This is a genomic window from Methylobacterium sp. CM6244 (assembly GCF_054817885.1).
The window spans coordinates 4277045-4392387 of the sequence record NZ_CM139247.1 but is presented as its reverse complement, the minus strand read 5'-3'; the positions used below and the strand labels follow the sequence as shown (position 1 = coordinate 4392387).

Sequence of the window (115343 nt, the reverse complement as noted above, 5' to 3'; positions counted from 1 at the left end):
CCGCCAGGAACTCGGCTTCGGTCACGGGATAGCCTTATATGCTCGATGCATCTTAGTTAGATGCATCGAGCATATAAGACAAGAGGTGCGTCGCCGGAGTCCAGGGTTCCGGCCTCGTCCGGCGACTGCGTCCGGAAAAGGAATCGGCCACAGAGCTTCCGTCGCCCCAGGCACGAAAAAACCGGCCGTCACCTGAGGTGCGACGGCCGGTTCTTCGGGCCGGAATGGATCGATGCTACAGGTGCGACGGGGTCAGTTCGGCAGCTTGTCGTCGATGCCCTTCACATACCAGTTCATGCCGAGGATCATCGGGTCGGGGGCGGTCTCGCCCTCCTTCACGGCGACGCTGCCATCCTGTTTCAGGACCGGCCCCTTGAAGGGATGGAGCGTACCGTCGGCGATCGCCTTCTTGGAGGCCTCGGCCTTGGCCTTCACGTCGTCGGGCATGTTGGCGAAGGGCGCCAGCACCACCATGCCCTCCTTGATCCCGCCCCAGGTGTCGTGGCTCTTCCAGGTGCCGTCGAGAACGGCCTTGGCCTCGCCGATCACGTAGCCATCCCAATCGTCGACGATGGAGGTGAGCTGAGCCTTCGGGGCGAAGCGCATCTGGTCGGAGGACTGGCCGAAGGCGAACTTGCCCTGCTTCTCCGCCTCCTGCAGCGGAGCGGCGGAATCGGTGTGCTGGGACAGGATGTCGGCCCCCTGCGCCAGCAAGGCCTTGGCCGCCTCGGCCTCCTTGCCCGGATCGAACCAAGTGTTCACCCAGACGATCTTGAGCTTGATGTTGGGGTTCACCGATTGCGCGCCGAGCATGAAGGCGTTGATGCCGCTCACCACCTCGGGGATCGGGAACGAGGCGATGTAGCCCACCGTGCCGGTCTTGGAAAGCCTGCCGGCGATCTCGCCGCAGATGTAGCGGCCCTCGTAGAACCGCGCCGAATAGGTCGAGACGTTGGCCGAGCGCTTGTAGCCGGTAGCGTGCTCGAACTTCACCTTCGGGAATTTCTTGGCCACCTTCAGGGTGGGCTCCATGAAGCCGAAGGAGGTGGTGAAGATCAGCTGATGGCCCGAGCGCGCCAGGCTCTCGATGGAGCGTTCGCTGTCCGCTTCGGGCACGTTCTCGAGGAAGCTCGTCTCGACCTTGTCCGGCATGGCCGCCAGCAACGCCTTGCGGCTCTGGTCGTGCTGAAACGAGTAGCCGAAATCGGCCACCGGCCCGACATAGATGAAGCCGACCTTCAGCTTGCCCGCCGGCTTCTCCTGCGCCTGGGCCGCACCGAGCCCCAGCGCGAGCGCCACAGCGACGGCGACCCCCTTGATCATCCCCATATCACCGTCGTCCTCTTCGAAAAGCGCCGTTCAGCGGAACGGCGTGAACACGCGGCCGAGCGAGGCCGGGGCCACCGAGCCGCCCTGTCGTCGCCCCAGGGAGAGCAAGACGAGGGCCAGGATGGTTGCGAGATAGGGCAGGGCCGAGAGGGCTTGGCCGGGCAGCCCGAGACCCGCTGCCTGGGCGTGAAGCTGCAGCACCGTGGCTCCGCCGAACAGCATCGCGCCGGCCATCACCCGTAGCGGGCGCCAGGAGGCGAAGACGACGAGGGCGAGGGCGATCCAGCCGCGGCCGGCAGTCATGGCCGGAGCCCAGAACGGCGTGTAGGCGAGGGAGAGATAGGCGCCGGCGAGACCGGCGCAGGCGCCGCCGAACAGCACCGCGAGGAACCGGACCTTGCGCACCTTGAGGCCGAGCGCGTGGGTGGAGGTATGGTCGTCGCCGATGGCGCGGAGCGCGAGACCGGCCCTGGTCCGCCACAGGAACCATGCGATTCCGGCCACGAGAGCGAAGCCGGCATAGACGAACGCATCCTGTCCGAAGAACAGCCGGCCGATGCCGGGAAGGTCGGTGAGGCCGGGAATGGCGAGATGCGGCGCCGATTCCCGCTTCATGCCGACATAGGAGGCGCCGACCAGTCCCGAGAGGCCGAGGCCGAGGATCGTCATGGCGAGCCCGGAGGCGATCTGGTTGGCGGCGAGCACCACGGTGAGGATTCCGAACAGGGCCGACAGAGCGAGGCCGGCGCCCGCCCCCGCCACCGCTCCGGCCAATGTCGAGCCCGTCTCCACGGCCACCGCGAAGCCTGTTGCGGCGCCGAGCACCATCATGCCTTCGACGCCGAGATTGAGCACGCCGGACCGCTCGACCACGAGTTCGCCGAGCGCCGCGATCATCAGAGGCGTCGCGGCGGCGACGATGGTGACGAGCACCATCTGCAGGACGTCGAGAGTCATGGTGCGAGCTTCCTTCGACGCGCCGTCCGTCCAGCCGCCTTGCGGGCCGTCTCTCTCCGAGGAGCGCGCGGACGGATCATGCGCGCGGGCCGGGCCGACAGGGGTGTCACACCCGTCACGTCGCCGTCCCCGGCACGAAACGGACGCGGTAGCGCGACAGGGCGTCCGCCCCGAGCACGAGGGCGAGCAGCAATCCCTGGAAGGCGCGGGTGAGGTCGAGGGGCAGCTTGAGGTCGATCTGCGCGCCCTCGCCGCCGATGGTCGTGAGCGCAATCACCAGGGCCGCCACCAGGATTCCCGCCGGGGAGAGCCGGCCGAGGAAGGCGACGATGATGGCGGTGAAACCGTAGCCCGGCGAGATCGACGGCTGGAGCTGGCCGATCTTGCCCGCCACCTCGGCGATCCCGGCGAGCCCCGCCGCCCCGCCCGAGACCGCGAAGACCGCGAGCGTCAGGCGGACATCGCTGAACCCAGCGAAACGGGCGGCGCGCGGGCTCGCCCCCACCACCCGGACCTCGAAGCCGAACAAGGTCCGCGCCAGCACGATGGCGGCGACGATCACCGCCGCCAGGGCGATGAGGACGCCTGCATGGAGCGTGTCGCCCTCCATCAGGTAGGGGAGGCGGGCCGCGTCGTCGAAGGTGACGCTCTGGGGAAAGTTGTAGCCCGCCGGGTCGCGCAAGGGCCCGCGCGCCATGTAGTCCAGCAGCAATTCGGCGACATAGACCAGCATCAGGCTGGTGAGGATCTCGGAGACGCCGAGCCAGACCTTGAGCAAAGCCGGGATCAGCGCATAGGCGATGCCGGCCAGCGTGCCCACGGCGAGCATCAGCGGCAGGACCCAGAGGGTGTTCCCCTCCGCCCCGTGGGTCGCCACCGCGATCCAGCCGCCGAACAGGCCACCGACGACGAACTGGCCCTCGGCGCCGATATTCCAGACATTGGCGCGGAAGCAGAAGGCGAGGCCGATGGCGATGAGGGCGAGGGGCGCGGCCTTCAGCGCCACCTCCTGCAGGGACCACACCTCGCTCAACGGCGCGACGAAATAGGTGACGAAGGCGGCGGCCGGCGAGCGGCCCATGGCGGCGACCACGATGCCGCCGATGGCGACGGCGACGACGAAGGCGAGGATCGGCGCGAGGCCGTCCATGAGGGGGGAGCGGCTGGTGCGCAGCGACAAGTCAATGCGCATGGGCCATCGCCTCCATCGCCGAGGATGACGGCGTCGCTTCGATGCCTCCGCCCCCCATCAGCAGGCCCACCGCCTCGCGGCTCGTCTCGCTCGCGGACACCGCCCGCGACAGCGTCCCGTCATGCAGGACCGCGATGCGGCCGGCGATCTCGAACAGCTCGTCGAGATCCTGGCTTATGACCAGCAGGGCGGCCCCGCGCCCGGCGAGATCGAGCAGGGCCTGCCGGATATGCGCGGCGGCGAGCGCATCGACGCCCCAGGTCGGCTGGTTGACGACGAGGATCCCCGGCTCGGCCATGATTTCCCGCCCCATCAGGAATTTCTGCAGGTTGCCGCCGGAGAGCGTGCCGGCGGCGGGGTCCGGCCCGGCCTTGCGCACGTCGAAGGCGGCGATCACGCGTTGCGCCAAGGCCTTGGCCGCGGCGTTGCGGAGGAAGCCGAAGCGGCTGAGGCCGGCGGTGGCGTGGCGCGAGAGGAGGGCGTTGTCGGAGAGGCTCAGGGTCGGGGCGGCCGCGTGGCCGTTGCGCTCCTCCGGCACGAAGCAGGCCCCGTGGCGGCGCCGCTCGGTGATGCCGAGGCGCCCGGCCGGAACGCCGTCGAGCGTCACCATGCCGGCCTCGGTTGCCGAAGCCTCGCCGGACAGCGCATCGAACAACTCGGCCTGCCCGTTGCCGGCGATGCCCGCGATGCCGACGATCTCCCCGCCCGAGACCGTGAGCGAGATGTCGCTCAGCGCCGTGCCGTGCAGGCCCGACGTCGCCAGCGAGAGATTGGAGAGGACGAGCCGGGGCGCCCCGAGCGGGATACCGGAGGGCGGCTTCACCTCGCCGACCTGGACGCCCACCATCATCGCCGCCAGCGACCGGGCGCTCTCCTGGCGCGGGTCGCAGGCGCCCACGACCTTGCCGCCACGCAGGATGGTGGCGCGGGAGCAGAGCCGCCGCACCTCGTCGAGCCGGTGCGAGATGTAGAGCAGCGCCCGGCCCTCGTCGCGCAGTCGCTCCAGCACCGTGAACAGGCCTTCCGCCTCACCCGGCGTCAGCACCGATGTCGGTTCGTCGAGGATGACGAGGCGCGGGTCCTGCAGCAGGCAGCGGATGATCTCGATACGCTGGCGCTCGCCGGCCGAGAGCGACCAGACCGGGCGATGCGGATCGAGATGCAGGCCGTAGGTGGCGCCCACCGTGGACATCTTTTCCCTGAGCGCCTTCGGGCTCATGTCGGGCGGCATCACCAGGGCGATGTTCTCCGCCACGGTCAGGTTCTCGCAGAGTGAGAAGTGCTGGAACACCATGCCGATGCCGAGCGCCCGCGCGGCTTCGGGGTTGGCGAGCTTCACGATGTCGCCGCGATGGGTCACGACCCCTTCGGTGGGTTCCAGAAGCCCGTAGAGGATCTTCATGAGCGTCGACTTGCCGGCCCCGTTCTCGCCGAGCAGGGCGTGGATCTCCCCTGCGCGGATTTCGAGATCGACGCCGTCATTGGCCGTGAAGTCGCCGAAGCGCTTGACGATGCCGTAGGCACCGAACAGCGGCGTCGCGCCAATCTGGCCGGCTAGAGCCGGGGTAGCAGGAGCCGGGGTAGCAGGAGCCGGGGTAGCGGGAGCCGGGCTCGGGGTCGCATCCGTCATGAGGGCTGGGTTCCCCGATTCCATAGCGAGCCCATCGGACCACGCCGCCATTGCGGGCCGCGGCGCAGGATCGGGCGAGCACGCAACCCGCCCGCCTTCCTGCCCGCGGCCGCCGTCACGATCCGCTCCGCAGCGCATGGGCGAGGCGGGTATGGGCCTCGCGCAGCTGCACGGTCTCGATGCCCAGCGGCTGCCCGTCCACCACCCGCCAACTCCCCGCCACCATCACCCGGTCGGCCCTGTGGGCGCCGCACAGGACCAATGCCGCCAGCGGGTCGTGGGCGCCGGAGAAGCGGAGTTCGTCGAGGGTGAACAGGGCGAGATCGGCCTCGCGGCCCTCCTCGATCCGGCCGATATCCGTGCGACCGAGGCAGGCGGCCGAGCCCTCCGTCGCCCAGCGCAGGGCGTCGAGATGGGTGACGCGCTCCGCGCCGTAGGTCAGGCGGTTGAGCATCAGGGCGTGCCGGACGCCTTCCATCAGGTTGGAATTGTCGTTCGAGGCCGATCCGTCGACGCCGAGCCCCACCGGCGAGCCGGCGGCCTCCAGCTCGCAGGTCCGGCACTGGCCGGAGGCGAGCGTCATGTTCGACGTCGGGCAATGGCATATGCCGACGCCGGCCCTGCCGAGCCGGACCACCTCGTCGTCGTTGAAATGGATACCGTGGGCGAGCCAGGTCCGGCTCTGCATCCAGCCAATCTCCTCGATGTAATCCACCGGGCGTTGGCCGAAGACATCGAGACAGTATGTGTTCTCGTCCAGGGTCTCGCCGAGATGGGTGTGCAGGCGGCAATCATAGCGCTCGGCGAGCGCCGCGCTCTCGCGCATCACGCGCTTCGTCACGCTGAAGGGCGAGCAGGGCGCCAGCCCGATCTGCACCATCGCCCCCGGCTTCGGATCGTGGAACAGACGCAGCACGCGCTCGCTATCGGACAGGATCGTATCGTCGTCCTGCGTCAGGCATTCGGGCGGCAAGCCGCCGTCGCGCACCGACAGGCTCATGGAGCCACGGGTGACGAAGGCGCGGATGCCGATCGGGCCCGCTTCCTCGACCTGGATGTCGACGGCGGATTCGAGGCCCTTGGGAAAGAGGTAGTGGTGGTCGCCCGCCGTGGTGCAGCCCGAGAGCAGGAGCTCGGTATAGGCGAGCCGGGTCGCGAGGCGGAACGCGTCGGGGGTGATTTTGTCCCACACCGTGTAGAGGGCCTGCAGCCACGGGAATAACGGCTTGTTCAACGCCACCGGATGGGCGCGCGTCAGCGTCTGGAAGAAATGGTGATGCGTGTTCACGAGCCCGGGAATGACGACGTGGCGGCTCGCGTCGAAGGTCTCGTCCACGGCTCGCGACGGCTGCGCTCCAGCCGCGATCCGCTCGACGATCCGCGTTCCCTCGACGACGATGCCCCCGCCCGCATCCTCCGCGAGGATCGCCAGTGGATTGCGGATCCAGACCCGCCTCGGTGTACCCGCATCTGCCATCGTGCCCGTCAGTCCCTTCGCCGGAGGAAGGACGGAGCGTTGCCCCGGCCTCGTCACGCCTTGGTGTAAGGTGGACGGACGCGTCCTTCCAGAAGCGCTCCCCGCCGGACGCGAACCGTTCCGACCGGCGCGTTCCTAGGAAAACCTTGCTTCAGAAGACGTGGAACGAGACGCCGGCGAGGAAGCTCTTCTCCTCCGTGCCCTTGAACGTCGCCGTTTCCTGAGCGCCGAACTTGTTCAGCCAGTACTGAAAGCCGATGAAGACATCGACCTTGTTGGGAGTGTCGTAGACGAGCTTGCCGAGGTCGAGGACGAGATTGGTGCGGGAGAGGAATTCGAGACCGGTCTTCGCGTTGAAGGCGAACGCGGTCACGTCGGTGACGCCGCGCCCCTTGGGCAGCACGATGTTGTTGAAGCCCGCGATGCTGAGCGGCAGGCCGGTGAAGCTCAGGGGCAGGCTGTAGACGATTTCGAATTCGGGGACCGTGTCGAAGCTGACATCGCGGTTGGGGTAGGTGTTGAAGCCGTTGCGGTTCCACTCCTTGTAGGCATGGACGGACGCGTTGATGAACCCGGCCGGCACGTCGAAGGCGAAGTTCAGCCCGCCGACCACGTCGCGCTTGCGCGGGCCGAAGGCCGTGTTCTTGGCATTGGCGTCGAAACCATAGGACAGGGAGATGTCCTTGATGATGCCCGGCACCGCGAAGGCCTTCGTGCCGGTGAGCGCATTGAGGCTGAGCGTACCGCGATAGAGGCCGTAAGCTTCCGTGGCGCCATAATCGTATTGCGCGAAGCCTCCGGGCGCGTTGGTGGTGCCGCCGGGGTCCTGCGAGGCGGATTTCAGGATGTCCAGCGTGAAGAAGTTGGTGCCGTAGGCCCAGGCATTGGCATGCGAGATATTGTAGATGTGCTTCGGGATACCGCGCGTGCTGAACGAGCCGTCGGAATTCTGGACCTGCACGCCGGGCTCGGACGACGGAAACTGATAACGGTAGCTGAACTGCGTATCCGAGAAGAGGAAGAACGATCCGGGCGCAACGGGGAGCGGTGCGGGTGCGGGAGCCTTCACGAGGTCGGCGGCGAAAACGGGCGCCGTCACCAGCAACGAGACCACGGCCGCCATCAGCGTTTTCGGGATGCCCGACATGTTCAATCCCTCTTCCGAGCATCGCGCTCATGGGGATCGAAGGCTGCAACCCATATGCCAGGACACGCGAGCCGGAGAGGATGTGCGAATTGGCGACCCGATATGTGCAAATATGCAACAGAAGCGCCGAGGGCACGAGACGACAACAAATATAGGGGTTCACCGTCCGACCGGCAATCAATACACATAGATCGATTCGAACTTGATAGTTTAACAATTCCTCTTCGCCGGCAAGTCATTGCAGATCATGAGGCCCGACCCAACTGGCATCGTTAAAAACGATATGAAAAATTCCGGCACTTTCAAGCGCGACCCGGAAGGCATGGTCTCCCGAATCGACGGCTATAGTGGTCGTCCTCGGGAATGTTGCAGCACCACGCCGGTCTCGATAAGTCTGCTTCTCGCAACACCCTGCATTCACGGCACGAGAAACTGCGCTAGGGTACGACCGCGTCCCTTCGGGTCGTCTTCGTCCCCCGCTTCATCGAGAGACCGGTGCCTGCATCACAGACCCGCGCCGAACACCTGGCGGACCAGATCGCGAACGACATCCTGGCCGGCGTTTTCCCACCGGGCCTTCATCTCGACGAGCAGGTCCTCGCCAAGCGCTTCGGCGTGTCGCGAACGCCCGTCCGCGACGCCCTGCGCCTCTTGAGCGGGACGGGACTGATCGACCTGCGTCCGCGCGCGGGCGCCATGGAGCGCAGGATGGCGCTCGACGAACTCGACATGCTGTTCATCGCCATGGGCGAGATCGAAGCCACCTGCGCGCGGCTCGCGACACTGAGCATGGCGCCGAAGGAACGCAGCCAGCTGCAGACCCTTCATCACGGCATGGCCCGGCTGGCGGATGCGGATGACAGGGCGGGCTACATGGCCGCCAACCAGGAGTTTCACGGCCTCCTCTATGCCGGCGCCCATAACAGCGTCGTCGAGGAGATCGCGGTCTCCCTTCGCAGAAGGCTGACACCTTACCGCAAGGCGCAGTTCAAGGCCCCCGGCCGGCTCCATCGATCGCATGCGGAGCATGGCGCCGTCGTTCGCGCGGTGCTGGGGCGCGACGCGGCGGCGGCCAATGCCGCGATGCTGATCCATATGAGCATCGTCGAGGACGTCTTCGAGAGCGTGGATGCCGAGCCGGCGCGGGAGCGCGAAGCCGCTCACGAACGCGATGACGACCGCCGCTCCGCCGTCGAACCGGAAGCGGGGATCGGCAGGCCGGAGCGCTCGAACCGCTGAGCCAGCGCAAGGATTCCACAACCTGGCGCGCAACGACGCAGGATCGCGCATCATTTGGGCGTGTGCCGGAGCTACCGTGCATACATGATCGCAACGACATCGCGACCGAATCGGCACCGACGCCGGGATTCGAGAACGCGGCATCGGACGATCGGGTGTGCAGGTCATGAGTGTCACGCTCAGCGCGGAACCCGCCGATCTCGGCTTCGATCCCGCCACCACCGCGCTCGTCATCATCGACATGCAGCGGGACTTCCTGGAGCCCGGTGGGTTCGGCGAAACCCTGGGCAACGACGTCTCGCTCCTGCTGGCCGCCGTCGCGCCCTGCCGGTCCGTCCTCGCCGCGGCACGCCGCACCGGGATGCTGGTCGTGCATACACGGGAAGGTCACCTGCCCGACCTGTCGGACGCACCGCCGGCCAAGCTCGAACGGGGTGAGCCGACGGCGCGGATCGGCGCCCCCGGCCCGATGGGCCGCATCCTCATCCGCGGCGAGCCCGGACACGACATCGTGCCGGATCTCGCGCCGTCGGCGGGCGAGATCGTGATCGACAAGCCCGGCAAGGGGGCATTCTACGCGACCGAACTGGGGGCGGTTCTGGCCGAGCGTGGCATTGCCACCTTGCTCGTCTGCGGCGTCACCACGGAAGTCTGTGTGCATACGACGATCCGTGAAGGCAACGACCGGGGCTATCGCTGCGTCGCGCTCGCGGATTGCTGCGCCTCCTACTTCCCGGAATTCCACCGCATCGGCCTGGAGATGATCAAGGCGCAGGGCGGCATCTTCGGCTGGGTCTCGTCGTCGGAGGCCGTCCTGACGGCCCTCGCCACGCCCGGATGACGATCGCCGGGACGGACTGATGGCGGCGGGACGGGGAGGGTGGACCATGGCAGCGGGATCGGCTTCGGGCGGAACGACAAACGGGGTCGGCGGCGCCTTCCGTCCCAGCCTCTGGGTGCCGGGGGATTGGAACGCCTTCTTCGGCTTCGGCACCAACATCCTGGTGAACCTCCTAGTCCTCACCGGCCTGCTGCGCTTCGTCCTCGGCATGCCCGATGCCATCACCTTCGGGCGCATCCTGCCGGCCATCGGGCTGATGCTGTGCCTCTCCACCGCCTATTACGGCTGGCTGGCCTATCGCCTGGCGAAGGCGACGGGCCGGAGCGACGTCTGCGCCCTGCCATCCGGCATCAGCGTGCCGCACATGTTCATCGTCGTCTTCGTCATCATGCTGCCGATCAAGCTCGCCACCGGAGATCCGGTGAAAGGCTGGGAGGCCGGCCTCGCCTGGGTCTTCATCCAGAGCTTCATCCTGATGATCGGCGGTTTCGTCGCCCCCGTGATCCGGCGGATCACGCCGCGTGCCGCGCTCCTCGGCACGCTGGCCGGCGTCTCGGTCACCTTCATCGCCATGCGTCCGGCCCTTGAGATGATCACGACACCCGTCATCGGTGTCGTCGCCTTCGCCATCATCCTCCTCGCCTGGTTCGGCGGCCTGCGCTATCCCGGCCGGATTCCCGCCGGCCTCGTCGCCATCCTGTTCGGGATGGTGGTGGCCTGGGGCGCCAAGCCGTTCGGCCTCGACATGGGCGGGGTCAGCGGTCCCGGTTTCCTCGCCGCCATCCAGGGAATCGGTTTCTCGATTCCCCTGCCGGCCTTCGGCCACGTCTTCGGCGGGTTCGAGTTCCTCGGCGTGATCCTGGTGACCGCGATCCCGTTCGGCATCTACGATCTCGTGGAGGCCATGGACAATGTCGAGAGTGCCGAGGTCGCCGGGGATGCCTATCCGACCACCCGCGTCCTCACGGCCGACGGCGCCGTCAGCCTGATCGGCTGCATGATGGGCAACCCCTTCATCAACGCGGTCTATATCGGCCATCCCGGCTGGAAGGCGATGGGCGGGCGGATCGGCTATTCGGTGGCCACGGGTCTGGTGATCCTGGCCCTGTGCTGGCTCAATCTCGTGTCGCTGCTCTCCAGCCTCGTACCCGTGGTCGCGATCGCGCCGATCCTCCTCTACATCGGCATGCTCATCGGGGCGCAGGCCTTCCAGGAGACGCCGCATTCCCATGCGCCCGCGATCGTGCTCGCCTTCGCGCCGCATCTCGCCGCCTGGGCCAAGACCCTCGTGGACGGCGCGTTGGGCGCGGCCGGCACCAGCGCGGCGGCGGTGGGGCTCGAGAAGCTCGGACAGGTGGGCGTGCTCTATGGCGGGCTCGAAGTGCTCGGCGAGGGCGCGATCCTCGGTGGGCTCATCCTCGGCGCCATCGCGGTCTTCATCATCGAGCGCGATTTCGCCAAGGCGGCGGCTTTCTCAGGCGCCGGGGCGGTGATGACCTTTTTCGGCTTCATGCATGGCCCCGCGGTCGGAATCGCGGTGAAGCCCGGCCTGGCCCTTGCCTATCTCATGGTGGCGGGGCTCCTCTACGCAGCGTCCCGCACCACCGCCGGGGAGCGGCTCATGCCGGTCTCGTCGGCACTGCCAGCGGAATAGAAGAGACAGGGAGACGATCATGGTCGAGATGCCGAAGACCGAACCCGCACCGGGGGGGCTCGACACCTATATCGACGCCGCCTCCTCGCTCCTGGGCATTCCCCTCGACCCCGCCTGGATCGCGGCAATCGGGGCGAATCTCACCGTGCTTCAGGCCACTGCCGGCCTCGTCGCGGCCTTTCCTCTGCCCGACGAGGCGGAGCCGGCTGCGGTCTTCGTAGCGTGAGCAGCAGAACGCAATGACGAACGACACGATGAACGATCCAAGCACCATGCACGCGGCGAAGATCGCCGGGTCCGTGAGGGACGGGGTGATCGGCGCCCGCGAAACGGTCGAGGCCGTGCTCGCGCGCATCGCCCGGGTGGACATATCGGTGAATGCCTTCACCGACGTGCTACCCGAGCGCGCGCTGGCCAGGGCCGATGCCATCGATACGGCGCGGAACCGTGGTGAGGCGCTGGGTCCGCTGGCGGGCGTCCCCTTCGCGGTGAAGAACCTCATCGACATCGCGGGCCTGCCGACGCGGGCCGGCTCGAAGATCAACCGCGATCTCGCCCCCGCCGAGCGTGACGGCGCCCTGGTGCGACGGCTCGAAGCCGCCGGGGCCATCCTCGTGGGCGGCCTCAACATGGGCGAGTATGCCTATGATTTCACGGGCGAGAACGTCCATGACGGCGCGACCCGCAACCCGCACGATCTCGGCCACATGTCCGGCGGCTCGTCCGGGGGTTCGGGCGGCGCCATCGGAGCGGGCCTCGTCCCCCTGGCCCTCGGCTCGGACACCAACGGCTCGATCCGCGTCCCCGCCGCCTTCTGCGGCTGCTTCGGGCTGAAGCCCACCTATGGCCGGCTGACGCGGGCGGGAAGCTTCCCCTTCGTCGGCAGCCTCGACCATCTCGGGCCGATGGCACGCAGCGTCACCGACCTCGCTTTGTCCTACGATGCCATGCAGGGGGCCGATCCGGACGATCCGGTGGCGACCACCCGCGCACCCGATCCCGCCATGCCGGGCCTCGAAGACGGCATCGGCGATCTGCGCATCGCCGTGGCGGGCGGATACTTCGCGCGTGGCGGTGACCACGAGGCCTTCGTGGCGGTGGAAACCCTCGCCGCATCCCTGGGCGCCAAGCGCCGGGTGGAGATCCCCGAAGCCGCACGGGCGCGGGCCGCCGCATACCTCATCACCGCCGCCGAGGGTGCGGCCCTCCATCTCGACCGGCTGCGGACCCGCGCCGCCGATTTCGACCCGGCCGTGCGCGACCGGCTCATCGCGGGAGCGATGATCCCGGCTCCCTTCGTCGAGCGCGCGCAGCGCTTCCGCCGCTGGTACCGCGCGGCGATGCTCGACCTCTTCCGCGAGGTCGACATCATCCTGGCACCCTCGACCCCGTGCCGGGCTCCGAAATCGGGTCAGGTCACCTTCGAGCTTGACGGCGTCACGCTGCCGGTGCGGGCGAATATCGGCGTCTTCACGCAGCCGATCTCGTTCATCGGCCTGCCCGTGGTGGCGGTGCCGGTACGGGTCGATGACGGCCTGCCCCTCGGTGTCCAGATCATCGCCGCTCCGTGGCGCGAGGATCTGGCGCTCCGGGTCGCGCGCCACCTGGAGATGAACGGTGTCGTCTCCGCGCCGCATGCGAACCTGTGAGCGAGCCGATGGACATCGACGCAGCCGACGTGATCGCGGAAGTCGAGGCCGCCTTCGCGGCTTATGAAAAGGCGCTGACCGGCAACGACGTGGCGACGCTGGAAGCCCTGTTCCACGACGATCCCCGGACAATCCGCTATGGCGGGGGCGAGAACCTCTACGGCATGGACGCGATCCGCGCCTTCCGCCGCGCGCGCTCGCCGGCCGGGCTGGAACGGACCCTGTCCGATACGGTGATCACGGCCTACGGGCGCGACACGGCCGTGGCGATGACCCTGTTCCGCCGCGACGGATCACCCGGCAAGGTGGGGCGGCAAAGTCAGACCTGGATCCGTTTTCCCGATGGCTGGAAGGTCGTCGCCGCGCATGTGAGCGTCATCGACGGATAGGCGCGGAGAGCCCTGGCCTGTCTCTCTCGCGGAGACCGCGTAGGAGAGCGAGCGTCAGCGACGTGCGGGGCGGTAGCGCCTGCTCACGTCTCCTGAGGCGCCTTCTCGGTCACCACGCGGCGCAGGCGTCCCTTGCGCTTCTCGTACTGGAACATCGAGGTCAGGGTCGGGTCGGCCGGATCCGAGGCCGGGCTCGTCGGCGCCAACTCGGGCGCCGGCGCAGGCTCGACCGCCGGGGTGGGAGCCCTCCGTTCGAATGCGAGACGCACCACCTCACGGTCGCGCAGAAGGATCGCCGCGATGGCGTTGTCGGCGGCCATCGTCGCGATGGCGCCGTCGGTGAAGGTGATCGGCAGGGTCGCGGTGGTCGTGGCCGAGGATTCGAGCACATCGAGCCCGAGCCCCACGAAGGAGGCCGCAAAACCGAAGGGCGACGGCAAGGCCTTGGTCGTCGTGGCGAGCGCGCCTTGGAGACCGCGCACGATGTCGCCGCTCCAATGCGGCTCCGTCGCCGGGTCGGTCGGCAGGCCGAGATCGGAGAGATCCTCCACGCCACGGATATCGCCGTTGGGAAAGCGGAACACGCCGTTGTCGTAGGTGGCCACTCCCTCGCCGAAGGAGCCCGCCGTGATCCGAATATCCGTCATCGTGCCGTCCTGGCGGACGTCGACCGCCGCCATCGCCCGAACCTACGCAGCCATGTGTCCGAAACAGGGCGTCGCCTCAGACAGCCGGCGCAGGCGCCGTACCATAGGCCTCCGCCATCTCGGCGATGGCATCGAGCTTGGCATGGAGCGCCGACCAATCGTCCCGCTCGGCAATCGGATCCCACAACGCCTCGACCTCTTCGATCAACATCGTGCAGGGCTCGCGCCGCGCAAAATACGGGTGATCGAGCCGGATTCCTTCCGCCGGGGACAGGGAAGCGAGGCTGGTTCTGACGGCGGCGAAATCCTCGCGCTCGTAGAAGGCGGAGGAGGGGCTCGCCGCCGCGCGGTCGGTGCTGGCGAGGCCGCCATACCAGTCGAAGAACGTCTGCTCGAACGGCGCCCGGCTCTTCGCCAGGAAGCCCCAGAAGGCGGCGACGAATCGGTGCAGGTCTGCCTCGTCCGCCGGCTTTGCGAGGCCCAGCCGGGCGAGGAGGGCCTCGGCGAAGGCATCCTGAAGGCTCGTCCCGAAGACCTTCAGCGCGCCTTCGAGGGCTTCGCGGTCGGCGAGCGGCATCAGGCATTCGGAGAGCCGGCTGAGGTTCCAGAACAGCGCCTCGGGCTGCCGGCCGAAACTGTAGAGCCCCTGAACGTCAAAATAGGCGGCGGTGAAGCTCGGATCGCTGGCGGGCGCGAAGCGCCACGGGCCGTAATCGAAGCTTTCGCCGGTGACGTTGATGTTGTCGGTGTTGAGCACCCCATGGACGAAGCCCGCCGCCATCCACTGGGCGCCCGTGCCGGCGACCCTGCGGCAGACCTCCTCCAGGAAGGCGACGGCGCGGGGCCCGGTCTCCTCCCGCCACGCGTCGGGCAGGTAGGTCCCCACCGTGTAATCGAGGAGTTTCTGGATGTTGTGCGGCTCGTCCAGCGCCAGCAGGCGCTGGAAGCTGCCGATGCGGATATGGGAATGGCTCAGCCGCACCAGGACGCTGGACCGGGCGGGGGAGGGCTCGTCGCCGCGCTCCAAGTCTTCGCCGGTCTCGATCAGGCTGAAGGTCTTCGAGGTGTTGACGCCCAGGGCCTCGAGCATGGAGGTGGCGAGAATCTCGCGCATGCCCCCCTTCAGGGTCAGGCGGCCATCGGCGGTGCGCGACCATGGCGTGGTGCCGCTGCCCTTCGTCGCGAGATCGAGGAGACGCCCATCCACGAGGTCGTGAAGCTGCGCGAACAGGAAGCCGCGCCCGTCGCCGAGATCGGGGTTGTACGAGCGGAACTGGTGGCCGTGATAGCGCAGCGCCAGCGGCTGGGGCAGGCTACCGGGTAGCGGCTGGAAACGGCCGAAATGCGCGATCCACGACTCGTCGGACAGACCGTCGAGCCCCACCCGCGCCGACCAGGGCCGGTTGCGATAGCGCAGGATCGTCTTCGGGAAATCGGCGGCGGCGACGACGTCGTAGAAGTCGGTGCCGAGTTCCATGTGCTTCGCGGCGGTGCGGGGTGATGGCATGGGCGAGCGCGGGTTCCTGCGATGGAGGCCGGACTCTAGCGAGAGCGGCGCGGCGATGACAGCCACCCCCGAAGGCAGTCACCCCCGATGACGCGAGCGCCTATCGGGGGAGAGTCATGCCCCCTCGAACCGGCGCTGCTCCGCACGGCTCGCCAGAATGACGACCTTGCCGGGAAACCGTTCGATCAGAGCGAGGTTCCTCGCCCGCCTCTTGCGGTTCCAGGTCCAGACGTAGCGCAGGAACGCCATATCGAGCCGCTCCGGGCAACCGAGCGCCGCATCCGGTCGGACCCGGCCGTAGCTCGCGACCAGCCGGCGGATCACCCGCGCCATCGTGAGCCAGGCCGGAAGATCGAGATAGACCAGGGTGTCCGCCGCCTCGAAGCGCGGCCCGATCGTGTCGGTGTAGTTCCCGTCGATGACCCAGCGGGGGAGCGCCGCGAGACGCTCCACCTCGGCGCGGAACGCCTCGGACGGCACGGGCTCCCAGCCCGGACGGAAATAGGCCTGATCGAGATGGAAGACGGGCAGGCGGCGGGCGGAGCCCAGGCGTCTGGCCAGGGTCGATTTCCCGCTGCCCGGCGGCCCCATGACGATCACGCGCTGCATGCGGACCTGCTTAGCCGATGAGCGGTCGCCGCCGCCAGAGTGTGCGTTGCGCTACCGCTCCCGCCCGATCGTCGCCTCGATCTGTCCGTGCGGTTCGTCGGTGGGCAGGAACACGGCGTTCGGGTTGTCGAGGCCGAAAGGCGCGAGGTTGATCGGGATGTAATGCTTGTTGGGCATGGCGAAGGCGATCTCGGCGATCTCCGGGATCGCGGCCAGGACCGCCTCGCCCATCCGGTACATGCTGTCCTGGACACCGTAGCTGTACGTCGTGCCGAACACCGCGATGAGGGTCGCCAGCACCTGGGCGTTGGCGGCAGCATAATCGGGCGGGATGCCGGCCCAGGTCCAGGTCGCGTCCATGCTCGTCGCGGCGATGCGGTCGCTGGTATCCGGCAGGGTACGGTATTGGTCATCGACGAAATCGGCCCAGCCGGACTGGGTCGTCTTCATGAAGGTGTAGCCGCGCAAGCCGGATTTCAGCACCGATCCGGCGTGGTTCGCCGTGAGCTTGACGAAGCCGACGCCGTTGCCGTCGAGGGTGAAGGTATGGCCATGCGGCACGCCCGCGATGGCGTGGCGCAGCCAGCGCGTCTCCCGCGCCTCGATCACGACCTCTTCGACCTGCGGGTAGGCGTCGAGAAAGACCGATGCCACGGCGCCGGCGAACGCTTCCTTCTCCGCCGTGAGATGCTTCGCCGCCGTGACGTTGACGATGTTCTTGACGCTGTCGGTGGCGACGCAGGCCCGGTTGTCGCCCGCCGTCCAGGCACGGTCGAAACCGCCCTTCATCAGCACCTTCACGTCGAGTTCGCGCGGGGTATGGTGGTCGCCGTCGCGGGCGAGCCGCATCACCCGCACCCGTCCCTTGCCGTAGGTCGACGCCGTCAGGGCCATGATCGGTTCCTTCTCGTTTGCCTCAGGCCTCGGCCGCATGGGCGATAGTCTGCGAGAACGACCTGTCGGGGAAGACCAGACCGATCATCACCGGCCAGCGGATGCCGTTCGGTCCGCCGCTCCGACAGAGCGCGGGGGTCCCGGTTCTCCGGAAGATCGTCTGCAAGCGGGAAAATCGTCCGCAAGCGGTATGCCAGCAGAATCGGCCGAGCCTACGGCCCGGAGCGGATAGGGTCCCGATGCCGCTTGCCCGATCTGGTCCGTTGCCTGCTACGAAAGCGCATGAAACCGGCTCGGTTCGGCACCTCCGCCGGAGCCGTCGAGGCGGCATGAACCAGCAGCGAGGGATGCCATGACCCTTCCAGCGGCCGCCGGGGCTGGCGGCACGGAGCCTGCCGTCTCCGGCTTCGCCAAACTCGACCTCGCCAGCCTCAACGCGGCACCGGCCGCGCATTTCGTGACGGCCCTCGAGACGGTGTTCGATCATGCGCCGTGGGTGGCCGAAGCCGCCGTGCGAGGCCGTCCCTATGCGACGCTGGCCGAACTCTTCGCCGCCATGCGGGCCGCGGTGGAGGCGGCTCCGGAACCGGATCGGCTCGCCCTCCTGACAAACCACGCGGAGCTTGGCCAATACGCCGTCCGCGCCGGCACGTTTGCTGCGGATACAGACACCGAACGAGCCCCGGCCGGGCTCGACCGGCTTTCGGAGGACGAGTCTGCGCGGTTCGAGAGCCTGACCGCGCGCTATCGCGCAACGTTCGGCTTTCCCTTCATCCTGTGCGTCGAGCGGCATGGGCGCGCCTCTCTGCTCCGCACGCTCGAACGGCGCCTGGCCTCGACGCCGGCGATGGAGCGGGCGACAGCAGAGGAGGAGGTGTTCCGGATCGCCGCGATCCGCCTCGATGCTCTGGTGAAGGGGGAGGGCAGGCTGCGCACGACCGGCCGCGTCTCCACTCACGTCCTCGACACCGCTTCCGGCAGGCCGGCGGCCGGGGTTACGGTGTCCCTGTACGAATGGGTCTCCGACGACAGGGCCGCCCTCGTGGCCCGCACGGTCACCAACGCCGACGGACGCACCGACGCGCCCCTCATCGGCGGGAGGCCGGTGCCCATCGCAGCCTACGAATTGCGGTTCGGCATCGGCGACCATTTCCGGCGGACGAATCCCGGACTACCGGAACCGCCCTTCCTCGATATCGTCACTCTGCGCTTCGGGGTGAGCGACCCGGAGGGTCACTACCACGTCCCGCTGGTGGCGAGCCCCTGGAGCTACCAGACCTATCGCGGGAGCTGAGCTCGTCCGTGGAGACGGTGAGTCGCAGATCCCGCGAGGGAGTGCCCCGGTCAGGCGGCGCGGATCGTCGCGAGGAAGCGGCCGAGTTCGACGTTGAGATGTTCGGACTGGCGTGACAGTTCCGATGCCGCCCCGAGCACCTGGCTGGCCGCCTCTCCCGTCTCCTCGGCGGCGTCCGCTACGCCCACGATGTTCACCGTCACCTCGCTCGTGCCGGTAGCGGCCTGGGCCACGTTGCGAACGATCTCCTGTGTCGCGGCGCCCTGCTGCTCCACGGCCGCCGCGATCGACGTCGAGACGCCGCTGATTTCCTGGATTCGCGTGGTGATGCCGCCGATCGCCGACACCGCCTGATCCGTCGACCTTTGCACCGAGGCAATGTGGCCGCCGATCTCTTCGGTCGCCCTGGCCGTCTGGTTGGCGAGCTCCTTGACCTCCGCCGCGACCACGGCGAAGCCGCGGCCGGCCTCGCCGGCGCGCGCCGCCTCGATCGTGGCGTTCAGAGCGAGAAGATTGGTCTGGGCCGCGATCGAGGTGATCATCGTCACCACATCGCCGATCTTCAGCACCGCCGAGTTGAGATCCTTCACGAAGGTCGTCGTCCGGGCAGCCTCCTGAACGGCGGCATGGGACATGTCGGCCGAGGCGCTGACCTGACGGCCGATCTCGTGCACCGACGAGCCGAGCTCCTCGGCCGCGGCCGCCACGGTGGTGACGTTGGACGCGGCCTGATGGGCGGCGGCGGCGACGCTGGTGGATTGCGCAGCGGTCTCCGTGGCGGTGCCGGCCATGCTCTGGGCTGTCGCCTGCAGTTGCGTCGCCGAACTCGTGACGCTCTGGATGATCCCGCCGACCGCGGTTTCGAAACCGTCGGCCATGGATCGCATGGCCGACTTGCGCTGTGCTTCCGCGCCGGCCCGTGCCAGGGCGGTCTCCTCCTCCAGAGCCTTCATGCGCAACAGGCCGTCCTTGAACACCTGCACGGCATCGGCGATGCGCCCGATCTCGGTCCGGGCCTTCTGGTGCGGGATGGTCACGGAGAGGTCGCCCGCAGCGAGGGTCTGCATCGGCCGCACCACGGAATCGATCCCTCCGGTGACGCCCCGGATGATGACGAGGGCGGAGAGCACGGACAGCACGACGGCGACGACGATGGCGGAGATGCCTAGGGTCCGGGTCTGCTCGAACACCTCCTTGCTGCGCGCCTGTGCCATATCCGCACCGACATTATTGAGGTTCACGAGTTTTTCGAGGGCCTCCGACACGCCTCGGCGGATGGCGAGACCCTTGGTCTCATACAGGGCGAAGGCCTGAGCTTTTTCTCCGCTGCGGGAGAGATCCATGATGGCGTCGCGCACCACGGCGAATTTCGCGGCCTCACGGGTATACGCGTCGTAGAGGTCGCGCTCCCCGGGGGACGCGATCATCGTCTCGTAGGATTTCTTCTTCTCCTCGAGCTTCTTTCCGAAACGGACGAGGTCGCCCTCGATCGTGGCCTGCTTCTGCGCATCGGTCTCCTGGGCATGGCGCAGGATGACGGCGCTGTTTCTCGCCGTGAGTGTATCGATCTCGCCAAGTACACGGATACTGGGAAGCCAGTTGGTCTCGATGTGGAGTGCCTGTTCACGCATGCGCAGGGTGCCCAGAATCCCGAGCAGCCCCAATCCCATGATGAAGACGGTGAGTATCGAGAAAGCCACGATGAGCTTCGTGCGAATCGGGAGAGCCTGGAGCGTCACAACGAACCTCATCAAGACCACCATCCGGTCATTCGGTGGGGCGATCGAATGCCGACACTCCCTCGGAATCCTTAAGGTTCACTTTTGATTGTCCCGTTTCTTCCTCATCCCTTCGCGACACATGTATTCTTCTGTCTTCGTCAGAGATCTGCAGGGCGATGCCCAATCCGGCCGTGCCTCGCCCCATTTCCCCATTCGTCCGAAACAGGACGATCGCGCATCGGGATCTGTTCCGGCATGCGGATTGCACTGCATTGACTTCCGTTTGACGTGCCGACAACCAATCACCGTGATACATTCAACCGTGGCAGCACGACCGATGACACGCTTCTTCACCGTTACTCTCGCGGCCGGTCTTGTGATCGCATCCGCGAGTCTCGCTGTCGCGCAGAGCTACGGCGCCCCCTCGGGCCGCGACGCCGCCACCGCACCGGGCGGGACGGAGGGCGTCGCCGGGCCTCGCAACGAAGCCGAAGCCATCCGGAGCGGCGATGCCGTTCCGGTGCCGCCAGGTGCCGGGGGCATTCGGGCCGATGAGCCGAAGGTGCCGCCCCACGCCCCTCACATGCATCCGTCCCCGCGCCCCTGATTGCGCCGTTGGCGCAACCGGCTTGGAGCGTCGACGACGCCAAGCCCCCATCCGACCACATTCCCCTTGCATAGGCGGCTTGGAACGGTGCCGGGCGCACCGGCAACGATACGGGGATCTCGGATGGGCGTTGCTGCAGCGGAGAAGCGGGTTTCCGAGCCCGATGCCGGGCACCTCCCCGCCGTCGCCTCCGCCCTTCGAACCATCGAGACCGAGCGCGAGGGCCTGCGCTGCCTGATGGAGGCCATCGGCAACGGTCTCGGCACGGCCTTCTCCGAGGCCGTCGCCCGAATCTCCGGCGCCAAGGGCCGGGCCATCCTCACCGGCATGGGCAAGTCCGGCCATGTCGGCCGCAAGATCGCCGCGACCATGGCCTCCACCGGCACGCCGGCACTCTTTGTTCATCCAGCCGAGGCCAGCCATGGCGATCTCGGCATGATCCAGCCGGAGGACGTCGTCGTCGCCCTGTCCTGGTCGGGCGAAACGACGGAACTGGCCAACATCATCGGCTATGCGCGGCGCTACCGGGTCGGCCTCATCGCCATCACGGCGAATGCCGGCTCGACCCTCGGGCGGGAGGCCGATATCTGCCTGACCCTGCCCAAGGCCCGCGAGGCCTGCCCCAACGGGCTCGCGCCGACGACCTCCACGGCGATGCAGCTCGCCCTGGGCGACGCCCTCGCCGTCGCCTTGCTCGAGGCCCGGGGCTTCTCAGCCCGCGAATTCGGCATCTACCATCCCGGCGGACGCCTGGGAGCCTCGCTCCGGCAGGTCCGCGAGGTGATGCATGCGGGCAACCAGCTGCCGGTGGTCCGGCGCGGCACGGGCATGCGCGCCGCCATCGCCGAGATCGACGCCAAGGGATTCGGATCGGTGGTGGTGGTGGAAGAGGATGGCCGCCTCGCCGGTATCCTCACCGACGGCGACCTGCGCCGCAACGTGTTCAGGGCCGATCTCGACGGCCTCGTCGTCGAGGCGCTGATGAGCGTCCGGCCGCGCACCGTGAGCCCGGAGACCCTTCTCGCCAAGGCCCTGGAAATCCAGGAATCGATGAAGATCACCTCGCTCATCGTCGTGGAGAACGAGCGCCCCGTGGGCCTCGTCCATTATCACGACCTGCTGCGGGCCGGGGTCGCCTGACCACGGGCCTTTCCTCCGCGAAGACCGGAGCGTATCCGCCCCCCGGTCTTGGGGCACGGCACTCGCACATCTCGCGGGCAGCAAGGGTCCCCTCTCTTGGAAGGCAGGGTGATCGCATATGCCGATTTACTCGTCGAGAAATTGAAACGCAGCACCCCGTCATCCCGGGGCCGCGCAGCGGAGCCCGGGATCCAGAAACACAGGCGGTGCAGGACTTTGCACCGTCAGCGGATCTGGATTGCACGCCTCTGGCGCGGCCCTCCGGGTCCGGGCTCGCCTCTGGCGACCCGGAATGACGGCGCGGTACCATATGCGATGGCCCTGCCCGGAAGGAGAGGGACAGGGTGAGGTATGTGACCTCTCCGGAGATGGACCACACCTCACCCCAGCCCTCTCCTTCCAGGAGAGGGAGCCCGTCGCGCCTCATGTCGAACCCGCCAGGATCAAGGGAACGGATGTCGAGCAGATGTGTGACCCATTAGAGTCTTGGGGTGAGAGCGGGAACCGAGCTGGGTCGCCCCGGCATCACACCGTCAGGCAGTCGAGGATAGGCTCCAGCATCCCGTCGATCACCCCACGCGCCGCCTCGGCCGGCCCCAGCGCTCCGTCGAGGGCAAGCCGCGCGAGACCATGTACCAGGGACCAGCAGGCGACGGCCTTCGGGTCCGGGGCGGTATGATTGGAGACCGCCGGTAGTCCGCCATCCTCGAAAGGGGTTCCGGCCACCGCCGCTTTCAGGAGCCCGAATGCACGACCGGCGGCCGCCGCGTAGGCCGCGTCGCCCGTATTGATCCGCGCACAGCGCCACATCGTGTCGAACTCGGCCGGATGGTCGAGGGCGAAGCCGATATAGGCCCGGCCCTGGCCGCGGATGCGCCCGTCGCGGTCGGTCGCGGTGGAATCGGCAGCGGCCAGCGCGTCGCCCAGCATCCGGAACCCCTCCGTCGCCACGGCGGTGAGTAATCCGCGAGCGTCGCCGAAATGATGCTGCGGGGCCGCCGGCGAAACGCCCGCGCGCCGCGCCGCCTCCCTCAGGGAAAATCCATCGATCCCGCGCTCTCGCAGGATGGCCGTCGTCGCCTGGATCAGGGCGGCCCGCAGATCGCCGTGATGGTAGGCAGCCGCCTCGGTCGTCCCGACGTCCTTCGACGACTTGACAGTGTCAAGATGCTCGCTCATGCTCGATCTATACGATGTCAAGATATGGATGGGCAAGACGTGATCCCCGCAGCCAGCCTGTTCTCCCTCTGCAGCACGATCGCCCTGTTGGGCTGGATCGCCCTCGCCATCGCGTTGTTCGCTCCCCGTCTCCGAAGGGCTACCTGGATCGGCACCGGCCTCGTCCTGCCGGCATTCCTGGCGGTGGCCTATCTCGGCGCCCTGGCGGCAGGGTTGGCCGGGGGAGCGAAAGGCGGCTTCGACTCCATCGAGGCGGTCCGCGCCCTGTTCGCGGACGATCATGCACTCACCGCCGGCTGGATCCATTATCTCGCCTTCGACCTCTTCGTCGGCACCTGGATCGCTCGCGCCGGGATCGGGGCGGGGATCTCCCCGCTGCTGCTCCTGCCCTGCCTCGTCCTCACCTTCCTGGTCGGCCCGGCGGGATTGCTCCTCGCCCTCGTCATCGGATTCAGCACCGGCAGGCTCGGCCTGGAGACCCGGCCATGATCGCCTTCACCCTCGGCGGAGACGCTCCCCACCCCACGGCACTCGCCCGGCTTCGGGCGGACGATCCCGTCCTCACCGCCTTCGGCCTCGCCTGTCTGCTGACCGGCGCCGTCACCCTGGCACTCCCCCTGGTCGATGGGCGGCTCATCGATGGCGCCTTCGTCTGGGCGAAGCCCGCGAAGTTCTTCGTTTCGGTCGGTCTATACGCCCTGACCTTCGCCTGGTTCACCGGCTACGTCCGGCCGGATCGGCGCCGTTCCCGCTCGCTGCCTACCGGCCGGCTCCTGCTGATCGTCGCGGGCGGGTTCGAGCTCGGCTACATCACCCTGCAGGCGGCGCGGGCCGAGGCCTCGCATTTCAACGACGGCGATCCGCTGCACGCGTCCCTCTACGCCGCGATGGGGATCATGGCGCTGACCCTACTCGCTGCCAAGATTCCCCTGGTCATCGCGGTGGCGGTCCGGCCACGTCCGGGCCTCGAGCCGAGCCTGCGCCTGGCCGTCCTTCTCGGCCTCGCGACGACGGTGATCCTCGGGGCCGCCACCGGGATCGCCCTCAGCGTCAACCACGGCCATGCGGTCGGCCCGACCGGTGCGAGCCTGCCCCTGCTCGGCTGGAACCGGGCGGGCGGCGATCTGAGGGTCGCCCATTTCCTCGGCATGCATCGGGAACAGATCGTGCCCCTCGCAGCCGCCGGCTTCATCGCCCTCGGCTTGCCGAGGCGACGGATGCTCGTGACGCTGGCGGCCTGCCTCCTCTGCATTGTCGTCGCGGGTGCCTGGGTCCAGGCCGGTCGGGGTCTCACCTTTCCCTTCTTTTGACCGCGTCCTTCGCACCGCGATGACGCGGGCAGCGCTTTGAGGCGGCGGCGCGCTCGCCTATGGTCGGGGGAATGCCACCCGTGCTCCGCCCCGTCCGCCGCCTCGACCCGATCCTCGTGGACCGCATCGCCGCGGGCGAGGTGGTGGAGCGTCCGGCCTCCGCCGTGAAGGAACTGGTGGAGAACGCCATCGATGCGGGCGCCACCAGCATCGAGGTGACGATCGAGGCGGGGGGCCGCCGGCTGATCCGCGTGGTGGATGACGGCGCCGGCATGAGCGCCGACGATCTCGCCCTCGCGGTGGAGCGTCACGCCACCTCGAAACTCCCCGGCGGCGACCTGACCCGCATCGATTCCCTCGGCTTTCGCGGCGAGGCGCTGCCCTCCATCGGGGCTGTGGCCCGCCTCTCCCTCACCAGCCGCACCGCCGAAGCCGAGACCGGATCGACCCTGGTGGTCGATGCCGGCATCAAGGGCGAGGTCCGTCCCGCACCGAGCCCGCGCGGCACGCGGATCGAGGTCACGGACCTATTCTCGGCGACGCCGGCGCGGCTGAAATTCCTGAAATCCGACCGCGCCGAGGCGCTGGCCATCGCCGATGGGTTGCGGCGTCTCGCCGTGGCGCAGCCGCGGATCCGCTTCGCCCTCCGCTCCGAGAGCGGCAGCCCCCTGGTCTTTTCCGCCGAGACCGGCGACGACGCCGACCTGCGCCGGCTCACGGCGGTGCTGGGGCCGGATTTCGGCGCGAGTTCCGCCCCCCTCCACATGGCGCGGGAGGGCTTCGCCCTGTCCGGCCATATCGGCCTGCCGAGCTACCATCGCGGCGCGGGCAACCAGATCCACTTCACGGTCAACGGCCGCCCGGTGCGCGACCGCCTGCTGCTGGGCGCCGTGCGCGGGGCCTATGCCGACACGATGAGTTCGGACCGTCATCCGGTGCTCGGCCTCGCCATCACCTGCGATCCCGCCCTCGTCGACGTGAACGTCCATCCCGCCAAGACCGAGGTGCGCTTCCGCGAGCCGGGCCTCGTGCGCGCCCTCATCGTCAGCGCCATTCACGAGGCCCTGCGGCAGGTGGGAGCGCGCAACGCCAGCACGGGGGCCGCCCGCACCCTGGACGCCCTGCGTCCGCACCATCCCTCATCGACGATGCGACCGGCAATGACCGCACATTCTGGACGTGGCGCCTGGTCGGGCAGGGCGGCGCTTCCGCCGGGCCTGCCCTCGTTCGGCGCGCCTGCCGGCCTCGCGCCGGCAGCGTCCTTCGGTGCGCGGGCAGGCCTGTTCGAGGCCCCGCAGGCGGCGTTCGATCGGTCCGGGGCAGGGTTCGAGACGGCAGGATTCGAGGGGGCGGGATTCGAGGGGGCGGGATTCGAGGAAGCCGGGCAGGCGCTGTTCTCCGGCGATCTCGCGCCGCCCGGCGCCGATATCCGCGAGCCGGAGGTGGAGCCCCTGCCGGACGATCACCCGCTGGGTGCCGCCCGCGCCCAGCTCCACGAGACCTACATCGTCGCCCAGACCCGCGACGGGATCGTCCTCGTCGACCAGCACGCGGCCCATGAGCGCCTCGTCTACGAGCGGCTGAAGCGCGAGCGCGCCGCCGGCGGCATCGCCCGCCAGGGCCTCCTGATCCCGGACGTGGTGGAGATGGCGCCCCAGGACGCCGAACGCCTCGTCGCCGCCGCCCCGGATCTCGACCGCCTCGGCCTCACCCTGGAGGCGTTCGGCACCGGTGCGGTCCTGGTGCGTGAAATGCCGACGGCGCTGGCCGGTGCGTCCGCTCGCCGCCTGCTGGAGGACGTCCTCGACGCCCTCGACGCGAGCGGGCTGGAGGAGGGCAGCGCGGACGGCACCGAGGGCGGTCCGCTCGGGCGGCGCCTCGACGCGATCCTCTCGCGCATCAGCTGTCACGGCTCGGTCCGCGCCGGCCGGCGCCTGCGGCCAGAGGAGATGAACGCGCTCCTGCGCGAGATGGAGGCCACCCCGTTCGCCGGCACCTGCAACCACGGCCGCCCGACCTTCGTGGAACTGAAGCTCCAGGATATCGAGCGGCTGTTCGGCCGGCGCTAGAGCGCTCTCCGCCGAAGTGGATGCCGGTTCGGCGAAAAAGAGCGCGGCGAAACAAAGGCCTGGAGATGTGCCCCGGCCCAACGTGGTCGGGCGCAGCTCTAGGGAGCGGCGCCGGCTCGTCCGTCCTCAGGCGGTCGGCAGGGCGGAAGCGGCGTCGAGCGCCCCGGCGAGGGCCTTCTCGCGGGCTTCGGGACCGAGGGCGATCCCCTCGGCAATGACGAATTCCGGGTTGGTCACGCCGATGAAGCCGAGGACGACCCGCAGATAGGTCTCGGCATGCTCCGCCGAAGCCGTCGGCGACCCCGCACCGTAAAGGCCGCCGCGCGACACGGCGACGATGATGCGTTTCTCGGGCACGAGGCCGACGGCGCCGCTCTCGGTGTATTTGAAGGTCCGGCCGGCCACGAGGATGCGGTCGATCCAGGCCTTGAGCTGGGTCGAGATCGTGAAATTGTAGAGCGGCGCGCCGATCACCACGATATCGGCGGCTAGGAACTCCGCCAGCACCGCGCGGCCGAGCGCGACGTCGTTCTGGATGTCCGGCGTGTTGGTGGCGTTGGGCTGATGGCCTGCGAGATAGGCGCCGGAGAGATGGGGGATCGGCGTGGCGGCCAGATCGCGATAGGTCGTCTCGAGGTCCGTTGCCCCTGCCTGAAGGCGGGCGACGATGGCGGCCGAGACCGCGCGGCTGACGGAATGCTCGCCCAGGATGCTGCTGTCGATGTGCAGAAGGTTCATGTTCGATCCTCGGTATCAGAAATATACCGAGGCGCTATAGAGTACCGGAGCGGTGCTCGCGCAAGGAGGCACATTGGTGGAACCCGGTCACATGGAGGTAACCGAGGCACAGGCCTCCCACCGCCCCGGCGATTGCCGGGTGGTCGGTACGGTGCTGGCGCGGGTCGGCGACAAATGGAGCATCCTCGTGGTGATGACGCTCACGGACGGGCCCCGGCGCTTCAACGAGTTGAAGCGGATCATCGGCGGCATCTCCCAGCGGATGCTCACCTTCACCCTGCGCGGCCTGGAGCGAGACGGCCTCGTTTCGCGCACGGTCACCCCGACAATCCCGCCCCGGGTGGATTATGAACTCACCGAGCTCGGCCGCTCGCTGCAGGTGCCGGTCCAGGCACTCGGCTCCTGGGCCTTCGCGAACCTGCCCACGATCCAGGCCGCGCGGACCCGTTTCGATGCCGGCGGCGAGACGGACCCGGCTTGAGACCGGGGCGTTCGACGGGCGTGACAGCGGGAAGACCGGCCGATCAGGTCCAGTAGAGGACCCGCGCGAAGGGCAGTTCGCGCGCGACGGCGGCGGTGATCGTCTCCCGCATGGTCCGCATCAGATCGCGGGGATAGACGTATTTCACCGAGCCGAACTTGGTGAGCTTGCGACTGCGCTCGTCCTCCCGCATCGGCAGGTCGGAGCCGGGATACCAGCCCTGGAGCACGTCCTTCGACCCCGGCGTGAACCGGTGCGTGATGAGCTCCACGGTGAGGTCGGGGTTGGACACGCCGGACAGCGCCTCCGCCACCTCCCGCAGGAGTCCCTCATAGGCGTCCGGCCAATCGGGAACGGCGATGATCGGCGCGATGGTGAGACCTACCGGGTAGCCGGCGCGGGCCATGGCCCCGAGCGCCAGCAGGCGGGCGTCGAGACTGGCGGTGCCGCCCTCGTAGCGCGCGGCGGGACGCGCGTTGAGGGAGAACCGCACGCGGGTCCGGCCCCGATGGGGCAGGGCCAGAAGCGGCTCGACGGCGGCGAATTTCGTCGTAAAGCGCAATTGCACCGCCGCGTCCCAGGCGCCGAAATGCGTGATCGCCGCCGAGAGCGAGCCGGTCAGGTGCTCGATGCCGAGGGGGTCGGTGTAGCAGGAGGCCTCGAAGGTTGTGCCCTCTTCGACCCGGCCGGCCTGGGCCGAGGTGACGCTGCCCTCACCGAGATAGGCCGGCAGATTCCCGAGGATGGCGTCGAGATTGGCATAGGCCCGCGTCACCGGAGGGCCGGACAGGGAGCCGGCAAGGTAGCAATACTGGCAATGGGCCGGGCAGCCCTCCGCGAGATCGAAGCGCCAGTCGGCACTGGGCGGAATCGGCTGCAGCCTCAGCTTGGTCGGTGGCGCCACCACGATGGCGAGGGTCGCCTTCGCCTCGCGATAGGCCCGGCGCGGATCCTCGTCGCGCAGGCCGGTGAGACGGTTGCTTTTCAGGCGCTCCACCGGGAGACCGAGCGCCTCGGCCCGCGCGAGCATCGCACGGCCATGGGCATGGTCCAGGGCCGCCGGCGTCACCAGGACACGGCGCGGCCTCCACAGGCGCGCGTCACGCAGCCCCTCTACCGGCCCGGCCTTCGCCGGTTCGGCCGTGACGGGATCGCGTGTGGCGTCATCGAGGACCATGGCGGAGCAACGCGGCGGCGATGCCCCGGGGTTCCCGGCGCGCGCCGGGGTCGCAGGGTCGACGCGTCAGGCCTGGAAGCGCGCGAAGGCCAGGGCGGTGTCTCCGTAGACCCGTCGTTCGAGCTCGGTGAAGCCCGGCGGCAGCGCGACGTTGGCGCCCGCCGCTTCCTCCACCACCACGAGGGCGCCGGGGGCGAGCCACCCGCCATGGGACGCGCTGGCGAGAGCGGCCGGCGCGAGGTCCCTGTTGTAGGGGGGATCGCAGAAGACGAGGGTGAAGGTCCCGCTGGTGCCGGCCGGGCCGAGCTTGGTCGCATCGCGGCGGAACAGCCGCGTCTTGCCGGCGCAGCCCAACGCATCGATGTTCTCGCGGATCAGACCGCGCGCTTCCGCCCCCTCGTCCACCAGGAGCGCGTAGCTCGCCTCGCGGGACAGGGCCTCGAAGCTCAGCGCCCCGGTTCCGGCGAAGAGATCGAGAACCCGCGCGCCCGCCACCGCGTCGTCATAGGCATGGGCGAGAACGTTGAAGAGCGCCTCGCGCAGGCGATCCGAGGTTGGCCGGATCGCGTCCGATTTCGGGGTGGCGAGGCGGCGTCCACGCAGGTCGCCGCCGACGATCCTCACCGCGAGCCGCCACGGGGCGGACGTCCGCCCCCGCCACCGGGCTTACCGCCCGCGCCGCCGCCGCGATTGCCGAAACCGCCGGGCTTGGCCGAACCGCCGGGACGGGAGGAACCGCCCGCCTTGAACCCGCCCGGCCTTCCGGCCCCGGCGGGTTTCCCCGATCCGCCGGGCTTGCCGAACCCACCGGGCTTTCCGCCCGGGCGGAAGCCGCCACGATCGGCGCCCGAGCGTTCGGCGCCGATGTCACGGTCGCCGCCCTGGCGGTCGTCGGAGCGGCCCTTGAAGCCCGCTCCCTTGAAGCCGCCCGGCTTGAACCCACCCGGCCGGCCGCCACCGGGACGATCGTCCCCGCCACGATTGAAGGCCGGCTTGTCACCGCGGAATCCCGCCGGCCTGTCCCCGCGCGGCTCGCCGCGATTGAAGGCCGGGCGTTCCGCGCGGTCGTTGAAGCCCCCGCCATCGCGAGGCTTGAAGCTGCGGGGGCGCTCGTCGCCGCCACGAGGCGGACCGCGCCGCTCTGCGCCATCGGGCCGCCCGAAACCGCCGCGCGGAGCATCGTCCCGGCGCGGAGGCCTTGCATCGCTGCGCGGAGGCCTTGCATCGCTGCGCGGGGGCCTGGAATCTCCGTCGAACCGGCGCTGCGGCGGGCGGGCATCGGCCTCCTCGCGGCGGGCCGCCTTGGCATCGGATTGGCGCAGCGTCCGGACCGGACGCTCGGCGGCGCCCGTCTCGTCACGCCGTGCACCGCGATCACGGCGATGCGGCTCGGGAGCCGGCTCCTGCGGGCTCGCCTTCAGACGCTCCACCAGGACACGACGCTCGCCGGTGTTGATCGCGCCCACGCGCTCGCGGCCGCGAGCGGCGGATGCCTCACGCTCCGCCTTGGGATCGGCGCCACGGCGGGGGATCTTGACCCGGCGCGGGCCGTCCTCCTGCGGTGCGGCCTCGTCCGCGCGCCAGACCGAGCGCCGGGGGCCGGCACTGTTGCCGCCGGTGGGGACCCGTGCGGGTTCGGCGGGCTTGCGCAGGGGGCGGTCGCCGCCGCGATCACGGTCACCGCCGCGCTCATAACCGCGCGGGGCATCGTCATAGCTGCGCCCTGCGCTACGCGCCGCGGCCGCCGAGGCGCTGCGGGCGGGCTGTTTCGCCTGCTGCTGCGCGGGTTTCGGCGAGCCGAACGGGGCGATGGGCTCACGGTTGGGGCTGGTGAAATCGACACCGGCCTGATCGGCGAGGGTCGGGCCCAGCTGCTCCTTGAGCACCTTGGTGCGGATCTCTTCCACCAGACCGACTTCGAGGTCACCGAGTTGGAACGGGCCGAAGGACAGGCGGATCAGCCGGTTCACGGCCAGACCCAGATGTTCGAGGATGCGCTTGACCTCGCGGTTCTTGCCCTCACGCAGGCCCAGCGTGAGCCAGAGGTTGTCGCCCGAGGACCGGTCGAGGACCGCGTCCACCGGGCCGTAATCCATGCCGTCGATGGTGACGCCCTTGCGCAGCTTGTCGAGCTCGGCCTGATTCGTGTCGCCATGCGCGCGGACGCGGTAGCGCCGCAGCCATCCGGTATCGGGATGGGCGATCACCTTGGCGAGGCCGCCATCGTTGGTCAGAAGCAGCAGGCCTTCGGTGTTGATGTCGAGGCGGCCGATGGCGACCACGCGCGGCAGGTCCTCGGGTAGGGCCTCGAAGACGGTCTGGCGCCCTTCCGGATCGCGCGCCGTGGTCACGAGGCCACGCGGCTTGTGATAGATCCACAGCCGGGTCCGCTCGCGGGCGGGCAAGGGCTCACCGTCGACGGTGATCTCGTCGGCATCCGTCACGTTGATCGCCGGCGAGGTCAGCACCTTGCCGTTGAGGGTGACGCGGCCTTCGGCGATCATCGCCTCGACGTCGCGGCGGGAGGCGATGCCGGCACGCGCGATCGCCTTGGCGATACGGTCGCCCTCGGGCGTCGCCGAATCGGAATCACCGGCGGCGGCATCGTCCCCGGCCTTGGCCGCAGGCCTCGGCAGGGCGGCCTTGCGGCGCAGGGGAGCGTCTCCTCCCCTGGCGGGCGCGGCTGCCCGGCGGGGCTTCGGCTGCTCCTCGGCCGAGGGGCCGGGCACGCCCGCATCGGTCGCCGGGGTCCAGGCTTCGCCGGAAACGCTGTTGGTCTCGGGCGCGTCCTCGGACCCGCCCGTCTGTTCGTCTGTCTTGTCGCTCATCCGAGCCCCATAACAGAGCGGAGGCAAGGTTGCGAGCGATTGCGCGTGGGGCGGCCTGCCCGTCGCGCAAGGGGGCATTGCGGCCGATCACGAAAAAGGCAGCCTTTCGGCTGCCTTCGTTCCTCATCCAGTCGGGCTGGATGCCGAGGTTCAGAGCTTGCTCTTCACCGTGTCGGCAGCGTTCTTGACGCCGTCCTTGGCGTCGCCGACGGTCTTCTGGGCATCGCCCTTCAATTCCTGGGCCTTGCCTTCGGCCTTGAGCTTGTCGTTATCCGTGGCATTGCCGATGCCCTGCTTCACGTTACCGACCGCCTCGTTGGCGAGCCCCTTGATCTTGTCAGTGGTGCTGCTCATCGTCTGCTCCTGATAAGATCCTGCGGCCTTGGCCGCGTTGGAGATGAAACGGCTCAGCCTCAGCGATGTTCCTGCCGGGCCCGATCACGGGATCTCGACCGCTTCCTTCGTTCAACGAATACAAAGGCTTGGGCTCGACGATCGTGACTGCGCCCATTTCCTCGAAGGCCGCGACCGACCCGTTGAGCCTCGCTTTCGACGCCGCCCGCCGCGCGGCCGGGGAGGGCGAAGTGCCGGTCGGCGCCGTGATCGTACGGAACGGCCTCGTCCTCAGCGTCGCTCACAATCGCCCCCGGGCGCTTCGCGATCCCACCGCCCATGCGGAAATCCTGGCGATCCGCGCCGCCTGCACCGCCATCGACGACGAGCGCCTCATCGGCTGCGACCTCTACGTCACCCTGGAGCCATGCCCGATGTGTGCGGGCGCCATCTCGTTCGCGCGCATTCGCCGGGTCTATTTCGCGGCCCTCGACCCGAAGGGCGGCGGGGTGGAGCACGGGCCACGGGTCTTCAACCAGCCCACCTGCCACCACGCGCCGGACGTCTATGGCGGCTTGCGCGAGGCGGAGGCGGCCAATCTCCTGCGCGACTTCTTTCGCGACAGGCGGGAGGGCTGACGCGAGACGCCTTGCCCATCGTACAAACGGCGGCCATCCGAATCTTGCGTCCCGGAGATACCCATGATCGCGACCTATCGGCGTGCCCTCATCGTCGGGGCCGGAGAGGGCCTGAGCGCCTCGCTGGCCCGGCGTTTCGCCCGTGAAGGCCTGCGGGTCGGCCTCGCCTCGCGCAGCGTCGGGAAACTCGAGCGCCTGGCGGCCGAGACGGGGGCGGCCATCCATGCCTGCGATGCCGCCGATCCGGCCGAGGTGGAGGCTCTGTTCGCCCGGATGGAGCCGGCGCTCGGAGGCCCGCCCGACGTGGTGGTCTACAATGCCAGCGGCCGGTTGCGAGGCCCCATCGCCGATCTCGACCCGGACGCGGTGCGTCAGTCGGTGATGGTCTCGGCCTTCGGCGGCTTCCTCGTCGCCCAGGCCGCCGCACGACGCATGCTGCCGGGGCGCCACGGCGCGATCCTGCTCACTGGAGCCTCGGCCAGCGTGAAGGGCCATGCCGAATCTGCCGCCTTCGCCATGGGCAAGTTCGGCTTGCGCGGCCTGTCGCAGAGCCTCGCGCGGGAACTCCAGCCGAAGGGCATCCATGTCGCCCATTTCGTCATCGACGGCGGGATCCGCAGCGCTAAGCGCCCGGAGCCGGCCGAGGCGCCCGACAGCCTGCTCGATCCCGATGCCATCGCCTCGGCCTATTGGGACGTCCTGCGTCAGGACCGCAGCGCCTGGACCTCCGAGATCGCGCTGCGTCCCTGGGTCGAGCGGTTCTGAGGCACTTGGGAGCGCCTCGGAACCGGCCGGCGATCAGGCCGCCGCCAACGGCTTCGAGACATCCTCCAGGGACTTGCCCTCTGCGGCCGTGCCCCAGACTCCGCCGACGATGGCGGCGATCAGCATGAGAGCGGCACCGATGCCGTAGCCGATCAGCACGTTGTCGCGGGACCCCGTCTCGACCAGGGCGCCGAACAGCAGCGGACCGGAGACGCCGCCGATGCCTGTGCCAAGCGCGTAGAACACCGCGATGGCGAGCGCCCGGATCTCCAGCGGGAAAGTCTCGGCCACGGTGAGATAGGCGGCGCTCGCGGCGGCGGAGGCGAAGAAGAACACCACCATCCAGGCCGCCGTCTGGCCGACGGGGCCGAACACCTCGATCTTGAACAGGTAGCCGGTGATGGCGAGCAGCACCGCCGAGATGCCGTAGGTGAAGGCGATCATCTGGCGACGGCCGATCGTGTCGAACAGCCGTCCGAGCAGCAGCGGCCCGAGGAACGATCCGAGCGCGAAGGGCAGCAGGTACCAGCCGACATGGTCGCCCGGCACCCCGTAGAAGCGCTGGAGCACGAGGGCGTAGGTGAAGAACAGCGCGTTGTAGAAGAAGGCCTGAGCGATCATCAGGGCGAGGCCCACCAGGGTCTGCTTGCGGTAGCCGACCAGCATGGTGCCGAAGACTTCCTTTAGCGGCGTGTGGCTGCGCGTCCTCAGCTTCATCCGCTTGGATTCGTCCACCGGAGGAAGGGTGATGCCCTCGTCGATGAAGCGCTTTTCGATGCTGGTGACGACCCGGTCCGCCTCGGCGACGTAGCCGTGGGTGGCGAGCCAGCGCGGGCTCTCGGGGATCCATGTCCGCAGCAGCAGGATCACGAGGCCGATACCGCCGCCGACGAAGAAGGCGATGCGCCAGCCCCAGGCCGGGTCGATCATGCCGGGGCGCAAAACCGCGATGGAGAGGAAGGAGCCGAGGGCCGCCCCGATCCAGAACGAACCGTTGATGACGAGGTCGGTCCAGCCGCGCACGCGGGCCGGGACGAGTTCCTGGATGGTGGAGTTGATGGCGGTGTATTCACCGCCGATGCCCGCGCCGGTGAGGAACCGGAAGATGCAGAAGCTGTAGATGTCCCAGGACAGGCCGGTGGTCGCGGTGGCGGCGAGGTACAGGGCCAGCGTGATGAAGAACAGCTTCTTGCGGCCGATCCGGTCGGTGAGCCAGCCGAAGCCCAGGGCCCCGACGACGGCACCGACGAGATAGGAACTCGCCGCCAGACCGATATCGAACTCGGTGAAGCTCATGGGCTCGGCCCGCAGGGCGCCCACGAGCGAGCCCGCCAGGGTGACTTCGAGACCGTCGAGGACCCAGGTGATGCCGAGCGCCACGATGACGAGAACGTGGAAGCGTCCCCAGGGCAAACGGTCGAGACGAGCGGAAATATCGGTATCGATCACCGTGCCCATCGGAACCCGCTCGGGCGCGGGAGAGCCCGACTTTGCTTCGACCATACTCGTCATCGACGCCTCGTTAACCACCGGATACGATTGCTGTTGGCAATGAACGGCCAAGCGTCGCGGTTCCGTCGGCGTCTTTACCTGTTCACGCTTCACTCACGGTACTCGTCTCCGGGTGCCGCCTCCGATGTATTCCCGCCTCCTCTCCGTCATTCTCGCCACCACGGCCCTTACGGCCGTCGCGATCGTGCCGACGTCCCTACGCGCCACGGAGATCTCGCGCAGCCAGCCGAGCGGCGCCGAGCGCTGGCGCCTTCGCCCCGCCGATGTGACGATGACGGGAAGCACCGGCACGGTGGCGAAGGATCGCCCGGCGGCCGACATCCCGGCGGAACGGCGTGCCGTGCGGGTGGTCTATCCCGGGCTCCTGCCTGCCCAATGACGACCCGGCCGGCAGCCCATCGTGACAAGACCGATCATGGTTGTCGCGATGATTCACACAACAAGAATCATCGTTGTCATTTGCCGATCGGCACTATCGGCTCCCGACCGCAAAGATATCGTTCAAAGACCTCGCTCCGTCATCTCGCTTAAGATCTCGACACCCACGAACGGGCTGAGGACCGATACGAGGGGCGAGCGTGGATTGTCGTTCGACCACGCGACGCGGCACTGTCCGGTCACGGACGGAAGTTGCATTTTATAGGAAAAATTGACTCTACCGGTTGACGGTCTCGCAAGCCCATGGGCTGCAAGGTCCGGTCTGATTAAAGGATCGGTAACGATGCTGAAACGGCTCGCCAACAAGATCTCGCTGCGGCATCAGATCAGCCTCGTCACCGGGGCGGTCGGCCTCACGATCGTGGCCGCGGTCACGCTGGGCTCTGCCTTGCTGGCGCGCGCGCAGGCCACCGACATGGCCGAGAACGCGCTGCTGCAGGTCGCACGCTCCGTTGCCGATCGTCTGGACCAGGATATGGCGGAACGCCTGCGCGAGATCCGCAACGTGGCCGCGCTCGATCCGCTGCAGCCTCACTGGATGGAGAATACCGGGAGTCTCCGCAACGTCCTGCAATCGATGCAGAAGACCTTCCCGGATTATGCCTGGATCGGCTTTGCGGACGAGACCGGAAAGGTTCGGGCTGCGACGGGCGGTATCCTGGAAGGTGCGAATGTCGGCCAGCGTCCTTGGTTCATCGATGGAATCAAAGGCGCGGCGGCCGAGGACGTCCATCTCGCGGCCCTGCTGCAGACTCTGCTCAAACCCAATGCCGACGGAACGCACTTCCGGTTCGTCGATCTCGCATCGCCCGTCATCGACGCATCGGGCCGGACCATCGGCGTCCTGGGAAGTCATCTCAGCTGGAGCTGGGCCGACGGGGTGCGCCGGGAGGTCCTGTCCTCACGCCGCCCCGAACTGAAGGAGGAGGTCGTCGTCCTCGACCGGACCGGCCGCGTGCTCATGGGGCCGGCGCTCGGCACCCATCCGTATTCGCCTGCCGATCTCGCCGCCGGCCATTTCATCGCGCGCAGCCCCGGCGGAGACCAGTTCGCGGCCGTCTCGGCGACGAGGGGGCGGGGCGATTACACCGGCCTCGGATGGATCGTCGTGGCCCTCCAGCCGGTGCAGACGGCCCTCGCGGGTGCCCACAGGCTCACGGTCCTCATCACCCTTGTCGGCCTCGGCGCGGGCGCGCTCGGCACGCTCGGCATTTTCCTCGTGGTGACGCGCCTCAGCCGCCCGCTGGCGCGTCTCACGGATGCGGTCGACCGGATCGGCCGCGAGCGAAATGCGACGATGACGGAGCGCGTCCAGGGCTCCCCCGAAGTGTTGCGCCTGTCCGCCGCGGTCAGATCCCTGTTGCGACGGATCGGCACCGCCGAAGCCGATGCACGCGACGTGGAACTCGAAGCGTCGCGGGCCGTCCGGGCCGCCCAGGACAGGATCGAGCGCATCGGCGCCGATCTCCAGGCCATGAAGCTGATCGCGAACAGGGACGCTCTCACGGGCCTGCTGAACCGGCGCGCGTTCCTGCCCCTCGCGAAGGACGCCCTCGGCGATTTTAGACGCTATCAGCGCCCCCTCTCGGTGCTGATGATCGACATCGATCATTTCAAGCGGGTGAACGACCGTTACGGCCACCCGGCGGGGGATGTGGTGATCCGCAAGGTCGGCACCATCATCAACGATACGATCAGGACCACGGACAAGGTGGCGCGTTTCGGAGGCGAGGAGTTCGTGGTTCTCCTCAACGACAACAATGCCGCCGGTGCCGCGATCATCGCGGAGCGTATCCGACAGACCGTGGCCAGCACGGTGTTCGAGGCCGACAACGATCGCCTCCTGGCGACGATCAGCATCGGCATCGCCGAGGCGGAGAAATTCGACACGGACATCGACCGCATCATCGAGCGCGCGGACCGCGCCCTCTACGAGGCGAAATCCCGCGGTCGCAACTGCGTGCATACGTTCGAGATCGACATCGACGATCTGCGTTCGGTCGCGTAGCCCCGTTCGTCGACGGGTCGGCCACCCGCCTTCTGCCGGCGCGCGTCGCGGGGCTTCCGCCTGCGGCGGCCGAGGGACGCTCGCACGTTCTCGGCCGGACCGTCAGGTCTCCGAGAGGCGCGGGTCGAGGGCATCCGCGAGACCATCGCCGATCGTGTTGAGGGCGATGAGGGTCAGGACGAGGAAGGCGGCGGGGCCGGCGAGCATCCACGGGGCGGATTCGAGGGTGCGCGCGCCGTCCGCGATCAGTGCCCCCCAGCTGGTGGCCGGCTCCTGCACCCCGAGGCCGAGGAACGACAGGAAGCTCTCCAGCAGGATCACCTTGGGCACGAGCAGGGTCGCCGCCACCGTGACGGGACCGAGGGTGTTCGGGACGATATGGCGCCAGAGGATGGCCGGTGTCGAAAGCCCGAGCGCCTCGGCCGCACGCACGAAGTCGCGGGCGCGTAGCGACAGGGTCTGGGCGCGCACGAGGCGGGCCATGTCGAGCCATTCCACCGCGCCGATCGCCACCAGGATCAGCCCCAATCCGGAGCGGAAGAACACCAGCAGCATGATGACGAAGAAGACGAAGGGCAGGGCGTAGAGGATGTCGACGATGCGCATCATCACCGCGTCGGCCACGCCGCCGAGGTAGCCGGCCGCCGCGCCGTAGGCGATCCCGATCAGCAGCGCCACGGCGGTGGCGACGCCACCGATGAGGAGCGAGACCCGCCCCGCGACGAGGCTGCGGGTGAGGAGGTCCCGCCCGAGCATGTCGGTTCCCATGAGGAAGCGCAGGCGGCCGAGCGGCGCCTCGACGACGAGGCGGCGACCCTCGTCGAGACGCTCGACGATGCGGGGGGCGCCGAACAGGTCGGAGCGGGGGAGATAGGCGAGGACGCGCTCGTCGACGGGCCTGGCCGGGTCAGACACCACCATGCGGACGCGGCCGCCCGAGACGGTGACGTCCGAGACCGAGACACGCATGCGGAAAGCGAGGCGGGTCAGTGCCGGAGCGACCTCCCCGGGCTCGGGATGAGCGGCGAGGCCGGGCGCGATGCGGACGAGATCGGGATAGATCCGCCCGGGTTCGTGGCCGGTGAGGAACGGCCCGACGAGGCAGGCGAGCATCATCGAGACGAGGATCAAAGAGGCGGCAAGGGCGCCGCGGTTCCACGCGAAGCGGGTCCAGGCGCGGCTCATCGCCCGTGCCTCAGGCGCGGATCGAGGAGCGCACAGGCGATGTCGGCGACGATGTTGAGCAGAGTGACGAACAATGCCACGAGGATGACGGTGCCCATCACCAGGGTGTAGTCGCGGTTGAGCGCCCCATCGACGAAGGCCCGCCCGATCCCGGGCAAGCCGAAGATCGTCTCCACCACCACCGACCCCGTCAGCAGCCCGGCCGCCACGGGCCCGAGGATCGCGACCACGGGCAGCAGCGCCCCGCGCAGGGCATGGCGGGCGACGCGTCGGGGCGGCAGGCCCATTGCGCGCATGGTGCGGACCGGCTGGGCGTTCAGGGTCTCGTTGAGGGACGTCCGCGTCAGCCGGGCGATGGCGCCGATCTGCGGCAGCGCGAGGGTGAGCACGGGAAGCACCAGATGCGAGGGCGCGCCGCCCTCCCAGCTGCCCACCGGCAACCAGCGCAGGCTCAGGCCGAACACGATCTGGAGCAGGGGCGCCACGACGAAAGTCGGGATCGCCAGGGTCAGCCCGGCGAGAAGGCCGATGGCCCGGTCGATCCATCCGCCGCGCCGGAACGCCGCCCAGGCTCCGAGGCCGATTCCCACGCTCAGGGACAGAAGGAGGGCGAGGCCGCCGAGGGTCATGGAGACGGGCAGGCCACGCGCGAACAGGTCGGCCACGGTCAGGTCGCGGAACGAGAAGGAGGGGCCGAGATCGCCCTGGATCAGTGCGGCGAGGTAGCGGCCGTATTGGACGATGAGGGGCTGGTCGAGGCCGTAGACACGGGCGAGATTCTGCATCGCCGCCGGCGGCAGCGGACGCTCCAGGTCGAAGGGTCCACCGGGGGCGAGGCGGATCAGGAAGAAGCTGCCCGTCACGACGAGGAACAGGGTCGGGATCGCCTGGGCGAGGCGGCGCAGGACGAAGCCGATCATGCCGGGATCCCGCCCGTCACGCGTCGAGCTTCAGGAAACGCGTCGGCGACGCGTTGCGCGGGTTCGGGTGATAGCCGGTGAGACGGGCCGAGATCAGTGCCTTCGACCGGGTGTGGAGCACCGGGATCCACGGCAACTCGTCGAGGATGATCGCCTCGGCCCGGAACAGGAGGTCGGCCCGCCTGGCGAGATCCCGCTCGGCGGCCGCCTCGCGCATCAGCCCGTCATAGGCCGGATTGCTGTAACGACCGGGGTTGAGCCCGTCATTGTCGGTCTCAAGGAGGAACAGGAAATTTTGCGGATCGGAGTAATCGGCGACCCAGGACATGCGGGCCACATCGAAATCACCGCCGTCGCGCAGGTGGGCGAAATGGGTTTTGGCATCGGTATAGACGAGGCGCGTCTCGACGCCGATGCCCCGCCACATGTCGGTGAGAGCGACCGCCGCGTTGCGGTTGTTGTCGGTGCTGTTGAAGCGATACTCGACCCGGAGGGGCTTGCCGCCGGGCCCGAAGCCGGCCGCGGCGAGGAGTGACCGTGCCTCCTCCTCACGGTCGATGGGCATCGCGTTCCGCCCGGCGAGTTCCGGCGGCGTGCGGTAATTGTCGAGGCCCGGCGGGCAGAGGGAATAGGCCGGTGCCATGGTCTCGCCCCACAGTCTCTCGGCCAGGAATTCACGATCGATCACAAGGGATAAGGCCTGTCGCACCCGGACGTCGTCGAACGGGGGCTTCTGGATATTGACGGCCAGGGCATAGAGCCCGAGCGACGGGCCGAGGACGACCTGACCGCCGAACCTCTCCTTCAGTGAGGCCATCTGGTCCCCCGGCAGGTCGGCGAGGGACTCGATCTCGCCGGCGGCGTAGCGGCGAACCGCGCTGGAGAGATCCGGGGTCGGCAGGAAGGCCACCGTCTCGATCGAGACGCAGGCCGCCGCATGGAAAAAACGGTTTCGTGTCAATGTGATACGGTCGTTCGGCACCCAATCGACGAGGGCGTAGGCACCGTTGCTGACGAGGTTGCCCGGCCGGGTGAAGGCATCGCCGAAGCGCGAGACGGAAGGCGGATGCACCGGCAGGGAGGTCTGGTGGGTGAGGAGTTCGAGGAGGTAGGGCGTCGGCCGGTCGAGGGTGATGACGAGGGTCCGCGCATCCGGCGCCGTCACGCCGAGGCTCTCCGGCGCAGCCTCGCCCTGGTTCACGGCGCGGGCGTTCTTCAGCGGATACAACACTTCGGCATATTTCGCCGCCGTCGCGGGGTGCAGTATCCGGCGCAGGCCGAAGACGAAATCCGCCGCCACGACCGGATCGCCGTTCGACCAGCGCCCGTCCTCGCGCAGATGAAACGTGTAGGTCAGGGCGTCGTCCGAGACAGTCCAATGCGTCGCCGCACCCGGGATGATGGCCCCGTGATTGTCGTAGGTCAGCAGCCCCTCGTAGAGGTCGCGCAGGATATGCGCCTCCGCCACGGTGGAGGATTTGTGCGGATCGAGGGTTTCCGGATCGGCATCGTTACCGCGCCGGTAGACCGGCCCGCCGGTCGCGCGCGCCGAGCTTGTTCCAGCCACGAGCAGAGCACCGCCACCGAAGAGGCAGGCCCGGCGGTCAGGGCGCATGGCGGCGCTCAGGCGCCGGTCTGCGCGGTGAATCCAGCGGCTTCGATCCCGGCGAGCGCGCAGAGTTCGTCGTTGTCGGAGGTATCGCCCGAAATGCCGACGGCACCGATGACCGCATCGCCATCGCGGATCAGGACACCGCCCGGCACCGGCACGAGCGCGGCCGGACCGACGAGATGGCTCACGGCCGCCACGAAATAGGCCTGCTCCTCTGCCCGTTTGTGGATCGCGCGCCCGCCGAGGCCGAGCGCCAGGCAGCCATTGGCCTTGCCCATGGCGACCTCCGCCCGGCGCAGCGACGTCCCGTCTTCGGCGCCCAGCGCCTTCAGGGCTCCACGCGCATCGTAGACCACCACCGCGAGGGGCTTCAGGCTGTGCGAGCGGGCCGTCTTAAGGGCGGTGGCGACGATGGTCTGGGCGGTGTCGAGGGTCAGGTCGGGCATCGGCTTACCGGGGATGAGTTCACGGGTCATACCGGACGTACCCTGCCCGTCGATGCCCGACCAGCCCCGGCCTCACCCATCGCGGTCGGCTAGGAACGCATCGTAGTGCCGCGTCACCGCCGCCAGATCCTCGAAATGCGGGAAGGCCCCGGTGGGCAGGACGTCGACGGTCCAGTTCGGGCGGCCGGCGACACGGTCGGCATGGCGGTAATCGACAAAATCGCCGCGCACCCCGTGGATCATCCAGACCGGGAGGGTGAGCGCCTCGTAGAACCGCCCCGGCGCATCGGGAAACAAGGCCCCGGACAGGAACGAGAACGGCGCATGCCGGGCGCCGGGCCGATGGGCGGAGGCGTAGTCGTAGGCGAGCAGACCCTCGTCGATGTCCTTCGAGCCCCAGGTCTTTTCCAAGAAGAAACGCATGCTCGGCCGGCTCACCAGGAGATCGAACAGCGGCTCCCCCCAGAGCGGGGCGTTCAGCATGGTGCGGGCGACGGCCCCACCGTGCCGGGTCCGGTCGCGGTGCCGGCCGACGAAACGGGCATCGAAGCCGGTCGGACTGATCAGGCCGAGACTGCGATAGGCGCTCGGTTCCTCAAGAGCGGCAGCGGCGAGATACTCGCAAGACAAGGACAGGGCGACGGCATCGATCTCCCCGCCACCATGCCGATGTCGGATCTCGGCGGTGACGGCCCGGATCGCATCGGACATCAGGCGTGGGGTGTAGACCCGGTCGCTGCGCTCGGAAAAACCGAACCCCGGCAGGTCGAGCGCGTAGACCGGACGGCTCCCCGCGTAGTGCCGGTAGAGCGGGCGAACCTCGTAGGCATTGGCCGCCGCGTTCACCGAGTGGATCAGCAGCAGCGGGACGCCGGGCGCGGACGCGCTCCCATATAGGCCGATCCCACCGGCCGGCGTCTCGAGGCATTCATGCCGGCCGGGCAGGGCCGGGTTGAGCGTCTGGTGGTGGTCGATCCCGAAACGGCTATAGGCGATCCACGCGCCGGCAGCACCGAGAGGTAGCAACGCGAGCTTGGCGGCGAGGGGCAGGGATCGATCGCGCCGGATCAGGTCGGGCATAGGGTCGTCCGCGTGATGGATCGGGTGCGGGAAACGCGAGGCGGCGCCGGTTGATCCCGGCCGCCGGACGCATCACGCCGTCGCGCCCTCGATCTCGCCGCTGAGCTCCAGCCATTCCTCCTCGGCCGCCTCCAGCGCGGCGGCGGCGTCGGAGCGCATCTTTGCGAGTTCTCCGGCCTTGGCGGCATTGGTCTGGAAGGCGGTGCCGTCGGCGAGCGCCGCGTCGATCTTGGTCATGGCGTCGGTGAGCTTCTTCATCCGCGCCTCGACGCCCTCCAGCTTCTTGCGCAGGGGGGCCAAAGCCACGCGGCGGTCGGCGTTGGAGCGGCGCTCCAGTGCCTTCACTCCGCCGGCGGCCTCGGACGCGCCCTTCTCCGCCTCGCGTTCGGGACCCGCGAGGACGAAGCGGCGATAATCGTCCATGTCGCCGTCGAAGGCCTTCACGCTGCCGTTTGCCACGAGCCAGAGCCGGTCGGCGCAGGCCTCCACCAGGAAGCGGTCGTGGCTCACCAGGATGACCGCCCCCTCGTAATCGTTGATCGCTTCCACCAGGGCCTGCCGGCTCTCGATATCGAGGTGGTTGGTGGGCTCGTCGAGGATCAGGAGATGCGGCCCCTTGAAGGCCGCGAGGCCCATCAGCAGGCGCGCCTTCTCACCGCCCGAGAGCTGCGAGACCGGCGTCTCGGATTTCGTACCCGAGAAGCCGAGGCGGGCGGCGGCGGCGCGCGCCTTCGATTCCGGCACGTCCGGCATCAGGTCGCGGACATGGGCGTAGGCGCTCTCGGCGGGCCGCAATTCGTCGAGCTGGTGCTGGGCGAAATACGCCACCTCCATCTTGCCCGAACGCCGCATCTCGCCGCTCAAGGGGGGCAAGCGCCCGCCGATGAGCTTGCAGAAGGTGGACTTGCCGTTGCCGTTGGCGCCCAGCAGCGCGACCCGGTCGTCGGGGGCAAGACTGAGGTTGAGCCCCGAGAGTACGATCCGGTCAGGATAGCCCGCCTGTACCCGCTCCATGGCGACGATGGGCGGCGAGAGCGGACGTTCGGGGCTCGGCAGGCGGAAGGCCGGCACGTCGTCCTCGATCACCGAGGCGATGATCTCCATCTTGGCGAGGCGCTTGACGCGGGACTGGGCCTGGCGTGCCTTCGTCGCCTTCGCCTTGAATCGGTCGACGAAGCTCTGGAGATGCGCGCGCTCCGCATCCTGCTTGGCCTTCGCCTTCGACTGGAGCACGCGCTTCTCGGCGACCTGCCGGGCGAAGGAGGTGTAGCCGCCCCGGTAGATGCTGAGCTTGCCGCGGTCGAGATGCAGGATGTGGTCGACGCATTCGTCGAGCAGGTCGCGGTCGTGGGAGATGATGACGGCGGTGCGCGGATAACGCTCCAGGTAGTCGTAGAGCCAGATCGTCCCCTCGATATCGAGGTAGTTGGTGGGCTCGTCGAGGAGCAGCAGGTCGGGTTCGGAGAACAGCACGGCGGCCAGCGCCACACGCATGCGCCATCCACCCGAGAAATCGGAACATGGCCGCCCCTGCGCCTCCGCGTCGAAGCCGAGGCCGTGCAGGATGGCGGCGGCGCGGGCGGGCGCCGAATGCGCCTCGATATCCACGAGGCGCGTCTCGATCTCGGCCCGGCGCAGGCCATCGGCGTGCTCAGCTTCGGCCATCAGGCGCGCCCGCTCGGTATCGGCAGCGAGCACGACGGAATGCAGCGTTTCAGGGCCGGCCGGAGCTTCCTGCGCCACGGCGCCGATGCGCATGCCCTTTGGCATCGATACGGTGCCGCCCTCGGTGGGCAACTCACCGAGGATCGCCTTGAACAACGTCGTCTTTCCCGCGCCATTGCGGCCCACGAGCCCGACGCGGGCCCGGTCCGGAATGACGAAAGTGGCGCCGTCGAGGATCAGACGTTCGCCGATGCGGTAGGTGAGGTCGTTGACGCGGAGCATGGAAGGCTTCTGGCGGCGCAAGGCGAGGGTTGCAAGGGGAGCGTCGCCAAGGGACGGGCAGGGGGGTGCCGTATCCGGCGGAGGCAGAGCGTTGTAATCGGGCGGCCATGACGCTGACGCTTCTCGCTGCCCTCTTTCCGATTGCTCTCCTGATTGGGTTCGGCGCGGCCCTGCGCCGCCTCGGCTTCCTCGCCGAAAGCTTCTGGCCGCAGGCCGAACGCCTTGCCTATTACGTCCTGCTGCCGAGCCTTCTTCTGGACAGCCTCGCCACCGCGCAACTCGCCGATGTCCCCGTCGGTGCGCTCGCCCTGGTCCTGGTTCTCTCGACCCTGGCGGTGGCGGGTCTGACGCTGGCGGCCGGACCACGCCTCGGCTTCGGCGGACCGGCCTTCACCTCGGTGTTCCAGGGTGGGATCCGCTTCAACAACTACGTGGGAGTTTCGGCGGCGGCCGGTCTCTACGGCGCTCAGGGCATCGCACTGGCGGCGGTGGCGAACGCCGCGATCGTCCCGACGGTCAATGTCCTGTGCGTGCTGATCTTCGCCCGTTTCGGCACGGCAGGGAGGCCTTCGGCCCTCGGCCTCGCGCGGCAGATCGTCCTCAACCCTCTTGTCTTCGGCAGCCTCGGCGGCATCGCACTCCAGGCCTCGGGGCTCGGCCTGCCACCGGGACTCGAGCCGATGCTGCGGGCCTTGGGCCAGGCCTCGCTGCCGCTGGGCCTGCTCTGCGTCGGCGCCGCCCTCGATTTCGGGTCGGCGCGAAGCTGGATCAGGCCGGTCGCGGTGGCGTCCCTGATCAAGTTCGGGCTGATGCCGGCCGCCACGATCCTCGCCTGCCTCGCCATGGGGCTCAAGGGTCCGGCCGCGGTGACGGCCCTGCTGTTCCAGACCCTGCCGACCGCTTCATCGTCCTACATCATGTCGCGCCAGCTCGGAGGAGACGCACCTTTGATGGCGGGGATCACGGCGACCCAGACCGTGATCGCCGGGGCGGCGCTCCCCCTCGTCCTGGCCCTCGTTCTGGCTTTGACCGGGATCGGCTGAGCGCCACCCGCGGGATTCGCGTCAGACCAGTTCCCAGGCGGCGGGATCCTTCATCAGGGCCGCGACCAGGGCGTGGTTCAGTTCATGCCCGGTATGCGCCGCCTCGATACGGCCGAGGATCGGCCGTCCCGCCAACGCGAGATCGCCGACGAGGTCGAGCATGCGGTGACGCACCGGTTCGTCGGGCACGGTCATCCCGCCGATGATCCGCCCGCCGACGATACAGGCAGTCGAGGAGAGGTTCGCCCCCCGTAGCAGCGGCTTGCGCAGGAGTGTGCCGTAGATCTTGGCCGGAATCGCCCATTTGGCCCGTCCGAAGCTGCGCGACGGGGCCAATTGCTGAGTAAACACCTCCGGCGTGATCGTGCCCGACCATTGCATGGCATCGAAATGGGAGAGTTCGAGACGGCCAGAGAGATGAAGCGCGTCGGCCGGCTCGATCCTCAACGTCCTGTGATCCTGGCGGACCTCGACGGGCCGCAGCACGCGGATGCTGCGCAAAGGCGTGTCGCTTTCGGTCCGACCGCTCGCACGCAACGCCTGGCACCAGGGCAGGGCGCCGCCGTCGAAGATCGGCAGTTCCTCCGCATCGAGGCAAACGAGTGCGTTGTCGATGCGATACGCGGCGAGCGCGGCCAGGAGATGCTCCACGGTGCGGACCAGCGGTCCTTCGGACGATCGCAAGGCGGTGCAGAGTGGCTGCGTCTCGCGAAAGGTCCATAAGGCTGGCACATCGACGGTGCGCGCTCGCCTGAAGCTTCGCCGGAAGACGATGCCGTGGTCGTCACGGGCGGGCGCGACGGTGACCGTGACGCGACGCCCGGTATGCAGGCCGTAACCTGTCAGAGAGAAGCTCGCGGACAGCGTCGCCTGCCGGGGGCGAGCGGACGGTAGCGCCACCTCGCGCACGGCCTGGATCGATGGGGCAGCGAACATCGCTATGGCGTCGTGCGGCGTCGCGGTGAATCCCGGCCCAATCCCGTATGGCCCCGGCAGATGGTTTGAATCTTCAACGTCCGTCGATGACGCGGAGCTCACCAGCATGTCTCGGGTCCCAGCGCGATCAACCGGGATTGTCATCCGACAGGCGGTTCATTCTGTGCGTGCGCTTAGCTTAACCCAGATCAGTTGCAAAGGCAGGTAAACTGCGCGCGATGAGGGTTTTCATTCTCCTGTCCGATGGCCAAGCCGCAGCCAATGCCGGCGCTCGATAGGTCGGACTCATCGAGACCTGGTATGAATCGAATATCCAACGACACGACTTTTGGTAGGGATGGTCCGACGGAATGGGTTGACCCACAGGACCGGCAGCTTAACGATCACTCGCTTTAGGAGATGATACCCGTGACTGCAGGACGGCTGGCGACAATCCCCTTCTTCAAGGAGCCGGGAATCGAGCTGTCGACCTATGAGACCCGCTGCCATTGGCGCCGGTTCGACGAGAACGAAGTCCTGGTCGATTACGACGACATCTCCACCGACGTGTATTTCCTTGCCTCCGGCGAGGTCCGCATCCTGAATCGCTCACAATCGGGCAAGGAAGTGATCCTCGGCGAGATGCGGGGCGGCGCGTTCTTCGGTGAGCTCGCGGCTCTGGACGGGATCGGCCGCTCGGCCAACGTCACCGCCCTGACCCGCGGCGAGGTCTGTGTCGTTCCGGCCCCGATCTTCCGGCAGATGATCTTCGCCTCGGAGGCCATTGCCGACCGGCTGTTCCGCCTTCTCGCCAAGCGCGTGCGCGAGCTCAACACGCGGCTGATGGAACACGCGCTGCTCGACCTGCGCCACCGGCTCTATGCCGAGTTGTTGCGCCTGTCCGTGCCGCGCGCCGGCGGCGACGGGGAACGGGTGGTGACGCCGCCGCCTTATCACCATGTGCTGGCCGCCCGCATCGGCTGTCGGCGCGAGCAGGTGACCCGTGAGTTCACCGTGATGGCGGCGGACGGCCTGATCGACCGGACCAGAGGCGCCCTGGTCATCCGCCGGCCGGACCTGCTCGAGGCACGGGTCGCCGAAGCCTTGCGCGAGGACAATTGACGGCGCGGAACGCCGTGGCTCCGTTCCTCACCCTCGAACGGCTGACCAAGACGTTCGGCGCGCAAGTTGCGGTCGCGGATCTTTCGCTCGCTGTGTCAGCCGGGGAAATTCTCTGCCTGCTAGGCCCCTCCGGCTGCGGCAAGAGCACGTTGCTGCGCCTGATCGCCGGATTCGAGACGCCAACAGGTGGCGCAATCCGCCTCGACGGCGTCGATCTCACCGGCCTCGCTCCGCACAGGCGACCGGTGAACATGATGTTCCAGTCCTATGCGCTGTTCCCGCATCTCAGCGTCAGCCGCAACATCGCCTACGGGCTGAATGGCCTCCGCCGTTCGGCCGCCGCCGCCCGCGTGGAGGAGTTGCTGCGCCTGGTACAGTTGGAGGATTTCGGGAACCGGCGTCCCGAGACCCTGTCCGGAGGCCAGCGCCAGCGCGTCGCCCTCGCGCGGGCGCTGGCGCGCGAACCGAAGGTGCTCCTCCTCGACGAGCCGCTCGGCGCGCTCGACCGGGGCCTGCGCGAGCAGACCCAGGGCGAGTTGCGCGCGATCCAGCGCCGCCTCGGCACCGCCTTCGTCATCGTCACCCACGATCCTTCGGAGGCCATGGCGCTCGCCGACAGGATCGGCGTGATGGACAAGGGCCGCCTCGTCCAGGTCGGCCGGTCCGAGACGCTCTACGAACGGCCCGTCAACCGCTTCGTCGCCGGCTTGCTCGGCGACGTGAACCTGATCCCGGGGACGGTCCGGGACGCCGACGGCGCGCTGGTGCGGGTCGAGACCGCCCTTGGGCCCATCTTCGCGTCCGGTGAGAGCGCCCCGTCCACCGGTACCCCCGCGGTGATCGCCCTACGCCCCGAGCGTCTGGCGGCGTCCACCATCGACGGGGTGGCCGCCGGGGATCGCAATACTCTCGACGGTCAGGTTGAGGCCTCGACCTATCTCGGCGACCACATCCGCCTCGACATCCGCATGCGGGATGGCAGCACGATCCGCGCGAACATGCCCGCCGGAACCGGGATCGCCAGCGAGACTCATGTGCGCCTGTCCTTCGCGCCGGATGCCGCGACCGTCATGGCGGCGTGATGAAGCGACTTCTCCCGGTCGCTCCGTATCTGTGGCTGGCCGCCTTCGTGCTGCTGCCCTGCCTCATCACCCTCAAGATCAGCCTGTCCTCACCGGCGACGGCGCAGCCGCCCTACCTGCCGGTGCTCGACTGGAGCGCGGGTATCGACGGATGGGGCGCGTTCCTGGAAGCTCTGGATTTCGCCAATTTCGAGACCCTTGCCGGCGACAGCCTGTATCGCGACGCGGCCCTCTCGTCCCTGCTCTACGCCGGCATGGCGACGGCCATCCTGGTGATCGTCGGCACGCCCATCGCCCATGCGCTCGCCCGCTCGCCGGCCCGGCTTCAGCCGCTGCTCGTGGCACTGGTGATCGTACCGTTCTGGACGAGCTTTCTCATCCGCATCTATGCCTGGATCGCGATCCTGAAGCCCGAGGGCCTGCTGAATGCAGGACTGATCTGGACCGGCCTCATCGCCAGCCCCTTGGACATCCTGAACACACCCGCCGCGGTGATGATCGGCCTGACCTACGCCTACCTGCCGTTCATGGTGCTGCCGCTCTATGCGGTGCTTTCCCGCCTGGATCCGACCTTGACGGAAGCCGCCGCCGATCTCGGGGCCTCGCCGGCGCGTGCCTTCTGGACCGTGACGCTGCCGCTGGCCCGGCCCGGTATCGCCGCGGGTGCGCTCCTGTGCTTCATCCCGATGGTCGGTGAGTTCATCATCCCCGACCTGCTGGGCGGTTCCGATACGCTGATGCTCGGCCGCGTGCTGTGGAGCGAGTTCTTCTCAAACCGCGACTGGCCACTCGCCTCCGCGGTGGCGGTGCTGCTGCTCGTGCTCATCGTCGGACCGATCGTGCTGTTCCGTGATGCGGAGCGCGAGCGGGAGGACGTCGGCCGGTGAGTGTGCTCAACCGACTCAGCCTCGGGCTCGGCCTCGTCTTCCTCTACGCACCGATCGCCGTTCTCGTCGTCTTCTCGTTCAACGCCTCGTCCCTCGTGACGGTCTGGGGCGGATTCTCGACGCGCTGGTATGGGGTGCTCGTCAATGACGGCCCACTGATCGCCGCCGCCCTGGTCTCGCTGAAAGTGGCCTCACTCGCCGCCCTCGTGGCGACACTCCTCGGCACGCTGGCGGCGCTGGCACTCAACCGCAGCGGACGCTTTACGGGACGTAGCGGCTTCACCGGCCTCGTCTACGCGCCCATGGTGATGCCGGAGGTGATCACCGGCCTGTCGCTCCTGCTCCTCTTCGTCGGGCTCGGGCTCGACCGCGGCCTCGTGACCCTGGTCATCGCCCACGCCACCCTCGGCCTCGGCTTCGTCACAGTGGTGGTCGGAGCGCGTCTCAAGGGACTCGACGGTTCCCTGGAAGAGGCAGCGGCGGATCTCGGGGCGGGCCCCTTTCGGGTTTTCGCGACCGTCACCCTGCCGCTGATCGCGCCGTCCCTGGTGGCGGCCTTCCTCCTCGCCTTCACCCTCTCGCTGGACGACCTCGTCATCGCGAGCTTCGTTTCGGGCCCGGGGGCGACGACGTTGCCCATGCGGCTCTACAGCCAGGTTCGCCTCGGCGTGAACCCTGAGATCAACGCCGCGTCGACGCTCCTCGTCGGCGGCGTCACCGTCGTCGTCCTCGCGGCCTCGTTTCTCACCGGACGCCGCGGCGTAGGAAATCAGGGCACGTAGGCGCGCACCCTGGTCGGTAGATCGAGCGCACCCGTCCTCGGTCCCTGCATGTCATCGAGATTCAGGATCGAGCCGCCGCGGGAGTCGAGATCGGAACCACCCTCGCGCGGGATGGTGCGAACAGCGACCGCGTCCCATGGGCCTTCGATATCCAAGAGGGTGCCCTGAGGCAGGCTCGAAGAGCGGTTCGGCGGCGACATCGGCCGCAGGGCGGGATCGGCTGGGCTTCGCGGCAACAGTTCCGCCCGTGCGGCGAGGGTCCGCTCCGGTAGAGACAAGGTTCCCCGTAACGAGGCGGTGAGCGACGATGTCTTCAAAATGCCATCGGCAATGTCGCCGACGCCATCGACGAAGCGCAGGGAGATTCCCGCGCGGTCGAACGGGGTGCGGGCGTTCCGGCGAGCCAAGGCACCGTCGGCGGCGACGCCATTGCGGTGCACCACGTCGGCAAGGTCGAGCCCGGCGAGGGTCCCGTTCTCCATGGCGAGGGACGAGCGTCCGTTGAGGTGGTCGATCAGGCTGGCCGCGGTGCGGCCCGATCCCTCGAGCGTGAACTGTCCCTGGGCGTTTCCGAGAAGCCAGCCCTCCTGCCCGAAATCGACCAGCAGGGCGCCGAGATCGAGCCGGTCGAATGCACCCTGGGCGCGCAACTCCGTCTCACCGCGGTCGGTGGCGGAGGTCGTGAGGCCGAACCGTCCCTTGACGATGCCCCCTCTGACCACGGCGCGAGCCAGAGAGCCCTCGACGCTGCCCTCGCGGACCAGAAGGCTGGAAGCGAGATCCTCCATCACAAGCGGCCCGAGCCGGGCAGTGCCGGCGGAGAGACGCAGATCGAGGTCCCCTCCGGTGAAGGGGCGCAGCGCGAGACTTTGCCGGCTCCAGCCGCTGGCGTTCAAGGATTCGTCCGGGCCGAAGACCCGGATCAGGGTGGCAAGAGCGGGTGCGAGATTCAGGCTCTCGGCCGCCAAGGTCGCCTGAAGGGCCGGACGGCTCTCGGCGAAGCTGATCGATCCCGCGCCTTCGAGGCTGTTGTCGCCAAGCCGCATTCGCATGGATGGCAGAAGGAGGGTCCGGCCCGAACTTTCGAACGTTCCGTCGATGGCGAGGCTATCGAGGAACGGCGACAGGGCGATATCCGTCCCCGCCCAGGTCAGGGTCTCGCGCAGGGAGCGCGATTGCAGGCTGCCCTGTCCACGAAGCGACAATCCATCCGCGAAGCTGCCGCTTCCCTCAGCCGCCAGATTGCCGGCGGGCCAGGTCGCGCTGGCGGAAAAGGACGATTCCCGGCCGGAGAACAACTCGTCCAGCCTGACACCGGAGAGCGAAAATTGGGTTGGCGTGTCGTTCCAGATAAAGCTTCCCGCCGCGTTCATCTGGGACGACCAGAATGGCCAGGCCAGAACCAGATCGACATCGCGGGCGGTCTGGGCGCTGCCGTCGCGGGGGTCTCGGCCGGACAGCGTCGCGTCGGTGAGGCTGATACGACGCGGACGCGACGCGCCCCCCTGGGTCAGGCGCGCTCTCAGGCGCCGGAGCGGCTCGACCCAGCGCGAATCCCCGTCATCCTGGGGGAGGGTGATCGTGGTGCGTTCGAGGGAGAGGGTGTCAATCTCGATGCGGCCGGCGAGAAGGGCACGGATCCCGAGCTTGAGGGTGAGCGATCCGCCATCGGCGAGGAGCGGCCCGTCCACCGTCCCGGCGCTGAGCCGGACGCCCTCGAAATCGAGCCGGGGAATGGGCAGAAGCGCGACGCCCGCCGATCCTTCGGCCTTCATCGCAATTCCGTAATTGGTCGCCAGCGCCTTGCCGACGCCCCGCGTGAGGCGCACGGACGCGACCGACCAGGGCAGACAGGCGGCGATCAGGGCAAGGACGAGGCTGCCGATACAGAGGGCCGGCAGGAGGCGACGGAGCGACATGTCTCTCCCTATCGGAGCAAAACCGCGACACGCGGTTGCGCGCGCGGCCTCGCCGAGCCGCCGCGATCGATCTTCTAAAAACCTACCCCCCACCCTCTCCATAACGGGCGGGAACGCTTTTGTCTGCCATGCATCATTTCTCTGCCGTGGAGCATTCAGAAGCAGGCCCCGGAAAGCCGTCCCGCGCTTCTCCGGGCACCCCATTCTGCTACAGCTTTCACGACCCCTCACCTTTCAGGCCCGTTGTTCCCTCGCAGGATCTTGCCGAAACGCCTTATCCTGGCGCAGAGACAGGGCAGAGGGACACGGCCAGCCCCTGGTATACCTGAGCCTGACCTAAGCCGGGCCGGCGGGTTGGGATTGGCTCGCGTTTCGCAGGGCAGCCCGAAACGGCGCCAAGGACCGGATTCCGGGAGGAAGGCTTGAGATGAAGAAGGTATATTCCGACGCCACGCAGGCGGTCGCCGGCTTGCTCAAGGATGGCATGACGATCATGGCCGGCGGCTTCGGCTTGTGCGGCATCCCCGACGAGCTGATCGATGCGATCCAGGCGTCAGGGGTCAAGGACCTCACCGTCATCTCCAACAATGCCGGCATCGACAATGTCGGCCTCGGCAAGCTGCTGCAGACCCGCCAGATCGCCAAAATGATCTCGTCCTATGTCGGTGAGAACAAGGAATTCGCCCGCCAGTATCTCGGCGGCGAACTCGCCATCGAGTTCAACCCGCAAGGGACGCTGGCCGAGCGCATCCGCGCGGGCGGGGCGGGCATTCCGGCCTTCTTCACCAAGACCGGCGTCGGCACCCTCATCGCCGAGGGCAAGGAGGTGCGCGAGTTCGACGGTGAGAATTACGTGATGGAGCGCGGCCTCTTCGCCGATCTCGCCATCGTCCATGCCTGGAAGGGCGATACCGAAGGCAATCTCGTCTACCGGAAGACCGCCCGCAACTTCAATCCGATGATGGCCACGGCCGCCAAGGTGACGGTCGCCCAGGTGGAGCATCTGGTCCAGCCGGGCGAAATCGACGGCGACGCGATCCATACGCCGGGCATCTTCGTCAAGCGCATCATCCACGTGGCGATCCGCGAGAAGAGGATCGAGCAGCGCACCACGCGCAAGCGTGGCGAGACCGCCGATTCCTCCGCAGCTGCCATCTGACATCCAAGGGAGACACCACCATGGCCTGGACCCGCGAACAGATGGCTGCGCGCGCCGCCAAGGAGCTGCGCGACGGCTACTACGTGAACCTCGGCATCGGCATCCCGACCCTGGTCTCGAACTACATCCCCGAGGGCATGTCGGTGCAGCTGCAATCCGAGAACGGCATGCTCGGCATGGGGCCTTTCCCTTACGAGGGGGAGGAAGACCCCGACCTCATCAATGCCGGCAAGCAGACGATCACCGAATTGCTGACCACGAGCTATTTCTCCTCCTCCGATTCCTTCGGCATGGTCCGGGGCGGGCACATCAACCTGTCGATCCTCGGCGCCATGCAGGTCGCCGAGAATGGCGACCTCGCCAATTGGATGATCCCGGGCAAGATGGTGAAGGGCATGGGCGGCGCCATGGACCTCGTCGCCGGTGTGAAGAAGGTGGTGGTGGTGATGGAGCACACCGCCAAAGGCAAGGATGGGTCGGAAAGCCCGAAGCTCCTGACTGCCTGTGACCTGCCCCTGACCGGCACCGCCGTGGTCGACATGGTGATCACCGATCTCGGCGTCTTCACCATCGACAAGAAGGGCGATGGCGGCATGGTCCTGGTCGAACTCGCCGACGGTGTCACCGAGGATGAAATCCGGTCGAAGACCCAAGGGGCCTTCACCGTCGCGTTGACCTGAATCCGGCCCGGCACAATCCAACCGGTCGTTGCAAAAGGCTCCCGATGCGATCGCATCGGGAGCCTCTTTCGTCGACGCCGCAGAGGTTTCGCAGGCGTTTCAACCTCGTGCGGCCGGCGGCTCCTCGATCCGGACGGGGAACGGGAAGGCGGCGCGCAACGGCTTCGTGTCGAGGGGGGAAGGCGGGAGCACGCATCTGCGGCGCTCCAGCCATGACAGGTCGCTGAACTGACGCGGGAGTTCGAGGGCTTCGTCGGCGAGCCCCACCGATTGCTTGTAATCCCGCATCTTGAAGGAATCCTTCGCCTCGGCGTTCGGCTCGGACAGGCGCGCCGATTGTGCGGGCACACCATAGGCATGGGCCACGATGAGGCCGTGCAACGATGTGGTGACGATCTCGTCGCAGGACAGGATCTCGCGGACCACCCGCTCGATATCCCCGAACGTCACGCCCAGGAGCGAGATGACCTTGACATGGTCGGCGCCGACCGCCTCGAGAGCCTCACGGATACGGTTCTCCTGCAGCACGTGCGGGATGATGCCGACCTTGTGGGTCTTCGCCACCACCGGCGCATAAAGCTCGGGCATGAGGATGGCGGCATCGCCGTAGATTTCGGGGCATTGCCCCCCTGCCGCCAGAACGGCAGCGCGGGACAAAGGTCCGCGCACCGCCGAGTAGATCGCGGTCGGGCAGAGAGTATCGGTGCTGCGGGGCATGCCGGTACCCCAGAGATGCATGCCGGGACGGGCGAACTTGGCGGTGCTTCCGATACAGAGACCATCCGCCTCCTTCGCATTGTGCCACCGGGGCATTACGCCGAAAGCATGCCACAGCACGTAAGGCGTGAGGATATCGCCGAAATTTCCGGGAAACGGACTGCGCATCCACCAGATCTTCGGACGGAACCGCTCGTCGAGCTTCGCCTCCGCTGCGATATCATCGAGCGTCAGCAGAGCGCGGTAGGCCGATACGAGAGCCCCCCATTTTTCCACGGACTGGCCCAACAGCTCGGCCTCGAGCGCGAGGAACGCATCTCGCTCTCCACTCCTGAGAAAAGCCAGGAAGGTTTTCTCCGCGAGCGACTCTTCTTCTTTCGCCAAGGTTGGTCTCCCCCTTACGGAACCGGCTATCGAGCCGAAGCCGCGTTTCGGAAAATTACAATGCGATGACAATGGCTTAACGTGCCTTGTCATGGGGCATGCGCGGAAGGGTTATCTCAAGGCGCACCGTCTCTGTCGAGGCGATTTCGCAGGCCGCTCTTTGCTCGACGGATCATACGGGTGATGGCACGCAGCATCGTGCGGGCAGGGCAATCGCATCATCCATGCTCTGATCCGACCTCCAGTGCCCCGGACGATGCTCGCCCGAGCGAGCCCAATCGTGAGGTGGAGCCCGTTCGGAACCCCGCTCCGGACCGCCCCCTTCGAATGGGGCGACCAAAAGTTGCGCAAAGGACCAGCCTGCCATTTGAGACGACGGCGCAACCCACTTAGAAGCGGGGTTTACCGCAACGCTCGGCACGCGGTCACGCCCTTTTCAAGTGGAAAGCTCATGAGCAGTCTGAAATTCGGAACCAGCGGCCTGCGCGGATTGGTGACGGACCTCGTAGGATGGCCGAGCTACGCCTATGCCAGCGCGTTCTTCCGCTCGGTCGCCGCGACGGCTGGCGAGGGCGCGTCCGAACGAAACGTCGTGATCGGGCGGGATCTCCGTGACAGCAGCGCGGGGATCGCAGCCACGGTGGCAGATGCCGCCGCGGCGGCCGGGTTCAGCGTGTACGATTGCGGCCCACTACCGACCCCGGCTCTCGCCCTGGAAGCGATCCGGCGCGGGGCCTGCGCCGTCATGGTCACAGGCAGTCACATCCCGTCGGATCGCAACGGCCTGAAATTCTACCGGCCCGATGGAGAGATCACCAAGACCGACGAGGTCGCCATCCTCACCGCCCTGGGCGACATTACCAAGGCCGGGGACATGCCGCAGGCCGATTCAGCCATTCAGGAGCCTGGCGCCATCGACCGCTACCGGCAGCGCTATACCGATGCCTTCGCGCCGACCATCCTGGCTGGTCAAAGGATCGCGGTCTATCAGCAGAGCTCGGTCGCGCGGGACCTCCTCGCCGACGTGCTGGCCGCGCTCGGGGCTGACATCGTACCGATCGGCCGCTCCGACAGCTTCATTCCGATCGACACGGAAGCACACCGCCCCGAGGATATCGCGTTCATCCGCGATGCCATGGCGTCGGGCGGCTTCGACGCGCTCGTGACGACCGATGGCGATGCGGACCGCCCGCTGCTCGCGGATGCCGCCGGCAGAATCGTGCGGGGAGACGTTCTCGGGCTAATCACCGCTCGCTACCTCGGCGTCGACACGGTGGTGGTGCCGGTCACGGCGGGCTCGGCGATCGAGCATGCGGGCGGGTTCCGGAGCGTGTTGCGCACCAAGGTCGGCTCTCCCTTCGTCATTGCCGGGATGGACCGGGCGAAGAGCGAAGGCGCGAGCACCGTCGTCGGTTTCGAGGCCAATGGCGGGTTCCTCCTTGGCTCGGACGTCGTCATCGATGGCAAGACACTGCCGGCCCTGCCGACGCGTGATGCGATCCTTCCGATCGTGGCGACGTTGGCGGCCGCGCAGGAAGCCCGCCTGACCCTCGCTGAACTCGTCACGTCGCTGAATGTCGGCGAGACGGCGAGCGATCGTCTTCCCAATACGCCCGCAGAGCGAAGCGGCGCGTTGCTGCGCCAACTCGGTCAGGACTCGTTCCGCGGGGAATTCTTCCGCCCGATCGGTACGCCCCAGGGCGTGGATGAACAGGACGGCGTCAGGGTCGAACTCGACGGCGGCCGGACGATCCATTTCCGTCCGTCCGGCAATGCGCCCGAACTGCGCTGCTACGCGGAGGCGGGATCGGCCGCGGACGCTGAAGAATTGGTACGCTGGGGATTGGCCGCAGCGGCCGCGGCCATGACAAACTGAGCCGAGCGAGTTCAGAGGCGGGCCAGGCGGGCCCGCTCCTGGCCGGTCCCTGCACCTGGACTCGATCCATTCTCGACCGGGAATCGCCCCGGTTCTTGTCCCACCCGGATCGGGCCGAAAACGCTTCGGCAATGGCTCGTTAGACGGCGATCGCGAGGCGGCCGGTCCGCCTTGATTCGCTCGTGTCCGATGGGGTGCTGGAGTTTGAAGGACCTGCGAGACGGATAAGGTTTGCGACAAGCATACCGGCACGATGCCGACGATCTTGCGGCGCACTGAGCAGACGCACCACCTCGGACGAAGTATCCCGCGGGAACAGAGCTTCACCGATGTCGCCGAATACGAGACATCCTTCTCTCACGATCCTGAAATAGAGCAAACCCATCCCGAAAAGCTCGACTATAATGTATACAGAGCAGGAGCCGTGACGCGTCGGCGTCGAGGAGGATGGGATGGCCCGAGAGATCGGCAGGCGTGGCTTTCTGAAGGCCTCGGCGGCTCTTGCCGCGACCGCAACGGCCGGGTTTTCGTGTATCGAGATCGCGAATGCCGCGACGATCGAGATACCGACGGTCGACACGCTGAGCTTGCGCGTCTTGATCGACTCGTCCCACGATCAGTTCCTCAAGCCCGCGACGGTTCAGGGTGTCGTCCACCAGCCACCCGGGAACGGGCGCGGCAGCGATTACCGCAAGGTTCTGCACAACCAATGGGGCCTGTCGCTGTTCGCGGAATCGCGGCGCGCGGACGAGGCACGCACGATCCTGCTCGATTTTGGCTACAGCCCCGATGCGTTGCTGAACAACATCGAGATCCTGAAGGTCGACCCGTCCAAGATCGACGCCCTCATCGTCAGCCACGGCCATCACGACCATTACGGCGGCCTCAACGGGTTCCTGGACAAGTACCGCGCATCCCTGCCTGCGGATCTGACGCTCTATGCCGGCGGCGAGGACAATTTCTGTCACCGCGTCAGCCCGAGCAAGGTGCAGGGGCAGTTCACGGATTTCGGCCAGCTCGACCGGCGTGAGTTGACGGCGCAGAAGATCAGGACAGTCCTGTGCGAGACGCCGACGGTGGTGGCCGGGCACGCCTTCACCACGGGTCAGATCAAGCGCTCCTCCATCGAGCGCATCCTGCCCAACACCTTCGTGGAACGCGGCATCAAGGACGGTCTCGGCTGCGATGCCACCCACTATTCGCCGGCTGAACTACAGGGGCAAATCATTCCCGACGAGCATGTCCACGAACACGCCACCTGCTTCAACGTGAAGGGCAAGGGCCTCGTTGTCATCAGTTCCTGCGGCCATGTGGGAATCGTCAATTCGGTCCGTCAGGCCCAGGCCGTCTCGGGTGTCGAGAAGGTCCATGCCATCGTCGGCGGGTTCCATCTCGGGCCGGCGTCGAAAGACTATCTCACCCAGATCGTGGCCGAGATCCGAAAGCTCGATCCCGACGTGGTCATTCCCATGCATTGCAGCGGCCTCAACTTCGCGCTGGAAGCCCAGGCGCAGATGCCCGCCAACGTGATCGTGCCGACCACGGGCAGCCGTCTCACCTTCGGTGCGTAGGTCCGCAGCCGCGGCGCTGTTCCTGTCGCTCCTGGCCTGGCACGCCATGGTGCCGGCTCGTGGCGCGGAGCCGGCGCGACGCTCGGCTGCGGAGTTGATGGACGTGCTGATGTGGAACCGCGAGCCGGTGGGCGGGCCCTTCAGTCTCGTCGATCACGAGGGGCGCAGGCGCACGGAGGCCGACTTTCGCGGCAAGCTCCTCCTCGTCTATTTCGGCTACACCTCGTGTCCCGATATCTGCCCGACCGACCTCATGGAGATCGCCCGCGCCCTCACCCTGCTGGGCGCGGAGTCGGAGGCGGTCCAGCCGCTGTTCATTACCCTCGATCCGGAGCGGGACACGGTCGCGCATCTCGCCGAATACGTACCGAACTTCTCGCCCCAGCTCGTGGGCCTGACGGGAGGACCGGCGGCGATCCGTCAGGCTGCCGATGCCTACCGGGTGTTCTTCGAAACGGGCGTGGGAGTGAATGGTGACAGGACGATCGACCACTCGGCCTTCATCTACCTGATGGACCGGTCGGGAGCCTATCTCGGCTTCTTCCCGCCGGGCACCTCGGCCGAGCGAATGCTGGCGATCATCCGCCCCCATCTCGCTCAGCCCTGACGGCTGCGCGTCGAGCCTCTACCGTCGATCAGATCATCGCGCCATGCCCCAGCGCCGCACGGTGAGCCGCTCGAAGGCCGCGAACACGATGTTCTCGACGACCAAACCGATGACGACGACGAGGACGAGGCCGGCGAAGACGCGGTCGGTGTAGAGTTCGTTGCGGTTCTGGAAGATGTACCAGCCGAGACCGCCGCGCCCCGAGGACGCGCCGAAGACGAGCTCGGCCGCGATCAGCGTACGCCAGGCGAAAGCCCATCCGATCTTGAGGCCGGACAGGATCGCCGGCAGGGCGGCGGGGATGAGGATCTGAATCACATAGGACGGGCCGCGCAGGCCGTAATTGCGCCCGGCCATGCGCAAGGTTTCGGGCACGCCCTGAAAGCCCGCATAGGTGTTGAGCGCCATCGGCCACAGCACCGAATGGATGAGGACGAAGATCAGACTGCCGGAACCGAGGCCGAACCAGAGCAGGGCCAGCGGCAGCAGTGCGATCGCCGGCAGCGGATTGAACATCGCCGTCAGGGTCGAGAGCAGGTCGCGGCCGAACTGGGTCGAGACGGCCAGCGTCGTCAGCAGGAAGGCCAGGACGATCCCGCAGACATAGCCCTGCAGCAGTACGACGAGGGAGATCCGTACCCGGTCCAGCAACTCGCCGTTCACCAAACCATCGAACAGGGCCGCCATCGTGGCGCCGAAGCCGGGCAGCAGCAGGTCGTTGTCCTGCCACCGGGCCAACCCCTCCCAGAGGAGGATCAGAGCGACGATGATCAGGCCCTTGCGCAGCCAATCCTGCTGCCAGAGCCGGGTCGAGAACGGCAGCACCCGTTCCACCGGGGCTTCCACGAAGGGGGCGAGCGCATGGTCGTATTCCGGGCGGATCGGCGGCACGAGGGGCCGGCCCGCGAGACTGGCATTGCTCATGCGGAGGCCTCCGTGGATGCGCGGCTTTCGGGTGCGGCCTCGAACAGGCGGCTGTGCAGTCGCTGCACCGCGTCCTGAAAATCGCGGCTTCCGATGCTGGTCAGATCGAAAGCATGGCTGTTGAACTCGGCCCGCACCCGGCCCGGATGGGGCGAGAGCAGCGCCACCCGGTTCCCGACCACCAGGGCCTCCTCGATAGAGTGGGTGACGAAGAGAAGGGTGAAGCGAGCGTCCTCCCAGAGGGCCAGCAACTCCTCCTGCATCCGGCGCCGGGTCAGGGCATCCAGAGCCGCGAAGGGCTCGTCCATCATCAGGACCTTCGGCTGCATCGCGAGCGCCCGGGCGATCGCCACGCGCTGCTTCATGCCGCCCGAGAGCTGGTGCGGGTAGCTCTCGGCGAAGGGCGTCAGCCCGACCTTGTCGATGTAGTGGCGGGCCCGCTCCATCGCTTCGCGCCGTCCCAGCGCCCGTGCCGCGCGCAAGGGGAAGGCGACGTTCTGGGCCACCGTCTTCCAGGGCGGCAACTGGTCGAATTCCTGAAACACCACGATCCGGTCGGGTCCCGGCTCGCGCACGGGCACGCCGTCGAGGGTGATCTCGCCCTCGACGGGGCGAATGAAGCCGGCCGCGGCCTTGAGCAGGGTGGACTTACCGCAGCCGGAGGGCCCCAGCAGAACGAAGCGGTCCCCCTGGTGGATGTCGAGATCGATGCGATGGGTGGCGCGCACCACCCGTTCCGGCGTGCGGTATTCGAGAGTCACACCCTTGATCCGCAAGAGCGGCGATGCCTCGGCCGCGATCGGGGAACGGGCGCGCGCGTCTTCACGCCGGATGGAACCCCGCGCGCGGGATTCGGGATGTTCGGCGATGGCAAAGTCGGAGCGGTGGGCTGCGAAACTCATGGCGTGCCGCCTCAGCTGCCGCTGCTGATGCGCGGATCGTCGAAGAAGTAGTCGCCGATGGCCGATGGCTCGGCCTTGATCGCGCCGACCCGGTGCATGAACTTGCCGAGGCCGATCGTGTTTTCCGGCTGCACCTTGAAGGTCGCCGCAGGGTTCTTGATGATCTTCGTCAGGAGAGCCGGGTCGAGCTTGTTGTTGTTGATCCGAATATAGATGTCGGCGGCTTTCTCCGGGTTCTCGGTAATGAACGTCGCGGCTTCATCGAGCGCGCTCAGGAACGCCTTGTAGGTCTTCGGGCTATCCTTGTAGAATTTCTCCGTGGCGTAGAGCACGGTGGAGGAGGCCGGCCCGCCCTGCACGTCATAGGAATTGAGGACGATCCGGGCCTTCGGGTTCTCGGCCAGTTCCTGCTCTTGGAAGGGCGGGTTGCCGAAATGGCCCGAGATCTCCGTGCCGCCCTTGATGATCGCGGCGGTGGCCTCGGGATGCGGGACGGCGACACTGATCTTGTCGAGTTTGGCGAAGTCCTTGTCGCCCCAAAGCTTCGCCGATGCCAGTTGCAGGATGCGCGACTGAACCGAGACGCCGACGGCGGGAACCGCGATACGGTCCTTCTCCGTGAAGTCGGCGATGGTCTTCACGTCCGGATTGTTGGTGACGAGATAGTAGGGGAAGTTGCCCAGGGACGCGACGCCCTTGACGTTCTGCCGCCCCCTGGTGCGGTCCCAGAGGGTGAAAAGCGGGCCGACCCCGGCACCGGCGATCTCGATATTGCCGGACAGGAGGGCGTCGTTGACCGCCGAGCCGCCGGAGAGCTGGACGTAGTCCACCTTGATATCGAGGCCCGCCTGCTTGCCGTGCTTCTCGATGAGCTTCTGATCCTCGACCACGTTGAGGAGCAGGTAGACGACACCGAATTGCTTGGCGATGCGCAATTGGCCTTCGCCGGCCGCAGCATGGCCCGCGGCCACCAGGGACAGGGCGAGCCCGCCGAAAAGGGACGCGGCCTTGCGGCGCGAGAGGGACATGCGTCGGGTCGTCATGGGGAACCTGCTGTCGAATTCGGGCGCGGAATGCGGAGCCGGGACGTGAAAGGCGCCTGCAAATTTGCTTGGCGGCGCTCGCCGCGTCAATGAAATCGTTCTCTTTATAGAACAGCGGATGGAGATGATCCGTCTCTGGAACGCGTAGACTTTAGTAGCTATCCAGCTTTCGTCGATAGTAAGAAGGATATTTCCAGCACTTCAGTCGTAAGCTGGAGGTTGTCGGTTCATACCATCCCCACAGTCGTTCGTTTTATGGGACATGCCGAGCAGCTTGTCGGATGCAAGGCCGGTCACCGTCCCCGCCACACCAACTCATGTGCCGGATCGATCTCGCCCGATCGGCACGGGGGCCGGATCATGCCCGGCGGACACGTCGGTTGAGACGAGCGGCGAAACGCTCGCCGATGGTCTGCACCGCCTGGACCAGTACGATCAGCACGACGACGACGGCGAGCATCATCTCGGGGCGGAATCGCTGGTAGCCATAGCGGATGCCGAGATCGCCCAATCCCCCACCGCCGACGGCGCCGACCATGGCCGAATAGCCGAGCAGCGACACCACCGCGAGGGTCAGGCCGAGGAGGATGCCGGGTAGCGCCTCCGGGATCAGCACCTTGCGGATGATGGTGAGTGGGCCGGCGCCGAAGGCGCGCGCCGCCTCCACGAGCCCGGAATCGACCTCGCGGATCGCTGCCTCCACGAGACGGGCGATGAAGGGGGTCGCCGCCACCGTCAGCGGCACCGTGGCGGCCCATAGGCCGATGGAGGTGCCGGCGATGAGGCGCGTGAACGGGATGATGGCCACCACCAGAATGATGAAGGGTGTCGAGCGGGTGGCGTTGACGACGAGACCCAGGATGCCGTTGAGCCACGGTGCGGCGAGCAATTCCCCGCGCCGGCTGGTCGCCAGGAAGATCCCGAGCGGCAAGCCGAACAGGGTTCCGAGACAAGCCGCGACGGCCACCATGGCGAGGGTGTCACCGGTCGCCTGGAGCAGCAGGCGGATCATTTCAGGCAACACGGCGAGCCTCCACGCTGCGAGCCGGCAGGTAGCCGAGGAGATCGGAGACGAGACCATGGGCGTCGAGGAACGCACGTGCGCGCCCGACGACATCCGGCCCCGCGGGCAGGCCCACCGTCAGTGAGCCGAATGGCTGTCCGGCGATCTCGTCGACGGTGCCGGACAGGATGTTGGCCTCGATACCGGTCTCGCGCGCGAGCCGCGCGATGATCGGGTCGCTGGCGTGAGCTCCGCGAAAGGCGATCCGCAGAACCGCCGTGCCGCCGGGAATCGGCTGGGTGTCGATCTCGGCGCGAAGCCCGGCCGGCAGCGCCAGCCCCATCTCTCCCGCCAGCAGCGTCCGGGTGATCTCCGCCTGCGGACGGGTGAACACCTCGAACACGTCGCCCTGCTCGACGATACGGCCCGCCTCCAGCACGGCGACGCGGTCCGCCACGGCGCGGATCACCGACATCTCATGGGTGATGAGCACGATGGTGAGGCCGAGTTCGCGATTGATCCGGCGCAGGAGCGCCAGGATCGACCGCGTGGTCTCCGGGTCGAGGGCGGAGGTGGCCTCGTCGGAGAGGAGGACGCTCGGTCCGGTGGCCAGCGCACGGGCAATGCCGACACGCTGCTTCTGCCCGCCCGAGAGTTCGGCGGGATAGCGGTCGCGCTGATCCTCCAGCCCGGTCAGGGCCAGCAACTCCCCGACACGGGTGCGGATCGCGGCCCTGCCGCGCCCTTCGATCTCCAGCGGCAGGGCGATGTTGCCGGAGACGGTGCGGGACGAGAGCAGGTTGAAATGCTGGAAGATCATGCCGATGCGGCGGCGCACGTGGCGCAGCGCGCGCTCGTCGAGGGACGAGACCTCGGCATCCCCGACTTTGATCGTACCGGCGCTGGGGCGTTCCAGTCCATTGATCAGACGGATCAAGCTCGATTTTCCGGCGCCCGACCGGCCGATCACCCCCAGCACCGAACCCGCCGCCACCGAGAGGTCGATCCCACTCAGCGCCGAGACATGGACGCCGTCACGGGTCGAGTAGGACTTCGCCACCCGGTCGAAGCGGATGAGTGCATCCGACGGCGCGAGGCCGGCCTTGCCGGGGCTATCATGATGAACTGACGACACGCGACGAACCTCATGGACCTGCACACGCATCGCCCATGCAGGTTCGCCAGAGTGACTAGGATCGAAGATGTATTCCTACATCTTATACTTCGGACGCTCAATGAAAACAGTTATCAAGTCGATCGCCGATTGGAAGAGAACGATCCCCGTATTCGCACCGGAAGGGAAGGATCCTCCATCCGCCCACTCGACCCGGCTCTCGCAGCAGGACTTCCGAGCACCGATTTCCGCGAGCCAAGACGCTGCAGCCCCCTTCGGCAGCACTATTCGACCGCGCAGGCCGGACCCACGAAAATCACCCCGTCAGACACCCGCTCGATAGAAGATGCTATCGAATTCTCGAAAGAGTTCAGAATTTCATTTCATTGAATACAAGAGACGATTACGCTTTAATGCTTTGAGATCGGCAAGTGCGGCAGTGTCTTTGCACGACTCTGAATCTCTTGACCTTATGTTTCGCGTTCTTTGACGAACGCCCATTCGGACCCCGTCTTCATGTCGTTTGATATCATGCGTGAACCGCGCCGGTCGTCGAGCCGGCGCGGCTTCCTTCGGCTGGCCGGTGGCGCGGCGGGCGGGATCGGCATCGCGTCGGCCGCGCAGGCCCTGGATGCCGGCGATCCCCTGGCCGTTCCCGAATGGAGCCGTACGCCCGGCGCGCCGTCCGCATCGCCGCCCTATGGACGGCCATCGCCCTACGAAGTTCTGGGCCGCAAGTCGCGGACGCCACCGACCTTTCCGGGAGCCGCCTCCACCGGCACGCCGCTGCAGCACCTGCATGGCATCATCACGCCCAACGGTCTGCATTTCGAACGTCATCACGCAGGCGTTCCAGCCATCGACCCGGAGCGCCACCGGCTGGCGATCCACGGCCTCGTGGAACGCCCGCTCGTCCTGACCATGGACGATCTGGTGCGGATGCCCTCGGTCTCGCGCATCCACTTCCTCGAATGCTCGGGCAATACGCCCTGGCTCGGCGCCAAACCGACCTGGACCCTCCAGGACAGTCACGGGCTCCTCTCCTGCGCCGAATGGACCGGGGTCGAATTGGCGACTCTGCTCGACGAGGTCGGCGTGAAGCCGGGCGCCGCCTGGATCCTTGCGGAAGGCGCGGACGCGGCCGGGATGACCCGAAGCATTCCCCTCGATCTCGCACGCGACGGTGCGATCCTCGCCTATGCCCAGAATGGCGAGCGGCTCCGCCCGGAACAGGGCTATCCCCTGCGGCTGTTCGTGCCGGGGGTCGAGGGCAACCTCAGCATCAAATGGCTGCGCCGGCTCAAGGTCGGAGACCAGCCGTTCCAGACGCGCGAGGAGACCTCGAAATACACCGACCTGATGCCGGATGGGTCGGCACGGCAGTTCACCTTCGCGATGGAGGCGAAATCCGTCATCACCTCACCCTCCGGCGGCGAGCAGCTGCGCACACCCGGCTTTCGCCAGATCCGCGGTCTCGCCTGGACGGGACGCGGCCGCATCGCGGGCGTCGAGGTCTCCACCGATGGCGGCGCGCGCTGGGAAGCGGCCGCCCTGGAAGGACCGATCCTGCCGCGATGCCTGACCCGGTTCCGGCTCCCCTGGCGCTGGGAGGGCGGCCCCGCGCACCTCCTCAGCCGGGCGACGGACCAGACGGGCTACGTACAGCCACCGCGCGAGGCGCTGGTCTCTATCCGCGGCACCCAATCCTTCTACCACAACAACGCGATCGCCGGCTGGCGTATCGCCGCCGGAGGAAACGTGAGCCATGCGGTTTAGCGGCCTCGGCCTTCTCCCCTGCCTGATGGTGACGGGCGCCGCCCTGGCGGACCCGTCCGGACCCGTCTCCCTCCCTGGCAACGGGCTCGGCCCTCTGGCGATCGGGCAGCCAGCGAGCCAGAGGATCCTCGCTCTCTGGGACATCGACGTGCGTGCCGACGGGCAGGGCCTGCCCGCCGGGCATGGAAGCGTACGCCAGGGCGAGGCCCTGTTCGGCGCGCGCTGCGCCGCCTGCCACGGGGCGCAAGGGGAGGGTGCATCCGCCGACAGGCTCGTGGGCGGCCAGGGCAGCCTCGCGACGGGCAAGCCGATCCGGACGGTGGGTAGCTTCTGGCCCCATGCCACCACGCTTTTCGACTACATCCGCCGCGCCATGCCCTACGACGCGCCGCAATCCCTGAGCGCCGACGAGACCTACGCCCTCAGCGCCTATGTGCTGCATCTCAACGGCATCCTGCCGGAGGAAGCCGAACTCGATGCCGCCTCCCTGCCGAAGGTGCGGATGCCGAACCGGGACGGGTTCACCGCCGATATCCGCCCCGACGTGCCGGCGCGCGCCAGTCAGGCGCCTCTTACCGGGATCACCGCGCCGCGATAGCGCTCGCGGATGAATCCCGCGATCTCCGCCGATTGCAGGAGGGAGGAGAGCGTCTGGATGCGTGCATCCTGGGCCAGGGCCTGGGTCGTCACCAGCACGTTGGCGTAGGGGTTGCCCTCCGCCCGCTCCAGCCCGAGGGAATCCTTGGCCGGGTCGAGGCCGGATTCGAGGGCGTAGTTGCCGTTGATGACCGCCAGGGCGACGTCGTCGAGGGAGCGCGGCAATTGCGGCGGCGCCACTTCGATGAAGCTCAAGGATTTCGGGTTCTCGGCGATGTCGCCGGCCGTGGCGAAGGTGCCGTCGCCGCCGGGCCTGAGACGGATGAGGCCGTTCTCCTGCAGCAACCTCAGCCCCCGGCTGAAATTGGTGACGTTGTTCGACAGGGCAATTGTCGCTCCCTTCGGCAGGTCGGCGAGGCTGCGGACGCGGCGCGAATAGAGCCCGAGAGGCTCCACATGCACGCTTGCGGTCACGGCGAAGCGGACACCGAGTTCGGCCTCTTCGCTTCGCAGATACGGCACGTGCTGGAAGAAGTTGGCGTCGGCATCGCCATCGAGAACGAGGCGGTTCGGGCGGATATCGCCGCTGATCTCGATGATCCGCAGGGGCAGGTCCGGAGCGAGCTTGTCCTGCACATAGGTCAGGATCTCGGCATGCGGCACCGAGGAGGCGACCACCTTGAGGGGTGTCGCGGCCCGGGCCGTGGAGGCCGTCAGCAGAGCAAGGGTGCCGCCCAGCAGGGCGCGACGGTTCAGGGGCATGGTGATCCTTCCTGTTAGGGCGTGCCGGCGCGTCCGCCATCGAGCGTAGCGCAGGGCCCCGGGCGGGCACGCGCTTGAAGAAACGGGTCGGGGTGGGAGTTTGAGTTGGAGACCGCGCTACCAGACCGGCTCGAGGAAGCCCTTGTAGGTCCGCTCGATGTAGTCGCGCACCGGTGCCGACCGGAAGCTGCGGATGAAGGCGGTGAGACGCGGATCGTCGCGATTGTCGGGCCGCGCGACGAAGCTCAGCGTATAACGCCGATCCCCGGCCCCATCGGTGATGAGGGAGGTTCTGGGGTCGCCGCCGGCGGCGATCAGGTAGGTGAAGCTCACCTGCGCCAAGGTCACGTCGTCCATCGCACGCGGCAATTGCGCCGCTTCGAGTTCGATGATCCGCAGGCGCTTCGGATTGGCGACGATGTCGGCAACGGAGGCCTCGTCGCCGACGCCCGGCTTCAAGGTGATCAGCCTGGCGGTCTCCAGCAGGCGCAAGCCCCGCGCCGCGTTGACGGGATCGTTGGCGATGGCGACCGAAGCGCCGTCGGGGACCTTGTCGAGGCTGGTCACCGTCTTCGAGAACAGGCCCACGGGCAGGACCATGGCGCCCTCCACCGCCACCAGCTTGTAGCCCCGCGCGCGGATCGCGTTCTGAAGGTAGGGCACGTGCTGGAACAGGTTGGCGTCGATATCGCCCGAGGCCACGGCCTCGTTGGGCGTCACCCAATCGGTGAACTCGACGATCTCGACATTCTGCCCCTGCTTGCGGGCCAGATCGGCGGCGAAGGCCAGGGTCTGCCCCACCGGCCCCGGCGTCGCGCCGATGCGCAGGGGTTTTTCCGCAGAGGCGGGGCCGGTCACCAGAGCGAAGAGGACAGCCGCGAAGCCGAGGAGGCTGCGGCGGGTACGGAGCGGGGGCATCGTGGAAGCCTGTGATCGGGGAGGGGAAGAGGGTGCCGGTCAGGCGGCGGAGGCGCGGGCCTCGGCGCCGGTCCGGCGGAAGCGGGCGCCGGGATGGGTCGCCTTCAGGGTGGCGCCGCCCTCCGGGAACAGCTTTTCGCGGAGCGTGCCTTCGCGATACCGCGTCTTGAACGCGCCCCGGTCCTGCAACTCGGGCACGACGAGATCGACGAAGGCCTCGATCGTCTCGGGCGCGACGGCGCGGGTGAGATTGAATCCGTCGATATCGGCCTCGTCGGCCCAGGACAGCAGCGCCTCGGCGACGTCCGAGGGCGATCCGACGATGAAGGGAGCCCTCGCCCCGCGCGGGCCGAACTCGGCGAAATCGGCGCGGGTGAACGGGCGTTCGCCCGGCAGCGTCAGGTTCTCCAGCAAGGACTGCATGGCATTGGTCTTGACGTAGGCGAGCCCCTCATGGACATCGAGTTCGGACAGGTCGATTCCGGTCCAGCCGGAGACGAGGGCGAGCTGGCCCTCCACGTCGAGATATTGCGCGTACTCGTCGCGCAGATCGAACGCCTCGGCGCGGGTGGGGGCGACGATCACGGTGGCCCCGAGGAACATCCGGATGTCGTAGGGATCGCGGCCCGCCTCCTTGGCCGCCTGCCGCGTGGCGCGCACGGCCTTGCCCGCGATGGCCTTGGTCTGGCCGTTGAGGAAGATGCTCTCGGCATGGCGGGCGGCGAAGAGACGTCCGCGCGACGAGGCGCCGGCCTGGTAGAGCACGGGCGTCCGTTGCGGCGACGGCTCGCTGAGATGCTGCCCGTCCACCCGGTAGCTCGGCCCGTCATGGCTGACGCGGTGGACCCGGCCCGGCTCCGTGAACAGACCGCCCGCCCGGTCGCGCAGGGCCGCGCCGTCTTCCCAGCTTCCCTCCCAGAGCTTGTAGGCGGCCTCCAGGAAATCCTCGCCGGCATCGTAGCGCGCATCGTGTTCGCGGGCCTGGGGCAGGCCCATGCCGCGCGCGCCGCTCTCGAGATAGCCGGTGACCACGTTCCAGCCGATCCGCCCATTGGTGAGGTGATCGAGGGTCGAGAGCCGGCGGGTGAAGGTGTAGGGGTGTTCGTAAGTGAGGTTCGCCGTGCCCCCGAAGCCGAGATGCGTCGTGGCATGGGCCATCGCCGGCACCAGCAGGAACGGGTCGAGGTTCGGAGCCTGCGCCGCCCGGGCGAGGGCGGTGGCCGGGCTGGCGCCGTAGACGTCGTAGACCCCGACCACGTCGGCGAGGAAGATCCCGTCGAACAGGCCGCGCTCGGCGGTGCAGGCCAGCGACACCCAGTAATCGAGGGTATTGTAGCGCGTTGCCGCGTCGCGCGGATGCCGCCACAGCCCCGCCCAGGTATGGCCCGGCGCCCCCATCTCGAAGGCGTTCAGCCTCAATTCGCGGCGTGGGCTCATGGCAGATCCAGGCAATCCGGGGCGACGGTATCGTGCGATGGGGAAGAGAGGCCTCGTTCACGCGATGCGGGAGGCCTTCAGGCGCATGAGCCTAGCCGGAGACCGGACCCGGTCAACAAGAATGATCTTTCAACGATCACCCATTCCAAGCATACATCGTCTATTTTACGATGTTTTAGAGCATAACATCTCCAAATCGCACATCTGATCATAATTTATACTTGTCTGCCCTGCCCGGATTGACGATCAGGACGACCACGAGGCCGGGGGCCATCGAGCGCGAGCCCCTTCGGCGTCACGGCATCACAGGCACGGGATCGACGGAATGTCTCAGACGGAAGCGGGATGGGGCGCGGGACCGAGCGCGGGCTACGAGGCGCTAGCGGCCGGTTTCCGGCCGGTCTTCGCGCGCATCCGCGCCACCGCCATCGCCCGCGATCTCGCGCGCACGCTCCCCCATGACGAGATCGACTGGCTGAAACAGGCGGGCTTCACCACCCTGCGCCTCGCACGCGAAGAGGGCGGCCATGGCGCGAGCCTGCCCGAATTGTTCAACCTCTTCATTGAGTTGTCGGAGGCGGATCCCAACATCACCAACGCCCTGCGCGCGCATTTCGGCTTCACGGAGGACATGCTGTGCTCGTCCTCGCCGGAATGGCGGGCGCGCTGGACCGCCCGGATCGGCGATCGCCAGACCGTCGGCAGCGGCGTGTCCGAGACGGGCGAGGCCAAGGTCGGGCAGTTCGATACGGTGCTGCGGCCGCAGGACGGGCAATGGCTGCTCAACGGCCGGAAATTCTACACCACCGGCTCGCTCTTCGCCGACTGGATCCACGTCTCGGCCCAGGACGAGGCGGGCGCATCCCTGGTGGCGGCCGTGCCGGCGCGGGCGCCGGGTGTCGAGATCGTCGACGATTGGGACGGTTTCGGCCAATCGCTCACCGCGAGCGGCACGGCGATCTTCACGGACGTCCTCATCGGGCCGGAGCTGATCAAGCCCGATCCGGAGCGTTTCCCCTACGCGATGGGGTTCTTCCAGCTCGTCCATCTGGCGACTTTGGCCGGCATCGGCCGTTCGGCCGCCATCGACGTGTCGCGGCTCGTGGCCGAGCGCAAGCGGGTCTACAGCCACGGCAACGGCAGCCGGGCCGGCGACGATCCCCAGGTGCAGCAGGTGGTGGGGCGCGTGCGCGGTGCGGCCTATGCGGCGGGCGCCATCGTCCTCAAGGCGGCGGAGGCCCTGCAGCGGACCTACGACATCCACCGCACGGGAGAAGCGGCGGACCATGCGGCGGGTATCGCCGACATCGAGGTGAACCAGGCGGTGACCGTGGTCACCAATCTCGTTCTCGAAGCCACCACGACCCTGTTCGATGCGCTCGGCGCGTCGGCGGTGAAGAGCGGTCTCGGCCTCGACCGGCACTGGCGCAACGCCCGCACCATCGCCTCGCACAATCCCCGGATCTACCGCGACCGGGCCGTGGGCAATTTCGCGGTGAACGGCACCGCCCCGCCGCGCCAATACCGGGTCGGCTCGGCCTGAAGCGCCGCCTGCCAAGCAAGCCCATTGCAACGAGAGATCAAGGACAGACCCATGTCACGTCGCCGGGACACGATGCGCCTCGGTGCCTTCCTCTATCCGGGCGGGCACCACGTCGCGGCGTGGCGGCACCCCTCGTCGCAGGCGGATGCGGGGATCGACCCCGCCCATTACCGCCGCCTCGCCAAGGTGGCCGAGGCGGCGAAGTTCGACCTGATCTTTCTCGCAGACGGGGTCAGCATCCGCGGCGACGACATCGACGCCCTGAGCCGCACGGCGATCCGTTACGTCGGACAGTTCGAGCCGCTCACCCTGCTCTCCCATCTCTCGGCGGTGACAGAGCGCATCGGCCTCGTGGCCACCGCCTCCACGACCTACAACGAGCCGTTCCACGTGGCGCGCAAGTTCGCCTCCCTCGACCATCTCAGCGGTGGCCGGGCGGGCTGGAACCTCGTCACCTCGGCGGACCCGCGCGAGGCCTACAATTTCAGCCGCGACAGCCATCTCGCCCATGCGAGCCGCTACGCCCGCGCCGAGGAATTCGTGGATGTGGTCACCGGCCTCTGGGACACGTTCGAGGACGACGCCTTCGTCCGCGACCGGGAGGAAGGGCGCTTCTTCGATCCGGCCAAGCTGCACGTGCTCGGCCATGAGGGCGAGCATTTCTCCGTGCGTGGCCCGCTCAACGTTCCCCGTCCGCCGCAGGGCCATCCGGTCGTCGTGCAGGCGGGCTCTTCGGAGGCCGGCAAGGCATTGGCGGCCCGCACCGCCGAGGTGATCTTCACCGCCCAGGCGACCCTGGACGATGCGACCGCCTTCTACGCCGACGTGAAGGGCCGGCTCGCCCGGCACGGCCGAGAACCGGACGCGCTCAAGATCCTGCCGGGCGCTTTTCCGGTGGTGGGCCGCACGATGGCTGAGGCCGAGGACAAGTACGGCGCGTTACAGGAGCTGATCCACCCCGTCGTCGGCCGCTCGCTCCTGGAACAACTCGCGGGGCTCGACCTCTCCGGCTATCCCGACGATGCGCCGGTTCCGCCGGCCAACGGGACGGAGGGCGGCAAGAGCCGGCAGGATCTCCTCGTCACCATCGCCCGACGCGAAGGCCTGACCATCCGCGAGCTCTACCTGCGCATCGCCGGCGCTCGGGGCCACTGGACCCTGATCGGAACACCCGCCCGGATCGCCGATGCCCTCCAGGAGCGGTTCGAAGCTTATGGCGCCGACGGGTTCAACATCATGCCGCCGACGCTCCCCGGCGGGCTCGACGATTTCGCCACGCTGGTGATCCCCGAATTGCAGCGGCGCGGACTGTTCCGAACGGAATACGAAGGGACCACGCTCCGCGAGAATCTCGGCCTCGCCCGGCCCCACCATCGTCGCCACGACGTGGCCCGGCCGGAATGATCCGCCGCAGCTTGCCCCGAGGCGTCCTCCATCAGACGCCTCGGGGCAAGCGATGACGCCTTCCCGTCCGAGCCCCCCGATCTCACCCGGCCTTCCGCATCGGCGAGGATCCGCTCCTTCCCTCCTTGGCCGGGCGCCGGGCGCTGGCCTCCTGCAGGCGTTCGAGGAGGCGGGCGCCAAGATGGCCGCGCTCGACCGCATCCTCGCATTGCGCGCGCAGGAGCACGCGGCGGTCGCGGCGCTCGATATGCGCGTTGACCGGCAGCAGGATCGGCGGCGCGTTGGCACGGAAATCCGCCGCCAGACCTTGGGGTCCTCCGCTCAACCGGGCGATTCCGAGCGTGCGGCACCCGACCCGGAGCCGGGCCAGGGTGACGAGGGCCTCGAACGCCTCCGGCGGTGGGCCGAACCGGTCCGCAACCTCGTGGCGTAGCGCCTCGACCTCGTCGGCGGTCGTCAGGCGCAGGAGCCGCGTATAGAGGCTCAGGCGCACCTCCGGCTCCGGTACGTAATCCGCAGGCACACCGCCGGAGAGACCGATCCGGATCTCTGGGGTCCAATCCTCGGCGGTCTCGCCCTTCGCGGCCCTCAGGGCGAGATGCAGAAGGTGCTGATACAGGCCGAGCCCGATCAGCTTCACATGGCCGGCCTGGTTCTCACCCACGAGATCGCCGGCCCCGCGCAGGTCGAGGTCGCGGGCGCTGATGGCGAAACCGGCACCGAGCCGGTCGAGGGCTTCCAACGTGCGTAGCCGCTTCTCCGTCGCCGGGCTGAGAGGCTTATCCGGCTGGTGAAGCAGGTAGACGACGCCCCGGCGTTGGCCGCGACCGACCCGGCCCCGCAGCTGGTGCAACTGCGACAGGCCGAAACGTTCCGCATCCCAGACCAGCATCGTGTTGGCACGGGGCACGTCGAGGCCGCTCTCGATGATGCTGGTCGCCAGCAGCACGTCGCCCTCGCCATCGGCGAAGCGCACCATCACGTCGTCCATGTCCGCCGCCTTGAGCTCGCCATGGGCGATCATCGTATGCAGGTCGGGGACGAGCTTGGCGAGGCGCTCCGCCATGGGGCCGATATCCTCGATCCGCGGGCAGACGACGAAGCTCTGTCCGCCCCGTCGATGCTCGCGCAGGAGCGCGTCCCGCAAGCCATCTGCGTCGAACGGCGCGATCACCGTGCGGATGGGCTGGCGCACCGCGGGCGGCGTGGCGATGACGCTGAGGGATTGCAGTCCGACGAGGGCGGATTGCAGGGTGCGGGGGATCGGCGTCGCCGTGAGCGTGAGGACGTGACCGTCCCCCGCCGTGTTGCGGAGCGCCTGCTTCATCTTGGTCCCGAAGCGCTGCTCCTCGTCGATGACCACGAGGCCGAGATCGGCGAAACCGACGCCCTTGGCGGTGAGGCAATGGGTGCCGACGACGAGGCGGATGCTGCCGTCTGCGAGCCCCGCTTTCACGCGCTTCGCCTCGGCCGGGGAGACGAGCCGGGAGAGATGGGCGACCTCGATGCCGAAGCGGGCAAAGCGCCGGGTGAAAGTCTGCACGTGCTGGCGAGCCAGCACGGTGGTGGGCGCCACCACCGCCACCTGGCGACCGGCGAAGATCGCGGCGGCGGTGGCACGCAGGGCCACCTCGGTCTTGCCGAAGCCGACATCGCCGCAGACGAGCCGATCCATCGGCCGCCCCGAGGCGAGATCGCCCATCACCCCGTTCACGGCGCGCGCCTGATCGGCGGTGAGGTTGAATCCGAAACCGGCGGCGAAGCGCTCCATCTCCCGGACCGGGGGTGACAGAACCGGCGCCTTGACCTCCCGGCGCGCCTCGGCATCGGCGAGCATCATGCGGGCCGCCTTGGCCATGCAGGCCTCGGCTTCGAGACGCCGACGCCCCCAGGACCCGCCTTCGAGTTTGTCGAGGGTCACCGCCTCGGCCTCCGAGCCGTAGCGCCAGATCCGGTCGGCCTGGGAGACCGGGACCATCAGGATCGCGTTTCCGGCAAAACGCAGACGCAGGGCGTCCTCGCCGCCTTCCGCTCCGGTCTCGACATGCTCCAACCCCTCGAAGACGCACAGACCGTTGTCGCGATCGACCGCCACATCGCCGATGCGCAGCTCGACCTCGCCGATGGGAAGGCTCGCCGTCGGCTCGCCCTCAGCCGCAGCGGCGGCGCGGCTCCCGAACAGGTCGGCGGCTGCAATGACACAGACACCCTGTCCCGGCACCCTGAACCCCGCCTCGATGGGAGCGGCCAGCGCCAGGATCGCACCGGGCCCGGCACGGGCAACCTCCGTCCAGTTCGTCACCTTTCGTGCCTTGCGACCCAACACACGCTCGGCGACGCGGATCAGGCGACCGAGAGGCTCCTCCGGTCCCGTCAGCAGGATGCGCTCGCCGCTTTCGAGATGCCGGCGCAGGGTCTCGGCGAGGGCCGCATTCGGACGGGTTTTCCGCACGAAGGCCGGAATGGCGAGATCCTCGGATTCGTCCGCCGACGCGGTGGCGATGCGTCGCTTCTCTTGAAGGGCAGTCCAACTCCGGGGATCGAGATAGAGGTCCCCGAGGTCACGGTTCCGGTCGCCGGCATCGCGCCCTTCGGCGATCTGTTCGAAGAAGGCGGCGGCGCGCTGTTCGGCGCCGGTCTCGACCACGAGGCGGGCATCCGGAACGTAGTCGAGCACCGTCGTGAGCGTAGGGTAGAAGCGAGGAAGCTGATGCTCCTGACCGGTGAAGGGCCGCAACTGGTTCTCCGATCCCTCCGGCAGAAGGATCTCCGTGGCCGGGTCGATGACCAGTCGCTCGGCCTCCGCCAGGGAGCGCTGGGAGACCGGATCGTAGGACCGGATCGCGATGACGCGGCCGTCCTCGTGCTCGATCCGGCAAGGGCGCGGCGCGGCGGCGGGGAACACGTCCACTGTCCTTCCCCACACCGCCACCTCGCCCGGCTCGTCGACCCGGTCGTCCAGGATGTAGCCGAGGCGCTGCAACGTCGCGGTGATCGCCGTCGGGTCGAAATCATCGCCGACGCGGATCTCGAGATGGGCGTCCGCCCATGTCTCGGGCGGTGGAACCCGCTGGATCAGTGCGGGGGCGGTCGTCAGGACGATGTCGGGCAGGGCGGAGGTGTCCGTGAGCCAGCGCAACACGCCCGTGCGCTGCCCCATGACGCCGCGCGACGGCGAGGTCCGGTCGAAGGGCAGGCAATCCCATTCCGGGTAGATCGCAACGCTGCGATCGGGTGCCAGCGCCCGCAGGATCGCCGCGATTGCCTCCTGCCGGTACGTTTCGCGCACCATGTGGATCAGGGGCTTGTTCAGGGCCACGAGGTCGAGGAGCGCCACGGCCAGAGCGCCGATGGGAACGAGGGGAGCGACGACCTCTTCGGAGGCGTTGTCGGGAGACGTCCTAGTCCGGCGTTTTGCCATCGGGGAGTGCGCTGCCCATCATTGATGTCGGGAGTCGGCAAACGTGGGCCGACGCGACTCGGGTCCCGAGATTCACGATCTGTCCCCAGTTTGTCGCAGACCGTACCGAGTGCGGGATGATGGGTGGACGAGGGCGTCATCCATGGCCGGGCGGGGGCATTCCTCCATGCTCGACGTGTCGCTCATACAACCCTCCGCCCGCGTGAATCCCAGCCGGTTTCAAGCGCGGGACAGGCAGGATCGGGCGGAGCGTCCGCGCTGGAGTAAAGTCCGCCGCATGACGCATGTTGAGCCCGTCCGATGGCGGTCGTTTGCCCCCTCCGATGGCGGTCATTTCTCCGCGAGAATGCCGAGGATCTCGGTGCGCAGGCTCAGGAGCTTCGGGTCGTCGCGGCGGCGCGGATAGGGGGCATCCACCGCGATCTCGGTCCTGATCCGAGCCGGCCGGTCGCTCAGCACGATCACCCGCTGGGCGAGGATGAGGGCCTCCTCGACATCGTGGGTGACGAGGAGCGCGGTGAAGCGGCTCTCCTGCCAGAGCCGGACGAGTTCGCCCTGCATGGCAAGGCGGGTGAGAGCGTCGAGCTTGCCCAGAGGCTCGTCGAGGAGCAGCAGGCTCGGATCGTTGACCAGGGCCCGGGCGAGCGCCGTGCGCTGGGCCATGCCGCCGGAGAGTTGGTGGGGATAGGCCTCGGCGAAGTCGGCAAGCCCGACGAGGTCCAGCGCCTCGTCGATGCGGTGCCGATGGCGGCGAAGCAGCCCGCGCGCCTCCAGGCCCAGCGAGACATTCCCCCGCACCGTGCGCCAGGGATAGAGCGTCGGATCCTGGAAGACGAGGAGCCGTTCCGGATCGGGTCCGGCGATCGTCTCCCCGTCGAGGGCGAGGGAGCCGGATTCCGGCGGTTCGAGACCGGCGGCGAGGCGCAGCAGCGTCGACTTTCCGCAGCCCGAGGGCCCGAGCAGGGCGACGAACGAGCCCGGCGCGATGGTGAGCTCGATATTATCGAGGACGGGCAGGCGCGTACCGCCGATGTCGAAAGCGTGGGAGACACCTCTGACAGCGAGGGCTCCACGCCGGCTGGAAGAGGAGGCGCCGGTCGGCGCTTCGAGGGTGGCCGCTACCATTGGACGAGCCCCTTCTGCCAGGACAGGACGCGGTCGCGCAGACGGAACAGCAAGGTGATCAGGGTCGAGCACATCAGCGCCATGGCGATGAGAGCGGCATACATATTGGCATAGGCCGCCCACCCTTGCGCCCATTGCAGGTACCAGCCGAGGCCGGATTTCACGCCCAGCATCTCGGCCACGACGAGAACCGCGAAGGAGGCGCCGAGGCCCATGAACAGACCGACGAAGACGTGGGGCAGGGCGGCCGGGATCGCGACCTTGCGGATGAGGAAGCTCTGCGAGGCTCCGAGCGTGCGGGCGACGTCGTAATAGGATTTGTTGGCGGCCGCGATCCCGGACCAGGTCAGCACCGTCACCGGGAAACCCGTGGCCAGAGCCACGAGGAACGTGCTCGCCGACCAGGACGAGGGGAACACGAAGAAGGCCAGCGGCAGCCAGGCGGTGGCCGGGAGCGGTCCGACGAAGCGCAGGACCGGATGGACCCAGTAGCCGGCCGTCCGCGACCAGCCCACCGCCACACCGAGAACGAAGCCGACCGCGGCACCGATGAGGTAGCCGCCCGACAGAAGGATCAGCGAATTGACGATGCTGCCGCCGAGTTTCGGCCAATCCTCTGCGAAGACTTCCAGGATCGCCTGAGGAGGCGGGAAGAACGGCATCGGCAGCCATTCGAACTTGGCCGTCACCAGTTCCCAGACGGTGAAGGCGAGGGCGAGGGCGACCGTCCAGGGTCCCCAATGACGAAGGCGGCCTCCGACCCGGCCGAGGGCGGGGAGAAAGGGGCTCGCCAGAAGCAAGGCCGCACCGATCAGTCCGGCGCCATGTCCGAACGTGGCGGAATACGGAAAGTCGCCGTTCTCCGGCAGACCGATCGTGAGGGCCGCGAGGGCGAGCCAGACGGAACCGGCGAGGAGGCCGACCCACCACAGGGCAGCGAGACGAGTTCGCCATGCGGAGCGACTCGATACCGTGGCATCCGCATCCGCTTCGGCGGCCCGGCGGAAGCCTCCGCCGAACGCCCCCGTCAATGAACTCGACATGGATGCCCCTCAGCTCAGGACGTCGGCATAGACCCGGTCGGCGAATTTCGCCGTGTCGGTGGACCGGCGGATCACGTTCACGCGCTTCAGTTCGTCGCCGTAGAGGGCGATCTCCTGCTTGAGGGTGACGCCCACCGGCCGGTGATCGTGCGTATGGCTGCGCAGCATCGCGGCCAGATCCTTCACCGAGCCTTTGCCACCGTAATTCGAGAAGATGCCGGCGGCATCCAGCGGATCGGTGGCGACGCGGTGACCACCCTCGAGGATGGCGCGGGTGAGGGCGGAGGCGACCGCCCGGTCGTTACGGATCAGGCTGCCGCGCAGGGCCACCACGCAGCAGGAGCGCGTGGCGAAGCTGCCTGTCAGGTTGGTGGCCACTTCGGTGAAGCGCGGGTCCTTCAGCCAGATCCAGGTGCGCGGGTCGGCATCGGCCAGGGCCTGGGCCTCGCCCTTCTCCACGGCGAGGTTGAGAAGATCGGCTGGGTATTGCCGCCATTCCATCTCCCTGTCGGGATCGATACCGGCATCCGACAGGAGCAGGGCGAAGAAGTTCTTGGCCGGGCTCGCATGGTCGCTGATCGCGATGGTCTTGCCTTTCAGAGAGGCAATGTCGCTGATGCCTGCGGATTTTGCGCCGAGCAGCCTGAGGCAACCTCCATGGAGGCCGGCGGTGATCTTGACGTCGAATCCCTGTTCGAGGGGCTTCAGCCAGCGCAGGGCCATACCGATGCCGGCATCGGCCTTGCCGGTGGCGATGGCCTCCAGCAGGGCCTCCGTAGAGCCGCCGAAATTGATGAATTCCACGGCGAGCCCGTAGGCCGCGAAGATGCCCCGCTCCTTGGCGACGGGGGCCGCGGCGGTGCAGATGGCATTGGCGTTCCAGGCGAGCTTCACAGGCCGCAGCGGGCCGCTCCAAGGCTCAGTGGCCACTGCCGGCGCGCACAGGGGACCGGGATCGAAGGGCACAGCAGGGCCCGGAACCCAGGCACGCCCCGCCGTCGCGGTAAGGCCGAGGGGCAGGGCGGCCGCGACGGTGGCGCCCGCTCTCAGCAGGCGGCGTCGGGACAGCAGGTCGTCGGTCATGGTCGTCTCCGGGGCTGCGAGCAGCCCGCCTTCATGGATCGATGGAATGTCTGGGGAGGCAGTCGGCGGGTCAGGCCGGGGCGTAACTGAGATAGGCGACCATCATCTCGGCCACCGCCCGATGGGCGTAGTCGGAGACGCTCTCTCCGCCATCGACCGGAAAGGCCTCGACGACGCGGCGGCCAGCCAGCACTTCGGACAGCTCCTCGGGCATCAGTCCGTTCTCGATGGCAGCAGCCACGGCTGCCCTGCCATAGGTGCGGCGAACATGCTTCGGCGCGATAGCGCCTGCAAAAGCCCAGGCGCTCGCGGAGCTAGCCGCTTCAATTCTCGCGTCGTGATAACCCATGACCATCAACCCCATTCGTCAGAATCGTCCCATGATGAGTGCCGCCGAGATCGGCGAGACATGCATGGTGAAGGCAACGATTATGTTTGGGGTGACGGATCTTCATTGCGCCCTCGCGTCGGCAGCGAGCCGATAGACTTGTCGACAGGCGAAACTATAGGTGAGGGCTCGCGAAATGTGCTTCCAAATGTCCCGCATTCCGCAGGTGAGCGCTCTCTCCCGACCGGTCGATCGGGAAAGTTCCTGGTACCGATGCTCGCATGCCGACGGACTGTCAGCGGGCGGAGCCAGCCATCGCGTCGGAAATCGGCGCCTCGTCGCGGGCGCCAACGAAGCGGCCGAACAGACGCCAGAGCAGGGCACCGAGGCTGTCCATCAAAAGGAACACGGCCGGCACGAAGACCAGTGAGAGCAGGGTGGAGACGATGAGGCCGGAGATCACCGCCACCGCCATGGGTGCGCGGAACTCGCCACCGACACCCAACGCCATCGCCGAGGGCACCATGCCGGCGGCCATGGCGATGGTTGTCATCACGATAGGGCGCGCCCGCTTGCGGCCGGCATCGACGATGGCGGTGACGCGGTCGACGCCGCGCGCCATCTCCTCCACGGCGAAATCCACCAGCATGATCGCGTTCTTCGTGACCAGCCCCATCAGCATCAGGATACCGATGACCACGGGCATCGATATCGGCATGTTGAGGATGAGGAGGCCGAGGATCGCGCCACCGATGGAAAGCGGCAGCGAGAACAGGATCGTCAGTGGCTGAAGAAACGAACCGAACAAGAGAACGAGAACGGCGTATACCATCATGATCCCGGCCCCCATCGCCAGCAGGAAGCCGGAGAAGACCTCGCCCATGATCTCGGCGTCGCCGGTCTGGCGAATGGTGACGCCAGGCGGCAGCGACTTCGCGGTGGGTGTTTCCAGGGCTTGAGCGATGAGCGAGCCCAACGCGTCGGACCCTTCCATGTTGGCCTCGACCGCCACGCGGATTACGCGGTCATAGCGCTCGATGGCGCCCGGTCCCTGGTCGAGCTCGATATCAGCCACAGCGGCGAGAGGCACGGCGCCGCCGTTCTTTGCTGGGACCTTGAGGTTCTCCAACCGCGAAATCGCGCCGCGCGCCGCCTCGGGCAATTGAACGCGGATCGGAATCTGGCGGTCGACGGCGTTGAACTTGGCCAGGTTCAGGCCGATATCGCCGATCGTCCCGACTCGTACGGTCTCGGCGATGGTTTCTGTGGAGACGCCGAGATCGGCGGCGGCCCCCTCTTTCGGGCGGATGCGCACTTCCGTGCGGTTGAGCGGTGCGGTCGACATCACGGAGACGAGGTGTGGGATCGCCGCCATGTCGCGCTGCAGCCTTGCCGCCACTTCGGCGACGATCTCGGCATCCGGCCCTCCAACCACAAGGGCGAGGTCGCGCTGGCCGGAATCGCGCAGGGACCAGGAGCGGATGTCCGGTTCCTCCGCCAGCAACGCGGCGATGTCGGTCTCTACCGCCGCCTGCTTCTTCGAGCGCGCGTTCTTCGGAGTCAGGTTGACGATGAGGGTGGCGAGCCGGGTCTCCTTCTTGCCCCCCACCTGACGACCGCCATCGACGAAGACCGAGGTGACTTCCGGCAGGGAACGGATGCGTTCGACCACTCGGTCAGCGACAGCTACGGTGTCTACGAGCTTCGCGCCAGGCGCGAGTTCCACCATGAACAGCGTGCGGGCATTGTCCTGCTTCGGCACGAAGCCGGAGGGCAGCAACCCGGTGGAGGCGAGCGAACCGGCAAACAGCACGAGGCCGACGATGAGGGTGATGACGCGGTGGCGCACGGACCAGCCCACCAACCGGCCATAGGTGCGCATCACCCATCCCTCACGTTCGTCGTGGTGATGGCCGTGGTCGCGTAGGAAATAGGCAGCGAGCATCGGCGTGATCAGCCGCGCCACGAGCAGCGACATGAACACCGAGACGGCGATGGTGAGCCCGAACTGCATGAAGTAGCGGCCTGCGATACCGCCCATGAACGAGACCGGCGCGAACACCGCGATCAACGTGGCGGTAATGGCAATGACGGCGAGACCGATCTCGTCGGCGCCCTCGATCGCCGCCCGGTATGCTGACTTCCCCATCCGCATGTGCCGGACGATGTTCTCGATCTCGACGATGGCGTCATCCACCAGAATGCCGGTGACGAGGGTGATGGCGAGCAGGCTGATGCCGTTGAGGGTAAAACCCAGCGCATCCATCGCCCAGAAGGTCGGGAAGACGGAGAGCGGTAGGGCGACCGCCGCGATCAAGGTCGCGCGCCAGTCCCGCAAGAACAGGAAAACCACGATGACAGCGAGAACAGCGCCCTCGATCAGGGTGAGCATCGCCGAATCGTAGCTTCCGATCGTGGCCGAAACCGATGAATCGATGACGTCGAAAGCCACGTCGGGATAGGTTTTGCGGAACTCGTCGATGCGCTTCTCGACGGCTGTCGCCACCTCGGCATCACTGGCGCCCGAGCCGCGCGAGACCGCGAAGGCGACGACCGGCTCGCCATTGAAACGGGCGAAGGTGCGCGGCTCCTCGATGGCGTCCTGCACCACAGCGAGATCGTCGAGACGAACCTTGCGTCCCCCCGGTAGGACGATGGACGTAGCCTTGAGGTCACGTACCGTCCGAGAGGCGGCAAGCGTCCGAATCGATTGTTCGCGACCACCGACCTCGCCACGTCCGCCCGCCATGTCAGCTGAGGTCAAGCGTAACTGCCGATTAACATCCGCAGCGGTGATGCCGAGCGCCAGCAGGCGGTCGGGCTGGAGCACGACGCGGATCTCGCGCGCGACGCCGCCGACACGCTCGACCCCACCGACGCCCTTCACCCCCTGGAGCGAGCGGGCGATCTTGTCCTCCACCAGCCAGGAGAGGTCGGCAGGTGTCATCGCCGGGGCCTTCACGCCGTAGATCAGAATCGGCAGGCCTGCGATCTCGACACGGCTGATCACCGGTTCGTCGATGGTGCGTGGCAGGTTGATGCGGATCTTCGAGATTGCATCCTTTACGTCGTTGACCGCGCGGTCAGTGTTCACCTCAAGACGAAATTCTACCGTCGTGACGGAGGATCCCTCTGTGATCGCCGAGGTGATGTGCTTCACGCCGCGTACGCCGGCTATTGAATCCTCGACCCATTTCGTCACCTGGGTCTGGAGCTCGGATGGGGCAGCGCCGGCCTGCGTGATCGCCACCGAGACGATGGGCACGTCGATATTCGGCATGCGCGTGACTGGAAGCCCACGAAAGCTGACGAGGCCGAGAACGATCAGGACGAGGAACAGAACCAGTGGGCCGATCGGCTTGCGGATCGCCCAGGCGGAGACGTTGAGGCGCATCGGCACAAACCGTGTTCGCGAGATGGAAACAACAGAGCCCGGCTGTTCCGGGCGCTGTTTCAGGGAATGCCGGCTTCAGCGGTTTCGCGCGGGGACGGGCCGTTCGCGACGGCGGGAGCGGGCGTAACGGCAACCGGGATGGCGCGGACCCGGTCGCCGTTACGCAGGAAGCTTCCAGAGCGCGCGACCACGGCCTCGCCTTGGTTGAGGCCTGAGCGGATTTCGATATCGTCATCGTCTGAGATGCCGGTGCGCACGGTCCGCGCCTCCACGAGGCCATCGGCGACTATGAGGACGCTACTGCGTTGCGGCCCGCCATACAGAATGGAGGCCTGGGGCACGGTGATGCCACGGGTTCGTGCGACCTCAATGGCCCCTCGGGCAAAGGTGCCAATACGCAGGCGCGGATCGGGATCGAGCCGGACGCGGACCTTGCCGAGGCGGGTTGCCTTATCGACCTCCGGGTAGACGGCGCGCACGCTCCCTCGCACGCGCTCGCCAGTGGTAAGCTCCATCGAGGCGGGTGCCCCCTCCCGCAACAGTGGCAGCTTGGTCTCAATGACCTCGCCTTCGAGCTCAATCTCGCCTCGGGCGATGAGCCTGAACAACGGCTCAGAAGAGGAGGAGGCTGCCATACCGACGCGGGCCGTACGGCGGTTTACGATACCGGCTTCCGGCGCGCGGATCTCGGTGCGGGCGAGGCGCAATGAGAGTTCGTCGCGCAGAGCCCGCGCCTGAGCGAGTTCCGCCCTTGCGATGACAAGACCATTGCGCGCGAAGGCGAGCTTGCCCTCCGTTTGACGCAAGGACGCAGTGCGCCCCTCCATGATCGCCGCTGTGCCGTTGCCGCTACTCATGAGTTGCTTAGCTCGCTCGAAGGCAAGGCGCGCTTCCATCTCGGCGGCCTCCGCCTGCTCGATATTGCTCTGTGCTTGCGGCACGGTGGCCGACGCCTTGCTGACCAGGGCGTCCTGCTGAGCGATCTGCTGGTCGATGAGATCGCGCGAGAGCCGCGCCAGGATCTGGCCTCGCTCTACGCGCATGCCCTCCTCGACCAGCACTTCGGTGACCCGATAGCCCTCGATTTCGGGCGTTACCAGGATTTCGTCACGGGGAACCAGAGATCCGGTAACGACGACCTGCTCGACGATTTCGCGGCGTGCCGCCTCGACAGTGCTCACCGCCGGCGCCGGCTTGTTTGGAGCCAGCGCGACCTCAGCGAAGGCCGAACCCGACGGTAGGCCAAGAATGAGAACGAAGGGACGAACGACCTTGAGGACGGAACTCATCGGCTACCCTCCAAGAGAGAGTGGGACGGAAAACCGAGCGAGACGGGAAGCGCGCCGGCCTCAGCCTCCTGCGCCGCCGTCGGCAGCCGTCCGTCCAGTCCCGCCTCGATCAGGGCGCACAAATGCGCCGCGGCGGGGGCTGGATTGAAGGCTGGCCAGAGCGCCAGGTTCACGAGAATGCCCTTCATCAGCGGGTTCAGCGTTTTGTCGTAGAGAATGGCGGCATCGCAGGCCGGTGAGGTTGCCAGAGACGAAAGAGTCTCGACAAACCAAAGGCGGGCCTCGGTCTCGCCTCGCTCGACCATGCCGGCAATGTCGGGGTTGCGAGTGGCCTCGGACCAGAGATCGACGCGCAGGACCGCGCTCTCGCGGGTCGCCCGGGCGAAGTAGCGTTCGAGGATGCCCATTAGGGCCCCACGGCGATCGCCGGCCCGCTCCATCTCTTCGACGAGGGTCATACCATGCCCGCGCTCACGCTCCGCGAGGCCTAAGACAACGGCCTCCTTCGACTTGAAGTAATGGTAGATGTTGCCTGCGGTCATCCCGGCTTGACGGGCGAGATCCTGCATCGTTGTGCGGTGGAAGCCATTGCGGACGAAGCAAATCTCGGCGGCATCGAGGATGTCCTGGCGGCGGGTCGACTGGCTGCTTCGAGGCTCAGTGAGGACGCCGGCGCTCATGATGCGGCCCCCGTGTTCGCGACGATGCCCACACCTTGAGCATTGATCGATCCGCAGGAGTACGCATGTCCACCAAGGTCGGCGCAGACCCGCGCCTGCCACCCATCCGATCCTGCACCCGTCCAGCCAATTAAAGCGAGCCAACCGACGAGAATCAAGAGCCCCGGCAGAAGATTGGACATCCGGCAAGCGGAGCGGGCCGAGACCACAATGCGCTGGGAGATCCCATCGCGAGGCGCATCCACATCATCGTACCAACCTAGATCGCCCATCGCGGCCTCCCGTCTCTCCGCAAATCTATTGAACGTTCATTCAAACGTCAATGAATGAACGTTCAATAGGAGCTAATAATGTTATCCGACTCCCTCCTCGACGGGATGAGCAGCGCTCCTAGTTTAACTCCCATGCGCTTCATGATTCTGACCGCCGCCCTCGTGTCATTCTTCAGCAGTTCGGCCCAGGCAGATCCGTGCGGGGATCTCATCGACAGCGTCGTGGCTGAGACGAAGGCCACGCTCGTCAACCGCACCGTTGATTTCGCGGAAATGTCGGTCACCAACGGGATGACGCTGACACTCGCCTGCGGTGACCCGTCCGCTGTCGGAGTCCAATTCAAGGGGGAGACGCCGAGCGATGACTACTATGACCTGTTCGGCCGGGCCGGGCGGATCGCTACCGGGATTGCATCAGACCTGATCGTAGCCGCAGCTCGCCGCGCCCGCGAGCAGGCGGTCATCTCCCGCCACAGCCATGCCGATGCGGCGACATCTCTCGTCACGTGCTCTGTCATAAACGGGAGCCGTGGACCAATGACCGGCTGCGCGGTGGTAAATAAGCGCGACCGCTGAGGCATCCCCCCTGGGTCGCTGCCGAGCAAAGTATAGGTGCGCCACAGCAGGCCTTACGCCGGTGCGGTGGATTTGCTCGATGATGCTCGGCTCGATGCTTCGGCCCAGTCAGATTTCCCGGTTAGCCATAGGAACCCACCTGCCGATGGTCGAGCCGGGTGGTTGACGTCGTCGCTCGTGAAGAAAAACGTCGTGGGTATAAGCAGACGCTGACTATCAAGAGCGGAGAGCTGCACCTCGGGACATCTACCCCGGTGGTGTTCAGGGATGCATCTTCGGCGACGAAGAAATTAGCTGTCTCGCCGCCGCCATTCACATTGTCACCGGAGAGCCGCTCCCTCCGGAGCCTGCCGTCGATGAGCAAGGACAGCAGGTGCTTCTTACGGAAGGATCAGGCTGAGGCGCCGGCGGAAGAGTCGAACAGGAAATCGTCGGCGGCTGGGACAGTGACAGACAGGCCGGAGCCGTAGGCTGCTTTTGAGAGGCGCCAGGGGCGGTCGGCTTGGGCGCGGATAGCCTCGGACGGACGCAGGCGCCGCAACGCCCCTTCTTCGCTCAATTCCTCGACGGTGAGGAAGCCGTAGACCTGCAGGCGGGCGGCGATCAGCTTAGTCTCACGATCACCCGCCGCAACCGCGAGCGTTCCGCTGGCATAGACCGCATCCATCAGCGCGCGCTGATCGACCCGCCTCGCGGCTAGGGAGGGCGATACGACGGGAGCCTGGGGCTGGGGCCTGCCGGGACGTCGGAAGGGAACCACGTTGTCGATCGCCGTGTGAACGCTACGCATACACCGTTACCCTTACAAACCACGCGCGGAGACCAGCGCATGTCGCCCCGGCCCCAACGATCGCTAGGTTTCGACGAGTCGGATTAATGGGCGGTTTACGGTAAATCCCAGCCCTGTCCCGAAGGTGCACCGCCTTGTACTTCACGCAAAAGAGAGGAAATTCCCTTACGCCGACCTGCCCGAACGGCGATGCCCGCCCGTCCGGACACACATGCTTCGAAACAGTAACAGAGCAAAGCATTTGCTAGTGTAAATACGTCGTACTCCAGTGTATTAATAATATATATTCTATCAGATGACGTTCTGCCATTCTGTTTCGGCTCAAAGTAGCACTATCCGACGATAGCTCCTATTTGAAATATCACTTTATGGCTAATTAATCTTGGGATACAATGACTATCTCAAGTCTAAAAATTGGCATATAGCCACGTATGGCGTTCATGGCAGGCCTTATTGCAACGTTCGACCCGAACCGGCAGGCTCTCGCCGCGGATGAGCGCATCTATATGCATAACATTGGGAATGAGGACCTTTGGCTGTGGAGGTGATCTGGGCTGCGCCTTATGGCGTTGGCTACGTCGAACCTGGGGGCAAGCGCGTCCGCATCGTGGCGGTGCCCCTGTATCAGCTAACCTGTCCCAACTTCGCAGGACACCTCCTCGACGGCCCCTTGTCACGACCGCCTTCGAAGGCATGGACGCCAGCAGGGGATGCCGACTTCAAACCGGCAACACGCTCCTTATCGATACCGGAGCCTGGAGCGTGCTGGAGTCGGCCTTTCGCTTGAACGCTTTATGAGGAATCCCTAGTGCAGAGATTGCCGCCCGCTCAGCGGGATCGAGGGAGCCGCCGAATTGGTGCTCTCCTTGTAGATCGGCACGATGAGCCGCAGCCAACCGCGCGTTTCTTGACCACCGTAATTGCGCTCCACCACATCCCGCGTGACATAGGCCTGGAGGTTCGCAGGCCCGAAATTGTAGCCGACGAGGCCGCCGACGGCGATCTGTCCCTGGCGGCGATACCCGGGAAATCGGGTGGGCATGTCAGTGGAGGCGAAGGCTACCGGGCCGACCTCCCACTTACCGAATTTCTTGGTCGCAGTGAGGTCGAGGTTGAGATAGTCGGGATAGACCACACCTTGGGCGGTCACCGGATCGACGAAAACTCCGTAGAGCAGATTAGCGGTCAGGTTCAGTCCGTTACCCGTATAGCTCGCAGCGAAGCGGTGGCTGAGGGACGCATTCCGGGTGAGGAACTCCGTCTCGATCGGCAGGTATCCACCGAAGAGATAACTGACGCCGAAATCGTTGCCGAGGTTCCAAGCAAGTTGGGCAGCGAGCAGTGGTTGGCCGATGCCGCTCTGATAGGCTGCGCCTCGCGGACTCGACGCTACGACCGGCTGGATCGCCGCCAGGTTGAGGCGCGCGCCCAGCAGGTTCCAGGGCGTCGCCCAAAGGAAGGTGGGCAGGTTGATATTAGATTCGGAATCAAGCGGCCGGGTATCGCGGACACCAAAGCTCGACGTGTTCACGAAGTAGAGGCCGACGGGAAGCTGGGCGCCAACGGGGAGACCGACCGTCTGTCCCGGTTGCGCCGCAGAACCGGCCTGGACCGGCCTTGAAGCCAGGGTGGTCAGGCCGAGGCCGACGCACAGGGTGAGACCGAGCGTGTATGTCGCGTGACGGGTACCGTGAATCATCCAGTGCCTCTTCTTCGAGCGTGATGGGAAGAGCGCTGCGTTCGAGCCAGCTCTCCTTCATCGACGCACCAGCACCGGATCTCATTCCCCACGTATCGTCATCGCATCTGCGGATGTCACCTAAAGGTCACATATAGATAAAGGGGCAATTCTCTCGCGAAATACATACAAATTAAAGTAGCGATCGTTACTTTCATAGACGGAAATATTTATTTGTACTCTTGCTGCGATACCGCTTTTCAATGTGAGATCAAAATCATCGGCTTCGCGTTTGCAGCGCTCGCAGGTATTGATGTCCGCGACGTCGTTAGCGCTGAATCACGGCGTCGGCGCAACACCAGCGGGGGCCGGCAAGGCGACACGTTTCTCGGGATTCCTGATCTGACTGTATACGACGCTGGAAAAGCTGCCGATGACCGCGTGCCAGCCGATCTTGCCGTAGGCCGGATCATGGCGCGCAGTCTGGCAGAATACTGTCGTCAGCCCATTGACGATGTCGTCGTCCTTGGCCCCTCCGGCGGCTGCCTTTACCTTGGGTAGCAGAGAGTCGATGACCGGCACGAAGTTGTCCGGCGCCAAGCCTTTGAGGCTCTCAGCACTCCCCGCATCGGCGATGGCCTTTGCGACCTCTGGTTGCGCGATCTCCGCGCAGGGCGCCGTTCCGGCGAGCATGGTCTGAGTGGCGGTCCGGGCGGTTGTGACGATGCCGCGCTCGGCGATGACGGGGGCGTTGTTGCCCCACGCGTTGCGGATGTAGTCCGTGACGTCGGCGACCTCTCGGTCGGTCATGCCGGCCCCCACTGCAGGCATCGGCGCGTAGCCGTTCTGGGCAGCGAGGCCGCCGAGGATGATGCGGATCACCGTCTCGGGGCCTTCCGACTGCACCGAGGTATTGCCGGCGAGCGCCGGGATCGCCCCCTCGACGCCCTGGCCGTCCGGCTTGTGGCAGGAGGAGCAATAGCTGAGATAGGTCGCAGCACCCGGCGCATCGGCCTGGTTGAAGGCCTGGATGTCCTTGATTTTATAGCTCTCTTTGGCTTTCTGCGTGCGCAGGTAGGCGACCATCGCCTTCAGGTCGGCATCGGTCAGCCTGGAGAGGGATTCCTCGATGGTCTGACGCATCGGCCCGGCGGCGACGCCCGGCCGGTTGCCCGGAGCCGTGCCGGTTTTGAGGTATTCGACCACCTGATCGTCGGTCCAGGAGCCGATCCCGGTGTGGTCGTCGGGGGTGATGTTGGGCGCGTACCAGCCGTCGATGACCCCGCCACCGAGTTTGCCCGCCAACCCGCTGTTTCCGACGATCTTGTTGGCGTTGTGGCACATGCCGCAATGGCCGAGGCCCTCCACGAGGTAGCCGCCGCGATTGACCTCGGCGCTGGCGTTTGGATCCTGCTTGAACTCGCCCGCGGTGAAGAACGCGGTGCGCCAGGTGATGAGCGCGCTGCGAATATTGAAGGGGAAGGGGATCTCGGAAGGTTTGCGGGGCTCCTTCACTGGCTTGAGGGAGCGCAGATAAGCAAAGATCGCATCGGAATCGTCGCGCGTGACTTTGGTGTACCAGGCGAAGGGGAAGGCCGGATAGAGGTAGCTGCCCTCGTTGTCGATGCCTTCGTGCAGGGCGCGGTAGAAGTCGTCGGCGGTCCATTTGCCGAGCCCGGTCTCGTCGTCCGGTGTGAGGTTCGGCGTGCGGATCTTCCCGATCGGCGTGTTGAGGACATAGTTCCCGGCAAAGGGCCTGCCGCCCGGTGCCGAATGGCAGGCGACGCAATCGCCCGCCGTCGTCAAGTATTCGCCCCGCTTGATCTGTTCAGCATCTTGGGCCGAGGCACAGGTCGCGGCGGCGATGAGGCCGGCCGAACCGAGCAGGAGGGCAGATATGCGACGCATGAAGCCGGTTCTCCACTCATGAAGCCGAAGGTTGGACAGCAGCAATTCAGGCACGCCTCGTGACCGTTCTGCCCGGTCGGCGAAGGTCGGGCACGACCGGATCGGATGCGTCATGCGACCCCCCAAACATGCGCAACGCGACCTCCCCTAGATGCGCCATCAGCGAGGCGATGAGGCAGAGCGCAACCACCGTCCAATCCGAGCCGATCAGCGCGGCGCGGATCGCCAGCATCAGCGCCGCGCCCGAGGCGAGATTGCAGAAAAGGGGCGGAAGGAGCGGGCGATCTCGCCCATAAAGGCGCCATGCCACGAGGGCGGCGGCCTCCAGGGCCACGAGACCGAGGATTACGTCGATGATCCGCCCGGAGGCGAAGAGCGACGCCAGGGTCGCCACATCCGGAATCATACCCGGCTTCCGACATCGCGGACCGGTACGGCCCGGCCAAACGGCCCGTTCAGCCACACGATCGCCCGGTTGAGAAGTGTCGCGACGCTGACCCATGCGAGGTAGGGCGCGAGCAGCAACGCCGCGATCCCCGAGGCCTGGGCCGTCACCGCGATCAGCGCCACGATGGAGAGCCAGAGGGCGATGACTTCGAGATAGGCCCAGTCCGGCCGGCGTAGGCGGAAGAAGATGCCGCTCCAGGCGATGTTGAGACAGAGGTTGACGCCGTAGGCGACCAGTAGCGCGGTGCGCGCCGAGGTTCCGGCATCCGCGTGCCAGGCCATCACGGCGGAGATCGCCATGAGGGTGAAGATCGTTGTCCAAACCGGGCCGAAGGCCCAGTCCGGCGGCTTCCACGAGGGACGCCGCAGGGTTTGATACCAGGGGCCGGTCGTCGTCAGGAGACCACCGGCGAGGGCGGTGACGAGGGCGGCGGCCGCCGAAGCCACGACCGGGCCGGTCTCGTAACCGCCGATCACGGCGAGACCCAGCGGAACAGGTGCGCCAGATCCTTGAAGAAGATCCGCGCATGGGCGGCGGGCTTTGCCCGGACCAGCTCCTTGTTCATGTAGGAATCCCAGGTCAGCTGCTGGACGTCCTTGTCCTTGCAGATCGAGACGAAGCGCTCCCGCAGGGAATCGTTGCGGTACCAGACCCATTGCATCATGCGCAGGATCAGAAAGACGCGGCCGTGCAGGCGCATGAAGCGACGCCGGGCAAGGGCCAGGGATGCGGCCTTGCCGGTGGCGAGGAAGGTGTCGGCCGCCTCCGCCGCGAGCCGGCCGCCGAGCATGGCGTAGTAGATGCCCTCGCCCGAAGCCGGGGCGACGATGCCGGCGGCATCCCCGGTGAGCAGCACGTCCCGGCCATTGTCCCAGCGCCTGAGCGGCTTCAGCGGCAGCGGCGCGCCCTCGCGGCGCAGGGTCTCGCCGGCATCGAGGCCCGTGGAGGCGCGCAGGGACCGGATCGCCCCGCGCAGGGAGAACCCCTTGCGAGCGCTGCCGGTGCCGATGCTGATCGTGTCGCCATGGGGGAAGACCCAGGCGTAGAAATCCGGCGAGAGCTTGCCCTGGTAGTAGACGTCGCAGCGCGTCCCCTCGACATCGCCGCTCCCATCCGCCGGCGACCGGACGATCTCGTGATAGGCGAAGACCTGTTTCATCGCCGCGTGGCCGGGAATCTCGGCCCGCCCGACCACCGAACTCGCGCCGTCCGCGCCGATGACGAGGCGGGTGCGAACCCGGTACTCCGCATCGCCCGAGCGGTAATGCACCACCGCCCCGCCTTCCGCGTCGCGGATGATGCGGGTGAAGCTGCCCGGGCGGTGGTCGGCCCCAGCCAGGGCCGCGCGGTCGCGCAGCCAGGGGTCGAAATGCTCCCGGTCGACCATGCCGACGAAGCCGTCGCCGATGGGCATGTCCACCCGCTTGTCGGCGGGTGAGATCATGCGGGCCGAGCGGACGCGGGCGACGAGCAGCGCGTCGGGAATGGCGAAATCACGGATCAGGCGCGGCGGGATCGCGCCGCCGCAGGGCTTGATCCGCCCCGGCTTGTCGAGGAGCAGCACCCGCCGCCCCATCCGGGCGAGATCGGTGGCGGCGGTGGCCCCGGCCGGGCCGCCTCCCACCACCACGACGTCGAAGGTCTCCAATTCCGGCATGGGTCTCACCTCAACGACAATCGGGGCTGCAGCACGGGCTCGGCGAGGCGGGCAGGGCGGCGCAATTGCGTCGCAGCGGCATGCTCGATCCGCATGGCCAGGGCGGCGCCGACCAGAAACAGGGCGGCCTCGGCCAGGAAGACGGCAGCATAGGCAAGGACCGCTTCGGGGCTGACGAGGCGGGCGAGATCCACCGCCATGGTCCCGAGGAAGCCTCCGGCCCCGAAGGCGACGCCCTGGGCCGCGCCCCAGACGCCCATTCGGGTGCCGCGCTCGGCCTCGCCACCGGCACCCGCCAGACCCATCATCGAGCCGATGGCGGCCACGGCGAACATCCCGTTGAACAGGCCAAGAGCGAAGACGGCGGCGCGCAGGGGGAAATCCGGGCCGACGAGGCCACCGACGGCGATTCCGGCCAGAGCCAGCGCCGAGCCGGCGCAGCCGGTGGCGGTCCATACTTTCAGCGAGCCGAGATAGGGACCGCCGATTCCCATGGTGAGGCCGGCGACGGTGAGCATGCCGGCGAGCACGCCGCCATGCTGGAGACCGGACAGCTTGGTGGTGGCCCCCGGCGTCATCGCGAAGACGAGGCCGGCGAAGGGTTCGAGGATGAGCTCCTGCGCGCTGTAGGCGAGCATCGCCACGAAGATGAAAATGGTGAAGCGGCGCGAGGCCGGCTCCGACCAGACCCGGGCCAAGACCTCGCGGAACGGCCGCTTCCCGCCGGCATCGGACGGTGCGGCCGCCGCGCGGCGCGGCTCGATTCCACGGATTGCGAGACAGGCGAGGGCGAAGGCGGCAAGCGACACCGTGGCGGAGACCATCACCAGCCGGACACCGGAGAACGGATCGAGGAAATGTCCGGCGATCGGCGCGGTGATGGCGAAGCCGGCGATCATCATCACCCAGACGATGGTGGCGGCAGCCCCCCTGCGGCGCGCATCGACGCCGCCCGCCAGGAGAACGAGGAGAGAGGTCCCCGCCGCGCCCGCGCCCATCCCCACCAAGAGGAAGGACAGGATGGCGAGGGCGATGCCGGTGGAAAGCTGCGTTTCCATGAGGGCGGTCGCCGCCGCCGCACCGAATCCGCCGAGGCAGAGCGCGGCCATGCCGCCGACGATCCAGGGCGTGCGCCGCCCGCCCACATCCGAGCCGTAGCCCCAGCGCGGGCGCAGGACCTGCACGGCGTAGTGGAGGGTGACGAGGGCGCCGGGGATCATCGCCGGCAAAGCGAGCTCTACGACCATGACCCGGTTGAGGGTCGAGGTCATGAGAACGACCACGGCACCCAAAGCGGTCTGGACGAGGCCAAGGCGGACGATGGCGAGCCAGCCCATAATCGGCGCCATCACGCGGCTCCCTGCTGCGCGAGGGCCCTGAGGGCGAAAGCCGCCACCAGCATGCCGAGCACGTAGAGGGTGGTGCCGGTGCCGTTGTACCAGGCTGCCCGCTCGCGCGGGCTCCGGAGCAGGCGGGACATCAGCGCGAGTTGCGCCACGAGCAGCCCCGTGACGAGGGCCGCGTGCCCCGCGCAGTTCCACCAGGCCGAGAGGAGGAGGATCACCGCCAGCTGTGGCAGGGCCATGACGAGGCAGGCGAGGCGCGCGGCCCGGTCGGTCCCGAGCTGGACCGGCAGCGAGCGGAGATTCATGCGCGCATCCCCTTCCACCGACTTGAAGTCGTTGAGGGTCATGATGCCGTGGGCACCCACCGAATAGAGGAGGGCCACCGTGAGAACGCGGTGGTCGGGCAGGGCGCCGGCCATCACGGCGGCACCTGTGAACCAGGGCAGGCCCTCGTAGCAGAGCCCCACTGCCGCGTTACCCCACCAGCCGTTCTGCTTCAGCCTCAGGGGCGGCGCGCTGTAGATCCAGGCGAGGACGAGACCGAACAGCGCGGCGCTGAGGATCCAAACCCCGAGCGAAGCCGCGACGGCGAGGGAGAGGGCGGTCCAGGCCAGCGCGACGTAGAGGCCCCAGCGGCCGGGCATCCGGCCGGACGGGATCGGGCGCAGCGGCTCGTTGATCGCGTCCACATGGCGGTCGTACCAATCGTTGACCGCCTGCGAGGTCGCGCACACCAGGGGGCCGGCGAGCACGATCCCGGCGAGGATCAGCGGCCAGCGCCCCTCGGCCGCCATACCCGACGAGACCACGCCGCAAGCGAAGGCCCACATCGGTGCGAACCAGGTGATCGGCTTCAGAAGCTCGACCAGGGTGGCGGGAGCGGGGATGCCGACGGAAGCGGCGGGAGGGGTGGACGCCGACGTTGCCATGCCCCGAAGCTAGGAGCCGAACGTCGGAAGTGTCAAGGAAGATTGACACATAAAATGTCAATCTTGTGCGACATTTGGCCTGCCGGAAGACAGGCCTGAACTATTGTTCGTCGGCAGGCTCCGGCGCATCGAGATCGCCGATGCCATAACGGCGCAGCTTGGCGTAGAGGCCCTGCCGGCTGAGCCCCAGCATCTCGGCGGCCGAGGCCCGGTTGTCGCGGGTAATGCGCAGGGCCGCCTCGATGCAGAGGCGCTCGATCAGGTCCGTCGATTCGCGCACGAGGTTCTTCATCGAGACCCGGCCCACGAGTTCGGTCATCTGCTCGACGGAGCGTGGCAATTCCCGACCACCCAAAGCCGTCGCGGTGCGGCGCGGCGTCGAACGGATGGTGAAGCCGAGGCAGGGTTGCCCGGCGCCGGGCACCGCGACGGCGGCGACTTCCACCTCCTCCACCGAACCGTACTCGCCCCGGAGACTCGTCGCGAAATGGCGCACCGAGCCATGCTGGCCAAGGGTGGAGAACAGGGCGGCGGCCTCGGTCTCCTCTCGGCCGAGCCAGCGGTCGAGGGGTTCGCCGCGCACCTGTTCCTCGGTGGCGAGTTGCACGAGATCGAGGAAGGCGGCGTTGGCGGCGAGGATACGGCGGGCCGGATCGGTGACGACGAAACCTTCGGGCAGGCTCTGGATCACGTCGAGGGCGGAGGTGCCGGCACGGCTCGGTCCGGCCACCTCGGCGGGACCGGAGGAGAGGCGCAGGAGCGCGCTCGTGGCGTTCTCCTGGCGGAACAGGGAAGCGGCGACGCGGGTCTCGCCGCGACCGTTGCCGAGCTGCGCGACGAGATCGCCGGCCTGGCCGGTGATGCGCAGGCCAGCGAACAGCGATTCGAGTTCGCGGGTGCTGGCGGAATCGAACAGGTCGACCACGTCCTGTCCGATGATGCGCTTCTCCGCCCGGCCGAGGAGGCGGGCGGCGGCCGGGTTCACCTCGGTGACCCGGCGGGTGGCGGCATCCACCACCAGGACAGGCTCGCCGGCAAGCTGGAACAGCAGGCGGTAGCGGGTCTCGGCGCCGCGCAGGCGCAGGTAGTCGCGTTCCAGGGCCTGCTGGGTCTCTGCGAGCTTTCGCTGGAGCACGGCCATGGCGCGGAGATTGCGGCCGATGGCGATGATCGGACCGCCATTCTCCAGGCGCAGGGCGGAATAGCGGACTGGCAGGTCGATGCCGGTGGCGGAGGGATGGTTCACCTGCCGCCAGCGCGTGACGGCGCCCGGGGCGGCATCGCGCAGGAGGGCGGCGATCTTCGGCCGGCTCTCGACCGTGACGGTATCCATCCAGGGCTGGCCGAGCCAGGTCTCACAGCCTTCATCGGCGAAATCCGCGTTGCCGAAGGCCGCATCGCGGATGATCCCGTCCGCATCGACCACCAGAGCGAGATCCGTCGCGGCCGCGACGAGAAGCCCGGCCGACTCCGCGTCCAGGGGACCGAGTGCCTTACGAAGCGCTGCGAAGGTTTCCGCCGCGGCGGGAAGTGCCAGACTGGTCAAGGATCACCACGATGTGACGACGTCGAGCCGGTCTTTCAGCAGGGTCTGGCCCGCGGATCAAGCAAGCTCTCGGCGATGGTTATGGCAAGGCGTGCATCACCCGCCGTCGCGTCCGCGCCGACGAGTGCCGAATATTCGGGATGGTTCATGAAGATCGGCCCGCCGACCATGACACGGACCGATGGATTGCGCGAGGTGCGACGAAGCTCGGTCACCAGCCGGGTGAGGGTTGGGAGTAGGGTTTCGCAGCCGAGCGATACGCCGATCACATCGAACCAGCCCGTGCTGGCGGCGCGGATCGCCTGGGAATGCGCGGAATGGGCCGCACTGGTCACATCCCATCCGGCGTCGCGGAAGAAGCGTTCGACGAGGGAGAGACCGAAGCTGTGCGTCTCGCCGGGACAGGCCATCAGGAAGACGCTGCGGCCGTGCGGGTCCGGCGCCGGCTCGTCGCGAAACCGGGCGGTGAGCTCGTGCATGATGCGCTGGAGCCGGCCCATGGCGATGGTGAGCTCGGCGAAGTCGCAGAGGTCTTCCTCCCACAACAGGCCGAGATGGCGGGCCGTGGGGGCGAGGAGATCGAGGAGCAGGCTGTCGAGGGCGAGCCCGTCATCAACGAGGCGCGCGATCCGGTCTTCGACATCCTCGCCGTCCGGTGACAGGACCAGCGTGGCGAAATCCGTGATCTGCTCCGTGCTCGGCAGGATTCCCGGGCGGTTGGCACGGGAATCCGCCCGGTGGGCGAGCATCAGGCGAGGGATGATCTCCGCCTCGATGACGCTGGCGAGATCGACGTCCCACGCGGAGTTCCGCTCCTGCCTGGCCCCGCCAGGATATAATGCGAATTCCGACGAGGCGCACTCGTCCAATGCAACCGGCTCGATCCCGGAAGCCGTGCGAAACCGCCAGACATCATCCATTGGGTCCTCCAATGTTTTATGACGGCTTCTTGATCCAGCTCGATCTTGATTGTCGAACTTGACGTCTTCGACTTAAAAAGCGTCCGACGCTGCTTGCAGTGCGACAAGCGGGCCTTGTCGATAACGATACGCTTCACAACCCATTTGGCAATCCAGCAACTCACATTATTATGCATCAATGCTGTAAATTTAAAATGACGTAAAGCCAGCTTGACACTTATTCCGCCGGTTCATACCCTCCTCGGCAACGGGCCCCGACCATGCGGGGCCAAGCCGGGACAGGGTGGAACCGATGCCTGCAAGAGGGGGCCAGCCGACTCGACCTCTCTACTCGCCGGCCGAGCGCGCCCGCCGCGACGCCTCCCGCTGGACCCTGGTCCAGGGCATCCTCGCACCCCTCCAGTTCCTGGCTTTCCTGATCAGCCTCGGCCTCGTCCTGCGCACCCTGGCGACGGGGGAGGGCGCGCAGATGGCCAACGTCTCCATCGTCGCCAAGACTTTGCTGCTCTACGCGATCATGGTCACGGGCTCGATCTGGGAGAAGGACGTCTTCGGGCGTTACCTGTTCGCCCCGGCCTTCTACTGGGAAGACATGGTCAGCATGCTCGTGTTGGCCCTGCACAGCGCCTATCTCGTGGCGCTCGTCACGGGCGCCCTCACGACGGCGGGGCTGATGCTCCTGGCGCTCGCCGCCTATGCGTCCTACGCCGTCAACGCCGCGCAATTCCTGCTGAAGCTGCGCGCCGCCCGGCTCCAGGCCCCGTCCCGCCTCGTCCTCTCACCGGAGGGCGCGCGATGAATGCCCATGCCAAGCTCGGCAACTTCGACCCCGCCTGCGGCGTCGAGATCCGGCAGGAGCGCGGCCAGCGGGCGGTATTCTGCGGCCTCACCGGGATCGTCTGGCTGCATCGCAAGATCCAGGACGCCTTCTTCCTCGTCGTCGGCTCGCGCACCTGCGCCCATCTCATCCAATCGGCCGCCGGGGTAATGATCTTCGCCGAGCCGCGATTCGCCACCGCCATCATCGATGAGCGCGACCTCGCCGGCATCGCCGACATGAACGACGAGCTCGACCGCGTGGTGGGTCGGCTGATTGAGCGCCGCCCCGAGATCAAGCTGCTGTTCCTTGTCGGCTCATGCCCGTCGGAGGTGATCAAGCTCGATCTCGGCCGCGCGGCGCAGCGCCTATCCCGCGAGTTGTCTCCCCAAGTCCGGGTGTTGAGCTATTCGGGCAGCGGCATCGAGACCACCTTCACGCAGGGCGAGGATGCCTGCCTCGCCTCTCTCGTCCCCGCCATGCCGGCCGAGGCGAAAGATGCCGCCCCCTCGCTCCTCGTGGTCGGGGCGCTGGCCGACGTGGTCGAAGACCAGTTCGCCCGTATTTTCGCAGAACTCGGCATCGCCCCCGTGCGGTTCCTGCCCGCGCGCCGTGCCGGCGAGATGCCGCCGGTGGGCCCGAACACTCTGGCGCTGCTGGCCCAGCCCTTCCTCGCCGACACGGCACGGGCGCTGGAGGAGCGGGGCGCAACACGGCTCACCGCCCCGTTTCCCCTGGGCGCCGAAGGCACCACGGGATGGCTCAAGGCCGCGGCGGACGCGTTCGACGTGGCCCCCGACCTATTCGCCGCGGCCACCGCCGCGGGATCGCGCCGCGCAGAACAGGCGCTGGCGCCCTACAGGGCCATGCTCGCCCGCCGGCGCGTGTTCTTCTTCCCCGATTCGCAGCTGGAAATCCCGCTTGCGCGCTTCCTGTCACGGGAACTCGGCGCCGAACTCGTCGAAATCGGCACGCCCTACCTGCATCGCGGCCATCTCGCCGACGAACTGGCGCTGCTCCCGCGCGGAACGACGATCGTCGAGGGCCAGGACCTCGATGCCCAGATGGACCGGTGCCGGGCGGCCCGGCCGGACCTGACGGTGTGCGGCCTCGGCCTCGCCAACCCGCTGGAGGCGGAGGGGCTGGCGACGAAATGGTCGATCGAGCTGCTGTTCACCCCGATCCAGGGCTACGACCAGGCCGGCGACCTCGCCGAACTGTTCGCCAGACCCCTCGTCCGTCGCACCCGGCTGGAGGTCTGACGCGATGCAGCTCACGATCTGGACCTATGAAGGGCCGCCCCATATCGGCGCCATGCGCGTCGCCACCGCCATGCGGGGACTGCACTACGTCCTGCATGCGCCCCAGGGCGACACCTATGCCGACCTGCTCTTCACCATGATCGAGAGGCGCGATGCGCGCCCGCCGGTGACCTACACCACCTTCCAGGCCCGCGACCTCGGCGCGGACACCGCCGCAATCTTCAAGAATGCGGTGGAGGCTGCCTACGAGCGGTTCCGGCCGGAGGCGATGATCGTTGGCGCGTCCTGCACCGCCGAACTGATCCAGGACGATCCGGGCGGTCTCGCCAAGGCCCTCGCCCTGCCGATCCCGGTCATCCCGCTCGATCTCCCTTCCTACCAGAAGAAGGAGAACTGGGGCGCCTCGGAGACCTTCTACCGGCTGGTGCGCACTCTGGCCGTCCCGGTGAAACCCACCGCGCCGCGCGAGACGCGGCGTCCGCTCTGCAACATTCTCGGTCCCACCGCCCTCGGCTTCCGCCACCGCGACGACCTCGTCGAGATCAGGAGCCTGCTCGGCCGGCTCGGGATCGACGTGAACGTGGTGGCGCCGCTCGGGGCGACCCCCGCCGATCTCGGCCGCCTCGGCGAGGCCGATTTCAACGTGGTGCTCTATCCCGAGATCGCGCGGGCCGCCGGGCAGCACCTGCACAAGACCTTCGGACAGCCGATGGTCGAGACCGTGCCGATCGGCGTCCAGGCCACCATCCGGTTCGTCGAGGAGGTGGCGGCGCTCGCCGGGATCGATCCGGCCCCGGTTCTCGACGGCGCACCGTCGCGGCTGCCCTGGTACTCGCGCTCCGTCGATTCGACCTACCTTACGGGCAAGCGCGTCTTCGTCTTCGGCGACGCCACCCATGCCCTCGCCGCGGCCCGCGTCGCGTCCACCGAACTCGGCTTCAAGATCGTCGGCCTCGGCACCTATACCCGCGAATTCGCCCGCGAGATCCGGGCGGAGGCGGCGCTCCACGGCATCGAGGCCCTCGTCACCGACGATTACCTCGACGTGGAAGCGGCGATCCAGGCCAGCGCCGCCGAACTGGTGCTGGGCACTCAGATGGAGCGGCACATCGCCAAGCGTCTGGGCCTTCCCTGCGCGGTGATCTCGGCCCCGATCCACGTCCAGGATTTCCCCGCCCGGCATTCGCCGCAGATGGGGTTCGAGGGCGCCAACGTCCTGTTCGATACCTGGGTCCATCCGTTGATGATGGGGCTGGAAGAACATCTGCTCGGCATGTTCCGCGAGGACAACGAGTTCCACGCCGACGCCGCGCCCTCCCATCTCGGACCCGCTCACCAGCCTGTCCCTCCCCCCTTTGCGGGGGAGGGTGGCCCTCGCGTCAGCGAGGGTCGGGAGAGGGGAGCGCCAGTTCCGGAGAGGTCGCCCCCTCTCCCGCCTGCTCCGCAGGCACCCTCCCCCGCAGAGGGGGGAGGGAGTTCCAGTTCCGCACAAAGCACCTGGGCCCCCGACGCCGAGAAGGAACTCAGGAAGATCCCGTTCTTCGTGCGGGGCAAAGCCCGCGCCAATACCGAACGGTTCGCCCGCGAGCGCGAACTCCCCCTCATCACAGTCGAGACGCTCTATGATGCCAAAGCGCATTTCGGGCGCTGAGCGTCCGGCCCTCCGCATCGTCGTCGTGACGATGGACAATCACATGGCGAGCGCGCTCGAACGCGCCCGCCGCCGGCTCCATGACGAGATGCCGGGGCTCGTCCTCGGCTTCCACGCCGCCGCCGAGTGGGACACCGATCCGGGAGCGCTCGCGTCCTGTAAGGAGGACATCGCGGTCGCCGATATCGTGGTCTCCACCATGCTGTTCATGGACGAGCATGTCCGCGCCATCCATCCGGCGCTGCTCGCCCGCCGCCCGCATTGCGACGCCATGATCGGCTGCCTGTCGGCGAGCGAGATCGTGAAGACGACGCGCCTCAACCGCTTCGACATGGACGGCACCAAGCGTGGCGCCCTCGATTTCCTGAAGAAGCTGCGCGGCAAGACCGGCGCCCAGGGCAACGGCGCCCGCCAGATGGCGATGATCCGCCGCCTGCCCAAGATCCTGCGCTTCATCCCCGGCTCGGCCCAGGATGTCAGGGCCTATTTCCTCACCCTGCAATACTGGCTCTCGGGCTCGGACGAGAACATCGCCAACCTCGTGCGCTTCCTCGTCGGCCGCTACGCCGCCGGGCCGCGCGCGGCCTGGCGCGAGATCGCCGCCGCTCCGGCCCCCATGAGCTATCCCGAGACCGGTCTCTACCACCCACGCATGAAGGGCCGGATCGGCGAGGACGTGACACGGGTTCCCGCTCCCGCCGGCACCGTGAAGGGCCGGGTCGGCCTGCTGGTGATGCGCTCCTACGTGCTGGCCGGAAACACCGCGCATTACGATGGCGTCATCGCCGCCCTCGAAGCGCGCGGGCTCGCCGTCGTGCCGGCCTTCGCCAGCGGCCTCGACAACCGCCCGGCGGTGGACGCCTTCTTCCGGAGCAACGGGCGCCCCGTCATCGACGCCCTGGTCTCGCTGACGGGATTCTCCCTGGTGGGCGGCCCGGCCTATAACGACGCCTCGGCCGCCGAGGAGACCCTGCGCGGCCTCGACGTGCCGTATCTCGCTGCCCACGCCCTCGAATTCCAGACCGTGGAGCAATGGGAGGCCTCCGATCGCGGCCTCTCCCCCGTGGAGGCCACCATGATGGTGGCGATTCCCGAACTCGACGGCGCCACCGCGCCGATGGTGTTCGGCGGTCGCTCCAGCGCGTCGCCCGGCGCCAATGCCCGCGACATGAGCGTCCATGCGGAACGGGCGGACATGCTGGCAGCGCGCGTCGAACGCCTCGTCTCGCTGCGCAGGACGGAAAAGGCCTCGCGGAAGGTCGCCATCGTCCTGTTCGGCTTTCCGCCCAATGCCGGGAGCATCGGCACGGCGGCGTTCCTTTCGGTCTACCACTCGCTCCACAACACGCTGAAGGGCCTGAAGGCCGACGGTTACGACGTCGCCGTGCCGGACAGCGTCGACGACCTGCGCAACGCCGTGCTCGCCGGCAACGCAGCCCGCTACGGCACCAGTGCCAACGTCCATCACCGCATCCCGGCCGACGACCATATCCGGCGCGAGCGCCACCTCTCCGAGATCGAAGCGCAATGGGGTCCGGCGCCGGGGCGCCAGAACAGCAACGGCTCGCAGATCTTCGTGCTGGGCGCGCAATTCGGCAACGTCTTCGTCGGCGTGCAGCCGGGCTTCGGCTACGAGGGCGACCCGATGCGGCTGCTGTTCGAGCGCGGCTTTGCCCCGACCCACGCCTTCTCCGCCTTCTACCGTTACCTGCGCGAGGATTTCCGGGCCGACGCCGTGCTGCATTTCGGCACGCACGGGGCGCTCGAATTCATGCCCGGCAAGCAGACCGGCCTGTCGGCTTCCTGCTGGCCCGAGCGCCTGATCGGGCCGCTGCCCAATGTCTACCTCTACGCCGCCAACAACCCGTCCGAGGGGATGATCGCCAAGCGCCGCTCGGCCGCCACCATGGTGAGCTACCTGACGCCGAGCCTCACTCAGGCGGGCCTCTATCGCGGGCTCATCGACCTGAAGGCCTCGGTCGAGCGCTGGCGCGGGCTGGAGCCAGAGGCGGAAGCCGAGCGGCGCGAACTCGGCCAGCTGATCCAGGCGCAGGGCTCAGCCCTCGACCTGACATCGGCCGAGCCGGCCTGGTCCGGGGACATGTCCGGCAGTATCCTGGCCCTCGGCCTCGCGCTCAGCGAACTCGAACACAGCCTGATCCCACACGGGATGCATGTGGTCGGGGAGGGCACGCCCCCTGAAGAGCGGATCGACCTGCTGACCGCCCTGGCCGAAGCCTCGAACGGGCTCCGGCCCGACCGCGCCGGCATTGCCGCCCTGGTGGCCGGCGACACGATCGACAAGGCCCTGACGGCCTCCGGCCTGCCCCTCGACGACGCCCATCGCGCCGCCTTCATCGCCCTGCGCGAGACCGACACGCTGCTGGCGCAAGACCACGAGCTTCCGGCCTTGATGCGGGCGCTCGATGGCCGCTTCATCCCGCCCGTTGCCGGTGGCGACCTCCTGCGCAACCCGTCCGTGCTGCCGACGGGGCGCAACATCCACGGCTTCGACCCCTACCGCCTGCCCTCGGCCTTCGCGGTAGCTGACGGCACCCGGCAGGTCGTCCGCATCCTCGCCCGCTACCGCGACGAGGGTGCGCCCTTGCCCGAGAGCATCGCCCTCGTCCTGTGGGGCACCGACAACCTCAAGAGCGAGGGCGGCCCCATCGCGCAGGCCCTGGCCCTGATCGGCGCGAGCCCACGCTTCGACGGCTATGGCCGCCTGTGCGGCGCGACGCTGATCCCCCTCGAAGAGCTCGGCCGCCCGCGCATCGACGTGGTGGTGACCCTGTCGGGCATTTTTCGCGACCTGCTCCCTCTTCAGACCAAGCTGCTGGCGGAAGCCTCCTATCTCGCAGCCACCGCCGACGAACCACCGGAGTGGAACTTCGTGCGCAAGCATGCCCTCGCCCACATGGACGAGCACGGGATCGACATGGAGACGGCAGCCCTGCGGGTGTTCTCCAACGCCGAGGGCACCTACGGCGCCAACGTCAACAACCTCGTCGAATCCGGCCGCTGGGAGGACGAGGACGAGATCAGCGAGACCTTCTCGCGCCGCAAATCCTTCGCCTATGGCCGCAACGGCCGGCCCACCGCCCAGCGGGCCCTGATGGGCAGCGTGCTGGCCAAGGTCGATCTCGCCTACCAGAACCTCGATTCCGTCGAAGTCGGCGTGACCTCGGTCGACCATTACTTTGATGGCCTCGGCGGGATGGGCCGGGCGGTGGCCCGCGCCAAGGGCGAGGCCGTGCCGATCTTCATCAGCGACCAGACGCGGGGGGAGGGCGTCGTGCGCTCCCTCTCCGAGCAGGTCTCCCTGGAGACCCGGACCCGCATGCTCAACCCGAAATGGACCGAGGGCATGCTCGGCCACGGCTACGAGGGCGTGCGCCAGATCGAGGCGCATCTCACCAACACCATGGGCTGGTCGGCCACCTCCAACGCCGTCGCGCCCTGGATCTACCAGCGCATCACCGAAACCTACCTCCTCGATCCGGCGATGCGCGAACGCCTCGCCGCCCTCAACCCGACCGCGTCCGCCAAGGTCGCGCATCGGCTGATCGAAGCGCATCAGCGCGGCTTCTGGACTCCCGACGCGGCCACGCGCGACGCGCTCGACCGTGCCGAGGAGGAGCTCGAAGACCGTCTCGAAGGCATCACCGCAGGGGTCGCCGCATGAACATCGCCATCCGTAATCCCGTGGCCTCGCGCCGCGAGGAAGGCAGCCTCCAGGTCGAACTCGATCCGGCGCTGAAGATCGGCACCGCCAAGGTCTTCGCCGTCTACGGCAAGGGCGGCATCGGCAAGTCCACCACCTCGTCGAACCTGTCGGTGGCCTTCTCGAAGCTCGGGAAACGCGTGCTGCAGATCGGCTGCGACCCGAAGCACGATTCGACCTTCACTCTGACCAAGCGCCTCGCCCCCACGGTGATCGATGCCCTGGAGGCGGTGCAGTTCCATTCCGAAGAATTGCGGATCGAGGACTTCGTGGCCGAGGGCTATAACGGCGTCATGTGCGTGGAGGCCGGCGGCCCCCCCGCGGGCACCGGCTGCGGCGGCTACGTGGTCGGGCAGACGGTGAAGCTTCTGAAGGAGCATCATCTCCTCGAAGACACCGACGTGGTCATCTTCGACGTGCTCGGCGACGTAGTCTGCGGCGGCTTCGCCTCTCCGCTCCAGCATGCCGACCAGGCGCTGATCGTCACCGCCAACGACTTCGATTCGATCTTCGCCATGAACCGGATCGTGGCCGCGATCCATTCGAAATCGAAGAACTATCCCGTGCGGCTGGGCGGCGTCATCGCCAACCGCTCGGCCAAGACCGACGAGATCGACCGTTTCAACGCCGCCGTCGGCCTCGAGCGCATCGCGCATTTCCCCGACCTCGACGTGGTCCGGCGCTCGCGCCTCAAGAAATCGACCTTGTTCGAGATGGAGCCGACGCCCGAACTCATCGCGGTGACGGACGAGTACATGCGGCTCGCGGCCCATCTCTGGGCCGGCGGCAAGCCGCTCTCGGCGATGCCGATGAAGGACCGCGACCTGTTCGAGTTCCTCGGGTTCGATTGAGGGGGGCCGCCATGACGAGCACCAGCTACGCGGCGCGCCGGTCGCAACTGACCACCTATTTCGACCGCACGGCGGTGGAGGCCTGGGCGCGCCTCACCACCGACGCCCCGGTCTCGAAGATCCGCGCCACCGTGCGGGCCGGGCGGGACGCCATGCGGGCGAACCTGCTCTCCTGGCTGCCCGAGGATCTCACCGGCCGGCGCATTCTCGATGCCGGCTGCGGGACGGGAGCCCTCAGCGTCGAGGCCGCCCGCCGCGGGGCGGAAGTGGTCGCCATCGACGTCTCGCCGACGCTGGTGGGCCTCGCCCGCGAGCGCAGCGCCGAGCTGCTCGGCGGCCACCATATCGACTTCCGCGTCGGCGACATGCTCGATCCCTGGCTCGGGCGCTTCGACCACGTGGTCGCCATGGATTCGCTCATCCATTACAGCGCCGGCGACATCGTCCGGGCCCTGGCGGAACTCGGCCTGCGCACCGACGGGTCCCTTGTCTTCACGGTGGCCCCGCGCACGGCGCTCCTCACCCTGATGCACGCCGCCGGCCGCCTGTTCCCGCGCGGCGACCGGGCGCCCGCCATCGTGCCGATCACCGAAGGCGGCCTGCGCCGCCGGATCGGCGGGGAGGCCGCACTCGCCGGGTTCGCTGTGGGGCGGACACAGCGGGTCAATAGCGGGTTCTACCTGTCGAACGCCGTGGAGTTGGCGCGGAAAAGCCCTCCCCGCATCGCTGGGGAGGGGGGAACCGTGCCATGAAACCCGCCGACCTCACCGCCCGCCTGCTCACGCGCCTCGGCCCCGGCCTGATGCCGTTCCTGCCCTTCGCCGACGCGGCGACGCCGGAACTGCCGCTGGGACGGTTGCTGCGGCTGGCGCTGTTCCAGGTGACGGTGGGGATGGCCGCCGTGCTCCTCATCGGCACGCTGAACCGGGTGATGATCGTCGAACTCGAAGTCCCGGCCTGGATCGTGGCCGTGATGCTGTCGCTGCCGCTGGTCTTCGCCCCCTTGCGGGCCCTGGTGGGGTTCCGCTCGGACACCCACCGCTCGGTCCTCGGATGGCGCCGCGTCCCCTACATCTGGTTCGGCACCCTGCTGCAGTTCGGCGGTCTCGCCATCATGCCGTTCGCGCTGCTGATCCTGTCCGGCGACACCACCGGCCCGGCCTGGCCGGGCCATGTGGCGGCGGCGCTCGCCTTCGTCATGGTGGGGGCCGGCCTCCACACCACCCAGACCGTCGGCCTCGCGCTCGCCACCGATCTCGCCCCCGCCCATGCGCGGCCGAGGGTCGTGGCCCTGCTTTGCGCGATGCTGCTGGCCGGTATGGTGGTGAGCGCGGTCGCCTTCGGGCTGCTGCTCGCGAACTTCTCCGCGATCCGCCTGATCCAGGTGATCCAGGGCGCGGCCCTGGTGACGATCCTCCTCAACGGCATCGCCCTGTGGAAGCAGGAGGCGCGACAGCCCGGACGCACGGCGACGGACCTGCCGCGCCCGAGCTTCTTGCAATCCTGGTCGGCCTATGCCGGCAGCGGCTTGGCGCGACGGCGTCTCGTCGCCACCGGGCTCGGCACGGCGGCCTTCTCGATGCAGGACATCCTGCTCGAACCCTATGGCGGGCAGATCCTGCATCTGCCGGTGGCCGCCACCACGGCGCTCACCGCGATGCTCGCGGCCGGAGGCGGGGTCGGCCTATTGCTCGCGGCGCGTTGGCTCGGCCGGGGCGGCGATCCGTTCCGGGTCGCGGCGGCCGGCAGCGTCGTCGGCATCGTCGCCTTCTCGGCGGTGATCTTCGCCGCGCCCCTCGCCTCGGCCCAGCTCTTCACCACCGGCGTCACGCTCATCGGCCTCGGCGGCGGTCTGTTCGCGCACGGAACCCTCACCGCCTCCATGGCTAAGGCGGGGCCGGAGGAGACCGGGCTCGCGCTGGGCGCCTGGGGCGCCGTCCAGGCCAGTGCGGCCGGAATCGCCATCGCGGCGAGCGGCATCCTGCGCGATGTCGGCTCCAGCCTTTCGGCCTCAGGGGCGCTGGGCGAGGCGATGAGCGACCCGTCGGTGGGCTACCTCATCGTCTACCACATCGAGATCGCCCTGCTCTTCGCGACGCTGCTGGCCATCGGGCCCCTCGTCCGTGATCCGACCACCCGCCTCAGGCAGGGGCGCACCCTCCTGCCGACCCCCGTTTCCCGTCAAGGAGCCTGACCATGCAACGAGGTGAAATCACGGGTTACATCGACGTCGCCCAGGTCGTGCTCTACGCATTCTGGATCTTCTTCGCCGGCCTCGTCTTCTATCTTCGGCGGGAAGACCGGCGCGAAGGCTATCCGCTGGAGAACGAAGTGGCCGGACGCCTGAAGCGGCCGGACCCGATCCTGATCCCGAGCCCGAAGCAGTTCCTGCTCTCGAACGGCCTGGTGAAGACCGCGCCGCAGACCGACATGCAGCCCGCCCGGAACTACAGCGGCCACAAGCGCGAGGTCTGGCCCGGCGCCCCGATGGAACCGGATGGCGACGGGCTTCACGACCAGATCGGCCCCGGCTCCTATGTCGACCGCGACGACCATCACGACCGGACCTGGGACGACGAGAAGCGCATCGTCCCCTTACGCGTCGCCGAGCATTTCGTGGTGCACGAGGATGGTCCCAACCCGATCGGCATGACCGTGTTCGGGGCCGACCGGAAGGTGGCGGGCATCGTCAGCGACCTCTGGATCGATCGCGGAGAGTCGATGGTCCGCTATGTCGAGGTCGAGCTCGCCGGGGGCGGGCGCCGGGTGCTGATGCCCAACACCTTCTGCCGGACGGGCCGGTTCACTCGCACCGTGAAGACCGAGGCGCTACTGGCCCATCAATTCGCGGACATCCCCGGCCAGAAGGACCCGGATTCGGTGACCCTCTACGAAGAGGAGCGGATCATGGCCTATTTCGGTGCCGGCACCCTCTACGCCACCGCCGATCGCCAGGAGCCGTTCCTGTGAGCCGCGCCGCGAGACACCGCCCCGGCGTTCCCGCCAACGCCTTCGACGCTCCGCCCGGCTTGCCAGCACCGCTGCCGCCCGGTGAGCATATCCTCTGGCAGGGCCGCCCCTGCGGCTTCGGCATCGCCGCCCGGGCCCTGCATATCCGCCTCGTCGGCCTCTGGTTCGTCGGACTGGCCCTCTGGGCGGCGATCCCGCCCATCGCCGAAGGCAGCTTCACCGAGGCCGCGCTGGTGGCCGGGCCGACACTCGCCGTCGGCAGCGGAGCGCTGGTCCTGCTCGGCCTGCTCGGCTGGCTCTCCGCCCGCTCGACCACCTACACGATCACCAATCGCCGGGTGGTGATGCGGCTCGGTATTGCCCTGCCGATGACCCTCAACCTGCCTTTCACCCTGATCGAGGGCGCCGGCTGCAAGGTTTTTACAGATGGCAGTGGTGATCTGCCTTTACGGCTGCGGGCCGGCAACCGCGTCGCCTACCTTCATCTTTGGCCTCACGCCCGGCCATGGGCTCTTTTACGACCTGAACCGATGATGCGATCGGTGCCGGAGGCAAAGCAGGCAGCCGAAATCCTCGCCCAGGCCCTGTCAACTGCACTTGACACAACAGAGGAAACTGCGGCTCCTATCGTGGTCGCGCGGAAACGGCAGGTACGTCCTCCGCGCCTCGCCAACGCGAGTTGAATGAAGGGAGGAGACGCGATGACGGCGAAGGCTGATGCCGCCCGGATTCCGCGACCGCTGGTCATTGGATCGCTCGGGCTGATGGGGTTCGTCATCGTCGTGACGGGCATTGGCCGGAGCGAGGGGATCGGCCTCTCGCACATGCCGCCGACCAGAGCTGTCCGAACCGTCGATCTGAGGCCGGAAGACCGCTCCGACGGTGCCATCGTCATTAGGGATGCAGAGAACCGGGCCGTCATCGCCACCGTCGAACCCGGAGAGGACAATTTCGTCCGTGCCACCCTTCGGGGCTTCGGTCAGGCGAGGCTCCGCGCCGGCCTCACCCGAGACCAGCCCTTCCGCCTGACGCGCTTCGCCGATGGCGGTCTCGAACTCTCCGACCCGTCCACCGGACGCGTGGTCAATCTCGGCGCCTTCGGCCCGTCGAACTTCGCGGCCTTCATCAGGCTCCTCGCAGATACGAGACTCGCCGACAGCGGAGCGGTGCGATGAGTGCGTGGTTCGGACAGCGGATCGTCGAGGTGCCCTGCACCGTCGAGATCGAGCAGACCCCCGAGACCCTCCACGCCCACGTGACCCTGGACGCCACGTTCGAGATCGAACCGGGAGACGAGGTTCAGGTCCACGACGCACCCACCTCCGTTCCCTATGGCGAGCGCCTTGTGGTCCGCCGCACCGCCACGATCACCCGTGCCGGCATCCTGGAGCGGCTCTGGACCAAATTCGCCGGCCATTTCGAGCTCACCGAACTCTACGAAGTCAGCTTCTCAGAGAGGAGGCGCCTGTGAACGTCTCGATCCAGCACCAAGGCCCGAAGGGCGTCACGCCGAAGCTACCCATGAACGAGGGCACAAAGGCCGCCCAGGAGACGACCTTCCTTTCACCCCGCTTCTACACCACCGATTTCGAGGAACTCGACCGCACCGATGTCGAGCCCGTGCGTAAGCAATGGGACATCCTGATCGCGGAGTTCCGCGCCGACCCGAACAAGCGCCACTTCACTCGCAACGAGGAGTTCGACCTCGACATGTCCGGCCTCGACCCGGACCTGCGCAAGGAATTCATGGATTTCCTCGTCTCCTCGATCACCGCCGAGTTCTCCGGCTGCGTGCTCTATGCGGAGATGAGGAAGCGCGCCAAGAACCCAGACATCCGCGAACTGTTCGGCTTCATGAGCCGGGACGAAGCCCGCCACGCCGGCTTCATCAACGACGTGCTCAAGGATTTCGGCATCGGCGTCGATCTGGGATTTCTGACCAAATCGAAGAAATACACGTTCTTCCGGCCGAAGTTCATCTTCTACGCCACCTATCTCTCCGAGAAGATCGGCTACGCTCGCTACATCACCATCTTCCGCGAACTGGAACGCAACCCGGAAAGACGTTTCCACCCGATCTTCAAATGGTTCGAGAAGTGGTGCAACGACGAGTTCCGTCACGGCGAGGCCTTCGCCCTGCTCATGCGCGCCAACCCGAAGCTGACTACCGGCATCAACCGCTACTGGATCAAGTTCTTCCTGCTCGCCGTCTTCGCCACCATGTATGTGCGCGACCATTGCCGGCCGCATTTCCACAAGGCGCTCGGGGTCGATCCGACCGATTACGACTTCAAGGTGTTCCGGATCACCTCCGACATCTCGAAACAGACCTTCCCGCTCACACTCGACCTCGACAATCCGAAGTTCAAGGCGGCCCTCGACCGGCTCCTCGTCTGTTCGACCAGGCTCGCCGACGCCAAGGCGCAGGGCGGGATCGTGGGGAGGCTCAAACAGAGTGCCTGGATCGCGGCCTCGGCGGTCAACTTCGTCCGGCTCTATGCCCTGCCGACCATCGACAACCCGATGCCGGCCGAGATCCGACTCGAGCCGGTCTGGTAGCGTGGGTGCCTATGCGGTCCCCGCGCTCTACGCGATCGTGGTCTGGTGGTTCTCCACCGGACTGATCCTGCTTCTCGACCTCAAACCCCGGCACACCCATGCCTGGAGCATGGCGGGAGCGACCCTGGTGCTGGCCGGCGCCGTCTGGGCCATCGCCCGAAGCGCCGGCGACACGAGCGAGGCGGGAGCCTATATCGCTTTCACCGGAGCGCTGCTGGTCTGGGGCTGGCAGGAGATGAGCTATTACATGGGCTTCGTGTCCGGCCCGCGTGCCGTCGGATGCGCACCGGGCACGCGAGGCCTCGCTCGATTTCGGGCGGCGGTGGCCACGAGCCTGTGGCACGAGGCGGCGATCGTCGCCGGGGGAGCGGCCATCCTCGCCCTCATCTGGGGCGAGCCAAACCGTTTCGCCCTGTGGACCTATCTCACCCTCTGGGGAATGAACCTCTCGGCCCGGCTCAACATGTTCCTGGGCGTGCGCAACCTCAATACCGAGTTTCTCCCCGAGCATCTCAGCTACCTCTCGTGCTTCCTCACCAGGAAGCCGATGAACATGCTGTTCCCGGTCTCGGTCGCCGTCGGGACGGCGCTGACGTTGGCGATCGGGCTGGCCGCCATCGACGAACAGGCACTGCCACACGATGTCGTGGGCCTGACCATTCTGACCACCATGCTGGCGCTCGCCACCCTGGAACACGGGTTCCTGATGCTGCCGCTGCCCTCCGCCGCCCTTTGGAGCTGGAGCCTGCCCTCGGGCAAGAGGCCGTCCCTGCGCGCCGAACCAGCGCCGGTGCATCCCCGCGACCGTGCCTGATCCCCTCGATCCGCCTTCCCTGATCCAAGCTGTGACCGCGCGCTTCCATATCGGACGGGTCGGCGGAAACACGCCGCGCCGATCTACTGGGTAATTTATTGTCGTCCAAAAGCGTCAAGTTTAGTTGACACACTCATGCACTCGGTGGTCAAAAAAGCTGCCGGGACAAGGCAAGGCGTCGCTCGTTCAGACAGGTCGCCGCTCGTTGGGGAAAGGGACGCCATGAACTACGAGACATTCTTCGGGAACGAGTTGGCCGGTCTCCACCGCGAGGGCCGCTACCGCGTCTTCACCGATCTCGAGCGCCAGAACGGCCGCTTCCCCCACGCAACTCATCACAGCCCCGGCGGCGAGCGCCCGGTGACGGTCTGGTGCTCCAACGACTATCTTGGGATGGGCCAGAACCCTGTCGTGCTCGACGCCATGCACGAGGCGCTCGACCGCTGCGGCGCCGGGGCCGGCGGTACCCGCAACATTTCCGGCACTAACCATTACCACGTGCTTCTGGAGCAGGAGCTCGCCGACCTCCACCGCAAGGAGGCGGCCCTGCTCTTCACCTCCGGCTACGTCTCGAACTGGGCGGCGCTGGGCACGCTGGCCGGCAAGCTGCCGGGCTGCGTCGTGCTGTCGGATGCCGAGAACCATGCCTCGATGATCGAAGGCATCAAGGCCTCCCGCGCCGAGCGGCACATCTTCCGCCACAACGACCCGGAGGACCTCGACCGCAAGCTGCGGATGATCGACCCGGCGCGGCCGAAGCTGGTGGCCTTCGAGTCGGTCTATTCCATGGACGGTGACATCGCGCCCATCGCCGAGATCTGCGACGTCGCCGAAGCCCACGGCGCGCTCACCTATCTGGACGAGGTCCACGCGGTCGGCCTCTACGGCCCGCGCGGCGGCGGCATCTCCGAGCGGGAGGGCCTCGCCCACCGCCTCGACGTCATCGAGGGGACGCTCGGCAAGGCCTTCGCGGTGCATGGCGGCTACATCACCGGCTCGGCCAAGCTCTGCGACTTCGTCCGCAGCTTCGCCTCGGGCTTCATCTTCACCACCTCGTTGCCCCCGGCGGTGGCCGCTGGCGCGGCGGCGAGCATCCGCCATCTCAAGGCCAGCGGCAGCGAGCGCGAGCGCCACCAGGAACGCGTCGCCAGGGTCCGGACCCGGCTCGACGCCGCCGGCATCCCCTACCTCCCCAACGACAGCCACATCGTGCCCGTGATGGTCGGCGACCCCGTCCTGTGCAAGGCGATCAGCGACACGCTGCTCGACGAGTTCGGCATCTACGTCCAGCCGATCAACTACCCCACAGTGCCGCGCGGGACGGAGCGCCTGCGCATCACCCCGTCGCCACTGCATTCGGACGCCGATATCGACCATCTGGTGGGAGCGCTGGCGGCGATCTGGACGCGGATGGGCGTGGAGCAGGCGGCGGCGGAGTGAAGGCAAGAACCCTCCCCCCCTCCGCGGGGGAGGGTGCCTGCGGAGCAGGCGGGAGAGGGGTCGACCTCTCCGGAACCGGCGCTCCCCTCTCCCGACCCGCTTCGCGGGCCACCCTCTCCCGCAGAGGGGAGAGGGAGAGGCGCACATCATGTCGAGACACCGGGAGACGGCCTATGGTCCTGAATGGAACGACCCGAACGGTGTCTCCTGGATCAGCCTCCCATCCTCGCTCTCGTCCCGAGGCGCCGGAGCGCAGAGCGGGCCTCGACGAGGCCCTCCGGAAGCCCCGAGGCGACCCGGAGCCCTCCTTCACGGCCCGGCCCGTCACCTTCCCGTTCTCCGCCATCGTCGGCCAGGACGAGATGCGGCGAGCCCTGATGATCGCGGCGGTGGACCCTTCCGTGGGCGGCGTCCTCGTCTTCGGCGATCGGGGCACCGGCAAGTCCACCGCGATCCGGGGCCTCGCCGCCCTGCTGCCGCCGATGAAGGCGGTGATCGGCTGTCCCTATTCCTGCGATCCCGCCAAACCCGCCGGCGAATGCCCGCATTGTTCCGGCCGCGCCGACGCGAGACGAAGCCACCTCGCGCCGGTGCCGGTGGTGGACCTGCCGCTGGGCGCCACCGAGGACCGGGTGGTGGGCGCGCTCGACTTGGAGAGAGCGCTCACCCGTGGCGAGAAGGCGTTCGAGCCGGGGCTGCTGGCCCGCGCCAATCGCGGCTTCCTCTACATCGACGAGGTCAACCTCCTCGACGATCACCTCGTCGATCTCCTCCTCGACGTGGCGGCCTCCGGGATCAACACCGTGGAGCGCGAGGGGTTGAGCGTCCGGCACCCGGCGAGGTTCGTTCTGGTGGGCAGCGGCAACCCGGAGGAGGGGGAGCTGCGGCCCCAGCTCCTCGACCGGTTCGGCCTCGCCGTGGAGGTGACGACGCCGACGGACCTGCCCACCCGCATCGACGTGGTGCGCCGGCGCGACGCCTATGAGCGCGACCCCGCGGGGTTCTGCGCCAGCTATGCCAAGGCCGACCGGGCGCTGCAGAAGCGCCTGACCGCCGCCAGGGCGCGCCTTCCCGGGCTCGACGTTCCCGACGCGACCCTGGAGGCCGCGGCCCGGCTCTGCCTCGCCCTGGGCACCGACGGCCTGCGCGGCGAGCTGACTTTGATGCGCACCGCTCGGGCGTTGGCCGCCTATGAGGGGGCCGAGACCGTGGGAATCGAGCATCTCCGGCAGGTCGCGCCGTCGGCCTTGCGCCACCGCCTGCGCCGCAACCCGCTCGACGAATCCGGCTCCACCGCCCGCGTCGCGAGGGCGGTGGAGGAGGTGCTGGGCTCGTGAGCGAGAGCCCGGCGATCTGGGCCGAGGCCCTGCGTGTCGCCCGGCTCGTGGCCGCCGACCCGCATGGCTGCGGCGGCGTAGTGGTGCGTGCCGGGGCCGGCCCGGTGCGCGACCGCTGGCTTGAGATCCTTCGCGAAAACCTCAACCCCGGCAAGCCGTTACGGAGGATGCCGGCGGGGATCGCCGAGGATCGGTTGATCGGCGGGCTCGACCTCGCGGCGACGCTTGTCGCAGGGCGGCCGGTGGCCCAGGCCGGGCTGCTGGCCGAGGCCGATGGGGGACTTCTCGTCGCCGCGATGGCCGAGCGGATGGGGCAGGGCACCGCCGCGCATCTCGCCGCCGCCCTCGATACCGGGCGTCTGAGGGTGGAGCGGGACGGGCTGGCGGAGACCCGGCCGGCGCGGTTCGGGCTCGTCCTCCTCGACGAGGGGATCGGCGAGGACGAGGCCGCCCCGGCCTCCCTGACCGATCGGCTGGCCTTCCATATCGACCTCACGACCGTGCCGCCGAGCGCCATGCGAGGGGTGCTTCGACCGCCATGCGACGGCCTTTCGCCGGAATCCGACCAGCCGCCGCATGGCGGTGCGCGGAGCGGCCACGATCCCGTCGCGGAGCTGAGCGAGGTCGCGGCCCGGCTCGGCATCGACTCCTTACGCGCGCCGCTCCTCGCCCTCCGGGTGGCCCGCCTCCTCGCCCGGCTCGACGGGCGCGCCGAGACCGCCGAGGCGG

At 67.7% G+C, this 115343-nt stretch carries 104 protein-coding genes (2 of these 104 running past the window's edge); 48 read left to right on the top strand and 56 right to left on the bottom strand.

The genetic code is table 11. The features are described from left to right. The 7 genes from ACYQML_RS20585 to ACYQML_RS20555 form a co-directional block, all read right to left on the bottom strand. Positions 1-25: the 5' portion of an NUDIX hydrolase gene (locus ACYQML_RS20585; protein ID WP_461223044.1), read on the bottom strand. 701 nt of this gene lie to the left of the window's left edge; only the first 25 of its 726 coding nucleotides appear in the window; its start codon is at positions 23-25; the stop codon falls past the left edge of the window. Between the two features lie 227 nt (positions 26-252). After that, a complete protein-coding gene (locus tag ACYQML_RS20580; protein ID WP_461233883.1) occupies positions 253-1329 on the bottom strand; it encodes a BMP family ABC transporter substrate-binding protein in 1077 nt (358 codons plus the stop codon). A 30-nt stretch (positions 1330-1359) separates the two neighbouring features. Next, positions 1360-2286 carry an ABC transporter permease gene (locus ACYQML_RS20575; protein WP_056425047.1) on the bottom strand — a complete coding sequence of 309 codons (927 nt, stop codon included), beginning with the start codon at positions 2284-2286 and terminating at the stop codon, positions 1360-1362. 115 nt (positions 2287-2401) lie between these two features. Continuing rightward, a complete protein-coding gene (locus ACYQML_RS20570; RefSeq protein WP_461233882.1) occupies positions 2402-3478 on the bottom strand; it encodes an ABC transporter permease in 1077 nt (358 codons plus the stop codon). Next, entirely contained in the window at positions 3468-5108 is a 1641-nt protein-coding gene (locus ACYQML_RS20565) for an ABC transporter ATP-binding protein (RefSeq protein WP_461233881.1), read from the bottom strand. The genes ACYQML_RS20570 and ACYQML_RS20565 overlap by 11 nt, the downstream gene beginning before the upstream one ends. A 115-nt stretch (positions 5109-5223) precedes the next feature. Continuing rightward, complete coding sequence (locus ACYQML_RS20560) at positions 5224-6585, bottom strand: 8-oxoguanine deaminase (RefSeq protein ID WP_461233880.1); 1362 nt, start codon at positions 6583-6585, stop codon at positions 5224-5226. A gap of 151 nt (positions 6586-6736) precedes the next feature. Further along, positions 6737-7732, bottom strand: coding sequence for a hypothetical protein (locus ACYQML_RS20555; protein WP_461233878.1), 996 nt, complete (start codon positions 7730-7732; stop codon positions 6737-6739). Positions 7733-8227: 495 nt separating this feature from the next. Between ACYQML_RS20555 and ACYQML_RS20550 the strand changes: the two genes are divergently transcribed. The 6 genes from ACYQML_RS20550 to hpxZ all read left to right on the top strand — a co-directional run bounded on the left by ACYQML_RS20550 (position 8228) and on the right by hpxZ (position 13504). Continuing rightward, entirely contained in the window at positions 8228-8971 is a 744-nt protein-coding gene (locus tag ACYQML_RS20550; RefSeq protein WP_461233877.1) for a GntR family transcriptional regulator, read from the top strand. Positions 8972-9137: 166 nt separating this feature from the next. Next, on the top strand, positions 9138-9812 hold the full coding sequence (locus tag ACYQML_RS20545) for a cysteine hydrolase family protein (protein WP_056453050.1): 675 nt from the start codon (positions 9138-9140) through the stop codon (positions 9810-9812). 46 nt (positions 9813-9858) lie between these two features. Beyond that, positions 9859-11466, top strand: coding sequence for a regulator (locus ACYQML_RS20540; RefSeq protein WP_461233876.1), 1608 nt, complete (start codon positions 9859-9861; stop codon positions 11464-11466). Positions 11467-11485: 19 nt separating this feature from the next. Then, entirely contained in the window at positions 11486-11692 is a 207-nt protein-coding gene (locus ACYQML_RS20535; RefSeq protein ID WP_461233875.1) for a DUF4089 domain-containing protein, read from the top strand. 13 nt (positions 11693-11705) lie between these two features. Further along, a complete protein-coding gene (locus tag ACYQML_RS20530; protein WP_461233874.1) occupies positions 11706-13115 on the top strand; it encodes an AtzE family amidohydrolase in 1410 nt (469 codons plus the stop codon). A gap of 8 nt (positions 13116-13123) precedes the next feature. Next, positions 13124-13504 (top strand): oxalurate catabolism protein HpxZ, encoded by a 381-nt coding sequence (gene hpxZ / locus ACYQML_RS20525; RefSeq protein WP_056425448.1) that lies wholly within the window; start codon positions 13124-13126, stop codon positions 13502-13504. Positions 13505-13587: 83 nt separating this feature from the next. Here hpxZ and ACYQML_RS20520 read toward each other — a convergent pair whose 3' ends face one another. The 5 genes from ACYQML_RS20520 to ACYQML_RS20500 all read right to left on the bottom strand — a co-directional run bounded on the left by ACYQML_RS20520 (position 13588) and on the right by ACYQML_RS20500 (position 17327). Continuing rightward, the gene (locus ACYQML_RS20520; protein ID WP_461233873.1) at positions 13588-14184 is read right to left on the bottom strand and encodes a hypothetical protein; all 597 of its coding nucleotides are present in this window, start codon (positions 14182-14184) and stop codon (positions 13588-13590) included. 43 nt (positions 14185-14227) lie between these two features. Next, positions 14228-15658 (bottom strand): protein adenylyltransferase SelO, encoded by a 1431-nt coding sequence (locus ACYQML_RS20515; protein WP_461233872.1) that lies wholly within the window; start codon positions 15656-15658, stop codon positions 14228-14230. A 114-nt stretch (positions 15659-15772) separates the two neighbouring features. Then, entirely contained in the window at positions 15773-16267 is a 495-nt protein-coding gene (locus tag ACYQML_RS20510) for a P-loop NTPase family protein (RefSeq protein WP_461233871.1), read from the bottom strand. Positions 16268-16318: 51 nt separating this feature from the next. Further along, positions 16319-17161 (bottom strand): factor-independent urate hydroxylase, encoded by an 843-nt coding sequence (gene pucL, locus ACYQML_RS20505; RefSeq protein ID WP_461233870.1) that lies wholly within the window; start codon positions 17159-17161, stop codon positions 16319-16321. Between the two features lie 22 nt (positions 17162-17183). Then, positions 17184-17327: a hypothetical protein gene (locus ACYQML_RS20500; protein ID WP_311273905.1), complete on the bottom strand. Its 144-nt coding sequence runs from the start codon at positions 17325-17327 to the stop codon at positions 17184-17186. Between the two features lie 186 nt (positions 17328-17513). Here ACYQML_RS20500 and uraD point away from each other — a divergent pair, with 186 nt between their 5' ends. Further along, positions 17514-18455 (top strand): 2-oxo-4-hydroxy-4-carboxy-5-ureidoimidazoline decarboxylase, encoded by a 942-nt coding sequence (gene uraD, locus ACYQML_RS20495; RefSeq protein ID WP_461233869.1) that lies wholly within the window; start codon positions 17514-17516, stop codon positions 18453-18455. 50 nt (positions 18456-18505) lie between these two features. Here uraD and ACYQML_RS20490 read toward each other — a convergent pair whose 3' ends face one another. Next, positions 18506-20194: a methyl-accepting chemotaxis protein gene (locus ACYQML_RS20490; protein WP_461235758.1), complete on the bottom strand. Its 1689-nt coding sequence runs from the start codon at positions 20192-20194 to the stop codon at positions 18506-18508. A 319-nt stretch (positions 20195-20513) separates the two neighbouring features. Here ACYQML_RS20490 and ACYQML_RS20485 point away from each other — a divergent pair, with 319 nt between their 5' ends. Next, the gene (locus ACYQML_RS20485; protein ID WP_461233868.1) at positions 20514-20783 is read left to right on the top strand and encodes a hypothetical protein; all 270 of its coding nucleotides are present in this window, start codon (positions 20514-20516) and stop codon (positions 20781-20783) included. 123 nt (positions 20784-20906) lie between these two features. Next, a complete protein-coding gene (locus ACYQML_RS20480; RefSeq protein ID WP_461233867.1) occupies positions 20907-21923 on the top strand; it encodes a KpsF/GutQ family sugar-phosphate isomerase in 1017 nt (338 codons plus the stop codon). Positions 21924-22448: 525 nt separating this feature from the next. Here the strand turns inward: ACYQML_RS20480 and ACYQML_RS20475 are convergent. After that, positions 22449-23102 (bottom strand): TetR/AcrR family transcriptional regulator, encoded by a 654-nt coding sequence (locus ACYQML_RS20475; protein ID WP_419953787.1) that lies wholly within the window; start codon positions 23100-23102, stop codon positions 22449-22451. 39 nt (positions 23103-23141) lie between these two features. On the opposite strand from ACYQML_RS20475, the gene ACYQML_RS20470 reads away from it, so the two are divergent. The 3 genes from ACYQML_RS20470 to mutL all read left to right on the top strand — a co-directional run bounded on the left by ACYQML_RS20470 (position 23142) and on the right by mutL (position 26481). After that, positions 23142-23591, top strand: coding sequence for an abscisic acid-deficient protein Aba4 family protein (locus ACYQML_RS20470; protein WP_461233866.1), 450 nt, complete (start codon positions 23142-23144; stop codon positions 23589-23591). Beyond that, positions 23588-24412 carry a hypothetical protein gene (locus tag ACYQML_RS20465; protein WP_461233864.1) on the top strand — a complete coding sequence of 275 codons (825 nt, stop codon included), beginning with the start codon at positions 23588-23590 and terminating at the stop codon, positions 24410-24412. The genes ACYQML_RS20470 and ACYQML_RS20465 overlap by 4 nt, the downstream gene beginning before the upstream one ends. Positions 24413-24483: 71 nt before the next feature. Further along, on the top strand, positions 24484-26481 hold the full coding sequence (gene mutL, locus ACYQML_RS20460; RefSeq protein WP_461233863.1) for a DNA mismatch repair endonuclease MutL: 1998 nt from the start codon (positions 24484-24486) through the stop codon (positions 26479-26481). A gap of 126 nt (positions 26482-26607) precedes the next feature. Here mutL and ACYQML_RS20455 read toward each other — a convergent pair whose 3' ends face one another. Beyond that, a complete protein-coding gene (locus ACYQML_RS20455; protein WP_461233862.1) occupies positions 26608-27219 on the bottom strand; it encodes an FMN-dependent NADH-azoreductase in 612 nt (203 codons plus the stop codon). 76 nt (positions 27220-27295) lie between these two features. Here ACYQML_RS20455 and ACYQML_RS20450 point away from each other — a divergent pair, with 76 nt between their 5' ends. Further along, positions 27296-27700 (top strand): winged helix-turn-helix transcriptional regulator, encoded by a 405-nt coding sequence (locus ACYQML_RS20450; protein WP_207411803.1) that lies wholly within the window; start codon positions 27296-27298, stop codon positions 27698-27700. Between the two features lie 43 nt (positions 27701-27743). Here the strand turns inward: ACYQML_RS20450 and ACYQML_RS20445 are convergent, their stop codons facing one another. The 4 genes from ACYQML_RS20445 to ACYQML_RS20430 form a co-directional block, all read right to left on the bottom strand. Beyond that, the gene (locus tag ACYQML_RS20445; RefSeq protein ID WP_461233861.1) at positions 27744-28877 is read right to left on the bottom strand and encodes a spore photoproduct lyase family protein; all 1134 of its coding nucleotides are present in this window, start codon (positions 28875-28877) and stop codon (positions 27744-27746) included. A gap of 66 nt (positions 28878-28943) precedes the next feature. Next, positions 28944-29501 (bottom strand): 16S rRNA (guanine(966)-N(2))-methyltransferase RsmD, encoded by a 558-nt coding sequence (rsmD, locus tag ACYQML_RS20440; protein ID WP_461223066.1) that lies wholly within the window; start codon positions 29499-29501, stop codon positions 28944-28946. Then, positions 29498-31705, bottom strand: coding sequence for a pseudouridine synthase (locus tag ACYQML_RS20435; RefSeq protein ID WP_461233860.1), 2208 nt, complete (start codon positions 31703-31705; stop codon positions 29498-29500). The genes rsmD and ACYQML_RS20435 overlap by 4 nt, the downstream gene beginning before the upstream one ends. Positions 31706-31855: 150 nt before the next feature. After that, positions 31856-32059: a CsbD family protein gene (locus ACYQML_RS20430; protein ID WP_056425115.1), complete on the bottom strand. Its 204-nt coding sequence runs from the start codon at positions 32057-32059 to the stop codon at positions 31856-31858. 143 nt (positions 32060-32202) lie between these two features. On the opposite strand from ACYQML_RS20430, the gene ACYQML_RS20425 reads away from it, so the two are divergent. After that, positions 32203-32676, top strand: coding sequence for a nucleoside deaminase (locus ACYQML_RS20425; RefSeq protein ID WP_461233859.1), 474 nt, complete (start codon positions 32203-32205; stop codon positions 32674-32676). 63 nt (positions 32677-32739) lie between these two features. After that, positions 32740-33441 (top strand): SDR family NAD(P)-dependent oxidoreductase, encoded by a 702-nt coding sequence (locus ACYQML_RS20420; protein ID WP_419953777.1) that lies wholly within the window; start codon positions 32740-32742, stop codon positions 33439-33441. Between the two features lie 33 nt (positions 33442-33474). Here ACYQML_RS20420 and ACYQML_RS20415 read toward each other — a convergent pair whose 3' ends face one another. After that, positions 33475-34953, bottom strand: a complete 1479-nt coding sequence (locus ACYQML_RS20415; protein ID WP_461233858.1) for an MFS transporter — start codon at positions 34951-34953, stop codon at positions 33475-33477. Between the two features lie 124 nt (positions 34954-35077). On the opposite strand from ACYQML_RS20415, the gene ACYQML_RS20410 reads away from it, so the two are divergent. Together ACYQML_RS20410 and ACYQML_RS20405 are read left to right on the top strand one after the other, a co-directional pair. Then, positions 35078-35332, top strand: coding sequence for a hypothetical protein (locus ACYQML_RS20410; RefSeq protein WP_056425126.1), 255 nt, complete (start codon positions 35078-35080; stop codon positions 35330-35332). A gap of 342 nt (positions 35333-35674) precedes the next feature. After that, entirely contained in the window at positions 35675-37399 is a 1725-nt protein-coding gene (locus tag ACYQML_RS20405; RefSeq protein WP_461233857.1) for a diguanylate cyclase, read from the top strand. A gap of 102 nt (positions 37400-37501) precedes the next feature. Here ACYQML_RS20405 and ACYQML_RS20400 read toward each other — a convergent pair whose 3' ends face one another. The 6 genes from ACYQML_RS20400 to ACYQML_RS20375 form a co-directional block, all read right to left on the bottom strand. Beyond that, a complete protein-coding gene (locus ACYQML_RS20400; RefSeq protein WP_461233856.1) occupies positions 37502-38584 on the bottom strand; it encodes an ABC transporter permease in 1083 nt (360 codons plus the stop codon). Continuing rightward, positions 38581-39504 (bottom strand): ABC transporter permease, encoded by a 924-nt coding sequence (locus ACYQML_RS20395; RefSeq protein ID WP_461233855.1) that lies wholly within the window; start codon positions 39502-39504, stop codon positions 38581-38583. Before ACYQML_RS20395 ends, ACYQML_RS20400 begins: the two co-directional genes overlap by 4 nt. A 16-nt stretch (positions 39505-39520) precedes the next feature. After that, entirely contained in the window at positions 39521-41119 is a 1599-nt protein-coding gene (locus tag ACYQML_RS20390) for a peptide ABC transporter substrate-binding protein (protein WP_461233854.1), read from the bottom strand. 8 nt (positions 41120-41127) lie between these two features. Continuing rightward, entirely contained in the window at positions 41128-41562 is a 435-nt protein-coding gene (locus ACYQML_RS20385; RefSeq protein WP_461235757.1) for a GlcG/HbpS family heme-binding protein, read from the bottom strand. 72 nt (positions 41563-41634) lie between these two features. Beyond that, the gene (locus ACYQML_RS20380) at positions 41635-42642 is read right to left on the bottom strand and encodes an alpha/beta fold hydrolase (RefSeq protein WP_461233853.1); all 1008 of its coding nucleotides are present in this window, start codon (positions 42640-42642) and stop codon (positions 41635-41637) included. A 72-nt stretch (positions 42643-42714) separates the two neighbouring features. Further along, positions 42715-44589 (bottom strand): ABC-F family ATP-binding cassette domain-containing protein, encoded by a 1875-nt coding sequence (locus ACYQML_RS20375; RefSeq protein ID WP_311273887.1) that lies wholly within the window; start codon positions 44587-44589, stop codon positions 42715-42717. 107 nt (positions 44590-44696) lie between these two features. On the opposite strand from ACYQML_RS20375, the gene ACYQML_RS20370 reads away from it, so the two are divergent. Then, the gene (locus tag ACYQML_RS20370; RefSeq protein ID WP_461233852.1) at positions 44697-45632 is read left to right on the top strand and encodes an AEC family transporter; all 936 of its coding nucleotides are present in this window, start codon (positions 44697-44699) and stop codon (positions 45630-45632) included. Positions 45633-45653: 21 nt separating this feature from the next. Here ACYQML_RS20370 and ACYQML_RS20365 read toward each other — a convergent pair whose 3' ends face one another. Then, positions 45654-46568 (bottom strand): UDP-3-O-acyl-N-acetylglucosamine deacetylase, encoded by a 915-nt coding sequence (locus ACYQML_RS20365; protein WP_311273885.1) that lies wholly within the window; start codon positions 46566-46568, stop codon positions 45654-45656. A 408-nt stretch (positions 46569-46976) separates the two neighbouring features. On the opposite strand from ACYQML_RS20365, the gene ACYQML_RS20360 reads away from it, so the two are divergent. The 4 genes from ACYQML_RS20360 to ACYQML_RS20345 are packed head-to-tail and all read left to right on the top strand — an operon-like array spanning position 46977 to position 50420. After that, the gene (locus ACYQML_RS20360; RefSeq protein ID WP_018043200.1) at positions 46977-47669 is read left to right on the top strand and encodes a Crp/Fnr family transcriptional regulator; all 693 of its coding nucleotides are present in this window, start codon (positions 46977-46979) and stop codon (positions 47667-47669) included. Further along, positions 47666-48751, top strand: coding sequence for an ABC transporter ATP-binding protein (locus ACYQML_RS20355; protein WP_461233851.1), 1086 nt, complete (start codon positions 47666-47668; stop codon positions 48749-48751). The genes ACYQML_RS20360 and ACYQML_RS20355 overlap by 4 nt, the downstream gene beginning before the upstream one ends. Further along, complete coding sequence (locus ACYQML_RS20350) at positions 48751-49638, top strand: ABC transporter permease (protein WP_461233850.1); 888 nt, start codon at positions 48751-48753, stop codon at positions 49636-49638. The genes ACYQML_RS20355 and ACYQML_RS20350 overlap by 1 nt, the downstream gene beginning before the upstream one ends. Then, a complete protein-coding gene (locus tag ACYQML_RS20345) occupies positions 49635-50420 on the top strand; it encodes an ABC transporter permease subunit (protein WP_461233849.1) in 786 nt (261 codons plus the stop codon). Before ACYQML_RS20350 ends, ACYQML_RS20345 begins: the two co-directional genes overlap by 4 nt. Here the strand turns inward: ACYQML_RS20345 and ACYQML_RS20340 are convergent. Then, positions 50408-52339, bottom strand: a complete 1932-nt coding sequence (locus ACYQML_RS20340) for an AsmA family protein (protein ID WP_461233848.1) — start codon at positions 52337-52339, stop codon at positions 50408-50410. The two genes, ACYQML_RS20345 and ACYQML_RS20340, sit on opposite strands and share 13 nt — an antisense overlap. A 427-nt stretch (positions 52340-52766) precedes the next feature. Here ACYQML_RS20340 and ACYQML_RS20335 point away from each other — a divergent pair, with 427 nt between their 5' ends. Both ACYQML_RS20335 and ACYQML_RS20330 read left to right on the top strand, forming a co-directional pair. Further along, complete coding sequence (locus tag ACYQML_RS20335) at positions 52767-53498, top strand: CoA transferase subunit A (RefSeq protein WP_056425171.1); 732 nt, start codon at positions 52767-52769, stop codon at positions 53496-53498. Between the two features lie 20 nt (positions 53499-53518). Beyond that, entirely contained in the window at positions 53519-54178 is a 660-nt protein-coding gene (locus tag ACYQML_RS20330; RefSeq protein WP_461233847.1) for a 3-oxoacid CoA-transferase subunit B, read from the top strand. Between the two features lie 99 nt (positions 54179-54277). On the opposite strand, the gene ACYQML_RS20325 is transcribed toward ACYQML_RS20330, so the two are convergent. Beyond that, positions 54278-55279 (bottom strand): polysaccharide pyruvyl transferase family protein, encoded by a 1002-nt coding sequence (locus tag ACYQML_RS20325; protein WP_461233846.1) that lies wholly within the window; start codon positions 55277-55279, stop codon positions 54278-54280. A gap of 451 nt (positions 55280-55730) precedes the next feature. Here ACYQML_RS20325 and ACYQML_RS20320 point away from each other — a divergent pair, with 451 nt between their 5' ends. The 3 genes from ACYQML_RS20320 to ACYQML_RS20310 all read left to right on the top strand — a co-directional run bounded on the left by ACYQML_RS20320 (position 55731) and on the right by ACYQML_RS20310 (position 59333). Beyond that, a complete protein-coding gene (locus ACYQML_RS20320; RefSeq protein ID WP_461233844.1) occupies positions 55731-57155 on the top strand; it encodes a phosphomannomutase in 1425 nt (474 codons plus the stop codon). Positions 57156-57607: 452 nt separating this feature from the next. Then, positions 57608-58726 carry an MBL fold metallo-hydrolase gene (locus ACYQML_RS20315; protein WP_056425184.1) on the top strand — a complete coding sequence of 373 codons (1119 nt, stop codon included), beginning with the start codon at positions 57608-57610 and terminating at the stop codon, positions 58724-58726. Beyond that, positions 58719-59333, top strand: coding sequence for an SCO family protein (locus ACYQML_RS20310; RefSeq protein WP_461233843.1), 615 nt, complete (start codon positions 58719-58721; stop codon positions 59331-59333). The genes ACYQML_RS20315 and ACYQML_RS20310 overlap by 8 nt, the downstream gene beginning before the upstream one ends. A 33-nt stretch (positions 59334-59366) precedes the next feature. On the opposite strand, the gene ACYQML_RS20305 is transcribed toward ACYQML_RS20310, so the two are convergent. The 5 genes from ACYQML_RS20305 to ACYQML_RS20285 all read right to left on the bottom strand — a co-directional run bounded on the left by ACYQML_RS20305 (position 59367) and on the right by ACYQML_RS20285 (position 64340). Continuing rightward, positions 59367-60257 (bottom strand): ABC transporter permease, encoded by an 891-nt coding sequence (locus ACYQML_RS20305; protein ID WP_461233842.1) that lies wholly within the window; start codon positions 60255-60257, stop codon positions 59367-59369. After that, a complete protein-coding gene (locus ACYQML_RS20300) occupies positions 60254-61159 on the bottom strand; it encodes an ABC transporter ATP-binding protein (RefSeq protein ID WP_461233841.1) in 906 nt (301 codons plus the stop codon). The genes ACYQML_RS20305 and ACYQML_RS20300 overlap by 4 nt, the downstream gene beginning before the upstream one ends. An 11-nt stretch (positions 61160-61170) precedes the next feature. Continuing rightward, a complete protein-coding gene (locus ACYQML_RS20295; protein WP_461233840.1) occupies positions 61171-62202 on the bottom strand; it encodes an ABC transporter substrate-binding protein in 1032 nt (343 codons plus the stop codon). Positions 62203-62560: 358 nt separating this feature from the next. Further along, a complete protein-coding gene (locus ACYQML_RS20290; RefSeq protein WP_461233839.1) occupies positions 62561-63226 on the bottom strand; it encodes a methionine ABC transporter permease in 666 nt (221 codons plus the stop codon). Then, entirely contained in the window at positions 63216-64340 is a 1125-nt protein-coding gene (locus ACYQML_RS20285) for an ATP-binding cassette domain-containing protein (protein ID WP_207411780.1), read from the bottom strand. The genes ACYQML_RS20290 and ACYQML_RS20285 overlap by 11 nt, the downstream gene beginning before the upstream one ends. 495 nt (positions 64341-64835) lie before the next feature. Between ACYQML_RS20285 and soxC the strand changes: the two genes are divergently transcribed. Together soxC and ACYQML_RS20275 are read left to right on the top strand one after the other, a co-directional pair. Beyond that, entirely contained in the window at positions 64836-66095 is a 1260-nt protein-coding gene (gene soxC, locus ACYQML_RS20280) for a sulfite dehydrogenase (RefSeq protein ID WP_461233838.1), read from the top strand. Continuing rightward, positions 66085-66693 (top strand): c-type cytochrome, encoded by a 609-nt coding sequence (locus ACYQML_RS20275; protein WP_419953755.1) that lies wholly within the window; start codon positions 66085-66087, stop codon positions 66691-66693. Before soxC ends, ACYQML_RS20275 begins: the two co-directional genes overlap by 11 nt. On the opposite strand, the gene ACYQML_RS20270 is transcribed toward ACYQML_RS20275, so the two are convergent. The 3 genes from ACYQML_RS20270 to ACYQML_RS20260 all read right to left on the bottom strand — a co-directional run bounded on the left by ACYQML_RS20270 (position 66657) and on the right by ACYQML_RS20260 (position 69809). Beyond that, positions 66657-67454: a MetQ/NlpA family ABC transporter substrate-binding protein gene (locus tag ACYQML_RS20270; RefSeq protein WP_461233837.1), complete on the bottom strand. Its 798-nt coding sequence runs from the start codon at positions 67452-67454 to the stop codon at positions 66657-66659. The genes ACYQML_RS20275 and ACYQML_RS20270 overlap by 37 nt on opposite strands. A gap of 117 nt (positions 67455-67571) precedes the next feature. Then, the gene (locus tag ACYQML_RS20265; protein ID WP_461233836.1) at positions 67572-68372 is read right to left on the bottom strand and encodes a MetQ/NlpA family ABC transporter substrate-binding protein; all 801 of its coding nucleotides are present in this window, start codon (positions 68370-68372) and stop codon (positions 67572-67574) included. 39 nt (positions 68373-68411) lie between these two features. Next, positions 68412-69809: an LLM class flavin-dependent oxidoreductase gene (locus ACYQML_RS20260; RefSeq protein ID WP_461233835.1), complete on the bottom strand. Its 1398-nt coding sequence runs from the start codon at positions 69807-69809 to the stop codon at positions 68412-68414. A 325-nt stretch (positions 69810-70134) separates the two neighbouring features. Here ACYQML_RS20260 and ACYQML_RS20255 point away from each other — a divergent pair, with 325 nt between their 5' ends. Together ACYQML_RS20255 and ACYQML_RS20250 are read left to right on the top strand one after the other, a co-directional pair. Continuing rightward, positions 70135-71352: an acyl-CoA dehydrogenase family protein gene (locus ACYQML_RS20255; RefSeq protein WP_461233834.1), complete on the top strand. Its 1218-nt coding sequence runs from the start codon at positions 70135-70137 to the stop codon at positions 71350-71352. Positions 71353-71403: 51 nt separating this feature from the next. Beyond that, positions 71404-72756: an LLM class flavin-dependent oxidoreductase gene (locus tag ACYQML_RS20250; protein WP_461233833.1), complete on the top strand. Its 1353-nt coding sequence runs from the start codon at positions 71404-71406 to the stop codon at positions 72754-72756. A gap of 82 nt (positions 72757-72838) precedes the next feature. Here the strand turns inward: ACYQML_RS20250 and ACYQML_RS20245 are convergent, their stop codons facing one another. The 9 genes from ACYQML_RS20245 to ACYQML_RS20205 form a co-directional block, all read right to left on the bottom strand. After that, positions 72839-76177: a DEAD/DEAH box helicase gene (locus tag ACYQML_RS20245; RefSeq protein ID WP_461233832.1), complete on the bottom strand. Its 3339-nt coding sequence runs from the start codon at positions 76175-76177 to the stop codon at positions 72839-72841. A gap of 330 nt (positions 76178-76507) precedes the next feature. Then, positions 76508-77302 (bottom strand): ABC transporter ATP-binding protein, encoded by a 795-nt coding sequence (locus ACYQML_RS20240; RefSeq protein WP_461233831.1) that lies wholly within the window; start codon positions 77300-77302, stop codon positions 76508-76510. Beyond that, entirely contained in the window at positions 77296-78345 is a 1050-nt protein-coding gene (locus tag ACYQML_RS20235; protein WP_156467711.1) for an ABC transporter permease, read from the bottom strand. Before ACYQML_RS20235 ends, ACYQML_RS20240 begins: the two co-directional genes overlap by 7 nt. Before the next feature lie 9 nt (positions 78346-78354). Next, positions 78355-79428, bottom strand: coding sequence for an ABC transporter substrate-binding protein (locus ACYQML_RS20230; RefSeq protein WP_461233830.1), 1074 nt, complete (start codon positions 79426-79428; stop codon positions 78355-78357). A 70-nt stretch (positions 79429-79498) separates the two neighbouring features. Beyond that, entirely contained in the window at positions 79499-79669 is a 171-nt protein-coding gene (locus tag ACYQML_RS20225; RefSeq protein WP_244477986.1) for a hypothetical protein, read from the bottom strand. A gap of 382 nt (positions 79670-80051) precedes the next feature. Beyond that, entirely contained in the window at positions 80052-83150 is a 3099-nt protein-coding gene (locus ACYQML_RS20220) for an efflux RND transporter permease subunit (RefSeq protein WP_461233829.1), read from the bottom strand. 59 nt (positions 83151-83209) lie between these two features. After that, positions 83210-84439, bottom strand: a complete 1230-nt coding sequence (locus ACYQML_RS20215; RefSeq protein WP_461233828.1) for an efflux RND transporter periplasmic adaptor subunit — start codon at positions 84437-84439, stop codon at positions 83210-83212. Then, entirely contained in the window at positions 84436-85119 is a 684-nt protein-coding gene (locus ACYQML_RS20210) for a TetR/AcrR family transcriptional regulator (protein ID WP_311273863.1), read from the bottom strand. Before ACYQML_RS20210 ends, ACYQML_RS20215 begins: the two co-directional genes overlap by 4 nt. Beyond that, the gene (locus ACYQML_RS20205; protein ID WP_461233827.1) at positions 85116-85391 is read right to left on the bottom strand and encodes a hypothetical protein; all 276 of its coding nucleotides are present in this window, start codon (positions 85389-85391) and stop codon (positions 85116-85118) included. Before ACYQML_RS20205 ends, ACYQML_RS20210 begins: the two co-directional genes overlap by 4 nt. Positions 85392-85523: 132 nt before the next feature. Between ACYQML_RS20205 and ACYQML_RS20200 the strand changes: the two genes are divergently transcribed. Beyond that, complete coding sequence (locus ACYQML_RS20200; protein ID WP_461233826.1) at positions 85524-85967, top strand: hypothetical protein; 444 nt, start codon at positions 85524-85526, stop codon at positions 85965-85967. A 391-nt stretch (positions 85968-86358) separates the two neighbouring features. Here the strand turns inward: ACYQML_RS20200 and ACYQML_RS20195 are convergent, their stop codons facing one another. From ACYQML_RS20195 to ACYQML_RS20150, 10 genes are all read right to left on the bottom strand, one after another. Beyond that, complete coding sequence (locus ACYQML_RS20195) at positions 86359-86757, bottom strand: hypothetical protein (protein ID WP_056425232.1); 399 nt, start codon at positions 86755-86757, stop codon at positions 86359-86361. Positions 86758-87562: 805 nt separating this feature from the next. Next, the gene (locus ACYQML_RS20190; RefSeq protein WP_461233824.1) at positions 87563-88456 is read right to left on the bottom strand and encodes a transporter; all 894 of its coding nucleotides are present in this window, start codon (positions 88454-88456) and stop codon (positions 87563-87565) included. A gap of 318 nt (positions 88457-88774) precedes the next feature. After that, positions 88775-90343, bottom strand: coding sequence for a c-type cytochrome (locus ACYQML_RS20185; protein WP_461227688.1), 1569 nt, complete (start codon positions 90341-90343; stop codon positions 88775-88777). A 46-nt stretch (positions 90344-90389) separates the two neighbouring features. After that, complete coding sequence (locus tag ACYQML_RS20180) at positions 90390-90749, bottom strand: hypothetical protein (RefSeq protein WP_461227687.1); 360 nt, start codon at positions 90747-90749, stop codon at positions 90390-90392. Beyond that, a complete protein-coding gene (locus ACYQML_RS20175) occupies positions 90746-91267 on the bottom strand; it encodes a TspO/MBR family protein (protein WP_461233823.1) in 522 nt (173 codons plus the stop codon). Before ACYQML_RS20175 ends, ACYQML_RS20180 begins: the two co-directional genes overlap by 4 nt. After that, a complete protein-coding gene (locus ACYQML_RS20170) occupies positions 91264-92448 on the bottom strand; it encodes a geranylgeranyl diphosphate reductase (RefSeq protein WP_461233822.1) in 1185 nt (394 codons plus the stop codon). Before ACYQML_RS20170 ends, ACYQML_RS20175 begins: the two co-directional genes overlap by 4 nt. A gap of 5 nt (positions 92449-92453) precedes the next feature. After that, positions 92454-93797: a BCD family MFS transporter gene (locus ACYQML_RS20165; protein ID WP_461227684.1), complete on the bottom strand. Its 1344-nt coding sequence runs from the start codon at positions 93795-93797 to the stop codon at positions 92454-92456. Beyond that, a complete protein-coding gene (gene chlG / locus ACYQML_RS20160; RefSeq protein WP_461227683.1) occupies positions 93797-94723 on the bottom strand; it encodes a chlorophyll synthase ChlG in 927 nt (308 codons plus the stop codon). The genes ACYQML_RS20165 and chlG overlap by 1 nt, the downstream gene beginning before the upstream one ends. A gap of 100 nt (positions 94724-94823) precedes the next feature. Continuing rightward, positions 94824-96269 (bottom strand): transcriptional regulator PpsR, encoded by a 1446-nt coding sequence (gene ppsR, locus ACYQML_RS20155; RefSeq protein WP_461227682.1) that lies wholly within the window; start codon positions 96267-96269, stop codon positions 94824-94826. 35 nt (positions 96270-96304) lie between these two features. Next, positions 96305-97189, bottom strand: a complete 885-nt coding sequence (locus ACYQML_RS20150; RefSeq protein WP_244477988.1) for a cobalamin B12-binding domain-containing protein — start codon at positions 97187-97189, stop codon at positions 96305-96307. Positions 97190-97481: 292 nt separating this feature from the next. On the opposite strand from ACYQML_RS20150, the gene bchF reads away from it, so the two are divergent. The 16 genes from bchF to ACYQML_RS20070 form a co-directional block, all read left to right on the top strand. Further along, the gene (gene bchF / locus ACYQML_RS20145; RefSeq protein WP_419953739.1) at positions 97482-97988 is read left to right on the top strand and encodes a 2-vinyl bacteriochlorophyllide hydratase; all 507 of its coding nucleotides are present in this window, start codon (positions 97482-97484) and stop codon (positions 97986-97988) included. After that, a complete protein-coding gene (locus ACYQML_RS20140) occupies positions 97985-99268 on the top strand; it encodes a ferredoxin:protochlorophyllide reductase (ATP-dependent) subunit N (RefSeq protein ID WP_419953738.1) in 1284 nt (427 codons plus the stop codon). The genes bchF and ACYQML_RS20140 overlap by 4 nt, the downstream gene beginning before the upstream one ends. A gap of 4 nt (positions 99269-99272) precedes the next feature. Continuing rightward, a complete protein-coding gene (bchB, locus tag ACYQML_RS20135) occupies positions 99273-100919 on the top strand; it encodes a ferredoxin:protochlorophyllide reductase (ATP-dependent) subunit B (RefSeq protein WP_461233821.1) in 1647 nt (548 codons plus the stop codon). Continuing rightward, positions 100894-104604 (top strand): magnesium chelatase subunit H, encoded by a 3711-nt coding sequence (locus tag ACYQML_RS20130; protein WP_461233820.1) that lies wholly within the window; start codon positions 100894-100896, stop codon positions 104602-104604. Before bchB ends, ACYQML_RS20130 begins: the two co-directional genes overlap by 26 nt. Further along, on the top strand, positions 104601-105494 hold the full coding sequence (gene bchL / locus ACYQML_RS20125) for a ferredoxin:protochlorophyllide reductase (ATP-dependent) iron-sulfur ATP-binding protein (protein WP_018043258.1): 894 nt from the start codon (positions 104601-104603) through the stop codon (positions 105492-105494). The genes ACYQML_RS20130 and bchL overlap by 4 nt, the downstream gene beginning before the upstream one ends. A gap of 11 nt (positions 105495-105505) precedes the next feature. Beyond that, a complete protein-coding gene (gene bchM / locus ACYQML_RS20120; protein WP_461233819.1) occupies positions 105506-106246 on the top strand; it encodes a magnesium protoporphyrin IX methyltransferase in 741 nt (246 codons plus the stop codon). Then, positions 106243-107688: a BCD family MFS transporter gene (locus tag ACYQML_RS20115; RefSeq protein WP_461233818.1), complete on the top strand. Its 1446-nt coding sequence runs from the start codon at positions 106243-106245 to the stop codon at positions 107686-107688. The genes bchM and ACYQML_RS20115 overlap by 4 nt, the downstream gene beginning before the upstream one ends. A 2-nt stretch (positions 107689-107690) precedes the next feature. Then, positions 107691-108464, top strand: a complete 774-nt coding sequence (puhA, locus tag ACYQML_RS20110) for a photosynthetic reaction center subunit H (RefSeq protein WP_461227679.1) — start codon at positions 107691-107693, stop codon at positions 108462-108464. Continuing rightward, entirely contained in the window at positions 108461-109147 is a 687-nt protein-coding gene (gene puhB, locus ACYQML_RS20105; RefSeq protein ID WP_461227678.1) for a photosynthetic complex putative assembly protein PuhB, read from the top strand. Before puhA ends, puhB begins: the two co-directional genes overlap by 4 nt. A gap of 18 nt (positions 109148-109165) precedes the next feature. Then, positions 109166-109639 carry a photosynthetic complex assembly protein PuhC gene (gene puhC / locus ACYQML_RS20100; protein WP_311273849.1) on the top strand — a complete coding sequence of 158 codons (474 nt, stop codon included), beginning with the start codon at positions 109166-109168 and terminating at the stop codon, positions 109637-109639. Further along, the gene (locus tag ACYQML_RS20095) at positions 109636-109935 is read left to right on the top strand and encodes a hypothetical protein (protein WP_056425285.1); all 300 of its coding nucleotides are present in this window, start codon (positions 109636-109638) and stop codon (positions 109933-109935) included. The genes puhC and ACYQML_RS20095 overlap by 4 nt, the downstream gene beginning before the upstream one ends. Before the next feature lie 50 nt (positions 109936-109985). Further along, positions 109986-111023 (top strand): magnesium-protoporphyrin IX monomethyl ester (oxidative) cyclase, encoded by a 1038-nt coding sequence (gene acsF, locus ACYQML_RS20090; RefSeq protein WP_461235756.1) that lies wholly within the window; start codon positions 109986-109988, stop codon positions 111021-111023. Position 111024: 1 nt separating this feature from the next. Beyond that, positions 111025-111837: a putative photosynthetic complex assembly protein PuhE gene (puhE, locus tag ACYQML_RS20085; protein WP_056425292.1), complete on the top strand. Its 813-nt coding sequence runs from the start codon at positions 111025-111027 to the stop codon at positions 111835-111837. Between the two features lie 222 nt (positions 111838-112059). Beyond that, entirely contained in the window at positions 112060-113277 is a 1218-nt protein-coding gene (hemA, locus tag ACYQML_RS20080) for a 5-aminolevulinate synthase (RefSeq protein WP_056425295.1), read from the top strand. Positions 113278-113477: 200 nt separating this feature from the next. Beyond that, positions 113478-114614, top strand: coding sequence for a magnesium chelatase ATPase subunit I (gene bchI, locus ACYQML_RS20075; RefSeq protein ID WP_461233817.1), 1137 nt, complete (start codon positions 113478-113480; stop codon positions 114612-114614). Beyond that, positions 114611-115343, top strand: partial view of a magnesium chelatase subunit D gene (locus tag ACYQML_RS20070; RefSeq protein WP_461233816.1) — the beginning only. It continues 1019 nt past the right edge of the window; 733 of the gene's 1752 nt are visible here — the first part of the coding sequence; its start codon is at positions 114611-114613; the stop codon falls past the right edge of the window. Before bchI ends, ACYQML_RS20070 begins: the two co-directional genes overlap by 4 nt.

Bases quoted from the DNA above. Each gene is read 5' to 3' on its own strand.
- ACYQML_RS20580 (WP_461233883.1), bottom strand. From the start codon at position 1,329: ATGGGGATGATCAAGGGGGTCGCCGTCGCTGTGGCGCTCGCGCTGGGG.
- ACYQML_RS20575 (WP_056425047.1), bottom strand. From the start codon at position 2,286: ATGACTCTCGACGTCCTGCAGATGGTGCTCGTCACCATCGTCGCCGCC.
- ACYQML_RS20570 (WP_461233882.1), bottom strand. From the start codon at position 3,478: ATGCGCATTGACTTGTCGCTGCGCACCAGCCGCTCCCCCCTCATGGAC.
- ACYQML_RS20565 (WP_461233881.1), bottom strand. From the start codon at position 5,108: ATGACGGATGCGACCCCGAGCCCGGCTCCCGCTACCCCGGCTCCTGCT.
- ACYQML_RS20560 (WP_461233880.1), bottom strand. From the start codon at position 6,585: ATGGCAGATGCGGGTACACCGAGGCGGGTCTGGATCCGCAATCCACTG.
- ACYQML_RS20555 (WP_461233878.1), bottom strand. From the start codon at position 7,732: ATGTCGGGCATCCCGAAAACGCTGATGGCGGCCGTGGTCTCGTTGCTG.
- ACYQML_RS20545 (WP_056453050.1), top strand. From the start codon at position 9,138: ATGAGTGTCACGCTCAGCGCGGAACCCGCCGATCTCGGCTTCGATCCC.
- ACYQML_RS20540 (WP_461233876.1), top strand. From the start codon at position 9,859: ATGGCAGCGGGATCGGCTTCGGGCGGAACGACAAACGGGGTCGGCGGC.
- ACYQML_RS20535 (WP_461233875.1), top strand. From the start codon at position 11,486: ATGGTCGAGATGCCGAAGACCGAACCCGCACCGGGGGGGCTCGACACC.
- ACYQML_RS20530 (WP_461233874.1), top strand. From the start codon at position 11,706: ATGACGAACGACACGATGAACGATCCAAGCACCATGCACGCGGCGAAG.
- hpxZ (WP_056425448.1), top strand. From the start codon at position 13,124: ATGGACATCGACGCAGCCGACGTGATCGCGGAAGTCGAGGCCGCCTTC.
- ACYQML_RS20520 (WP_461233873.1), bottom strand. From the start codon at position 14,184: ATGGCGGCGGTCGACGTCCGCCAGGACGGCACGATGACGGATATTCGG.
- ACYQML_RS20515 (WP_461233872.1), bottom strand. From the start codon at position 15,658: ATGCCATCACCCCGCACCGCCGCGAAGCACATGGAACTCGGCACCGAC.
- ACYQML_RS20510 (WP_461233871.1), bottom strand. From the start codon at position 16,267: ATGCAGCGCGTGATCGTCATGGGGCCGCCGGGCAGCGGGAAATCGACC.
- pucL (WP_461233870.1), bottom strand. From the start codon at position 17,161: ATGGCCCTGACGGCGTCGACCTACGGCAAGGGACGGGTGCGGGTGATG.
- uraD (WP_461233869.1), top strand. From the start codon at position 17,514: ATGACCCTTCCAGCGGCCGCCGGGGCTGGCGGCACGGAGCCTGCCGTC.
- ACYQML_RS20485 (WP_461233868.1), top strand. From the start codon at position 20,514: ATGACACGCTTCTTCACCGTTACTCTCGCGGCCGGTCTTGTGATCGCA.
- ACYQML_RS20480 (WP_461233867.1), top strand. From the start codon at position 20,907: ATGGGCGTTGCTGCAGCGGAGAAGCGGGTTTCCGAGCCCGATGCCGGG.
- ACYQML_RS20475 (WP_419953787.1), bottom strand. From the start codon at position 23,102: ATGAGCGAGCATCTTGACACTGTCAAGTCGTCGAAGGACGTCGGGACG.
- ACYQML_RS20465 (WP_461233864.1), top strand. From the start codon at position 23,588: ATGATCGCCTTCACCCTCGGCGGAGACGCTCCCCACCCCACGGCACTC.
- mutL (WP_461233863.1), top strand. From the start codon at position 24,484: ATGCCACCCGTGCTCCGCCCCGTCCGCCGCCTCGACCCGATCCTCGTG.
- ACYQML_RS20455 (WP_461233862.1), bottom strand. From the start codon at position 27,219: ATGAACCTTCTGCACATCGACAGCAGCATCCTGGGCGAGCATTCCGTC.
- ACYQML_RS20445 (WP_461233861.1), bottom strand. From the start codon at position 28,877: ATGGTCCTCGATGACGCCACACGCGATCCCGTCACGGCCGAACCGGCG.
- ACYQML_RS20435 (WP_461233860.1), bottom strand. From the start codon at position 31,705: ATGAGCGACAAGACAGACGAACAGACGGGCGGGTCCGAGGACGCGCCC.
- ACYQML_RS20430 (WP_056425115.1), bottom strand. From the start codon at position 32,059: ATGAGCAGCACCACTGACAAGATCAAGGGGCTCGCCAACGAGGCGGTC.
- ACYQML_RS20420 (WP_419953777.1), top strand. From the start codon at position 32,740: ATGATCGCGACCTATCGGCGTGCCCTCATCGTCGGGGCCGGAGAGGGC.
- ACYQML_RS20415 (WP_461233858.1), bottom strand. From the start codon at position 34,953: ATGACGAGTATGGTCGAAGCAAAGTCGGGCTCTCCCGCGCCCGAGCGG.
- ACYQML_RS20410 (WP_056425126.1), top strand. From the start codon at position 35,078: ATGTATTCCCGCCTCCTCTCCGTCATTCTCGCCACCACGGCCCTTACG.
- ACYQML_RS20405 (WP_461233857.1), top strand. From the start codon at position 35,675: ATGCTGAAACGGCTCGCCAACAAGATCTCGCTGCGGCATCAGATCAGC.
- ACYQML_RS20400 (WP_461233856.1), bottom strand. From the start codon at position 38,584: ATGAGCCGCGCCTGGACCCGCTTCGCGTGGAACCGCGGCGCCCTTGCC.
- ACYQML_RS20395 (WP_461233855.1), bottom strand. From the start codon at position 39,504: ATGATCGGCTTCGTCCTGCGCCGCCTCGCCCAGGCGATCCCGACCCTG.
- ACYQML_RS20390 (WP_461233854.1), bottom strand. From the start codon at position 41,119: ATGCGCCCTGACCGCCGGGCCTGCCTCTTCGGTGGCGGTGCTCTGCTC.
- ACYQML_RS20385 (WP_461235757.1), bottom strand. From the start codon at position 41,562: ATGCCCGACCTGACCCTCGACACCGCCCAGACCATCGTCGCCACCGCC.
- ACYQML_RS20380 (WP_461233853.1), bottom strand. From the start codon at position 42,642: ATGCCCGACCTGATCCGGCGCGATCGATCCCTGCCCCTCGCCGCCAAG.
- ACYQML_RS20375 (WP_311273887.1), bottom strand. From the start codon at position 44,589: ATGCTCCGCGTCAACGACCTCACCTACCGCATCGGCGAACGTCTGATC.
- ACYQML_RS20370 (WP_461233852.1), top strand. From the start codon at position 44,697: ATGACGCTGACGCTTCTCGCTGCCCTCTTTCCGATTGCTCTCCTGATT.
- ACYQML_RS20365 (WP_311273885.1), bottom strand. From the start codon at position 46,568: ATGTTCGCTGCCCCATCGATCCAGGCCGTGCGCGAGGTGGCGCTACCG.
- ACYQML_RS20350 (WP_461233850.1), top strand. From the start codon at position 48,751: ATGAAGCGACTTCTCCCGGTCGCTCCGTATCTGTGGCTGGCCGCCTTC.
- ACYQML_RS20340 (WP_461233848.1), bottom strand. From the start codon at position 52,339: ATGTCGCTCCGTCGCCTCCTGCCGGCCCTCTGTATCGGCAGCCTCGTC.
- ACYQML_RS20335 (WP_056425171.1), top strand. From the start codon at position 52,767: ATGAAGAAGGTATATTCCGACGCCACGCAGGCGGTCGCCGGCTTGCTC.
- ACYQML_RS20330 (WP_461233847.1), top strand. From the start codon at position 53,519: ATGGCCTGGACCCGCGAACAGATGGCTGCGCGCGCCGCCAAGGAGCTG.
- ACYQML_RS20320 (WP_461233844.1), top strand. From the start codon at position 55,731: ATGAGCAGTCTGAAATTCGGAACCAGCGGCCTGCGCGGATTGGTGACG.
- ACYQML_RS20315 (WP_056425184.1), top strand. From the start codon at position 57,608: ATGGCCCGAGAGATCGGCAGGCGTGGCTTTCTGAAGGCCTCGGCGGCT.
- ACYQML_RS20305 (WP_461233842.1), bottom strand. From the start codon at position 60,257: ATGAGCAATGCCAGTCTCGCGGGCCGGCCCCTCGTGCCGCCGATCCGC.
- ACYQML_RS20300 (WP_461233841.1), bottom strand. From the start codon at position 61,159: ATGAGTTTCGCAGCCCACCGCTCCGACTTTGCCATCGCCGAACATCCC.
- ACYQML_RS20295 (WP_461233840.1), bottom strand. From the start codon at position 62,202: ATGACGACCCGACGCATGTCCCTCTCGCGCCGCAAGGCCGCGTCCCTT.
- soxC (WP_461233838.1), top strand. From the start codon at position 64,836: ATGTCGTTTGATATCATGCGTGAACCGCGCCGGTCGTCGAGCCGGCGC.
- ACYQML_RS20275 (WP_419953755.1), top strand. From the start codon at position 66,085: ATGCGGTTTAGCGGCCTCGGCCTTCTCCCCTGCCTGATGGTGACGGGC.
- ACYQML_RS20270 (WP_461233837.1), bottom strand. From the start codon at position 67,454: ATGCCCCTGAACCGTCGCGCCCTGCTGGGCGGCACCCTTGCTCTGCTG.
- ACYQML_RS20265 (WP_461233836.1), bottom strand. From the start codon at position 68,372: ATGCCCCCGCTCCGTACCCGCCGCAGCCTCCTCGGCTTCGCGGCTGTC.
- ACYQML_RS20260 (WP_461233835.1), bottom strand. From the start codon at position 69,809: ATGAGCCCACGCCGCGAATTGAGGCTGAACGCCTTCGAGATGGGGGCG.
- ACYQML_RS20255 (WP_461233834.1), top strand. From the start codon at position 70,135: ATGTCTCAGACGGAAGCGGGATGGGGCGCGGGACCGAGCGCGGGCTAC.
- ACYQML_RS20250 (WP_461233833.1), top strand. From the start codon at position 71,404: ATGTCACGTCGCCGGGACACGATGCGCCTCGGTGCCTTCCTCTATCCG.
- ACYQML_RS20245 (WP_461233832.1), bottom strand. From the start codon at position 76,177: ATGGCAAAACGCCGGACTAGGACGTCTCCCGACAACGCCTCCGAAGAG.
- ACYQML_RS20240 (WP_461233831.1), bottom strand. From the start codon at position 77,302: ATGGTAGCGGCCACCCTCGAAGCGCCGACCGGCGCCTCCTCTTCCAGC.
- ACYQML_RS20235 (WP_156467711.1), bottom strand. From the start codon at position 78,345: ATGTCGAGTTCATTGACGGGGGCGTTCGGCGGAGGCTTCCGCCGGGCC.
- ACYQML_RS20230 (WP_461233830.1), bottom strand. From the start codon at position 79,428: ATGACCGACGACCTGCTGTCCCGACGCCGCCTGCTGAGAGCGGGCGCC.
- ACYQML_RS20220 (WP_461233829.1), bottom strand. From the start codon at position 83,150: ATGCGCCTCAACGTCTCCGCCTGGGCGATCCGCAAGCCGATCGGCCCA.
- ACYQML_RS20215 (WP_461233828.1), bottom strand. From the start codon at position 84,439: ATGAGTTCCGTCCTCAAGGTCGTTCGTCCCTTCGTTCTCATTCTTGGC.
- ACYQML_RS20210 (WP_311273863.1), bottom strand. From the start codon at position 85,119: ATGAGCGCCGGCGTCCTCACTGAGCCTCGAAGCAGCCAGTCGACCCGC.
- ACYQML_RS20205 (WP_461233827.1), bottom strand. From the start codon at position 85,391: ATGGGCGATCTAGGTTGGTACGATGATGTGGATGCGCCTCGCGATGGG.
- ACYQML_RS20200 (WP_461233826.1), top strand. From the start codon at position 85,524: ATGCGCTTCATGATTCTGACCGCCGCCCTCGTGTCATTCTTCAGCAGT.
- ACYQML_RS20195 (WP_056425232.1), bottom strand. From the start codon at position 86,757: ATGCGTAGCGTTCACACGGCGATCGACAACGTGGTTCCCTTCCGACGT.
- ACYQML_RS20190 (WP_461233824.1), bottom strand. From the start codon at position 88,456: ATGATTCACGGTACCCGTCACGCGACATACACGCTCGGTCTCACCCTG.
- ACYQML_RS20185 (WP_461227688.1), bottom strand. From the start codon at position 90,343: ATGCGTCGCATATCTGCCCTCCTGCTCGGTTCGGCCGGCCTCATCGCC.
- ACYQML_RS20180 (WP_461227687.1), bottom strand. From the start codon at position 90,749: ATGATTCCGGATGTGGCGACCCTGGCGTCGCTCTTCGCCTCCGGGCGG.
- ACYQML_RS20170 (WP_461233822.1), bottom strand. From the start codon at position 92,448: ATGCCGGAATTGGAGACCTTCGACGTCGTGGTGGTGGGAGGCGGCCCG.
- ACYQML_RS20165 (WP_461227684.1), bottom strand. From the start codon at position 93,797: ATGGCGCCGATTATGGGCTGGCTCGCCATCGTCCGCCTTGGCCTCGTC.
- chlG (WP_461227683.1), bottom strand. From the start codon at position 94,723: ATGGCAACGTCGGCGTCCACCCCTCCCGCCGCTTCCGTCGGCATCCCC.
- ACYQML_RS20150 (WP_244477988.1), bottom strand. From the start codon at position 97,189: ATGGATGATGTCTGGCGGTTTCGCACGGCTTCCGGGATCGAGCCGGTT.
- bchF (WP_419953739.1), top strand. From the start codon at position 97,482: ATGCCTGCAAGAGGGGGCCAGCCGACTCGACCTCTCTACTCGCCGGCC.
- ACYQML_RS20140 (WP_419953738.1), top strand. From the start codon at position 97,985: ATGAATGCCCATGCCAAGCTCGGCAACTTCGACCCCGCCTGCGGCGTC.
- bchB (WP_461233821.1), top strand. From the start codon at position 99,273: ATGCAGCTCACGATCTGGACCTATGAAGGGCCGCCCCATATCGGCGCC.
- ACYQML_RS20130 (WP_461233820.1), top strand. From the start codon at position 100,894: ATGCCAAAGCGCATTTCGGGCGCTGAGCGTCCGGCCCTCCGCATCGTC.
- bchL (WP_018043258.1), top strand. From the start codon at position 104,601: ATGAACATCGCCATCCGTAATCCCGTGGCCTCGCGCCGCGAGGAAGGC.
- bchM (WP_461233819.1), top strand. From the start codon at position 105,506: ATGACGAGCACCAGCTACGCGGCGCGCCGGTCGCAACTGACCACCTAT.
- ACYQML_RS20115 (WP_461233818.1), top strand. From the start codon at position 106,243: ATGAAACCCGCCGACCTCACCGCCCGCCTGCTCACGCGCCTCGGCCCC.
- puhA (WP_461227679.1), top strand. From the start codon at position 107,691: ATGCAACGAGGTGAAATCACGGGTTACATCGACGTCGCCCAGGTCGTG.
- puhC (WP_311273849.1), top strand. From the start codon at position 109,166: ATGACGGCGAAGGCTGATGCCGCCCGGATTCCGCGACCGCTGGTCATT.
- ACYQML_RS20095 (WP_056425285.1), top strand. From the start codon at position 109,636: ATGAGTGCGTGGTTCGGACAGCGGATCGTCGAGGTGCCCTGCACCGTC.
- acsF (WP_461235756.1), top strand. From the start codon at position 109,986: ATGAACGAGGGCACAAAGGCCGCCCAGGAGACGACCTTCCTTTCACCC.
- hemA (WP_056425295.1), top strand. From the start codon at position 112,060: ATGAACTACGAGACATTCTTCGGGAACGAGTTGGCCGGTCTCCACCGC.